This is a genomic window from Brevibacillus sp. NPDC058079, assembly GCF_042885155.1.
GTDB lineage: Bacteria > Bacillota > Bacilli > Brevibacillales > Brevibacillaceae > Brevibacillus.
Genome location: NZ_JBHVSO010000001.1, coordinates 1095125 through 1209707 on the forward strand (window position 1 = coordinate 1095125; position 114583 = coordinate 1209707).

General features: G+C 45.3%; 119 protein-coding genes, 3 pseudogenes and 4 riboswitches. Of the genes and pseudogenes, 24 read left to right on the forward strand and 98 right to left on the reverse strand.

The window, feature by feature from the left end:
• Window positions 1–20 precede the first annotated feature (20 nt).
• The 9 genes from ACFVS2_RS04910 to ACFVS2_RS04950 form a co-directional block, all read right to left on the reverse strand.
• Entirely contained in the window at window positions 21–386 is a 366-nt protein-coding gene (locus ACFVS2_RS04910) for a MerR family transcriptional regulator (protein ID WP_390231650.1), read from the reverse strand.
• Window positions 387–463: 77 nt separating this feature from the next.
• Entirely contained in the window at window positions 464–1663 is a 1200-nt protein-coding gene (locus ACFVS2_RS04915) for an MFS transporter (RefSeq protein ID WP_390231653.1), read from the reverse strand.
• Window positions 1664–1836: 173 nt separating this feature from the next.
• On the reverse strand, window positions 1837–4350 hold the full coding sequence (locus ACFVS2_RS04920; RefSeq protein ID WP_390231656.1) for a hypothetical protein: 2514 nt from the start codon (window positions 4348–4350) through the stop codon (window positions 1837–1839).
• A gap of 758 nt (window positions 4351–5108) precedes the next feature.
• Entirely contained in the window at window positions 5109–5870 is a 762-nt protein-coding gene (locus ACFVS2_RS04925; protein WP_390231659.1) for a CsxC family protein, read from the reverse strand.
• A gap of 99 nt (window positions 5871–5969) precedes the next feature.
• Window positions 5970–6845 (reverse strand): hypothetical protein, encoded by an 876-nt coding sequence (locus ACFVS2_RS04930; RefSeq protein WP_390231662.1) that lies wholly within the window; start codon window positions 6843–6845, stop codon window positions 5970–5972.
• A 136-nt stretch (window positions 6846–6981) separates the two neighbouring features.
• Window positions 6982–7146 (reverse strand): Ger(x)C family spore germination C-terminal domain-containing protein, encoded by a 165-nt coding sequence (locus tag ACFVS2_RS04935; protein WP_390231665.1) that lies wholly within the window; start codon window positions 7144–7146, stop codon window positions 6982–6984.
• 35 nt (window positions 7147–7181) lie between these two features.
• Window positions 7182–7475 (reverse strand): GerAB/ArcD/ProY family transporter, encoded by a 294-nt coding sequence (locus ACFVS2_RS04940; protein WP_390231669.1) that lies wholly within the window; start codon window positions 7473–7475, stop codon window positions 7182–7184.
• A 9-nt stretch (window positions 7476–7484) separates the two neighbouring features.
• On the reverse strand, window positions 7485–8135 hold the full coding sequence (locus ACFVS2_RS04945) for a helix-turn-helix transcriptional regulator (RefSeq protein ID WP_390231672.1): 651 nt from the start codon (window positions 8133–8135) through the stop codon (window positions 7485–7487).
• 13 nt (window positions 8136–8148) lie between these two features.
• Complete coding sequence (locus ACFVS2_RS04950) at window positions 8149–8763, reverse strand: superoxide dismutase (protein WP_390231675.1); 615 nt, start codon at window positions 8761–8763, stop codon at window positions 8149–8151.
• Between the two features lie 224 nt (window positions 8764–8987).
• On the opposite strand from ACFVS2_RS04950, the gene ACFVS2_RS04955 reads away from it, so the two are divergent.
• Window positions 8988–9710, forward strand: a complete 723-nt coding sequence (locus tag ACFVS2_RS04955) for an EAL domain-containing protein (RefSeq protein WP_390231678.1) — start codon at window positions 8988–8990, stop codon at window positions 9708–9710.
• A gap of 28 nt (window positions 9711–9738) precedes the next feature.
• On the opposite strand, the gene ACFVS2_RS04960 is transcribed toward ACFVS2_RS04955, so the two are convergent.
• The 5 genes from ACFVS2_RS04960 to ACFVS2_RS04980 form a co-directional block, all read right to left on the reverse strand.
• A complete protein-coding gene (locus ACFVS2_RS04960; protein WP_390231681.1) occupies window positions 9739–10281 on the reverse strand; it encodes an NAD(P)H-dependent oxidoreductase in 543 nt (180 codons plus the stop codon).
• A gap of 90 nt (window positions 10282–10371) precedes the next feature.
• The gene (locus tag ACFVS2_RS04965; RefSeq protein ID WP_390231684.1) at window positions 10372–10809 is read right to left on the reverse strand and encodes a MarR family winged helix-turn-helix transcriptional regulator; all 438 of its coding nucleotides are present in this window, start codon (window positions 10807–10809) and stop codon (window positions 10372–10374) included.
• 118 nt (window positions 10810–10927) lie between these two features.
• Complete coding sequence (locus ACFVS2_RS04970) at window positions 10928–11116, reverse strand: alpha/beta-type small acid-soluble spore protein (protein ID WP_007729278.1); 189 nt, start codon at window positions 11114–11116, stop codon at window positions 10928–10930.
• 64 nt (window positions 11117–11180) lie between these two features.
• Window positions 11181–12488 carry a DNA primase gene (locus tag ACFVS2_RS04975; protein WP_390231688.1) on the reverse strand — a complete coding sequence of 436 codons (1308 nt, stop codon included), beginning with the start codon at window positions 12486–12488 and terminating at the stop codon, window positions 11181–11183.
• A gap of 7 nt (window positions 12489–12495) precedes the next feature.
• Window positions 12496–12966 (reverse strand): MarR family transcriptional regulator, encoded by a 471-nt coding sequence (locus ACFVS2_RS04980; RefSeq protein WP_390231691.1) that lies wholly within the window; start codon window positions 12964–12966, stop codon window positions 12496–12498.
• Window positions 12967–13136: 170 nt separating this feature from the next.
• On the opposite strand from ACFVS2_RS04980, the pseudogene ACFVS2_RS04985 reads away from it, so the two are divergent.
• A pseudogene (locus ACFVS2_RS04985) lies at window positions 13137–13250 on the forward strand (VOC family protein); the annotation flags it as partial.
• Here the strand turns inward: ACFVS2_RS04985 and ACFVS2_RS04990 are convergent.
• The 8 genes from ACFVS2_RS04990 to ACFVS2_RS05025 form a co-directional block, all read right to left on the reverse strand.
• Window positions 13234–13458 carry a hypothetical protein gene (locus ACFVS2_RS04990; RefSeq protein WP_390231693.1) on the reverse strand — a complete coding sequence of 75 codons (225 nt, stop codon included), beginning with the start codon at window positions 13456–13458 and terminating at the stop codon, window positions 13234–13236. The pseudogene ACFVS2_RS04985 and the gene ACFVS2_RS04990 overlap by 17 nt on opposite strands.
• A 116-nt stretch (window positions 13459–13574) precedes the next feature.
• Window positions 13575–14033, reverse strand: coding sequence for a GreA/GreB family elongation factor (locus ACFVS2_RS04995; protein ID WP_228088533.1), 459 nt, complete (start codon window positions 14031–14033; stop codon window positions 13575–13577).
• Between the two features lie 330 nt (window positions 14034–14363).
• A complete protein-coding gene (locus ACFVS2_RS05000) occupies window positions 14364–15482 on the reverse strand; it encodes a diguanylate cyclase domain-containing protein (RefSeq protein WP_390231696.1) in 1119 nt (372 codons plus the stop codon).
• A 269-nt stretch (window positions 15483–15751) separates the two neighbouring features.
• The gene (locus ACFVS2_RS05005) at window positions 15752–15955 is read right to left on the reverse strand and encodes a hypothetical protein (RefSeq protein ID WP_390231699.1); all 204 of its coding nucleotides are present in this window, start codon (window positions 15953–15955) and stop codon (window positions 15752–15754) included.
• A gap of 21 nt (window positions 15956–15976) precedes the next feature.
• Complete coding sequence (locus ACFVS2_RS05010) at window positions 15977–18091, reverse strand: RCC1 domain-containing protein (protein WP_390231702.1); 2115 nt, start codon at window positions 18089–18091, stop codon at window positions 15977–15979.
• Window positions 18092–18168: 77 nt separating this feature from the next.
• Complete coding sequence (locus ACFVS2_RS05015; RefSeq protein WP_390231705.1) at window positions 18169–18552, reverse strand: hypothetical protein; 384 nt, start codon at window positions 18550–18552, stop codon at window positions 18169–18171.
• The gene (locus tag ACFVS2_RS05020) at window positions 18552–20141 is read right to left on the reverse strand and encodes a catalase (RefSeq protein WP_390231708.1); all 1590 of its coding nucleotides are present in this window, start codon (window positions 20139–20141) and stop codon (window positions 18552–18554) included. Before ACFVS2_RS05020 ends, ACFVS2_RS05015 begins: the two co-directional genes overlap by 1 nt.
• An 80-nt stretch (window positions 20142–20221) precedes the next feature.
• Entirely contained in the window at window positions 20222–20962 is a 741-nt protein-coding gene (locus ACFVS2_RS05025; protein WP_390231711.1) for a 2-phosphosulfolactate phosphatase, read from the reverse strand.
• Between the two features lie 114 nt (window positions 20963–21076).
• On the opposite strand from ACFVS2_RS05025, the gene ACFVS2_RS05030 reads away from it, so the two are divergent.
• Window positions 21077–21523, forward strand: coding sequence for a hypothetical protein (locus ACFVS2_RS05030; RefSeq protein WP_390231713.1), 447 nt, complete (start codon window positions 21077–21079; stop codon window positions 21521–21523).
• Between the two features lie 166 nt (window positions 21524–21689).
• Here the strand turns inward: ACFVS2_RS05030 and ACFVS2_RS05035 are convergent, their stop codons facing one another.
• A complete protein-coding gene (locus ACFVS2_RS05035; protein ID WP_007729289.1) occupies window positions 21690–21893 on the reverse strand; it encodes a cold-shock protein in 204 nt (67 codons plus the stop codon).
• A gap of 430 nt (window positions 21894–22323) precedes the next feature.
• On the opposite strand from ACFVS2_RS05035, the gene ACFVS2_RS05040 reads away from it, so the two are divergent.
• Together ACFVS2_RS05040 and ACFVS2_RS05045 are read left to right on the forward strand one after the other, a co-directional pair.
• The gene (locus ACFVS2_RS05040) at window positions 22324–22668 is read left to right on the forward strand and encodes a rhodanese-like domain-containing protein (protein ID WP_390231716.1); all 345 of its coding nucleotides are present in this window, start codon (window positions 22324–22326) and stop codon (window positions 22666–22668) included.
• Between the two features lie 84 nt (window positions 22669–22752).
• Window positions 22753–22909, forward strand: a riboswitch (cyclic di-AMP (ydaO/yuaA leader).
• Window positions 22910–22916: 7 nt separating this feature from the next.
• Window positions 22917–23648 carry a CAP domain-containing protein gene (locus ACFVS2_RS05045; RefSeq protein ID WP_390231719.1) on the forward strand — a complete coding sequence of 244 codons (732 nt, stop codon included), beginning with the start codon at window positions 22917–22919 and terminating at the stop codon, window positions 23646–23648.
• Between the two features lie 64 nt (window positions 23649–23712).
• Here ACFVS2_RS05045 and ACFVS2_RS05050 read toward each other — a convergent pair whose 3' ends face one another.
• From ACFVS2_RS05050 to def, 3 genes are all read right to left on the reverse strand, one after another.
• A complete protein-coding gene (locus ACFVS2_RS05050; RefSeq protein ID WP_390231722.1) occupies window positions 23713–23868 on the reverse strand; it encodes a hypothetical protein in 156 nt (51 codons plus the stop codon).
• 101 nt (window positions 23869–23969) lie between these two features.
• Window positions 23970–24980: a homoserine dehydrogenase gene (locus ACFVS2_RS05055; RefSeq protein ID WP_390231725.1), complete on the reverse strand. Its 1011-nt coding sequence runs from the start codon at window positions 24978–24980 to the stop codon at window positions 23970–23972.
• 30 nt (window positions 24981–25010) lie between these two features.
• Window positions 25011–25538 carry a peptide deformylase gene (def, locus tag ACFVS2_RS05060; RefSeq protein ID WP_390231728.1) on the reverse strand — a complete coding sequence of 176 codons (528 nt, stop codon included), beginning with the start codon at window positions 25536–25538 and terminating at the stop codon, window positions 25011–25013.
• A gap of 179 nt (window positions 25539–25717) precedes the next feature.
• Here def and ACFVS2_RS05065 point away from each other — a divergent pair, with 179 nt between their 5' ends.
• Entirely contained in the window at window positions 25718–27025 is a 1308-nt protein-coding gene (locus ACFVS2_RS05065; RefSeq protein WP_173619387.1) for an aminotransferase class I/II-fold pyridoxal phosphate-dependent enzyme, read from the forward strand.
• 134 nt (window positions 27026–27159) lie between these two features.
• Here the strand turns inward: ACFVS2_RS05065 and ACFVS2_RS05070 are convergent, their stop codons facing one another.
• The 10 genes from ACFVS2_RS05070 to dacB all read right to left on the reverse strand — a co-directional run bounded on the left by ACFVS2_RS05070 (window position 27160) and on the right by dacB (window position 40068).
• On the reverse strand, window positions 27160–28059 hold the full coding sequence (locus ACFVS2_RS05070; protein WP_390231731.1) for a DMT family transporter: 900 nt from the start codon (window positions 28057–28059) through the stop codon (window positions 27160–27162).
• A gap of 61 nt (window positions 28060–28120) precedes the next feature.
• Entirely contained in the window at window positions 28121–29296 is a 1176-nt protein-coding gene (locus ACFVS2_RS05075; protein WP_390232420.1) for an acyltransferase, read from the reverse strand.
• A gap of 128 nt (window positions 29297–29424) precedes the next feature.
• Window positions 29425–30135, reverse strand: coding sequence for a YqjF family protein (locus tag ACFVS2_RS05080; protein ID WP_390231734.1), 711 nt, complete (start codon window positions 30133–30135; stop codon window positions 29425–29427).
• A gap of 89 nt (window positions 30136–30224) precedes the next feature.
• Window positions 30225–31637, reverse strand: a complete 1413-nt coding sequence (locus ACFVS2_RS05085; RefSeq protein ID WP_390231737.1) for an FMN-binding glutamate synthase family protein — start codon at window positions 31635–31637, stop codon at window positions 30225–30227.
• Window positions 31638–31864: 227 nt separating this feature from the next.
• A complete protein-coding gene (locus ACFVS2_RS05090; protein WP_390231740.1) occupies window positions 31865–33070 on the reverse strand; it encodes a DUF418 domain-containing protein in 1206 nt (401 codons plus the stop codon).
• A gap of 131 nt (window positions 33071–33201) precedes the next feature.
• Entirely contained in the window at window positions 33202–34545 is a 1344-nt protein-coding gene (gene brnQ, locus ACFVS2_RS05095) for a branched-chain amino acid transport system II carrier protein (RefSeq protein WP_390231743.1), read from the reverse strand.
• A 188-nt stretch (window positions 34546–34733) separates the two neighbouring features.
• Window positions 34734–35426 (reverse strand): YheC/YheD family protein, encoded by a 693-nt coding sequence (locus tag ACFVS2_RS05100; RefSeq protein WP_390231746.1) that lies wholly within the window; start codon window positions 35424–35426, stop codon window positions 34734–34736.
• A gap of 38 nt (window positions 35427–35464) precedes the next feature.
• The gene (gene panD / locus ACFVS2_RS05105; protein WP_173619394.1) at window positions 35465–35857 is read right to left on the reverse strand and encodes an aspartate 1-decarboxylase; all 393 of its coding nucleotides are present in this window, start codon (window positions 35855–35857) and stop codon (window positions 35465–35467) included.
• 83 nt (window positions 35858–35940) lie between these two features.
• Window positions 35941–37005: an Ldh family oxidoreductase gene (locus ACFVS2_RS05110; protein ID WP_390231749.1), complete on the reverse strand. Its 1065-nt coding sequence runs from the start codon at window positions 37003–37005 to the stop codon at window positions 35941–35943.
• 168 nt (window positions 37006–37173) lie between these two features.
• Entirely contained in the window at window positions 37174–40068 is a 2895-nt protein-coding gene (gene dacB / locus ACFVS2_RS05115) for a D-alanyl-D-alanine carboxypeptidase/D-alanyl-D-alanine endopeptidase (protein WP_390231752.1), read from the reverse strand.
• A gap of 179 nt (window positions 40069–40247) precedes the next feature.
• Between dacB and ACFVS2_RS05120 the strand changes: the two genes are divergently transcribed.
• The gene (locus tag ACFVS2_RS05120) at window positions 40248–40790 is read left to right on the forward strand and encodes a hypothetical protein (protein WP_390231754.1); all 543 of its coding nucleotides are present in this window, start codon (window positions 40248–40250) and stop codon (window positions 40788–40790) included.
• A 262-nt stretch (window positions 40791–41052) separates the two neighbouring features.
• Here the strand turns inward: ACFVS2_RS05120 and ACFVS2_RS05125 are convergent, their stop codons facing one another.
• The 3 genes from ACFVS2_RS05125 to ACFVS2_RS05135 are packed head-to-tail and all read right to left on the reverse strand — an operon-like array spanning window position 41053 to window position 43457.
• On the reverse strand, window positions 41053–41784 hold the full coding sequence (locus ACFVS2_RS05125; RefSeq protein ID WP_390231757.1) for an ABC transporter permease: 732 nt from the start codon (window positions 41782–41784) through the stop codon (window positions 41053–41055).
• 12 nt (window positions 41785–41796) lie between these two features.
• Window positions 41797–42546 (reverse strand): ABC transporter permease, encoded by a 750-nt coding sequence (locus ACFVS2_RS05130; protein WP_390231759.1) that lies wholly within the window; start codon window positions 42544–42546, stop codon window positions 41797–41799.
• Entirely contained in the window at window positions 42546–43457 is a 912-nt protein-coding gene (locus ACFVS2_RS05135; RefSeq protein ID WP_390231762.1) for an ABC transporter ATP-binding protein, read from the reverse strand. Before ACFVS2_RS05135 ends, ACFVS2_RS05130 begins: the two co-directional genes overlap by 1 nt.
• A gap of 152 nt (window positions 43458–43609) precedes the next feature.
• Between ACFVS2_RS05135 and ACFVS2_RS05140 the strand changes: the two genes are divergently transcribed.
• Together ACFVS2_RS05140 and ACFVS2_RS05145 are read left to right on the forward strand one after the other, a co-directional pair.
• Window positions 43610–44323 (forward strand): response regulator transcription factor, encoded by a 714-nt coding sequence (locus ACFVS2_RS05140; protein WP_390231765.1) that lies wholly within the window; start codon window positions 43610–43612, stop codon window positions 44321–44323.
• Entirely contained in the window at window positions 44324–45706 is a 1383-nt protein-coding gene (locus ACFVS2_RS05145) for a sensor histidine kinase (protein ID WP_390231767.1), read from the forward strand. It begins immediately after the preceding gene.
• Between the two features lie 89 nt (window positions 45707–45795).
• Here ACFVS2_RS05145 and ACFVS2_RS05150 read toward each other — a convergent pair whose 3' ends face one another.
• The 14 genes from ACFVS2_RS05150 to ACFVS2_RS05215 form a co-directional block, all read right to left on the reverse strand.
• A complete protein-coding gene (locus ACFVS2_RS05150) occupies window positions 45796–46827 on the reverse strand; it encodes an ABC transporter substrate-binding protein (protein ID WP_390231770.1) in 1032 nt (343 codons plus the stop codon).
• Window positions 46824–47582, reverse strand: coding sequence for an ABC transporter permease (locus tag ACFVS2_RS05155; RefSeq protein ID WP_390231773.1), 759 nt, complete (start codon window positions 47580–47582; stop codon window positions 46824–46826). Before ACFVS2_RS05155 ends, ACFVS2_RS05150 begins: the two co-directional genes overlap by 4 nt.
• A complete protein-coding gene (locus tag ACFVS2_RS05160; protein WP_173619404.1) occupies window positions 47582–48364 on the reverse strand; it encodes an ABC transporter ATP-binding protein in 783 nt (260 codons plus the stop codon). The genes ACFVS2_RS05155 and ACFVS2_RS05160 overlap by 1 nt, the downstream gene beginning before the upstream one ends.
• Window positions 48349–49029, reverse strand: coding sequence for a thiaminase II (tenA, locus tag ACFVS2_RS05165; RefSeq protein WP_007729343.1), 681 nt, complete (start codon window positions 49027–49029; stop codon window positions 48349–48351). The genes ACFVS2_RS05160 and tenA overlap by 16 nt, the downstream gene beginning before the upstream one ends.
• Before the next feature lie 7 nt (window positions 49030–49036).
• Entirely contained in the window at window positions 49037–50332 is a 1296-nt protein-coding gene (locus tag ACFVS2_RS05170; protein ID WP_390231778.1) for an acetylornithine deacetylase, read from the reverse strand.
• Window positions 50325–51098, reverse strand: a complete 774-nt coding sequence (locus tag ACFVS2_RS05175) for a thiazole synthase (protein ID WP_048033005.1) — start codon at window positions 51096–51098, stop codon at window positions 50325–50327. Before ACFVS2_RS05175 ends, ACFVS2_RS05170 begins: the two co-directional genes overlap by 8 nt.
• A 5-nt stretch (window positions 51099–51103) precedes the next feature.
• Window positions 51104–51307, reverse strand: a complete 204-nt coding sequence (gene thiS / locus ACFVS2_RS05180) for a sulfur carrier protein ThiS (RefSeq protein WP_007729348.1) — start codon at window positions 51305–51307, stop codon at window positions 51104–51106.
• A gap of 199 nt (window positions 51308–51506) precedes the next feature.
• Window positions 51507–51617, reverse strand: a riboswitch (TPP riboswitch).
• Between the two features lie 41 nt (window positions 51618–51658).
• A complete protein-coding gene (gene kapB, locus ACFVS2_RS05185; protein WP_173619407.1) occupies window positions 51659–52042 on the reverse strand; it encodes a kinase-associated lipoprotein KapB in 384 nt (127 codons plus the stop codon).
• Window positions 52043–52075: 33 nt separating this feature from the next.
• Window positions 52076–53287, reverse strand: a complete 1212-nt coding sequence (locus ACFVS2_RS05190) for an alanyl-tRNA editing protein (protein ID WP_390231782.1) — start codon at window positions 53285–53287, stop codon at window positions 52076–52078.
• A gap of 81 nt (window positions 53288–53368) precedes the next feature.
• Window positions 53369–53596: a hypothetical protein gene (locus ACFVS2_RS05195; RefSeq protein WP_390231785.1), complete on the reverse strand. Its 228-nt coding sequence runs from the start codon at window positions 53594–53596 to the stop codon at window positions 53369–53371.
• A gap of 102 nt (window positions 53597–53698) precedes the next feature.
• The gene (locus tag ACFVS2_RS05200) at window positions 53699–54982 is read right to left on the reverse strand and encodes a glycoside hydrolase family 18 protein (RefSeq protein ID WP_390231788.1); all 1284 of its coding nucleotides are present in this window, start codon (window positions 54980–54982) and stop codon (window positions 53699–53701) included.
• Between the two features lie 64 nt (window positions 54983–55046).
• Complete coding sequence (locus ACFVS2_RS05205; protein WP_390231791.1) at window positions 55047–55355, reverse strand: thioredoxin family protein; 309 nt, start codon at window positions 55353–55355, stop codon at window positions 55047–55049.
• Window positions 55356–55585: 230 nt separating this feature from the next.
• Window positions 55586–56476, reverse strand: a complete 891-nt coding sequence (locus ACFVS2_RS05210; protein ID WP_390231794.1) for an NAD(P)-dependent oxidoreductase — start codon at window positions 56474–56476, stop codon at window positions 55586–55588.
• A gap of 26 nt (window positions 56477–56502) precedes the next feature.
• Complete coding sequence (locus tag ACFVS2_RS05215; protein WP_390231797.1) at window positions 56503–57975, reverse strand: aldehyde dehydrogenase family protein; 1473 nt, start codon at window positions 57973–57975, stop codon at window positions 56503–56505.
• Between the two features lie 102 nt (window positions 57976–58077).
• Here ACFVS2_RS05215 and ACFVS2_RS05220 point away from each other — a divergent pair, with 102 nt between their 5' ends.
• Window positions 58078–60201 carry a helix-turn-helix domain-containing protein gene (locus tag ACFVS2_RS05220; RefSeq protein ID WP_390231800.1) on the forward strand — a complete coding sequence of 708 codons (2124 nt, stop codon included), beginning with the start codon at window positions 58078–58080 and terminating at the stop codon, window positions 60199–60201.
• Between the two features lie 354 nt (window positions 60202–60555).
• The gene (locus tag ACFVS2_RS05225; protein WP_390231803.1) at window positions 60556–61713 is read left to right on the forward strand and encodes a GNAT family N-acetyltransferase; all 1158 of its coding nucleotides are present in this window, start codon (window positions 60556–60558) and stop codon (window positions 61711–61713) included.
• Between the two features lie 55 nt (window positions 61714–61768).
• Here ACFVS2_RS05225 and ACFVS2_RS05230 read toward each other — a convergent pair whose 3' ends face one another.
• Window positions 61769–62773: a phosphotransferase enzyme family protein gene (locus tag ACFVS2_RS05230; RefSeq protein ID WP_390231806.1), complete on the reverse strand. Its 1005-nt coding sequence runs from the start codon at window positions 62771–62773 to the stop codon at window positions 61769–61771.
• 133 nt (window positions 62774–62906) lie between these two features.
• Here ACFVS2_RS05230 and ACFVS2_RS05235 point away from each other — a divergent pair, with 133 nt between their 5' ends.
• The gene (locus ACFVS2_RS05235; protein WP_390231808.1) at window positions 62907–63644 is read left to right on the forward strand and encodes a MerR family transcriptional regulator; all 738 of its coding nucleotides are present in this window, start codon (window positions 62907–62909) and stop codon (window positions 63642–63644) included.
• A gap of 82 nt (window positions 63645–63726) precedes the next feature.
• Here ACFVS2_RS05235 and ACFVS2_RS05240 read toward each other — a convergent pair whose 3' ends face one another.
• Entirely contained in the window at window positions 63727–64746 is a 1020-nt protein-coding gene (locus ACFVS2_RS05240; protein WP_390231811.1) for a serine hydrolase domain-containing protein, read from the reverse strand.
• A 27-nt stretch (window positions 64747–64773) separates the two neighbouring features.
• Complete coding sequence (locus ACFVS2_RS05245; protein WP_390231814.1) at window positions 64774–65598, reverse strand: MerR family transcriptional regulator; 825 nt, start codon at window positions 65596–65598, stop codon at window positions 64774–64776.
• 306 nt (window positions 65599–65904) lie between these two features.
• Here ACFVS2_RS05245 and ACFVS2_RS05250 point away from each other — a divergent pair, with 306 nt between their 5' ends.
• Entirely contained in the window at window positions 65905–66270 is a 366-nt protein-coding gene (locus tag ACFVS2_RS05250) for a winged helix-turn-helix transcriptional regulator (protein ID WP_390231818.1), read from the forward strand.
• Window positions 66271–66337: 67 nt separating this feature from the next.
• Here the strand turns inward: ACFVS2_RS05250 and ACFVS2_RS05255 are convergent, their stop codons facing one another.
• The 11 genes and pseudogenes from ACFVS2_RS05255 to ACFVS2_RS05305 all read right to left on the reverse strand — a co-directional run bounded on the left by ACFVS2_RS05255 (window position 66338) and on the right by ACFVS2_RS05305 (window position 76285).
• Window positions 66338–66901 carry an NAD(P)H-dependent oxidoreductase gene (locus ACFVS2_RS05255; protein WP_390231821.1) on the reverse strand — a complete coding sequence of 188 codons (564 nt, stop codon included), beginning with the start codon at window positions 66899–66901 and terminating at the stop codon, window positions 66338–66340.
• A 266-nt stretch (window positions 66902–67167) separates the two neighbouring features.
• Window positions 67168–67578, reverse strand: a pseudogene (locus ACFVS2_RS05260) (substrate-binding domain-containing protein); the annotation flags it as partial.
• A gap of 237 nt (window positions 67579–67815) precedes the next feature.
• The gene (locus tag ACFVS2_RS05265) at window positions 67816–68463 is read right to left on the reverse strand and encodes a beta/gamma crystallin family protein (RefSeq protein ID WP_390231824.1); all 648 of its coding nucleotides are present in this window, start codon (window positions 68461–68463) and stop codon (window positions 67816–67818) included.
• A 228-nt stretch (window positions 68464–68691) separates the two neighbouring features.
• Entirely contained in the window at window positions 68692–69192 is a 501-nt protein-coding gene (locus tag ACFVS2_RS05270; RefSeq protein ID WP_390231826.1) for a hypothetical protein, read from the reverse strand.
• Window positions 69193–69369: 177 nt separating this feature from the next.
• On the reverse strand, window positions 69370–69999 hold the full coding sequence (locus ACFVS2_RS05275) for a LysE family translocator (RefSeq protein WP_173619424.1): 630 nt from the start codon (window positions 69997–69999) through the stop codon (window positions 69370–69372).
• A gap of 134 nt (window positions 70000–70133) precedes the next feature.
• Window positions 70134–71465 carry a hypothetical protein gene (locus ACFVS2_RS05280; RefSeq protein ID WP_390231829.1) on the reverse strand — a complete coding sequence of 444 codons (1332 nt, stop codon included), beginning with the start codon at window positions 71463–71465 and terminating at the stop codon, window positions 70134–70136.
• A 660-nt stretch (window positions 71466–72125) separates the two neighbouring features.
• Complete coding sequence (locus tag ACFVS2_RS05285) at window positions 72126–72785, reverse strand: anti-sigma factor (RefSeq protein ID WP_483862250.1); 660 nt, start codon at window positions 72783–72785, stop codon at window positions 72126–72128.
• 59 nt (window positions 72786–72844) lie between these two features.
• The gene (locus ACFVS2_RS05290) at window positions 72845–73390 is read right to left on the reverse strand and encodes an RNA polymerase sigma factor (RefSeq protein WP_390231835.1); all 546 of its coding nucleotides are present in this window, start codon (window positions 73388–73390) and stop codon (window positions 72845–72847) included.
• A gap of 96 nt (window positions 73391–73486) precedes the next feature.
• Window positions 73487–73975, reverse strand: a complete 489-nt coding sequence (locus ACFVS2_RS05295) for a hypothetical protein (protein WP_390231838.1) — start codon at window positions 73973–73975, stop codon at window positions 73487–73489.
• A gap of 38 nt (window positions 73976–74013) precedes the next feature.
• On the reverse strand, window positions 74014–74817 hold the full coding sequence (locus tag ACFVS2_RS05300; RefSeq protein WP_390231841.1) for a substrate-binding domain-containing protein: 804 nt from the start codon (window positions 74815–74817) through the stop codon (window positions 74014–74016).
• A 601-nt stretch (window positions 74818–75418) separates the two neighbouring features.
• Window positions 75419–76285, reverse strand: a complete 867-nt coding sequence (locus tag ACFVS2_RS05305) for a LysR family transcriptional regulator (RefSeq protein WP_390231844.1) — start codon at window positions 76283–76285, stop codon at window positions 75419–75421.
• 115 nt (window positions 76286–76400) lie between these two features.
• On the opposite strand from ACFVS2_RS05305, the gene ACFVS2_RS05310 reads away from it, so the two are divergent.
• Window positions 76401–77351 carry a DMT family transporter gene (locus tag ACFVS2_RS05310; protein WP_390231847.1) on the forward strand — a complete coding sequence of 317 codons (951 nt, stop codon included), beginning with the start codon at window positions 76401–76403 and terminating at the stop codon, window positions 77349–77351.
• A 104-nt stretch (window positions 77352–77455) separates the two neighbouring features.
• Here the strand turns inward: ACFVS2_RS05310 and ACFVS2_RS05315 are convergent, their stop codons facing one another.
• The 13 genes from ACFVS2_RS05315 to ACFVS2_RS05375 all read right to left on the reverse strand — a co-directional run bounded on the left by ACFVS2_RS05315 (window position 77456) and on the right by ACFVS2_RS05375 (window position 89509).
• Entirely contained in the window at window positions 77456–77827 is a 372-nt protein-coding gene (locus tag ACFVS2_RS05315) for a tyrosine-type recombinase/integrase (protein ID WP_390231850.1), read from the reverse strand.
• 344 nt (window positions 77828–78171) lie between these two features.
• On the reverse strand, window positions 78172–78609 hold the full coding sequence (locus tag ACFVS2_RS05320) for an N-acetyltransferase (RefSeq protein WP_173619432.1): 438 nt from the start codon (window positions 78607–78609) through the stop codon (window positions 78172–78174).
• A gap of 607 nt (window positions 78610–79216) precedes the next feature.
• A complete protein-coding gene (locus ACFVS2_RS05325) occupies window positions 79217–79669 on the reverse strand; it encodes a VOC family protein (RefSeq protein ID WP_390231854.1) in 453 nt (150 codons plus the stop codon).
• 425 nt (window positions 79670–80094) lie between these two features.
• Window positions 80095–81603, reverse strand: coding sequence for a fatty acid--CoA ligase family protein (locus tag ACFVS2_RS05330; RefSeq protein WP_390232423.1), 1509 nt, complete (start codon window positions 81601–81603; stop codon window positions 80095–80097).
• Window positions 81604–81666: 63 nt separating this feature from the next.
• Entirely contained in the window at window positions 81667–82926 is a 1260-nt protein-coding gene (locus ACFVS2_RS05335) for an MFS transporter (protein WP_390231857.1), read from the reverse strand.
• Between the two features lie 47 nt (window positions 82927–82973).
• Window positions 82974–84275 carry a CapA family protein gene (locus ACFVS2_RS05340; RefSeq protein ID WP_390231860.1) on the reverse strand — a complete coding sequence of 434 codons (1302 nt, stop codon included), beginning with the start codon at window positions 84273–84275 and terminating at the stop codon, window positions 82974–82976.
• A 40-nt stretch (window positions 84276–84315) separates the two neighbouring features.
• Window positions 84316–85203: a MurR/RpiR family transcriptional regulator gene (locus ACFVS2_RS05345; protein WP_173619436.1), complete on the reverse strand. Its 888-nt coding sequence runs from the start codon at window positions 85201–85203 to the stop codon at window positions 84316–84318.
• A 353-nt stretch (window positions 85204–85556) separates the two neighbouring features.
• Window positions 85557–86111: a GNAT family N-acetyltransferase gene (locus tag ACFVS2_RS05350; RefSeq protein WP_390231864.1), complete on the reverse strand. Its 555-nt coding sequence runs from the start codon at window positions 86109–86111 to the stop codon at window positions 85557–85559.
• Window positions 86112–86299: 188 nt separating this feature from the next.
• Complete coding sequence (locus tag ACFVS2_RS05355; RefSeq protein ID WP_390231867.1) at window positions 86300–86770, reverse strand: DinB family protein; 471 nt, start codon at window positions 86768–86770, stop codon at window positions 86300–86302.
• Window positions 86771–87173: 403 nt separating this feature from the next.
• Entirely contained in the window at window positions 87174–87380 is a 207-nt protein-coding gene (locus ACFVS2_RS05360; RefSeq protein WP_390231870.1) for a nitroreductase family protein, read from the reverse strand.
• A gap of 495 nt (window positions 87381–87875) precedes the next feature.
• Window positions 87876–88127 carry a hypothetical protein gene (locus ACFVS2_RS05365; RefSeq protein ID WP_390231873.1) on the reverse strand — a complete coding sequence of 84 codons (252 nt, stop codon included), beginning with the start codon at window positions 88125–88127 and terminating at the stop codon, window positions 87876–87878.
• Window positions 88128–88431: 304 nt separating this feature from the next.
• A complete protein-coding gene (locus tag ACFVS2_RS05370) occupies window positions 88432–88815 on the reverse strand; it encodes a hypothetical protein (RefSeq protein WP_390231876.1) in 384 nt (127 codons plus the stop codon).
• A gap of 262 nt (window positions 88816–89077) precedes the next feature.
• Window positions 89078–89509: a hypothetical protein gene (locus ACFVS2_RS05375; protein WP_390231880.1), complete on the reverse strand. Its 432-nt coding sequence runs from the start codon at window positions 89507–89509 to the stop codon at window positions 89078–89080.
• A 2410-nt stretch (window positions 89510–91919) separates the two neighbouring features.
• Between ACFVS2_RS05375 and ACFVS2_RS05380 the strand changes: the two genes are divergently transcribed.
• On the forward strand, window positions 91920–92810 hold the full coding sequence (locus ACFVS2_RS05380; protein WP_390231883.1) for a hypothetical protein: 891 nt from the start codon (window positions 91920–91922) through the stop codon (window positions 92808–92810).
• Window positions 92811–93039: 229 nt separating this feature from the next.
• Here the strand turns inward: ACFVS2_RS05380 and ACFVS2_RS05385 are convergent.
• A pseudogene (locus ACFVS2_RS05385) lies at window positions 93040–93231 on the reverse strand (IS66 family transposase zinc-finger binding domain-containing protein); the annotation flags it as partial.
• A gap of 5 nt (window positions 93232–93236) precedes the next feature.
• On the opposite strand from ACFVS2_RS05385, the gene ACFVS2_RS05390 reads away from it, so the two are divergent.
• Complete coding sequence (locus tag ACFVS2_RS05390) at window positions 93237–93977, forward strand: ATP-dependent DNA ligase (protein WP_390231886.1); 741 nt, start codon at window positions 93237–93239, stop codon at window positions 93975–93977.
• An 844-nt stretch (window positions 93978–94821) separates the two neighbouring features.
• Here the strand turns inward: ACFVS2_RS05390 and ACFVS2_RS05395 are convergent.
• The 7 genes from ACFVS2_RS05395 to nrdI all read right to left on the reverse strand — a co-directional run bounded on the left by ACFVS2_RS05395 (window position 94822) and on the right by nrdI (window position 102536).
• On the reverse strand, window positions 94822–95010 hold the full coding sequence (locus ACFVS2_RS05395) for a hypothetical protein (protein ID WP_390231889.1): 189 nt from the start codon (window positions 95008–95010) through the stop codon (window positions 94822–94824).
• Between the two features lie 354 nt (window positions 95011–95364).
• Window positions 95365–95787 carry a MarR family winged helix-turn-helix transcriptional regulator gene (locus tag ACFVS2_RS05400; RefSeq protein WP_390231892.1) on the reverse strand — a complete coding sequence of 141 codons (423 nt, stop codon included), beginning with the start codon at window positions 95785–95787 and terminating at the stop codon, window positions 95365–95367.
• Between the two features lie 87 nt (window positions 95788–95874).
• Window positions 95875–96351 (reverse strand): acyl-CoA thioesterase, encoded by a 477-nt coding sequence (locus ACFVS2_RS05405; RefSeq protein WP_390231895.1) that lies wholly within the window; start codon window positions 96349–96351, stop codon window positions 95875–95877.
• A gap of 35 nt (window positions 96352–96386) precedes the next feature.
• Window positions 96387–98669 carry a 5-methyltetrahydropteroyltriglutamate--homocysteine S-methyltransferase gene (metE, locus tag ACFVS2_RS05410; protein ID WP_390231898.1) on the reverse strand — a complete coding sequence of 761 codons (2283 nt, stop codon included), beginning with the start codon at window positions 98667–98669 and terminating at the stop codon, window positions 96387–96389.
• A gap of 145 nt (window positions 98670–98814) precedes the next feature.
• A riboswitch (cobalamin riboswitch) is annotated at window positions 98815–99013 on the reverse strand.
• A gap of 86 nt (window positions 99014–99099) precedes the next feature.
• Complete coding sequence (gene nrdF / locus ACFVS2_RS05415; protein ID WP_390231901.1) at window positions 99100–100050, reverse strand: class 1b ribonucleoside-diphosphate reductase subunit beta; 951 nt, start codon at window positions 100048–100050, stop codon at window positions 99100–99102.
• Window positions 100051–100105: 55 nt separating this feature from the next.
• The gene (nrdE, locus tag ACFVS2_RS05420) at window positions 100106–102190 is read right to left on the reverse strand and encodes a class 1b ribonucleoside-diphosphate reductase subunit alpha (protein ID WP_390231904.1); all 2085 of its coding nucleotides are present in this window, start codon (window positions 102188–102190) and stop codon (window positions 100106–100108) included.
• Window positions 102177–102536 (reverse strand): class Ib ribonucleoside-diphosphate reductase assembly flavoprotein NrdI, encoded by a 360-nt coding sequence (gene nrdI / locus ACFVS2_RS05425; RefSeq protein WP_173619445.1) that lies wholly within the window; start codon window positions 102534–102536, stop codon window positions 102177–102179. Before nrdI ends, nrdE begins: the two co-directional genes overlap by 14 nt.
• A gap of 161 nt (window positions 102537–102697) precedes the next feature.
• Window positions 102698–102896: riboswitch (cobalamin riboswitch) on the reverse strand.
• 170 nt (window positions 102897–103066) lie between these two features.
• Between nrdI and ACFVS2_RS05430 the strand changes: the two genes are divergently transcribed.
• Complete coding sequence (locus ACFVS2_RS05430; RefSeq protein ID WP_390231908.1) at window positions 103067–103888, forward strand: alpha/beta hydrolase; 822 nt, start codon at window positions 103067–103069, stop codon at window positions 103886–103888.
• Window positions 103889–103919: 31 nt separating this feature from the next.
• Here ACFVS2_RS05430 and ACFVS2_RS05435 read toward each other — a convergent pair whose 3' ends face one another.
• From ACFVS2_RS05435 to tlp, 4 genes are all read right to left on the reverse strand, one after another.
• Window positions 103920–104432, reverse strand: a complete 513-nt coding sequence (locus ACFVS2_RS05435) for an ACT domain-containing protein (RefSeq protein WP_173619447.1) — start codon at window positions 104430–104432, stop codon at window positions 103920–103922.
• Window positions 104433–104471: 39 nt separating this feature from the next.
• Window positions 104472–104801, reverse strand: coding sequence for a hypothetical protein (locus ACFVS2_RS05440; RefSeq protein ID WP_390231911.1), 330 nt, complete (start codon window positions 104799–104801; stop codon window positions 104472–104474).
• A gap of 21 nt (window positions 104802–104822) precedes the next feature.
• Window positions 104823–105935 (reverse strand): tRNA 2-thiouridine(34) synthase MnmA, encoded by a 1113-nt coding sequence (mnmA, locus tag ACFVS2_RS05445; RefSeq protein ID WP_390231914.1) that lies wholly within the window; start codon window positions 105933–105935, stop codon window positions 104823–104825.
• Window positions 105936–106075: 140 nt separating this feature from the next.
• Complete coding sequence (tlp, locus tag ACFVS2_RS05450; RefSeq protein WP_007727168.1) at window positions 106076–106294, reverse strand: small acid-soluble spore protein Tlp; 219 nt, start codon at window positions 106292–106294, stop codon at window positions 106076–106078.
• Between the two features lie 124 nt (window positions 106295–106418).
• Between tlp and ACFVS2_RS05455 the strand changes: the two genes are divergently transcribed.
• Complete coding sequence (locus ACFVS2_RS05455) at window positions 106419–106634, forward strand: hypothetical protein (RefSeq protein ID WP_390231919.1); 216 nt, start codon at window positions 106419–106421, stop codon at window positions 106632–106634.
• 3 nt (window positions 106635–106637) lie between these two features.
• On the opposite strand, the gene ACFVS2_RS05460 is transcribed toward ACFVS2_RS05455, so the two are convergent.
• Complete coding sequence (locus tag ACFVS2_RS05460; RefSeq protein ID WP_390231923.1) at window positions 106638–106988, reverse strand: DUF952 domain-containing protein; 351 nt, start codon at window positions 106986–106988, stop codon at window positions 106638–106640.
• Between the two features lie 19 nt (window positions 106989–107007).
• Window positions 107008–107253 carry a hypothetical protein gene (locus ACFVS2_RS05465; protein ID WP_390231926.1) on the reverse strand — a complete coding sequence of 82 codons (246 nt, stop codon included), beginning with the start codon at window positions 107251–107253 and terminating at the stop codon, window positions 107008–107010.
• Between the two features lie 165 nt (window positions 107254–107418).
• Here ACFVS2_RS05465 and ACFVS2_RS05470 point away from each other — a divergent pair, with 165 nt between their 5' ends.
• Both ACFVS2_RS05470 and ACFVS2_RS05475 read left to right on the forward strand, forming a co-directional pair.
• Window positions 107419–108426: a glycerophosphodiester phosphodiesterase family protein gene (locus ACFVS2_RS05470; protein WP_390231929.1), complete on the forward strand. Its 1008-nt coding sequence runs from the start codon at window positions 107419–107421 to the stop codon at window positions 108424–108426.
• Window positions 108427–108498: 72 nt separating this feature from the next.
• Window positions 108499–108684 (forward strand): hypothetical protein, encoded by a 186-nt coding sequence (locus ACFVS2_RS05475; RefSeq protein WP_015891438.1) that lies wholly within the window; start codon window positions 108499–108501, stop codon window positions 108682–108684.
• Between the two features lie 224 nt (window positions 108685–108908).
• On the opposite strand, the gene ACFVS2_RS05480 is transcribed toward ACFVS2_RS05475, so the two are convergent.
• A complete protein-coding gene (locus ACFVS2_RS05480) occupies window positions 108909–109463 on the reverse strand; it encodes a GNAT family N-acetyltransferase (RefSeq protein ID WP_390231932.1) in 555 nt (184 codons plus the stop codon).
• Between the two features lie 175 nt (window positions 109464–109638).
• Between ACFVS2_RS05480 and ACFVS2_RS05485 the strand changes: the two genes are divergently transcribed.
• Window positions 109639–109872, forward strand: a complete 234-nt coding sequence (locus ACFVS2_RS05485; RefSeq protein WP_173619453.1) for a hypothetical protein — start codon at window positions 109639–109641, stop codon at window positions 109870–109872.
• Window positions 109873–110090: 218 nt separating this feature from the next.
• Here ACFVS2_RS05485 and ACFVS2_RS05490 read toward each other — a convergent pair whose 3' ends face one another.
• Together ACFVS2_RS05490 and ACFVS2_RS05495 are read right to left on the reverse strand one after the other, a co-directional pair.
• Window positions 110091–110339 carry a YolD-like family protein gene (locus ACFVS2_RS05490; protein ID WP_238543336.1) on the reverse strand — a complete coding sequence of 83 codons (249 nt, stop codon included), beginning with the start codon at window positions 110337–110339 and terminating at the stop codon, window positions 110091–110093.
• Between the two features lie 309 nt (window positions 110340–110648).
• Window positions 110649–111623 carry a bile acid:sodium symporter family protein gene (locus ACFVS2_RS05495; RefSeq protein ID WP_390231937.1) on the reverse strand — a complete coding sequence of 325 codons (975 nt, stop codon included), beginning with the start codon at window positions 111621–111623 and terminating at the stop codon, window positions 110649–110651.
• 178 nt (window positions 111624–111801) lie between these two features.
• Here ACFVS2_RS05495 and ACFVS2_RS05500 point away from each other — a divergent pair, with 178 nt between their 5' ends.
• The gene (locus ACFVS2_RS05500; RefSeq protein WP_007725921.1) at window positions 111802–112038 is read left to right on the forward strand and encodes a hypothetical protein; all 237 of its coding nucleotides are present in this window, start codon (window positions 111802–111804) and stop codon (window positions 112036–112038) included.
• A 136-nt stretch (window positions 112039–112174) separates the two neighbouring features.
• Here the strand turns inward: ACFVS2_RS05500 and ACFVS2_RS05505 are convergent, their stop codons facing one another.
• Window positions 112175–112627 carry a YhcN/YlaJ family sporulation lipoprotein gene (locus tag ACFVS2_RS05505; RefSeq protein WP_390231940.1) on the reverse strand — a complete coding sequence of 151 codons (453 nt, stop codon included), beginning with the start codon at window positions 112625–112627 and terminating at the stop codon, window positions 112175–112177.
• Window positions 112628–113240: 613 nt separating this feature from the next.
• Between ACFVS2_RS05505 and ACFVS2_RS05510 the strand changes: the two genes are divergently transcribed.
• Entirely contained in the window at window positions 113241–113915 is a 675-nt protein-coding gene (locus tag ACFVS2_RS05510; RefSeq protein WP_390231943.1) for an O-methyltransferase, read from the forward strand.
• A 173-nt stretch (window positions 113916–114088) separates the two neighbouring features.
• A complete protein-coding gene (locus ACFVS2_RS05515; protein ID WP_390231946.1) occupies window positions 114089–114580 on the forward strand; it encodes a GNAT family N-acetyltransferase in 492 nt (163 codons plus the stop codon).
• The last annotated feature ends 3 nt before the right edge of the window (window positions 114581–114583 follow it).

Here is a 114583-nt window from a genome sequence, read left to right on the forward strand (position 1 = left end):
TTCGGGGCCGTGACTATGAACTAGCTCGTAACCTTTTTACCACGTGTAATTGATATTTGCCTCTCTAGCGTTTTCTTCCACTCCTGAAGTGCCTCAATCTGTTCGTTCACTCTGCTGAGCTTTTGTTCGTAAGTCGCCAGCATTTCCTCGCAATATTCGTAATCGTCGGGAGATGCAACTTCCCCTCTGAACAACGTTCTGATTTCATACGCCGTTAACCCCAGCTTCAAGTACAGTTGAATCATCTTGACGCGCTTGACTGCTGACTCAGTGAAATGGCGGTAATCATTTTCCAGTCGTTCTGCCTTTAGCAAGCCCTTTTCTTCATAATGGCGGATCGACCGGGTACTGACATTGGTTAATTGGGATAATTCGCTTATTTTCACGCAGCAAAGGACCTCCCTGTATGAGAATGCTATCCCAATTATATGCCAGAATGTCAGGGTATCCATATCGTTTTTGATTACGAATCTATGATTGTATTTTCGTTGATTTTTGACCTGCTTTTGACGAAAAGCAATGTCGCCCCCATCAGCATCACAATTAATGCTACTACGGCAAAAGGCAGATACTTATTCAGCTGGTAAAGACTTGTGCTGAGAATCGGTGCGATTACAGCGGAAATTCCTTGGACCGATGCCACAAGTCCCGCAACGCCTCCTTGCTGTTCACGCGCAACGGCAAGGGAAGCCCCTGCCATAAACCCTGGCATCATGAGCCCAGCTCCAACACCAAACAAGAAAAATGCCACGTAATAGACGATCACATTGATGAAGAAAAGAAAGAGAGACAAACTAATTATTAAAAGCACCGACCCAAAAAGAATGAGCGATCTTGGTTGCCATTTTGGATTTTTCATTTGCAGTCCTTGTGTGACAATCATCGCTACGCCAGAAATCATAAGTCCTACTGATAACATTCTGGCGGTTTCCTTTGTTGTCAAAGACAGCTGATCCTGAAAATAAAATCCTCCAACGACTTGTAATGTGATAATGCTGAGCATGGTTGCCAAACCGGCAAACAAATATAAGGGGAGACCTTTTTGAAAAGGATTCACCTTGGGAGGTTTTTCGTGAATAATGGGTTTTTGAGCCGGAATCAAGAAGCACACGATGCCTAATGCGACTAGCGGCAACAGTGCACCAATGTATAACGGCCAAATCAGACCGATCAGCGCAAAGGCTGCAGCAATCGCTGGACCCAGAACGAGACCCATCCCATTGGCTGCACCGATTAAGGCCATTCCTGCCGCTCTACCATTTTCGCTCGTTACATCCGCTATATACGCCTGCGCGGCAGATGGAACTGCCGGGATAAACATACCGATCAATCCGCGTGCCACAATAAGCAATACAATGAGAAGCCCACCGCTTATTCCCTGCGATAATCCTGCATACATGGTCGCTGTGAACAAGACATAACTCACAAACATACCGAGGAAACCAATGACAATGACGGCTTTCCTTCCTCTCAGATCGCTTAACCGCCCCCAGACAGGTGCCATCACAGCCATTGCAATAGAACCGAGTGAAATAATGATGCCAGAGTGAATTTCACTGAGTCCTAATTCACGGATAAGCGGCGGCATTACGGGGGCAATAATCATCAACCCCACCATCGCGACAAATACACTCAAAAATATACTGAAACGGATTCGAAACATCGCACATCCTTCTCCTTCCAAAGCGCACGCTTTTTATAAAAATCGTAAAAGAAATGCGTGAACGCTACTACCTAAGAACGGAGAGTTTATGCCCCGAAACGGATTTTGTTTGTCGCTCCCGCTGGATCAATAAGGTAATTGAATAATAAACCGAGTCCCTTGATGCGAGAGGATTATATGTGAACTCCAGAATTTTTTACATGATACATAATATTTGATCGTTCTATAGAATCAATATCAATGGGAGGTAGTAAAGTACTATCACCTAGAAGGGTTAACGAAGGTGTCTTTGCGTTAGCTGAATTGGTAGCATTTACATTAAGCGTACTTCCCCCGACATAAGGTCCATCAACTATTTCATCCATTAATTGGCTAGCTGTAAGGATAACTTTATCAGAAGTGACATTTCCTGTTGATTCAATATTTACATTTCCAGTTGATATAGAAATAGACTCACTTACATCTAAAATTTCATCCATTAATTCACCATCTGTTATGAGAACCTCGCTAAGTTGAGACCCCTTTTTGTCAAAATTTCCTGTATCATTTATAGAAATATTAACGCTACTTCGTATACCATTAGCTGCATCTACTATCTCATCAACTAATTCGCCACCAATAATTTCAAGTTTATTTCCAGAAACTTTAGCTGATGAGGTCATGGTAAGATCCATAACTGTATGGGTAAAATCATCCTCAATATCCACCGTTTCATCAATAAGTTCACCTTCGATAATTTTTAATTCTTCACAATCTATATTACTAGTATTGTTCAGATTTATTTTTATTGTAGAAGCATTAGAAATTTCACTATCGATTACCTCGTCAACTAGTTCACCTTCTTCAATAAACAACTGTTTTCCATAAAAATTTGAAGAATCATTAAAATCTATTAGAATATTTGAAGTATAATATCCCTCACCATCTAAGGTTTCATCAATTAACTCACCTTCATAAACAGATAATATGGGACTAGTAACATTTGAAGTCCTTAATAAATTCACATTTATAGTTGAAGTGTAAATATTCTCCATATCAAGCAGTTCATCAATAAGTTCACCATCTTTTACTTCTACCTTAGTCAGTGCATTAACGTTTCCAGTATCAACAAATTTCACTTCAATTGCACTAGAGTTAATGTCTTCAGAGTCAATTAATTCATCGATTAATTCACCATCAATAATGGTAATTGATTTTGATGATACGTTGCTAGAATTTTCAATATTGAGATTTATTTTACTATTCGAAATCACTCTACCATCGATAATTTCATTAATGAATTGCCCTTTATATATTCTAACTATTCCCATATCTGTACCTGATTTTGATTTTACGTTAGCGCTATTCGTAATATTCACATTAATCTCTTCAGAGTTAATAGTTGTGGAACCTGAATCAGAAAGTACGTTTATAACACTTTCAATCAAACTTCCACCCCCAATATGTAATGTAGAGTCATTATTAGCTAAAGTAACATTTGCTGAATTATTGATATTTACGTTTACACTACTTTTAGAAGCAATCGTCCCAATTATTAAATCTTTAATGAAAGCTGGCTCTATAGAAGATGTATCTTCAATAATATTATCATTTTCATCGTAGTTTTTTTCTCCTACAATAAGAGTATTTAAAAGTTCTACATTGGCGCTATTATCAATATTTATAGTAACTGAGGCGCCTTCCCCTATATTTCTAATTAAACTAGGGATAAGTGAACTTGAGTCTGTATCAAAATGAAAATTATCAAATGTTGAATTTTTATAGTTTGAAATAGAAATTACTACGTTTGAATTCGGTTCTATATCAATTGGTGATGGTGAATGAAATGGCGTTTTTTCACCACCATCTTTTTGTATATAAATGCCCTCATACCTATTACTCATTGAACTAAGTCTAAGGGAGGGGGAAGGGATAGGTAGTTCTTTGTCATAGGTTATGTTTCCAGATCCAGTTTCTTTAAGAATTAAGTCCCCGACTCTTTCTACATTTATATCACCGGATCCATCATCAATAATGACTTTTTGTTTCACATTTTTAACATTTATATCACCAGCATCATTTGTAATCTCAACATTACCATGGACTCTGCTAACATGAACATCGCCGGATCTATCTACTATTCTTATGGAACTATTAATATTGCTTAAGTCAATACTACCAGAGCCATCCTCTATATCTACTATTTGATTTGAGCTTGGAGCATCCAAGAGGTTACTATTATTGACTTTTATATTCCCTGATTTGTCTTTTATTGATAAATTACTTGTATTTTCAATATAAATGTCTTCTTCATTATCAGTAATAGATATTTCTCCAGAAAGATCATATAATTCCAGGATGCTTTTTTTATCAATAATTTCGATATGTAAGCTAGGCGGCAAAGTAATTAATAAATCTATTTTTTCTTTTTTTTCAACTTTTCGATTTATTGATAAATATGCGATCTCCTTATCCTGAGTTAAGTTAAAGTCTATATTATCAGGATTATTTATAGTTGTTAAATTAGCATCTATAGAGCTAGTATTAGGAGTGCCTCGAATCGTAAGTTTGTTGATTGAAGAATGAATAACCAATTTTGTTATATTGTTTTGAGCTATAGGCAATCGTTTGGCATAGGTAAGATCTGGAGTTATAAAGATAGATGTGAAAAATAAGATAATAAGAAGAAAAAATGAGAATTTTTTCATAAAACCCCTCCTGGTAACATTTGGTTTTTATGTAATTATATAGTTAAATGCATAAGATGAAAGATCATAAAATTGTTAATTTTCCAAATTTATGCATTATATCTATTCCCCGTCTTATTGTCATGATCATTTCTCCTTTCAAATTATGCTATTTCCTAGTGAGCGACATCAGCACGAAGTTCTGAAAAAAAGATAGCCTTCACCTAACTTACTTTTGCAAGGTGTAGGGCTATCTTTTATATGTTTAGCCCAGCATTCACTCTTGCCATATCGACTACTTTTCCATCCATCATCACCGCTGGCAATGCTTCAATCCCATATGCCTTCGTTTTCTCTTCAAATTCGCCTTCGACGCTCTGTTCCAGCTTGTTATGTATGACGACCTCGCATTTGGAACAGCATAATGCTTTATGGTCAACCCATCCATATTTTCCTCCTCAATCGTTATGATAAAGGCTGTAGTTACGTACAGAGTCAATCAGAAAAAAGGATTGTCTGTTTGACAACCCTTGTCGGAAGCCGAAACCTCTATTTCGTTCTTGGTTCCAAGAACTCCTCTCACGGTTGAATAAAGGGCTGCCAGTTTTCTGACACCCATTGTGCAAAGGTTACGGTAAAAGCAATTTGTTCCAAAGATGTATTTTCTATCAGTCCCAAGCTGTATTGTGTAATCGCTTTCTTCAATTTGAATAAAAAAAAGAGACAATCCAGTGCAGTTTCGCTTCTGGACAGTCTCATAGATTTTGTGTTGTTGTGTACTACCATTTTTTCTTAGGAGGACAAGGTGGCGGAAATGTCGGTTTTGGTGGTGGTGTTGTTGGAATCGGAACTTGTTGATCTTGCAAAACCTTCAGACCAATGCGCAGGACGATTTTTTCACGGACGGTCGAGAATGTTTTGGTTGTGTCTTTGCACCGCTTATTTTCCAAACCGATGTCTAATTCGGTGAATTCCGCGAATAACAGCTCACAAAACGGTCTCTCGTTGTAAACTTTTCGGTTGCCGAACAAACCTACGTTAATCTTTGCCGCATGACCTGATTTATTCAAGTATTCTCCGTGTGACTCGAAATCTGGTGCCAGTTGCAAAGTCGGTCCTGTAGCCGGAAAGGTCAGATCCGTACAGAAATCGAATGGTATCAGCGCTGTTGTATGTCGTACATCACCGCATACAGCAGTTCCCGTTACTTGATCGACTGTGGTGTACTCGATATGTTTGCGAATAAAACCACTGACAAACAACTTTGCAGACAACGGGCTGAATGTGGGAACCAGCTCACATTGCTCCAGAATGACACTCTTTAATACCCGAACGATCTCAAGTGCAGGCCTCTCCAAATGGACATTAGCCTCCACACATACGACAGCAGCCGTTTCTGCCAACGTTACAGGTACTTTAATCGTTTTAGGAAAAGTGGTTTCGGTTGAAGCCATTCCGAACATACGTGCGTTTTCTACCGTGCAGCTATTTTTCGTAACTTGAGTTTGGCCACATTTACAGCCATCGCCATGTATACCCATTTTTACTCTCTCCTTTATCAGCCACCTAACTCTCTTTACATTATATGGACTAGATTCAATAACGACTTGGCTGATGCCAAGCGTTATCTGCCCTTTTTTCTAGAAAAGATTGTTTACCTTTTTCGTTATGTATGGAGGCGGAACGGGAACCAGCTGCTTCCGATACCACCATACACGACCGCTAATGGTTGCTAAGCCGCTGAACTCCTTCCATCCTGATTGCGAATGAGTAAGCGGATCTGCCGTGATGTTGATTTGCCAGTCCCCCGTCTCTACCCATCTATTCATCGGACAAGCTGGTGCTGTGAGGAGAATTGCATTTGTTCCTACATTTGCTATCGGTAAGGATGGTCGTAATACTGTCGAGTTAAATGGAATACGAATCGTTTCATGCTCTAATTTTTCCGAATGGACAATGACTCCCAAACCCATGATTTCCAACTCACCTGACAGCCAAACAATTTTTTTGCTATCATCGTGGCGAACGTGCTGAACATCGATCTTACTTTGGTATTCCACCTCTTTCCAATCAAGCTTCCAAGGCACACGTAAGGAATGGACCCACTCTACTTCCCAAATTTCTTCTAGGAAAGCAACTTGCATGAACGATTGACCCGTACGTTCCACGTAGACTACTTTTGCTTGAATCAGTTCTTCTTGAGCACTGTTGTTTTCTTGCGTAAGATCCTTGGCATCCATGGAGGTGGGAGTAACGGACTGCGGAGAGAGTTGTTCGGTAGCTGTCTGATTCACCGGAGCCTGAGGTGCCTGGTTTCGTTTCCGCTTTGGTTTCTTGGAGCGATACACTTTCTGCTTATCCACGGCAGCTTCCTGAAGCTGCTTCTGTTCCTTCGGTGCGACAAAGAGGAGCGGAAGTGATGCTCTCGACTTTTGCAAAGCGCCGCGCTGGTTAAGAATTGGTCTTCTATTCTTAGGATTTTTTTTGTCGTTCGGCATGTCCTCACTCCATTCCATTTAAATATTCCTCCCTTTATCCATACGTGATCGCCCGTCTGGTTGTATAGACACTTGCCCTTTCGCTTAACAATTCGTCTTCCCATGACAAAAAAGAACAACCCTCTCCCGAAAAAACCGCGAAAGCCGTTGTCCTTTACTTTTTTAACACTCCAACACTTATAATCTTGACCTCAGGATGAATCGTTACCTTTGCTTTGGAAAATACCCTGCCCCAGTCATCCTCCACTTTCTTCCATTCGTCATAGGCATAGGCATAGGCACGAGCATATTTGCCCAACCCAATCGGAGTTACCAGCATGATCGAGAGAAGAATCGAAACAACCTTTTATCAGGTTAATAGCCTGCAAAAGTGGGGAGGACAGATGGGTTTGGTGGCTGCTTATCTTTTTCCGGTCTGTTTCTGGCTTTATGCAATGACGATCGGAAGGCTTCAAATGAGGATGGACCGATGAAGAGAAGGTAAAACAAGTAAAAGGCGGCAAATACGACCTCAATCCTCTCCACAAATGGGAATTCAATCGTTTCAAACAAGTCAAGTGTTGGCCAAATATACGTACTCACCTGATACGGGTTAAATTCAACAAACAACAAAAAGACATCCGCCTTTGTAACGGATGTCTTGCTCACTACGATTCTTCATGGCTGAGCCTTTTCTTTTATCAGGTAACAGCATTTCACTTGTCCTTCCGTCATACACGACGTACGCTCTACATGCGCGTCTACTAGCGACTCAAACAAGGAAAGCTCGCATTGACATGCTTGGCGATAGCGAATGGCTACTTGTAGGAGAGGACAATTTGCTTCTTCAAGCGTATACAAACCATCTCTGATTTTTTCCAAGTGAGGCATGTATCCTTCTTCATTTTGTATGCTCGCCAACGTTTTCACTCGCTGGTCAAAACCTTGTCCTCTCATTACCTCCCGATAGTTTTGTAACATCCGTACCATCCGCTTCTCAAATAATTGATCAACGAAAGCTTCGCCGTATAAATCCTGAATGCCCGCCACCAGCTCTGTAGCCAAATCGCTGTAGTGACGCGGAAATAACTGTTCAGCAGTAATCGTTAGATGATATGCATAGGCTGGTCTGCCTGTTCGTTGACGAACGATTCGAGATTCGATATACCGTTCCCTATGCAAAACATCTAAATGCTTACGCACCGCGACTTTGGTTATGCCGAGATGCTTTGACAGTTCCTGGACATCGACCGAACGGCGCTTCTTAAGCAACACCAAAATTTCCCGACGTTTTTCCTGTTCTTGAAAATAGACCGCGTGTCTGTTCATTGATGGACCTGCCTTAGCGGATTGCTTCGTTATACAAACGATTGACTTCCTCCCAGTTGACCACATTCCACCACGACGAGACAAAATCAGGGCGTTTATTTTGGTACTGCAAGTAATACGCATGCTCCCACACATCTACGACCAATATGGGCGTTTTCTTCTCCATAAAAGGAGTATCCTGATTGGACGTGCTCGTCACTTCCAACTTGTCTCCATTGACGACGAGCCATCCCCATCCTGATCCGAAACGACTGACAGCTGCTTTTGTCAATTCATCCTTCATTTCCTCAAAACTTCCGAAATACTTATCGATTCCTTTCGCAATATCCCCTGTTGGTTTCCCGCCGCCAGTCGGACTCATGATCGACCAATACAAGCTGTGTCCATAATGCCCGCCCCCATGATTTCGAACTGCCATGCGAATGTCTTCCGGGATATCCTCTAAGTTACTGATTAGTTCTTCGACCGAAGCATTCCTGAACTGCGAGTCGTTTTCTAGGGCCTTGTTTAAGTTGGCCACATAGGTTGCATGATGCTTTCCGTGATGAATTTCCATCGTTCTCGCATCCAGGTAAGGTTCCAGCTCATCATAGTGATATGGCAGTTCCGGTAACGTAAAGGCTTCCATTTCCTATCTCCTCCAATCTTGATTGACGGTTACAAGCCTAGTTTACAAGATGAAAAATATTTTGTACATATCCAATTTTGTTTCCCTAATGCAAGATTTAATTACGTATGAAGCTTGCATTGCAAACAACACCGCTATGTTGTAAAATATCCACAACTTATTTTTCCCAAAGGAAACAATTTTGCTTCAAGTCAAATCTTTGGTGCAGGAAGGAATATGATTCCATGAACGTCGCATTGGCAAAGGAACCGCCATATCCTGTTTTTCAGCCCCTGGTGCATTTGACTACAGGACAATTTTTCGGGTACGAAGCACTTCTTCGCTCCTCTACACATTACTCACCAGAATTTCTTTTTCGAAAGGCTCGTGCAGAAGGACACTTGTATGAATTGGATACGTTGTCGATGAAAAAAGCTATTGAATCATACTTTACAAGTGTGCCTTTTCACGACCATGTCCCGCTCTTGTTCATCAATGTGTTTCCTTCTACGTTGTTGAACCCTGCTTTCCTATCGTTTATTACCGAGGGCTTGTTTGGATCGTGGAACAGTCAAATTGTCTTGGAAATCAACGAGGCCAATGAAGAAGACAAGATGTGGGAGATAAGATTGTTGGGGCAAAAAATACGTGAGTTGCGTCAGCATGGATTCCTGATCGCATTAGATGATGTCGGCTCGGGCGCCGCGTCATTAAAAAAGATCGTGGAGTATGAACCAGATATCGTTAAGCTCGACAGGTACTTCGGTAAGCAATTGTCCTCCCTGCCGAATAAGCAAAAGCTCGTCTCACTTTTCGTCCAATACTGCCAGGATCAAACGCAGCTTGTACTGGAAGGAATCGAGGAGCCGGAGGACTTATCTGTCGCTTTGGCACTTGGGGTACCTGTTGGTCAAGGATTTTTGCTGGGGCACCCAGAACCACTTCAAGCAATACAAAAAAGACGATGAAAACTTTCTCATCGTCTCTCGTGTCTGACTATTTTCCTACCGGCTCCATGGAAGCGTTCAGTGCATGAGCCACATATTCTTCTGCACTCTGCTGAATTTGCTCATCTGAAACTCCCAATACCCCTTGGAACAAGAATGGTTTCAAGAATTTCAATCCCGTTAAATTCGCCATCGCATGCAGCGGTTTGATCAGTTCGCTGATGGAATAGTAGTTGTATCCTTCACGCTGATAAGCTTCCTCAGGTCCGCCCGTAGAAATCGCGAGGAGAAGCTCTTTTCCATGCAGCTTGTTTCCTCCAGATCCGTAAGCCCAACCATACGTCAACACAGCATCCTGCCACTGTTTCAAAAGGGCTGGTGTGCTGTACCAGTAAAGCGGAAATTGAAAGACGATACGATCGTGCTCTTGCATCAGCTTTTGCTCTTGTTCAACATCTATCTGGAAATCGGGATAGGCAGCGTATAAATCGTGAACCGTAACGCTTTCTTCTTTTTGCATCCTTTCCTTCCATGCTTTATTGATACGAGATTGAGACATAGTAGGGTGTACTGCGATGACGAGAGTTTTCATGAAATTCCTCCAAATGTTATTTGTTTGTACATACAAATTAACAGAAGGACAGAGCACTGTCAACTATCCCGCTCCTTACAAATGCTGGAATTAAGACTCCGACTCGTTCTTTTCCAGCATTTCGACTGTCTCGTGAATCATCTGTGTGACTGATTTTGCCTGAGCTTCTCCAAGCAATGCCACATAGTTTTTGTACATATCTGTAATGGCTTCTTCTATGTTCGCCTGAGCTTCTCGCCCTTTTTTCGTAGGTAAAACGAAGATGTTTTTCCCCTCTACTTCTCGCTCCAGAAATCCTTTTCCAACCAGCTTATCGACAAAACGCGTAATCGTTGATGGTGTCATATGAAGAATTTGCGCTAATTGGGTCGGGGTCACCTTCTCCTTTTCGTTTACAGCCAACATGAGATACGCATGAGTAGGAGAAAATCCATAACGCTGGAAGGATTCTTCCGCCATTTTCGTAATCACACGGGATAATCGATTGGAAGTGAAAAACAAACAGTTGTGCAAATTGTCGCTATTCAAGCCAAGAATCCCCCTATTGCTGTTCTTCGTTCCTTGCGACTGTCTCGTCGCTCTCCCCTAACTATACGCCATATCTCGGTCAAATGTAAGCGAAAGAAAAATCCCTCACAAGGAGGGATTACAGGCGAAACATTTGCTGTTCCGCGTATTGTACCAAACGCTTCGTCATCTCTCCACCAACTGAGCCATTTTGGCGTGCCGACGTATCTGCACCCAACTCGACTCCAAATTCAGCAGCGATCTCGTATTTTAATTGGTCAAGTGCTGCACGAGCTTGTCCATACACCAAGGAATTCGAACGTGCCATTGCTATTCACCTCTGGTTGTGATCGATTCAGTGTTGGTAGTATGTGCAGATTATGGGAGTGTATTCAAACATGCTCCGACCGTAGTCTTTGTTCTTTAGAAACCAGGCCACTCACCATGTAAACTGGCGCGCCTTCCTCCGAGTACACTTTTCTCGCAATGTTCGTTTGCTCCCATTTTTCTAATAACGCTGCTGCTTCATCCATGGTGATCCTGGCATTGTAAGCCAGCTCGTAAACTGCTAAAGCACCGCCCTTCTTCGTCGCTACTTGCAGTGCGATTCGCTCCATTCTCTCTAGCTCCGGTTTTTGTGAGAGGGCAAAATGACCGTAGATCCCACCTATGATGGTACAAGCGAGAATGAAGATAAGGCTGTTCCAATGTACTAGGGCATATCCGCCTACATAGCTGAAGACAAATGCTAAACAGCAAAACAGCAGAAATCTCGACCTTTTATCGATCCATGCAGGGATCGAATCATAATCATCGTCGTATTCGTACACTTCCGACTCATCCGTATAATTCGGAAAGAGATAGATGATTCCACCATCTTCTTGATACGTAATCGAGCAGTAGTTGCTTTTGTGCCATTTATCGATCGTGGGCTCCATCGATTGATAGCTTTCATCCGTATAATAAGGAATCTCTTTCGGATTGAGTTCCCCTTCATTATCCATGACATACGTCAGAACATCGTGTTCCGAATGCCGTTGATCCTCTTTTCGATGGGAGGACAATAGGTAACGTCCGATCAAAACGAGAAAGATAAGTGCAGCCATTGCAGCAGAGAGATACTCTCTCATGTTTACTACGATCTGTTCTTCGGAGATCACAACCAATGTGCCGATGACTGTAATGAATACAGCACGAACGATTCTTTTTTTGCGTATGCGCTGCGTTCGTTCCATCTGTTGTGTTTCCTCATCATCAGCCTCCTCGTTGTCTCCACTTTCATAAGGCATATGTCCGTATACGTGATCATCCAACTGATACACGGTCATCTTGCCAGGCATGGAGGACGTGCTCAGAACCTTTCGTTGTTCCATTTCTCTCAGAATTTGTTCACACCGCGATAGCGGTAACTGCGATTCCAGAGCAAATGATGCAGCAGAGACGACTCCATGATTACGATTGGCGACAGTCATTGCAAGTGCTTGCTGTGTTCGTTGCATTTGCTTTTTGGCCAGCCTCTTGCCTTCCAAGTAGAAGACCGCGTAACCAATAGAAATGAGACTCATGAAGATTGCTAAAAAGATTGTGTTGTCTAAGATTTGATAGATGCCATCAATGACAAAATAACCAGTAAGCAAAGCAAGTATGAGAAAAACGCCAATAACAAAAAGAATCACCAAGCTACCTAAAAATTTATTCATTCGTCGCTCATTCCTCACCTTCAGTAAAGCCCGCGAAATAATAGAGAATGTCACCCTTCTCGGTTACACTTAGGTCAGCGAAACCATCTTTTTGAAGCTTATTTAAAATATCTTGCGCTCTTTGTATGGTAAGAGCAGATTGGGACGCGATATCCGCTGCCGTCACATAACCCTGCTGATCACGCGCAAGGGAAAGAATAAACAGGATATTCTCGGACTCGAGGCTTTCAAGAAACTTGAGCTTCTTGAGCGCTTTTGATTTTGCCCTTTTGTATTTGATTTCAAGTGGCAGGCCAAGGATGAAACCAAGTGTCATGGCATTCACCACATAATGTAAGGCTGTCATTTCATAAGGAATGTACGCTTCATATCTGTCCCCATAAAAAAAGAGCAGAAAAGCCTCCACATAAGGTTGTAGGATCGGCTGCAACCAAAGTGATAACAACCAAATGCAAATCATCATCCCAAAAACAATCATGAAATCCCTTCTTCTCACTCTATTTTTCAGAAATATCGTTCGACTAAATTTTACCTGAATAAATAGAAAAAGACACCAATAAATCGCTAGCGTCTTTGGACTCATTTTTCCGTGACTCTTGAATTATTTTTGCTCATCTATTTTCGTGTTGAGGACATTCGCTCGCTCTATTAAAAGAGGGCGGGACGGTCAGAATGGAACTGCAAGAGGCGTTATGGAGCAAATGCTATGGAAGTGTCGTCGATCGATTTGGTATCGAATGGCAGTTTAATTACGAGGAATAGCAATCGGATAAGCATTGATGATATCTGGTACATACGCTTCCGTCAATCGCATGCCTTCAAGAATCATTTCCTTTTCTTCCTCTGACACGTTGAACAACTGGTCGCCGCATTTTTCGCAAGCTATCACCCACCGCTCCTCCAGCTTCTGCAGGCGATTCATATCCCATTGCACGTCTTGCTCACACGTTGGGCAGGCAATTATTTTCATCGTCTTTCCTCCTGTACGCACGGCTTACTTTTCTTGCAATTTACTAGAATGGACAAAAAAAAGACACTAACATCATGTTAGTGTCTTCTCATATGATCGATGCGATGGGTAGATTTCTAAGGTGACGAGAATCCCCCCATATATGTAAAGCTTATCTCCCGAACCTGCACCTGTTGCCTGCCAACCGGACTTTCCAGCACAACAGAATCGTCTGGAGACGCTAGCAGCAGTTGCCTGCCTATGGGCGATAAGAATGAAATTCTGTTGTTATCCGGGTCAATGTCTGTGGGATAAACTACAGTAAATGACTCCTCAAATTGATCTTCTTCAAATAGCACTTTTACACTGCTACCTAATAAACTAATTGCTTTAAGCGATTGAAAGAGTGCAGTATCTTCTTTTGCCAAAAGGCTTTCTAGTGTTTGCTTGTAACGCTCGACAATCTCATCGATGGCTTGCTTTTCTTTTCCGTAGTTCCGTACATATTGATCGTAAAAGAGTGAATACTGCTCGTCAAAAAAGACAAGCTGGTTGATCAGATGATTTCTGGTGCCATTCAAAATACTAGGGTTCATAGTAGATTTCACCCCCCAGTTGCTTTTCATAGACATGTTTGATGAACGTAATGTTCTTCATCGGAAAAACCCTCCTTAAAAAAATAGCCCCCGAAGGGACTCTCATCATTGTATCAATAATTTCAAAATGATTCCATCGACTGTTTAGAAATGCTTTACAGAGGATGATCAAAACGTTCACGCACCGGCATGAAGATTGCTTCCTTCAATGTCCACGTGCCAATCTCAAAGATCAAGCCCGTTTCCTCCGCGATGGGGATGAACACACCTGGTGACAGGATTCCTTTTATCGGGTCGCTTTTCTCAAATCCCTCTCCAGTTCCATTCGCATCAACACTTGGTCATCGAGCTCATTGGTAAAAAACGAAATCCGTTTTTCCCGTTTTTCTTCACTTCGTACATGGCAGCATCAGCATTTTTGAGCAAGTGCTCCTCACAGCATCCGTGATCGGGATACACGGCTACACCAATACTCGCCGAGACGTAATAATCTTTTCCTTGCACGAAATAGGGGATCTCCATTTCCTTAACCACCCGATCAGCCAATGTCGAAAACTCATGAACACTTTCAACATTTTGGCAGATCATTGTGAACTCATCACCACCCATACGGGCAATCGTGACATCGAATCCTTCCGCGCTTTTTTTGATCCGATCACCCACTTCTTGCAAAAAACGATCCCCGTACGTATGGCCCAGAGAGTCATTGATCATTTTAAAACAATCGATGTCCAGTACAAGCACCGCAAATCGCGTACCCCGTTCGCTATTGCTAACAATTGCCTCTTGCAAGGCTTGATGAAGCTTCCTTCTGTTCGGCAAGCCGGTTAAATCATCGTGAAACGCCTGGTATTCAATCATTGACTTGGTGCGCTGCTCCAACATACGTGTCTGGTCTTCATATGCCTCCAGGACCAATTGCTGCTCAAAGCTGAGCAGCTTTGTAATGGCTTGTGCCAGTTTTTTTGAGTCAGGATAAACTTCTTTCCGATCATCGATAATTCGCATAAGTGTGCCTAACAGGTTTTGAAAAGAACCTATGTACCACTTGGGAGGAAGCCCGATTTTTTGATGAACCATCGCAATCCTCATGCGTTTTTCAATGAAGGCAGGATCGATCCGTCCGTCAAACAATTCGATTAAATGATTCTGTATGATTTGACGTAAACGTTCCACGGTTGTATGCTCCATCACAATTTGTTTCAAAGAGTCCACATGGAGAATCGAATCATAAAAAGAAGAAGTAATCTGCTCAATTTCAGTCTCAATGACAGGGCGAAACGCTGCGATTAGCTGCAAATCCTCTTCCGTCAAGTTAATCATGTTCATTTGTGCGATAACTTCGGTGTTTCCTTCTATTAAAATCCGTGCAGAATCGTCTGCCGGCGAAATCGACGGTTGGCGGCATGTAACGCTGTTTTCCTTGGACGGATTTGATGACTTCTGCATTTACATAGATTCTCCCTTTCCATAGAACCAACGTACGTATAGGCTCAAGCTTATTCATAAATATTCATTCGACATAATTCTACATTGTCCTCCATGTTTATCCATGACAATGATGAATACTGCCCCCTCAGGTAAAAGGAAAGAGTCTGCACGATTTATGTGCAGACTCTAAATGTTCCCGCTATTTTTTCAGATCAATCGCCTTTTCCTTTACCAGAGCAGCTACCAATTGCTGTTGCACCTCCGTTTTTCATTCTTTAAACGTCACTTTATGTCACTTCTGGCTCGATAGAGGAAGAGAGCGGCGGGGTGACCGATATCCCGTTACTTGCCAAGGAAATCCAGGTAAAGAGGCTAAATGAACTCTCCGGTAGCACAGGAATCATGAGACGTGCTAAAACGATGAACCATAACAAATGATGCATGCGCAAAAAACGGCAAAAAAGAAGCACAGTGGAAATGAATGCTCCCACTGTGCCGTTTCTTCCAGTCTTTTATTGTCTCACCATATCTGGTTGTCGCTCACCTTTTCCGTATGGATTATCCCCAATCAATACGATCTTATCATTTTCGGTGACCAGCACATGGTAGTGCGAGCCTGGTCCTTCGATCGCATAGTCGTACGAAGAAGAAATTAGTTTAACAGGTGCAGCCACTTTTTGCTTTTTAAGCGTTTCCCATTCATGTTCGAAGATTTGCCCATCCTTGGTAATCCGCAAACGTCCGCTCATCATGGCAATGCCTTCTTCCGTTTTGGATTCCAGCTTCACTTTGATAGCTCCTGCGTCATTTCCTTCGCTCTCAGGGTAAGCCTGAATTTCCTGAACCTTGCCTGCTCCGTTGATCGCCCAAACTGGTGCGATATCCTTTGTATAACGGACAAAATACTCAGGTGCAAGCTCCCGAATTCCTTCCAAACCAGCTATTGGTGCAAATGAAGTGAACGGCTCATCATTCTTCCGTTCTGCGTACAATACCTGACCATTTTTCGTCACAGCAAAAAACGTATAAAGATTGGCATAAAGCTTGGTCACATCCGCTGCCAATTTTGAATCTATCTTAAGAGTTTCCACTTTTTGTGGGCGCAAGTTCGTGATGACATAGACCCCTCCGCGTTCGGCGGAATCATAGCTGAATTCTACAGTCAGGAATTTGTCATCTTCCGTACGCAACAAGAGATGCTCCTCCCCACCAACGAAATCCTTGATCCGAGAAGGCAACGCCAATGTTTCGCAGCTGCTAAATCCACTGCTCCACAACTGGATTTGTCCGTTCTCATTCAAGGTAACCGGAGAATCCAGGATGCTATCCAATGTTTTTACTTTCGTAGGTCCTTTCACTTCATATGGCATTCGATCCGCGCCAAAACTCCATACAGAACCATCCTTACGAACGAAGTACGGTCGATCCAGCTCAGTTACTACCTGTTTTACATCACGTAATTCGCCCAATTCTGTCCATTTGTCAAACGTAACAGGGATTCGTCCCAGCTGTCCTGTCATATTGCTGCCAAATGAATAGACGTTTCCTTTTTTATCGAGAGCAATCACATGGTCGGTGCCCGCTTGTACGTCTGTAATATCGGCAAGACCTGCTATTTTGACAGGCTCCTCTAGCTCATTTTCCAGATTCACTCCGAGCATTCCATGTGTATTATGTCCCCAGCCCCAAACAGTTCCGTCCGCTTTTACGACCAAGTACAATCCTTCTCCGCCAACTGCCATCCGCGTGGCACCATCTGCATGAGCGGCACGTACTACTTTTTCGTTTTCTTTTGTATTGTAGCTATACACTTCGCCCTTTTCTGTTTGGATCAAGGCGCGATCCGTGTAATCGACGGCTACCTGTTTTACTTTCCCTGGGATATCCATTACCTGCAGATTTTCTGTGTTCAGCTCTCCGGTTTTGCCATCGAGATAAAGAAGCTTCCCTTGGTCATCTACTAGAAATAAGGAAAAGGCTGAGCTATACATGTCACGGATATGCGATAGCTTCGTCACCTTCTCTGCTGCTTTCGCTCCTTCTTCCCATTTCAGTACCGTACCATCTTCTTTTAGTAAAAAGAGTACACCTTCATGAAGGTCGAGCTGCTGAATGTTCTTGATTTTATCCAGACCGGCCAGTTTTTCTGGTGCTTTCTTCTCATCGATCTGCCAGACTTCACCGGTGCCCGTGAGGACATAATCCGTCATGACTTGTTTGGCATCTTTGATCCCTGCTAGCTTGTGCGGTTCATACTTTTTGTCTGATTGATAGCCCCATTTCCACACTTGCCCATCCCCTGTAAAGGCATACGAAATGCCTGGCCTCCACCCATAGCCTGCTTCATCAAAAATTACGCCTGTTGCAATGGCAGTAATCCCTTCCAGTACCGGCCTATTCTCCAATGGTTTCCAGGACTTCATCGTTGTGTCCGAAACATCCGCTTTCGCATCATCTTGACTGCAAGCCTGTAGCTTCACCTCGGTATTGCCCGTCGTACCAGTCGATACTTCTACTTTTTGGGAAACTGCCTTCGCGGGGGATGCAGCAACGATCCCACTTGTCGTCAATAGGGAGAGTACCGCGGTATAGCTCAATAATGCTACCCATTTCTCTCTTCGTACCATCATGAATCTCCTCGCCATCGTCTAATGTAACCAATTGTAAGACGCTGGAAAATCGAATTGCGTCACTGTTTTTTCGATTACTTTAGTACGCTTCTCACTGTTTCAGTCCAGATATCCCTCTGGTCTAGCTCATTCCCTCGCTCCAATAAGGAGGTAAAGCCCTGCAAAAAATCCTCTTGCATCAGCCGCAGCTTGTCACGGTACTTCTCTTTTTGACTGACAGATAGCAGAAATTGATTGAAGACACGTAAAAAGGCATAATCCTCTTCCTCGCTCGGCAATAGCTTCAACCCAGTTTCGATAAGGAGTTCCGCGAAATTGTCAGCTGTAAAATCCGTAACGGTGAAAAAATGGGAGAATGTGATTGTTAAGTCAAATGGCAACCGGATACAAAAAAGAGCTTTACCATGAATTCGGCAAAGCTCGTCTGTGCTTTCAGTCTTGTTGTTGACTCGGGTCATCAGTAAGGCTTAGACGGACGGGACTTCTGTTCGGCTTCCTTGACTGCCGCTCCGGGATTCGTTGCGCCCATCGGCCCGCCCATCTCTTTGCTGTTTCCGCCATTGCCTTGAGCGATTCCAGCTTTCAAACGCTGGCCGTACTCTTCGTCACATTGCGAGAAGTAGCCAAGCATTTTCTCTTGAATGCGACGATCACAGGAGAGGAGTGCATCCGTCAGATTGACTATGAGGTCTTCTCTTTCCCAGTCTTCCAAGAGGCGATAACGTTCTCCCGCCTGTTTGAAATCGTTGGTGCGATCAATCTTTTGACGTACGACCTTCCCTACCACTTCTGGCTGATGATCAGGAGCTGCTTGCTTGGCTTCCTGCAATCCGCCAATCGTCGATGGCTCATAGTTAATATGCCTCTGCGTCCGATCTACACGGTACAGCATTTGACCGCCTTCCTGGTTGGTAGCGACATGGTTTTTGGGAGCGTTGACCGGAAGCTGCAAATAGTTGGAGCCAACCCGATAACGTTGCGTGTCAGAGTAGGAGAAGGTCCTTCCTTGCAGTAGCTTGTCATCAGAAAAATCAAGTCCATCCACTAAAACACCTGTCCCAAAAGCTGCTTGCTCGACCTCTGCAAAATAGTTATCCGGGTTTTTATTCAATACCATTTTACCTACAGGAAGAAACGGGAATTGATCTTCGGGCCATATTTTCGTTGGATCAAGCGGATCAAAATCGAGCTCTGGGTGATCGTCATCACTCATGATCTGGACGCACATTTCCCACTCCGGATATTCTCCTCGCTCAATCGCTTCATACAAGTCTTGTGTGGCATGATTAAAGTTTTTCCCTTGGATCTCTTCCGCCTGTTTTTGTGTCAAATTTTTAATCCCTTGCGTTAATGGCTGCCAATGGTATTTGACCAGGACCGCTTTTCCTTCGTGGTTTACCCACTTGTACGTGTTTACGCCAGAGCCTTGCATTTGCCGATAGTTCGCTGGTATTCCCCACGGGGAGAACAAAAACGTGATCATATGCATGGCCTCAGGCGTGTTCGAGATAAAGTCAAAGATCCGTTCCACGTCTTGAATGTTTGTGACAGGATCAGGCTTGAACGCATGTACAAGATCAGGAAACTTCATGGCATCCCGAATAAAAAAAACTTTGAGGTTATTACCAACCAGATCCCAGTTCCCGTCCTCTGTATAAAACTTCACCGCAAACCCACGGGGATCGCGCAATGTCTCGGGTGAATGTGTGCCATGAATAACCGTAGAAAACCGTACAAACACAGGCGTTTTTTGCCCCCGCTCCGAAAACAGCTTCGCCCTCGTATACGTAGAAATCGGCTCATCTCCTACGGTTCCATACGCTTCAAAATAGCCATGTGCTCCTGCACCTCGGCTATGCACGACACGCTCAGGTGTTTTCTCCCGATCAAAATGTGTGATTTTTTCCAGAAAGTCGTAATTCTCCAGAACGGTTGGCCCGCGATTTCCAACGGTCCGCAGGTTCTGGTTGTCTGTAATCGGATGGCCTTGGCGATTCGTCAGGATATTTTCTTCTGACTGGTTAATGGACTTGCTGTTGTCATCCATATGAATCCTCCCTGTCCAGTTTTTCTCATGTGTGGTTCATAACCATGGTTACCGAATGAGGGATTCTTTATGCGAATAGACTAAATAGCTTCGTAAGCAAAATCATCGTTAAGCACGGGAACCGTGCAGCTCTGATTCCATTCCGCTGCAAGTGCGACATCTTCCGGGTACCCCATGCTGATCAGTTCTTGGCCGGAAGCACATTTCTGCAAGTAAGCGGGAAGATGATCTTTGGCCGATCGGAAGGCTGCCACCGCCATTTCGGCCTCTGGTGACAATCGATATCCCTCCAATCCGTAAAGCAGCGCACCTGCCGCAATCATATCCTCAATAGCCGGCCGCAATGCTCCATTTCCCCACCGTTCTCCGCAAGCAATGACCGTTACGGTTCCTTTCTGCTGCTGTATGTATCTGGCGACGGATGGTGCATTTCGCAAGCACGCAGCGATTACCTTCGCACCAGTTTTCTTTGCCAACACGGTACAGGTCGATCCGTTTGGCGAGGGTAACACCATTCTACTTCCCATCGGAACCGTTTTCAGACAGACGGGTGAAAGTGAGATTGGTTCTCCGCGTTTTCCAGCGAGCAGCGCTGTTTTTTGTTTAGCGAATGCTACGGCTGACTCATCCTTTACCTGATAAGGATAGACGATGCCTCCACGTCCCGTTACGATATCGACACACGTGCTGAAGGAGAGCACATCGATAATGACGATTATATCCGATGCTGCACCGACCTGTTCCACTCCTTCGTATCCCCAATCAAATCGTGCCGTATAGTCTAGTTGTTTGCATACAGGCGTTTCTCCCAAATCCTCCACCATCCTCTATCAAAAATAGTTACTCGTCCCCTTACGTTCGCCGTTACAAATCAAGGCAAGAAACAATATCGTATTATTGTCCCACTAGTTTACACAAGAATGGAGTGAACATGGATGTCTGAAATCGAATACGACGACGATCAAGGTGTTACGGAAAAAAGAAGTCACAGACGCCCAAAAAGAAATACTGTGAGAACGACTGGTATTTTGCAAAACAACCTCGCTGTTGCTCTCACTGCTCACCTCGACCTGGTAAATCTGAACACAGAAGAAGTTGAAGTACGTGTGCAAGTATTGAACTGGGGTAACGCAGTTACGCAAACGAATCCAGTTAGCACCTTGCTTGACATCACGCAATTTATCCCTGCGAATACTCGCACTGCTTTCAATGCGCTGGTCCCCGCTTCTTTCCACTATGAAGTTCGCCTTACCGTAGCAGAAAACAACGGAAATGTCCTTCTCACCACTTATGGCCGTACTTCCATCGGCGGCGGTCAAGTGGTCGGTCTTTCAGTTCTTGACAGTCAATTCCAAACTGTCGAAATCGAAACTTGTATTTAACTATTTTGTAGGAAGAAAATGAGGAATTATGGTGGGACGCCATAGTTCCTTTTTTAAACCATTCGCATGCAGGAAAAGGCGCTGGGGACTATCCCAACGCCTTTTTACTTTTATGACCACGACAAAAAAACTGCCCTCGAAAGGACAGTTTCTTTTAAAAGGAGACTTACAGTTTTACTACGTTCTCAGCTTGTGGGCCACGGTTGCCTTGAACGATGTTGAACTGAACTTTTTGACCTTCGTCCAAAGTTTTGAAACCGTCACCTTGGATTGCGCTGAAGTGTACGAATACATCGTCTCCGCCTTCTACTTGAATGAAACCGAAACCTTTTTCTGCGTTAAACCATTTTACTGTTCCGTTCGTTTGCATTTAAAAAAACCTCCAAAAATTCAATTTGAATATGCTAGTCATATTTACCGAAGCAAATAAAGCTCACATATCATGAAGAAATACCAGATCATGTGCTATGATACGCCTTCATGATATGTGAATTTTACCTACTCAGCAAATATACAAATGTCAGGGGACGGAACTGCAAAATTAAAAACTAAACCTTTTGAAAACCTAAAACAATGAAAGCCCTTCCTCTCTTCCATCCTTGCGGCTCCGATGACCGCGCCAGTGTGAATCGGGGATTCAAAAATGTTATCCATCAGCATACAAACACCTCGATGAATGATTAGGTATCAATTTTTCAAGTAGCAACCTCATTCTACCATGGTTGTCCAATAAAAGCAACCGTTCACCCTTATACTGGAGATGGCGGTACTCTGTTACAATAGCATTGGGAGGGATTTCATTGCAAAATCATACTTTGACAACCATTAAATTATCCGAATTGCTTCAAAAGAAAGTGCCCGTACTTTTATTGGACGTACGCGACGCCGAAAAATTTATTTCTGGCAGCCTCGTTCATGAAAACGCATCGACACGTAACGCCCCCTATCTTCTAATGAAGGAACAGGACAAGCCATTCGATGAAGAAACCGAGAAACTTGCGCAAAATGTGCAAATTGTTACTGTATGTACAACAGGTAACAAAGCGCAAAAAGCTGCCGCTCTTCTTCGTGAGCATGGTTTTCAAGCAAATGCATTGGAAGGCGGTATAACCGCATGGAAGGAACAATCAAACGAATCGAAATGAGCCTTATTTAACAACGCTTTCAGCTATTTGCCATATATTACTCCTTTATTTCGATTGGGATTGTCTGATATCGTTGTTCATGCCAAACGAAATAAGCCGAGACTTCCTCTTGAAAAGGAAGTGCGGGGGACTTTTTTGTGGATGAGATATGCCACATTGGGGTGAATCGCCGAACTGGCGTAGGGTTGTTTCCTCAATCCGAATCCGACAACTAACCTCGTAGGCAAAAAAAAGGAGAGATTTGTTTAATGAAACGTTTTGGTTCTGTTACAATCGCGATGACTCTTGGTCTGGGCTTGGCTTTGACAGGGTTTGCTACTTCTGCTTCGGCTGCTTCTAATTGCCCTGTTCCTGGCGGACAATTCCAATATTATATGCCACAATTCCAAAAAGCTCCAAATTCCCAGCAATTTTGGAACTTCTTTCAACAAAAACAAGGCTTTGCCCCTGGACAACAAATGCCAGTACAACAGCCAATGACACCGATGCAACCTGCAAAGCCGGTGCAACAAACACCGGTCCAACCAGCACCAGTTCAAGCTGCACCAGCGCAACCTAGCAAAAACGTCGCTCAGCCTGCCGCTCCAGCAACTCAAGTGGAACAAGGAAAAACGGGTGATTTTGAAAGACAAGTCGCGGATTTGGTGAACCAAGAACGTGCAAAAGCAGGTCTCAAGCCTGTTCAAATGGATGCAGCACTGTCCAAAGTAGCGTTGGCAAAAGCACAAGATATGTCTGCTAACAACTATTTTGACCACAACAGTCCAACGTACGGTTCCCCATTTGACATGATGAAACAGTATGGCATTCAGTACTCGACTGCAGGTGAGAATATCGCCATGGGTCAACAAAGTCCACAAGAAGTTATGCAACAATGGATGAACAGTGAAGGCCACCGCCAAAACATTATGAACCCTGCGTTCACAAAAATTGGTGTAGGCTTCACAAATGGCTACTGGGTACAAGAATTTATCGGATAGAACGCATAGCATGAAACGAAAAGCCGGTGTCTCTTAATCGAGACCCGGCTTTTTCGTGTAGGCATTATTCCTGCTGTGCTTCGGATGCCTGCTTTTTAGGGGTACAACAGCAGCTCTCCTGCTCATTTACCAAAGCGACGTCCTTTTGATTCATTTTTTGCTTGGTTGGGTAAGCAGATACTTGCTGCAGCTCGGCATTGACATCAGACGATTGGTTCATCCGTATGGCCCCCTTGCCGTTTTTTTGTGGTGCACCCCTAGTATGCTCGCGGTTGTAAACGACTCATTCCTAAGGAACACTGGAAGCACATGCAAATGAGCCTATCTGCTAATGATATGTTCAAGGTCTTTTAAGGCAGCCGCTGCTGCTGCGACAGGATCTGATTTTCCTCCAACGACCAATAAATCCCCCATGACATCTGTTTCTACCCGTATGGCTTTTGTCGTACCTGATACAGATGCAAATGGATGGGTAAGGTCTACTGCACACAGCTCCACTGCTACAGAAACCGTGCCATTCACTTCCTTTTGGATGCTTCCGATCAGCTTGGGAATCTTCGTCTGCTTTTTCCACGTCTCGATTTGTAACGAGGTTATTTCGCGAATACTTGCGCGTGTGACATCGGTCAGATTTACTTGCGCGCCAAAAGCGGCGTTTGCCAAGATCGTGAGCTTCGAAGCTGTATCCCAACCATCGATATCGTAAGAAGGGTCCGGTTCGGCAATCCCCATTTTCTGCGCGAGCTCGACTGTTTCACCACAGGTGAGCCCCTCTTCCATCATTTTTGTGAGCACGAAGTTAGTCGTTCCCGTAAAAATGCCTTCGACTCGCTTCACTTCACAGCCTGCCAAGTTATATTGCAATAGATCGATCGTCGGTAGAGCAGCTGCTGTTGCCCCACTCACTTTCAACGCGACGCCATGTTTTTTGGCTAGAGCGGCTAAGCCAGCATAATCGACAACAAGCGCGCCTTTTGAAATCGCGATTGCATGGATAGCATTTTCCAATGCATATCGAATAAAAATAAGTCCTGGCCCTCCCTCTTTTTCAGATGGACCAGCCTCGATGAGCACATCCGCTTGAACCGACTTGATAAATTCCAGCGCATTCCATGATGGATTCCTTGCTTGTTTTGTATGAGCATAGTCTTCCCATCTTCCTGAATCAATACCGTTCTCATCGTAGAGACCGGAAGTAGAACGAACGACTCCGACTAGTCTGACATCCGCTTGATAAAGCTCGCGGTACCGCTCCCGTCGCTGCTCCAGCAGTCTGGCTACCTGCTGTCCTACTGTTCCAAAGCCTGTCAACATAATATTCCAACGCTTCATGAGTTAATCTCCTTGCTGTTTATGCTCTGTTTATTTCCCACGCTTTTTTCTACGTTTAGCATGTATCCGGTGTAAATCCTCGTAATTCAATTTCTTTCCCGTTTTTGCCGAATAAATCTCTTCCGTATGATCAATAAACAAAATTCCTTCCAAATGGTCCATCTCGTGCTGAATACACCGAGCAAGGAAATCTTCCGCTTCGATTGTCTTTGTTTCTCCTTGCCGGTTCAACGTCTGAACTTTGACATAATTCGCCCGACGAACGATTCCAAAAACACCCGGTATCGAAAGACAAGCTTCTTGCCCTACCTGCTCACCTGATTTTTCCATCAACACCGGATTGATCAGTTCAATCAAGCCGCTGCCGCAATCCATCACAACTAAACGCTTCGGGATGCCAATCTGGATCGCAGACAAGCCTGCTCGACCTTTCGCAGCGTAAATCGTTTGGGCCATATCATCCAAAATCTTTTCAACCTGTGGAGTAATGGATGGTACTCTTTTTGAAGTTTCACGCAAGATAGGGTCTCCCAGGCGAACGATCGTGCGTTCAGCCATTTCCTTCTCCCTCCCGCATTACTCAGTTTTCGATTTCAAAGTAGCAAATCAGGTCGCCGCTGTCAAAAGGAACCTTGCAAAATCTGAAATATCCCACTGGGCAAGGGTGACAAATGCATGTAGATACGCTATCTTTATTGGTAAAGATAGAATGTTTGTATATGAAAAGGGAGGCTACCATGCATTCATTAGCATCAACGCTGAACGAAACTATCCAACGCGAAAACCCACACGTATATGAAATGCTGTCCAATATCGCCAAGCTGATTTATTTCCCAAAAGAGGGGATTCTCAGCCAGTCGGCAGAAGCGAAAGCAAAAGCGAAAAAGTACAACGCAACCATCGGGATTGCACTGGAAAACGGTCAACCGATGCATCTTAAGGTCATCCAGGATAATCTGTCTGCTTACCAGCCAAAAGATATTTACGAATATGCTCCCCCAGCAGGAAAGCCTGAGCTGCGTGCAGCATGGCGTAAAAAAATGATCGAGGAACAGCCTTCACTGGCTAACCATACCTTTAGCAACCCCATCGTTACAAACGCATTGACGCATGGCCTGAGCATCGTATCTGACTTGTTCGCTGACAGCGGCGACAGTGTCATCATCCCAGACAAAAACTGGGAAAACTACGAGCTTACCTTTTCGATCCGCCGTGGTGCGGAAATGGTCTACTACCCATTGTATAACGACGAGATGAAATTTAATGCTTCTGCTTTGCGTGATGCCATTCTCGCACAAAAAGACAAAGGCAAAGCCATCGTCGTACTCAACTTCCCGAATAACCCAACTGGCTATACACCAGGTCCAGAGGAAGGAAAACAAATCGTCGCTGCACTCAAAGAAGGCGCTGAAGCTGGAATCAACATTGTCGCGGTGACGGATGACGCGTACTTCGGCTTGTTCTTCGAGGACTCAATGCACGAATCTCTCTTCGCTAGCCTGTGCGACGTTCACCCGCGCATTCTGCCTGTAAAAGTAGATGGCGCTACCAAAGAAGATTACGTATGGGGCTTCCGTGTTGGATTCATTACGTATGCATCTCCATCCAGCGACTTGCTCAGCGCTTTGGAGCAAAAGACAATGGGAATCATCCGCGCGACTCTTTCCAGCGGATCGCATCCTTCCCAAACGTTCGTACTGCACGCAATCACTGCTCCGGAGTATAAAGCACAGAAGCAGGAGAAATTCGATATCATGAAAGGCCGTGCCAACCGTGTCAAGGAAGTGCTCGACACCGGAAAATACAATGACGTGTGGACTTACTATCCATTCAACTCCGGCTACTTCATGTGCCTCAAGCTAAAGACTGTCGAAGCGGAAACATTGCGCCAGCACTTGCTGGAACAGTATGGCGTCGGTACGATCGCTCTCGGTCAAACCGATCTGCGCATTGCCTTCTCTTGCATTGAAGAAGAAAACATTGCTGACTTGTTCGAATTGGTCTACAGCGGTGTAAAAGATTTGGAAAATGCATTAACCAAATAAATGTAACTACCACTATTGCAAAAGCGTCTTGGCCTCGTGTCAGGGCGCTTTTCGTTTTCTTTCAAAAAAAGCCCCGGATACTCACAAAGTGTAAATGCGAGGGTTTCCGAGACCTTTCTATCATGCTATTTCTATTAGCTTTCCATTGACGAACGCATACGCCGCGGCTGCTGTGTACCGATAAAAATGGAGGCGAGCACAAGAATCATTCCCGCTCCATGCATCCAAGTAAATGCTTCGTTCAAGAAAAAGACAGCCACGAGAGCAGCACTTATCGGCATCATTCCGGTGAACAAGCCAGCTTTCGAAGCCTCCACCTTCTCCACTCCTTTGTACCAGAGAAAGAAGGATAAGATGCTTGCCGTAAACGCATAGTACACAAGAAGCCACCATACATTTGCAGGTACGGCGCTCCAATCAAACCGCAAGCTTTCCCAAATCGCAAACGGGAGAAACAAGACAAAGCTGATGACATTTATCGCGGCCGTCATTTGGAAAGGCGTAATTTTCCCAGAAAGTCTTTTGGCGAAAATCGTGAAGAGCGCTTCGCTGACGACCGCAAAAAATACGAGCAGATTGCCCAGCATGCTTATCCAGTTTTGCTCCCCGCCGCTTCCTGTGAATGTAATGAAGCCAATGCCGCCCACTGAAAGGCCGATCGCCACTAAGCTGTTAGCGTGTAATTTTTCCTTGAGAATCCAGAATGAAAACAAAGCGATGCAGGCAGGTACCGTACTCGTAATGATACCGGCTGCAGTAGCGGTCGTCCACTGAACGCCGTACAGCATGCAAATACTAAACAGAAACACGCCGAAAAACGACTGCCAGAATAACACCTTGCCTTCCTCACGGCTCCAAGACGTTTTCCATTCCCCACGCATAGCCAGCAGTGGCAATAGGATGACGATCGCGAGCAAAAAGCGCAGCTCCGAAAACAAAAACACCGGAACATGGGAAACAATTTCTTTACCGATGGAGATGTTGCTTCCGACTAAAGCCATAGCCAAGGCTAACTGAATGTAAGCTAACAGCATGATGACTCGCTTCTCCCTTCAACCTCCTGCATTTCTCTACATCTCGCCAAACTGCTTGCGATTAACCTGCGTTTTGCCATTCTTTTTGAGTTGACGGGATCTTCTTTGTCTTTTTCTCTGCTGCCCCCACCAGCCAAGTACCAAACGGCAGTTTTCCCAGCCCATATGATATAGCAAAAGAAAGAATGGCACACAAGACGAATGCTACCATACTTCCCCACACGCCCGTGTGAAAAAGCTGAAGCTCACGCAAAATCTTCATCAAGTACGTCAAGATCAGCGCATGAATCAAATAAGCTCCGTACGAATATTTCCCGAGGAGTCCTAGCCAATGCGTCCATTTGGACTGCTTTTTGCTCATCCATAAGCAGAGAGCGTACACAGCCAGTAAGCAAGCCATCGTATAGAGGAACATGGACGGTTTCAAGGATGTCGCTACGTTTAAATCGATCTTGCCTTGCCCTGAATTACGCAAAAGTTCATAGCCAATAACTACGTACAGGACACCGACCGAAACAATGATCCATTGCCAGTATTTTTTCAGAATTGCACGAAATGCAGGCAGCGTGAAGGCAACCAAGCCACCGAACAAAAAGTAATAGAAATAATAGAATGCATTTCGATCGCGGTATTTGATGAAATACGTATCGAGCCAATTCAGATCGAAACGGAAACCGTGCGCCGGGATGTACCGCGCTGAGAACCACATGAGGCCCCCATAAACCAATCCGGAGACACCAAGAGCGACAACGAGACGGAAGCGGCTGGTCACAAATCTGCGGAAAAGTTCAAATACTCTTTGCCAAAACGGATACAAAAGATAGAACTGAAAAATCATCACGACGAACCACAGATGATACGAGGACGTCCCTGTCAGGAAATTTTTGCTTACATTCCAGACGAACGCAGCTCCCTCACCCAAAGGCTTCTCCATCAAGTAAAGATAGACCACCGACCATATTCCATACGGAACCAAAATCTCCGTTATCCGTTTACGCGTGAAGGAAATATAGTTCACTTTTTCGGAGTAGTTGTAAAACAAAACAAGACCCGTGATGAAAATGAATGCTGGTACAGCGAATTTTAGCAAATGAAACAACATTCCGTAGACGATCAACACGTGCTCTGTCAGTCCCGGCTCACGGATATACACACCAATGACATGCTGATAAACCACAGCCAAAAATGCAAAGGCCCGGATCAGTTCCAACTCACCAATTCGTTCTTTTCGAGCCATAACCAAATACCAGTTCCTTCCTGTTTTTACGAAAAAAAGTGCTACCTCCCATCTTACCGACCAAAAGTCAGTCTGGCAAGTCTCAAATCAAAAAGACTGATACCCTTTTGTACTGGTATCAGTCACTACTATCCACCTTGATTCGAAGATAGATCCGCTAGACTTCGAATCGGCCAAACAAGACTTTGTACCCCACGTGAATACAGTGCTAGATGCGGAGAATCCGTGAGTGGGATTGACAGGTTTTCGGTCATCGCGTTTTCACGAATATGAAAGGCTGCCTCCTGTAGCTGCCACGGCTCGTGCACCACATCCGCATACATCATTTGCTTCGTTCTGTTACACCTGCAAAAGAGTGTGTATCGCTCCGTCAGCCAATGCATCAGCGTTCCCTCTTTGGCGAAAAATCTGTCAGTGAGAGGCTGGTAGCTGCCTTCGAACGAGGGAGACTGAGGTAGACCAGATAGACGTCGAGAGGTAAAATCGATCCGATCCCCTTGGTGATGAAAAGCCATTTGGGCCCGATAATAAGGCAGTCGGTACCAAAATTTCGCAATCTTGATCACTAGCGGATTCGACGTATCCAGTGAAAGAAAATACACGCCCGTCTTCCCTTTCGCCTTCACATACGTTCGGACATTGATTTCAGGGAAAGTCGTCGTGAATGGTACGGATGGCATCCGATTCAAACGCACGCCACTCAGCAAAAACGGGATAATACTGATCCATGCCTTGCCATCGTAAGTATCGAGCTCAAGTCCTGCTGGAATGAGCGCTTTGATAGACGCTGGAGAAATCGCCCAATGTAAAAAAAGAAGATGCTCCCACGTCTGCGTCATGGTCCATCCGTGATACTGTGCGGCTGACTTAATTTGGATAATCCTCTGTTCGATACGAATCCCTCCCATTCGTACGTCGATCAAGCGATTTAACTGGAAGAGGATGAATGATAGGCAAGGGGTACTTTCGTCACTTTGCTCGTCATCTCATCGAGAGAGACGAGATCCGCAGCGGTAACTTCATGAAGAGACGTTTTCCCCAGAGCGAGGATGGCAATTTCCATCTCATCCACAAACGAAAGAAAAAAGTTAGCCAAGTATTTCGTGGCTGAATCGGGGTCAAATTTGTTTTTCAAGCTCCCTGGATAGGTGGTCAGCTCTGTCGGTGGTTCCCACGGTATTGCTTTTGTCACCTGATCATGAGTCATCGCCCACAAAACAGCCGTCCCCATAAATATGCCATCTGCTCCCAAAGCAATAGCTTTCAAGCACTCACCCGGAGTATTATATCCGCCCCCTGACAGTAAGGTAATTCGTTCTTTTACACCTTTTTTCTTCAAATAGCGCACCGCCCGGGTCAGCGCATAAATTGTCGGCAAACCGAAATCATCCTCCAGGATTGGAGGTCCACCTTTTGTCCCCGCTTGTCCGCCATCGATACTAATAAAATCTACACCGGCTTGGATTACAATCTCTAGGTCTTTTTCAAGAATGGCACTGGCGCAGATTTTGACGCCAATCGGAACGCCGTCTGTTATTGTGCGCAACTTGTCTACGAGCTTCTTAAGATCCTCCGGCTTCGATACTTCCGGATGCCGCGAAGGAATGATAATCATCTCTTCATCCTGGACCCCCATGATTTCAGCAGCTCTTCCCTGGATATATTCAGCGGGGATAAAGCTTGCGGCAGCTGCAGTCGCCCCCTGCCCAAAATGGATTTCGATGGCGTCCGCCTGTCGCAAAATTTCCGGCTCCTTTGCCCACTTTCCCGAGTTGTATTGGAGAATAAGATGTTTGGCGAATTTCCTTTCTTCCGGAAGTAACGGACCTTCACCCGTATTCGTCAAAGTCCCCACTGCGGCCGTTCCCTTTGCAATCGCGATTTTCACATCGGCACTTACACCGATACCGTATCCCATTGCCCCTACCATGAGCGGAATGTCCAAGGTTAACGGCTTTTTTGCCATGGGTCCAATCGTGATTTGCATATTCACTTCGGTATCCTCACTGGAAGGCATCTTGGCCAGCTGTGCAGGAGAAAATATCAAGCTATCAAAGTTCAAGAACTTGCGCGGACTTCCGAAAGGACGCTCGATGGCTTGTCCAGTCGCTGCTCGCAAGCTGTTCTCCAGGACGTAGCGTGGACTGACTTTGGTCATTGCGGAGACCATCTCAAAAATATTTTCCGGATAGCGGTCTGACATGAGGCGCTTCATGAACTTGGCGAGCAGCCACTGGGTAAGAGGTCGAAAAAGACAGATCAAAAGCAGTCCCACCACGATGAGTGCAGCTATCGATCCTACAAAGGAGCCGATCAAAAACGAAATCCAGTTGCCAGCCATCCTCTTTCTCCTTCCTACTGTCAGAGCGCTGCTGCTTGTTACTAGGTATGTGAGATAGGAAAATTTTGCCCCAATCATGCCACTTTTATCCTACGCCTACTCCTTCCCCTGGTCTTTAAAGACAGAAAAAACGCCCAGATTAACTGGACGTTTTCGAGCGAAGCCTTTTCCACAAATAAAAATAACAGGATGTCAGCACAAGCACGACAGCAATTGTCATGGTAGTGTCAAATCGCATGAGATCCTCCTTTTCGTTTCATTGGTACAAATTTGCCGTATGTCAAACAGCGCCAAAGCCATTCTGCAGGACCAAACTGATAGTTGGCGAGCCACCAGTGACTAACGAAGATTTGCACAGTGAAAATCACCAAGCTGAACACCAATCCGAGAGCCAGCCCAGGTGTTCCGTACAAATGTCCAACACGCACGACCAATACAGCGATGATGGTTTGGCTCAAGTAGTTGCTCAACGCCATTCTGCCGACCGGTTCCAAATGCTTCAGCATGCGCTTGCCGCTCTCTGTCCGATAAAGAAGTAGCAGTGACGTGATATAAAAAGCGCACAGGCTAAGACCGCTCCAGGTAACAAATGTCTGAACGGCGATCGAGGTCGAGGCTGGAAATTTTACGATGCCAAATTGAACAAACGGAATCATCGGTACAAGCACAGCACTTAAGCCCAGCGCAATCAACCATACACGGCGAATGGCCGGAATAAATTCTTCCGTCCTCTCAAATACTCCACGCTTGGCTGCCAGAAATCCGAATAAAAAGAGCGGCAGAACAGATAGGATAACGATGAACTCAAGGGAGAAAACGACTGGAATTTCGTAAGCAACGCGGAATTGCAACCACTCGATAATCGACCCATTGGTATAAGCATCGATAGCTTTTTGAATGAGCGGTGATTGATCTGGAATAGGAACGAGTTCCTCAGGAACGGTCAGCATCAGAGCAGACAATGCCTGCATACCAATCAAGAGCGTCCACGCCCATCTTTTGATCGTCTTTTCTTGCCTGTGGTAAAACAGCAACAGAAGAAAACCAGCTAGGGCGTACGTATGAAGAATGTCTCCATACCAGAGGAAAACAAGATGTGCCATCCCCACCATCAGCAGCACTAACAATCTGCGAGTAAACAGGCTCTGATAAGGCAATTGTTTGCTCTCGGCGCGATGCATAAACAGAAAAAAGCCTACCCCAAACAAAAACGAGAAGATGGTGTAAAACTTCGTCTGTACAAACATGTTAAACAAAAGCCGTATCCAACCATCGATTTCCGTATGGGTATTGACCATCCCTGCATCTGGCAAGAACATGATGGGATACAAAAATGATGGCATATTCACTAGCACGATCCCCAAGAGAGCAAAGCCTCTAATCCCATCTAGCTGCCGAATTCGCTCACCTTCCGCAACAGGTGCTACTTTCACGTAATGAACCTCCTCAACTACGCTTTAGGCATTAACACTTTTAATACGAATGAACCCCGAATAAAGTAACAAAATGCTTCTTCCACAACAAGAGAGCTTCGCAAAAACGAAGCCCTCTCTTATGTGCTGCCTTATTTTGATGGGGAAGTCGTTGTTCCTGTTCCTGTGCGGTTTGTCCTTTTCCGAAAATCGAGCAGAACACCGACAAAACCAGCAAATAACGCTGGCATGATCCAACCAGCCCCTTCCTTATAAAAAGGAAGAACACCCAAGATGTCGTTCCAGCTCTGATTAAAAAATGTAAGATTCATCAAATCCACGACACCAAAAACCGTCACAACTGCAACAGTTGTCATATACACAGCGGAATGCGCAGGTATCCAGTGCTCTAGCAACGCCAACAAAATGAGCACGATAGCAATTGGGTAAATAGCGCCCAGGATCGGGACTGATACACTCAAAATCTCCGATAGTCCCAAGTTTGCGACTCCCATACTCAGGACACAGAGAATCACTGCCCATCCTCTATAGGACAAACCTTTGAATCGTCCATGAAAGTATTGGCTGCAAGAAGTTACGAGTCCAATCGATACACAGAGGCAAGCGACGGTAAAGATGACACCAAGAATCAGTGTACCGCTTGTCCCAAATAGCTGCCTCATGATAGCTGTCAGGAGCAGCCCGCCATTCTCCGGTCTTCCTAAAGAGGCACCGGATGAACCGAGCAATCCCAAAATGACATAGATGAATGTCAGCAACATACCTGCTCCGAGACCTGCTTTGATCATATTCGCAGACAGTTGCTTTTTGTCCTCGATTCCCTTGCTCCGCAGCGTATTGGCGATCACGATACCAAATACGAGTGCAGCCAAAGCATCCATGGTTAAATACCCGTCCAGAAAACCTTGCACAACTGGATTGGCGGCATATTTTCCTGCTGGTACCCCTGTTGGACCCAGTGGTGTAAATAAGCTCTTGATGTAGATTAATGCAATCATGGTCAGCAGTGCAGGAGTCAGTATTTTCCCAAAGCGATCAATCAATTTGGAAGGACTCAGACTAAACCAAAAGACAATGCCAAAAAATACGATCGTATAGAGGAACAGACTCCAGGTGGAATCAGCGGCTTGTGCCGACAAAAACGGCGCCATTCCCATCTCGTACGCGAGACTGCCTGCACGAGGGATAGCAAGTGCGGGTCCAATCGACACATAAATCAAAATAGGAAAAATAAGAGCAAAGCTTGGATGAACACGACTCGCCAATTGGTAAAAGCTCCCTGCTTTTGCGATGGCAATCACCCCAAGGATGGGGAGACCGACAGCCGATAAGACAAAGCCTGCAATCGACAGCCAAACATAGGAACCAGCCTCTTGACCCAGATAGGGTGGAAAAATAAGGTTCCCTGCACCAAAAAACATCGAAAACAGCATAAAACTGACCAGTAACATTTCTTTCTTAGACAAGGTTATCATCGACGTATATATTACCTCCCACCTTATTGAGAGGCATTCTATCAACTTTTGCGTCCATTAGCTAGTAGCAACGCCATAGTTGTAATTGCAAGATCATTATCATTTTTCTCACTTTACTTAGAAGTAGAAAAACGGAAGAAACCACCTGCCATATCTTACCGTTTGCACATCGACAAGTGGTTTTCCTCTTATCGTTTTCGCATGGAGACAATTCGTTTGTAAAAGGACTGATCCTCCAGCTTTTGAAAGAGAGAAAGAGCAGGGCGGAAGTTGGCTTCAATAATCCACGGTTTGCCATCCACATCAATCCCTAAGTCCAAACCGATCTCCCGGAGTGTCGGATAGGCTTTTCCCAATCGATTAGCTACCGCCGCAGCTACCATGCGGATATCACTCAAGAGATGCGGGCCTGCTTCTATATTCGACAGCTTGATTGCCGTCTGGACGGGCAAAACTTTTCCACGACTTCGAGCCACATTTGTCACGACATAGCCCGGTCCTGCAAGCTTTGCACACCAACCCGTTATGACCCAAGGCTCCTTGTTGCTCCTTCGCTGGATCATGACACGTACATCAAAAGGCTTGCCGTTGATTCTACCGAGTGGGATACGTGGCTGGAGCAGGTATGTTTTTGGGCGAAACAACGATTCCACGTATCGGATCGTGGCCTCTTTCCCATCCACGAGACGCCGGCGACTCCCACTATGAACCAAATACTGCTCTTCTCCTCGCGCCGTTACTTGAATAATTCCTACCCCACCGCCGCCTCCCGAAGGCTTCAGCATCACATGTGTAAACGCTTCTGCATACACCCATAGCTCTTCAGGAGAGTACACGCGGGTTTTGGGCAAATACTCCAGCAAGAGTTCGTCTTTGATCATGTGCTTATGCTTGCCCCATTTTCCTACGTTTGGCGGTTTTATGGCAGTGTCTCTCCATTCTTTATCAGATGATGCTCCTCTACTTTCGTGATACGATTCTGTTCGTCCACAAACACGACCTTGGGAACGAGCTGTTCGATCTCGGATTCATCGTACATGCCCATACTCAAAATGATGACTAGATCTCCTGGCGAAAATAGGTGGGCAGGTGGACCATTCAGACAGATGACTCCGCTACCCGTTGCTCCGGGTAACGCGTATGTTTTCCAGCGCGTGGCATTACGCAAACTGGTTATTTGCACGATTTCATATGGCTTGATATCTGCCGCATCCATGAGAGCAACGTCAATTGTGATACTCCCCACGTAATCCAGTTCGGCCTGCGTAACTGTCGCCCTGTGAATTTTGCCTTTGCACATGTGTCGTTGCAAAGCGGTTCACTCCTTTCCAAACCGATGACATTAGTCTATGTGCGATGTATTGTCCATGAAACCTCCTGCGATAGGAAATCTGATTAGGGGATATGATACGCAGCCTGCAAATCGACTCCATAGGTGCGGCATAATTGGCTCAGTTCTTTCGTCAGATTCGGATCGAATGGAATACCGTTTTCCATGTGTTCTCGCTTTTTTCGGCCCTCGATCTCGCCAGGTATGAAAATTTCGGATACTCCTTCTTTCGTAGGTACACTTTTCACCTCACGAATGTATGCATCCATATTGGTGCAAAAATCCCGCAGTGGCATAAATCGTTCAATATCCACCGTCAAGAATAGATGTCCAACGTTTTGTGGATCGTTCCAATTGTCATACAAGCTTTTTACATGTGGTCCCGTTGCTGCACCCGTTAGCAGCCCACACAAGATATCGATGAACATCGCCAATCCATAACCCTTTGCTCCCCCGATCGGCAAAAGTGAGCCTAGCAAAGCTTGTGTGGGATCAGTCGTTTCCTTCCCATTGGGATCGATGGCCCAATCGGCAGGAATCGTTTCCCCTTTTTTAACGGCTAAGGCGATTTTTCCTCTGGCAGCGACACTCGTCGCCATATCTAACAAAAAGGATGGTTCTTCCCCTGCTGGTATTCCCACCGCAATTGGATTCGTTCCGAAAAAAGGGCGAATCCCTCCTGTAGGTGCTATTGCTTCGGGAGCATTGGAAAGGACAAGAAGAATCCTTCCTTCTGCGATCGCTCGTTCTGCATAGTACGAACAAGAGCCAAAGTGGTTGGAATGACGAACACCAACTACCCCGATTCCCATCTGCTGTGACAACTTGATCGCTTCCTCCAGTGCCGCAACCCCGACTACCGCACCCAGCTGGTTTTTGCCGTCTACCAGTGCTGTTGCTCCCTCCTGTTTCCATACCACTGGCTCATCGTTCAATTCGATCAAGCCTGCTTCGATTCGTTGGATATAAATCGGCAGCCTCGCCAACCCATGGGACTCTATGCCGCGCAAATCAGCATGGACGAGAGATTCTGCAACTAGCCTTGCATGCTCGCGTCTTGCACCTGCCTGTACAAACACTTCTGTTACGACTTGCTCCAAACGCTTCCAATGAAAGAGTGCAGGGTGCATCTTCTGTTTTTCCCCTCCTTCATCGCTGTTCTGTACTTCGCCTGCTTCCTAATCTGAATATAGATATGTCACGCGCTGATTGACCGCTACAGGCATTGACCCAGTTCAGTCGACGATACCAACAGAAAAAGGAGCTCCCGATATTGGGGCTCCTTTTTTGCGTGATTCCTATTCATAACTGGCCAGTATCGTGATGATCTGGTCCTGCATCTTGGTAAACAGCTCTTCATCCTCGACATAACCATTAAACATAATCGAAACGATGAGCTTCTCCCCGCCTTTGGTCGTGAGATAGCCCGACAGTGTGGTCACACCCGTCATCGAACCTGTTTTCGCATGAAGATTATTAGCGGCAGGCGTTTCCTTCAAGCGGTTTTTCAGTGTGCCATCGATTCCCGCTATGGGTAAAGATTCATCGTAAGTGGCAAATGTCGATTCCTTTGTCATTCCCTCCAGTACGGATGCGATCTGCCGAGCAGAAATAAGATTGTAGCGCGTCAATCCTGATCCATCGATCATGTCGAAGGTGGTATTCCCGCCGAGCGAAGATACTGTTTCCGTGACCACCTCTGCCCCAGCGGCTGCGCTTCCTTTCCCTTTCTTTGCGGCTCCGAGTGTCTTGAGAAGCATTTCGGCGTAGTAATTGTCACTGCGCTTGTTGAGGTACTGAACGATTTCCTTGAGCGGCAGTGACTCAAATTGTGTCCATTTCACTGCTGTTGAAGGAACTGGCTGGATCAACACTTCGCTTTTCGGAGCAAACGCAATTCCTTCTTGCTCCAACGTTTCCTTCAGCACGGTCCCCACGTACTTGGCTGGCTCTTCCACGGGTACGCGCTCGTAATCCCCTTCGTGATCAAGAGGGAGGTTTCCTGACAGTCTGATTGTATTTGTGCCACGGTCACGCAGGATAGCAAACGTATTTTCTTCCCCTTTTTGTACGGTCTTGGCTTCATTGATCACTTGCACATAAGCTGTTTTGGGAAGCACGTTGATTTCCACTGGTCCGCCAGCGTCGTTAGCGGGCTTGAATTCGATCATGACCGTTCCACGATTTAATGCTAGAGCCCCTATGGTCGGGTTGTAATAGTAGCTCTCGTCATCCCATGCCCAGCCAAGGCCAAGCCGTTGTTGGTCAAAGTAGCTATCATCCATCACGAGATTCCCGTTGATACGCGTGATTCCTTGTTGCTTGAGCCACCCTGCTATTTTTTCAATCGACACACCTTCCTGCACTTGTAGCGCATTCTCTGTGTGCAAAGTAGGGTCACCGTATCCTTTCACATACAGATTGCCTTGTTGTACGCCCGTAGAGGTGATCGATGAGTCTCCATACACTTCCGTTTTGAATACGTAATCTGAACCAAGCTGGTTCAATGCTGTGGCAGTCGTCAGCAGCTTCAGATTCGATGCTGGGGTAAGCAGTGTGTCCGCATCCCGTTCGTATAAAACAGGGTCACCTGATGAATCCAACGATTTGACCATGATCCCAGCCGTTACACTTGCTGCTTCTGGCGTATCGAGGATGGGATCGATCAAAGAAGAGAGTGGGTACGTCTTTTTCTCTGGAGGGCTGAAACCTTCCGGAGCTGCGATATCCGGATAAGTTGTTAACAAAATTCCGATTCGATCCTGTAGCTCCCTCGCATACTTCGATTTATAGATGCCGTTGATCAAAATCGAAAAGGCCAGCTTATGACCATTTTTTGCCGTTACATAACCCGACATGGTATTGACACCGCTTAACGACCCTGTCTTCGCAAACAAATTCTTTTCCGCACTTGTTCCTTTCATGCGGTTTTTCAAGGTGCCGTCCACTCCTGCGATTGGGAGTGATTTTTCCAGTTCCGTTCGATATTCTTGCTCCTGCAAAAAGATGAGGGTTTCGATCATCTGTTCTGGAGTGATCATATTAAATCTCGATAACCCCGAACCATCTACCTGGCGAAAGCCTGACGCAATGCCAGCGCGCTTCATCACGTCCGCTACAGCCTCACTACCTGCCTCAAAGCTGCCCTCGCTTTTCTCGGTAACGCCAAGCGTCTTTACAAGCATCTCGGCATAGAAGTTGTCACTATCCTTATTGAGCTCCACCGTGATCTCAGCCAACGGTTTGGACAAGTGGGTATAGAGCGGTACTCCGCTTTGCAGCACTGTTTTTTTCACTTCTGTCTTTGGATGTAAGGCAATCCCTTGTTTTAGCAATTGATCCTTCCATAGATCGCCCACATAAAAAGCCGGGTCTTCCATCGTGATATCTTCATCATAAGGAGCTGCTTGCATCCCGATCGTACCGGATACGATGATTTCATTTTTTCCGCGCGGGCGCTCGACGAGCACGTTGCTCTCCTTGCCCGCTGTCGTTTTCAACTGGTTTGTGACTGTTATGTATGTGGTAGCCGGATTCATGGTCAGGAAGGGGGCATCGTTCACCGTTTTTCCAGGGGTTGCGGTTATCGTCGTAAAGTTTTTATTAACGGCTAATCCACTGACCTGAGCGCTGTACCCATACGGTTCGTCATCCCACATCCAGCTCGTGCCCAATCTGGTCTCATCGAAATAGCTGTCATCGAGAAGCAGGTTTCCATTGACTCGTTTGATCCCCAAATCTTTGATGGCTTTTGCCATTTGCTGCAAATCCTCTGGCTTAAGGCTAGGGTCCCCATAGCCTTTTAAAATCAAATCTCCTTGCAAAATGCCACCGTTATTTACCTTTCCTGAAACAAACACCTCGGTCTTCCACTGATAATCCGGCCCCAGCTTATCCAGACCCGCAATTGTCGTGAACAGCTTCATGTTGGAAGCCGGGATAAAATTACGTTCGGCATTATGCTTATATACGTACTTTTTGTCGGTTAGATCGTAGACCGCGATTCCAGCGTACATCCCCTTGCTATTCTCATCGTTTTTCAAATCGGCGAGGAATTTTTCTATGCTGAGTGAAAGAGGACTAGAAGAAGTGACCTCTTCCTTGGCTAGCGCAGGCGAAGCTGCTACCTGCAACAAGAGAGCCAACACAAAAAACCACGTACCGACACGTCGAAAAGCAAACAAATGATTCATGATTACCTCCTTGTCATAGTCTGGGCGATTTCAACCAACAAATCACAGTACGCCATCATGATAGCACGTATTCTATTTATTCGGAATATTACCATTATACTAAAACCCTACAGGCATGAACGATCCCCATTCCGTTCATACTACCTTCAAGACTTCTTTTGTTTGGAGGAAATGGTTTCATGTTCTATCGATTGCTGCTCAGTTTGTCACTTCTCTGCGCCTTTTCATTCCCCGTCCATGCCCAAGCCGACATCGGGCGTGTACAAGTAGATCCCTCCCCCTATTCTTCCCTTGCGGAGCTCGTCAAAAAGTGTGACTTGATCGTCATCGCGTGGGTTGACAGTGCCCATCGGGCGTATCCAACGGGACGCGCCATTCCCCAAGGCAAGATCGTGAACTATACACAAAGACTACAGGTAAAAAAGGCCATAAAAGGCACAGCATCCAGACTATTAACAGTGATTAGCACTGGCGTAGAGCCGCTTCCCGACGCCTCCAGTCCGCTCAACCTACAATATCCTGGGCCGCTGGCGGAAGGGAATTATTTGTTGTTTTTACGTAAAGTCAGCGGATCACAGCTATACAGTACAGCAGGCCTCTGGCAAGGCGTTTATCCAATCTATCAAGGAAAAACGATTGCGCTTTCCAACCTTGGCTTTACCGAGCTGAACCAGCTGTCCCAAGAAGAAGCCATCCGAAAAATAACAGTGATATCCCGCTAACGCCACAGCAAAAAACCGCTCTCATAAACGAGCGGTTTTTTGACATTACCATCATGTGCTGTCAGTTGCGCATCACGTAGATGAAAATCACCATAGACACAGCACAAGCGAGTACGCTGAGAATAAACCCCCAGATCACCCATTTGCTATTCGTCTTGTTTATGTGTTTGTCGTCCATGGAAACTTCTCCTCATTCAAGCATTCACCTTCTATTATAAGGTTGTTTGACAAGAAAGGGAAACCGTTTATGTGGCGAAAACTGTTAAATGCCCGCTCTCGTAAGACGGCGAATCCCAAGTACACAGCCACTCGTCACGAACAATACACACATGACCACAAACGTCCCCAACTCTCCTAGCGACAAACTCTCTTGACTGAGCACGCCCATGCCAATCGTTAAAAGCGACAGAGGAAAAAACATCCCCAGCCCAGACACATACAGTCCCAACCCTACAAAAACAGTGCAAATACTAATGCCGACTGGTACAGCAAAGCTCTGTATCCGCGTGGAAAGCCACAGTTGGAAGGCGATGATGGTGTGCGAAGCCAGCCAGCCTCGCATGATCCATCCGAACACTTCAGGAGGAAACGAAAACTGTGCGTGCAGTCCAGCGATGAAACCCGCGCAAATATACAGCACGAAGAAGAAAAGCTGCACAACAAAAAGGAGAACGCCAACCACCACCAGCTTCGCGATAAAAATCGTTGGAGTCGATACAGGCGCTGTCAGTATCACGTTCCAGTTACGGTTTGCATGCTCCAGTCTGCACACGAACGAACAGCAGATCGCGATGAGAATGGGTAAGAAAAATTCTCCGTAGAACAAGCTCACCTGCGTCCACAGGCTGTACCAGCCATTTTGCAGGATCGCTTGGTTCATCCAGTAGTTGGCGAAACCGATCAGCGTACTGAAAACAGGAAGGATTAGCAAAACGAGCCAAATACGAGAACGACGCAGTTTTACCCATTCTGCTCCCAAACATTTGATTAGCATACAAGGTCCTCCCTATAGGTCTTGCCGGGATACGTGAATGCTCCCAGCAAGGTAGAATGCGATGCCCATGAGTACGACGATGATCGGCAAATGAACGCCGACTTCGCGTGTAGTAAACAGCATGGTTTCGTTCACGTACTGATACGTAACGGGAGAAAAGTCTACATAGTATGACCAGATGAAAAGGCGTCCGACTTGTGGCGGGAACAAGCTCGCTGTCATGCCAATGAATCCCCCGATCATCCCGAGGCATAGGCTAAATGCCTGATTTTTGATGGCGAGAGAGTTCCATTGTTGCAGAGCAATCACCACGAGATTCGTCAGCGTAGTCCCTGCTACAAAGCGTAGTAATATGCCAATCGGGACTGGCTCCGCTAAACCATAACCAATGCCAAATGCAACGATTGCCAAAGCCTGTAAAATGACGGCACCCCCCATCAAAACAGCCGCAGAAACGAATTTTGCCGCATAAACCGCTTTTCGGCTGACAGAAGCAGCTATCAGCAGCTTCCATGTACGCCCTTTGTGTTCCATATCACAAATCCGTGAAACAATGACAGCCGAACCGATCGGCAAAAACAATCCGTTCATGGCTGTAATCGTGACCAGAATGGCGCTCCACTTTGCGGCATCCGGATTTTTTGTCATGGAGATGCTGACAGCCATAAACCCCCATGCTAGTTCGATGCTCAAAAGAATGACGAGCATAAGAAACAAACGCTTATGTCGAATTTTATAAAACTCTAGCCAGAGTGTCCTCATTACAAGCTCCCCTCCTTGCCTGTTAGGGAGAGGAAAATACTCTCCAAGCTTTTTTTGTGCTCTTCAATGCGATAAACATCAAGGCCCGCCATAATCAGCGCCCGGTTTGTCTGCGCTACCTCTCTATCCCCCATGCCTTCCATGACCAGGTAGCCATCTTGGAGACTTGGAGAAAACTCCATCTCTTGAAGAACTGTTCTCGCTTTTTCATTGTCCTGCGTTTTCATCCAAACATGAGGCTGACTATTCCGTTGCAGTTGCTCCATACTCCCTTGGAACAGCAGTTTCCCCCCGTGAATAATACCGATAGACGTAGCCACTTGCTCAATTTCCGAGAGTAGATGACTGGAGAGCAAAACGGTCATTCCATACTGATGTGGCAACGATTGAATCAATTCCCGAATTTCACCGATTCCCGCTGGGTCCAGACCGTTTGTCGGTTCATCGAGGATGACGAGCTTTGGAAAATGCAGCAAAGCCATAGCAATTCCCAGGCGCTGCTTCATCCCGAGAGAATACTGATCTACCTTTTTGTTCTGTTGCTTTTCCAAACGGACGATTTGCAAGGCCTTCTCTACATGTTTGTCCGGGACATCTCGCAGCCACTGCATGACACGCATATTTTCCAGGCCGGTAAGATGACCATAATAGGAAGGAGCCTCGATCAAGGAACCCGTCTGACTCAAAATCTCAAGTCGGTTCCTACTAAAATCCTTCCCGAATACGGACACACTCCCTTCAGTCGGCTTGACTAATCCTAGCAGCATTTTAAGAGTCGTCGATTTTCCTGCACCATTTGGACCGAGGAAGCCATAAACCTCGCCTTCTCCTACCGCAAGATTCACCCGCTGGACGGAATAGGCTCCTCCGTAGCGTTTTGAAAGGTTTTCCGTTCGAATCACCGTATTCATCTTTTCTCGCTCCTATCTGTTGGTCTCTCCTACGAAATCATAGAGTTCCAACCCGTCGATAAGCTGACAAGAATCTTACAACAACCTTAAATCGACTCCGAGTGGGTAGAACACACAAATCGAGCGAGTATAATAAATACGGGTGATTCAATATGGAAGAGTGGAAACAGAAAAAAGTGCTCATCGTGGAAGATGAGCTTGAAATCAGAAATATGATCGATGGATTTTTGCGTAAGGAAGGATTCTCTCGTATTTTTCATGCGGGTAGTTGTAAAGAGGCGTTAGTGATATGCACTTCGGACAAGCCAGATGTGGCGATCCTGGATGTCATGCTGCCTGATGGAGATGGATTTGGACTTTTGACTTCGATCCGTCGTTTCTCGCACATCCCTGTCATTTTTCTGTCAGCGAGAGGCGAAGATGAGGATCGATTGCTCGGACTTGGCCTAGGCGCTGACGACTATATCGTGAAGCCATTTTTGCCGCGCGAACTCGTTCTTCGTCTCCTGGTCATTTTACGACGCGTTTACGCTCCTCCCCAAATCGATCGTCTGCCCGTTTTCCAGCTTGGTGACAGTACAATCGATTTGGAGGCGGCAATCGTGAAAAGAAATCACCACGAGTACGCTTTGACCGCCAAGGAACACGCACTCTTGCGAAAACTCTATGAAAATCGGGGACGAATCGTCACGAGTGATGCCCTGTGCCAATCTGTATGGGGTGACGATTACTACGGGTATGAAAACACGCTGATGGTTCATATGCGGCGCATTCGCGAAAAGATCGAGCCATGTCCGTCCGCTCCTGAATATTTGCTGACGGTAAGAGGACTCGGATACAAATTACTTGTAAAGGAAGAGCTGTAGATGGATGGAGCCGCACGAATTTTACGTCGTTATACAGGTGCTTCTATCCTGATCGCCGTCTTTTTGCTCATCGTCAATTACATCATTCTCGGCACATTTGTTTTCAAAGGCATGAACGAAGGATCTCCTCCCATTCACGTCACACAAGCTGTGGCAGAAGGTCTCCACAAGAACAGTTCCCACTATACGTTGGAACTAAATGCACAAGAATGGTTGCAAAAAAGCCAGGCTTGGGCCATGCTGATTGCGAACGATGGGAAGGTGATCTGGGACTACGCCATACCGGACCAATTGCCCCGCACCTATTCTCTGGCAGAAGTCGCGCAGTTCTCGCGAAATTACTTACAGGACTATCCTGTTTTTGTTTGGGAGCATGAGTTGGGGCTAGTCGTCGTGGGCTACCCGAAGGACAGTCTCGCCAAGTACCAGTTTCATTTCCCGATCAGTTGGATAAGCGATTTGCCGTATCGATTACTGGCTTTGCTTTTCGGAAATATCGTACTCGCCGCTCTTCTCTCGCTATTCATCGGCACTCGACTCATTCGGGCAATCCGCCCACTGATTAGCGGGATTCACGCCCTGTCAGAAGATCAGCATACACATCTCGAGGCAAAGGGAATGTTCAGCGGGATTGCTAGAAGCATTAATCATGCATCGTCGCTTCTGCAAGAGAAGAACGCTTTACTAAAAGCCAGAGACGAAGCACGCTCGAACTGGATCGCAGGAATTTCCCATGATATACGCACGCCTTTATCGATGGTGCTCGGGTATGCCAGTGAATTGGAAGAGAGCGATGCGGTGCCTTACGAGCAGCAGCAAAAAGCAAGCATTATTCGAAAGCAAGGGGAAAAGCTACGGTCTTTGGTCAGCGACTTGAATCTCGTTTCCATGCTGGAATACGAAATGCAGCCCATTCACACCAAACCGATTCGGCTATCGACACTTGCGCGGCAAATTGTCACTGACTTTTTGAACAATGATTTGGCAGAGACGTTTACCATCGAGCTGGATGTCACGACTGAGCAATGCTTCGTGATGGGCGATGAAAAACTTCTTGTCCGCGCCATCACGAATCTAGTCCAAAACAGCATCGCGCATAACCCATTAGGCTGTCACATCCACGTGCAAACGACCGTGTCACCCAACCAGCGCAATGCCCTCTTGATTATCACTGACAACGGAAAAGGCATTGAGCAAAGCATGCTGCCTGACTTGATGGAATTGCCTTATTCGTCAAAAAGAAAATCTCCCTTACACAATGGTCATGGTCTCGGGTTGCCCATGGTTGCACGGATTGCTTCCGCTCATCATGGACACCTGCTGTTAACAAGCGATTCAGGAAAAGGGATGACAGCAGAACTTTGTTTTCCCCTCTCCTCCTAAAAGGAAGACATCATAGAGAAAGCACCTCCTCTGTCTCGCCAATGGAGAGTAAACTCTCAAGAGCGTGCAAAGGGGGTGCTTTTTACTGATTACTTCACGAGATCACGCATAATCTCTTCTGCTTTGACGTCAGTTGTTATCAGCTTCTCTTTTTTCATCCAATTAATCAGTGTTTGCCAAGATTCGGCCGTCTGGTATCCAAAAGGCTTTTCTCCCGCATCCATCAACGGAATGAGGATATCCAAGCTCTTGGTCTCAATGTCTTTTTCCAGCGGGAAATCCGTAGCCTGTTTGGTAAACAACAAATCGAGTGCCTTTTCCTTATTATTTTTCACATAGTCCTGTCCCTTGCCAATCGCACGCAGGAAACCTTCCACAGCTTTCTGCTTTTTGCCCAAAGTCTCGTCACTTGTCGCCAATACGAGCTCATAGTAGTCTGGAACACCAAACTCAAAAGGCTTGAACACATTGACTGGAACGCCGTGCTTCTCCAATATTGGTTGCTCATGGTTGATATAGCCACCTACTACTGCATCGACTTTTTTTGCTGTCAACGCTGGGACGATGTCAAAGCCGATATCCGTGAAGGTCAGTCCGGAATCATCGCCACCACCATGCTTCACAACTTGACGTACGATAGATTCATCAAGTGGAAGTGATGGATAACCGATATTTTTTCCAGCCAACTTTTGCGGAGTATCGATTCCACTGTCTTGGCGCGTCATGATCACGTTTAACGGATGACGAACAAGTGCACCTACGGATACGACAGGAACTCCTTCTGCACGAGCTTGGATGAGCTGTGGTTGATAGCTGATTGCCAAATCTACTTTACCCGCAGCCGCCATCTTCAACGGATCATTGCTGTCTGAAGGCATTTGCATGGTCACCTTGAGGTTCTCGTCTTTGAAATAGCCTTGCTCCTCTGCGACATACAAGAAGGAATGTACAGCATTCGGATACCAATCGAGCGCAATCGTAAGCTCTGTCGGCTCCGCTCCTTTATCAGCAGGGGCTTGCGTCTGACCAGTATCGGTGCTCGCCTGATTGCCGCAAGCAGCAAGACCTGTTGCCAATGTAAGTGCCATGAATGTTTTCGTCCATTTGTTGAAAGGTTTCATTGTTGTTCTCCTTTAGTTTTCATATGCGGGGAAAAATGACGTTCGACTCGTCCAACCAGCCAAAACAGCAGCATGCCGAGAATCGAGAGCAACAGGACCGAGGCAAACAACGCAGGAGCCTGAAAATTGCCAGATGCCCGTCTGCCAAAGTACCCGAGACCCTCGCTCGCTCCCAACCATTCCCCAATCGTCGCCCCAGCCACGCTGTAAGTAGCTGCCACTTTGAGACCACTGAAGAAATGGGGTAAGCTCGACGGGAGTTGCAGCTTGGTGAAAATTTGTCCGTCCGTTGCCCCCATTGTTTTTAACAGCTGGAGCATTTCCTTGTCCGTTGAGCGAAGTCCATCATACGTGTTGACGACGATCGGAAAGAAAGTAAACAGAATCGTAACAGCAATTTTTCCAGATAAATCATACCCGAACCACAAAATAAATACGGGTGATAATGCTATAAGGGGGATCGTTTGGGAGATGACGATATACGGATAGACCAAGCGCTCCACAATCCGACTGCGAATCATCGCAAATGCAAGGGAGATTCCAAACAAAATCGAGATCGATAGCCCCAGTAACACTTCCTTTAACGTCGCCCAAAGATGTATGCCTACTAAAGAGGTACGTAAATCCCACAACGATACGACCACAGCGCTAGGCGGCGGTAAAATGAATGGCGGCACTCCGAGGAAGCGACAACCAGCTTCCCACGCCAGGAGAAAAATGGCGATGGAGATGCCAAACCAAATGCCTCTCCCCATCATGCTTCTCTCCTCAACGGCTTCATTGCTGCTTGGCGCTCCTGTCGAAGCAGTTCCCAAATTTGTTCACGCAATGCCAAAAATCCAGCTTGGTTGCGGCTGCTCGCCGTTCGCGGTCTGCTCACCGGAACGGTTAATTCGATCGGCTTGGTGATCGGACTACCTGAAAGCACGATAATACGATCTGCAAGTAAAATGGCTTCGTCGATGTCATGTGTAATCATCAGCATCGTACTGCCTGTTTCCTGCCACTTTTCCATCAGCCACTCTTGCATGTCCATTCTCGTAATTCCATCCAATGCACTAAACGGCTCATCCAATAGCATCATCTCTGCACCAGAAAACAACGCGCGCAAAAAGGAAACTCGCTGACGCATTCCACCAGAAAGCTGGGCTGGATAGCTGTCAGCCCAATCCTGAAGCCCGTACCTAGGCAATTGCTGTCTGACACGCTCATGCGCTTCTTTTTTCGTCATACCTTTGATTTCTAGCGGCAAAGCTGCATTTTCGACAATCGTACGCCATGGCATGAGCAGATCGCGTTGGGGCATATAGCCGACCTGCCCCAAACGATTTGCTACTGGTACACTTCCGAGCCTGATTTCGCCTTGTCCCGGCTCAAGAAGACCTGCGATGAGTTGAAACAAGGTGCTTTTCCCAATCCCGCTCGGACCGATCAAGCTAACGAACTCCCCTTTTTCCACACGCAGATCAAAATGATCTAGAATCTGCTTGTCGCCATACGAAAAGCTGACGTCGGCGAAAGCTAGTTGTTCTCCCACGGCCACATTTCCTCTCTGTAGGACATGTCCCAGAACATGTACTCCATTTTGGAGGTATTGACAAAATACTCTTCCAGTTTGGCCAGCTCTTGCTCGCTCTTTCCTTCCGCCAATTGGTTCATGATATCAATCAGCCAGATCGCCAGCTGCCCAAACTCATCGGAGCTGTACATTCGTACCCATTCACCGTACAGTTCGTGATCCAGCGCCCCTTCTACTTGAGCCAAACGCTTGCCGATCTCCCAATAGCTCCATGTGCATGGGAGTAGAGCACTCACCAATTCTGCCAACGACCCTTGATGAGCGACACGCAGCATGTAGCTGGTGTACCCGAGCATCACAAACGAAGGCTCTGTCGCTTCCAGCTCCGCGCGAGAGATACCAAAGCGCTCGGCATACTGACGATGCAGCTCCATCTCGGTGTTCAGCGTCGATTCTTGCAAAGCAGCGAAGCGAGAGCTTGTTTCCAGATCGTACGCCTTCACGCTCGCAATCGCGAACATTTTCGCGTAATCAATCAGATAGATGTAGTCTTGTTTCATGTAATATTTGAATGCACCAACGGGCAGGCTGCCATCGCCGAGTCCGGTGACGAAAGGATGTTGATGAACACGCTCCCAGATTGGGGCTACACTTTTTCTTAAACGCTCTGTAAAGGTTGTCATGCGATACTCACTCCTTCGCTTCCTTTGGGGTATTGCACCAGGTGGCAATAAATCGGGCCATGATCTGGGCAAAATGTACAAGCTGGTCAGGATCAATCGATTCATCTACGGCATGTGCATGCGTTAACTCACCTGGTCCAAATAGTACAGCCGGAATGCCTCCATGCGCAAACCAGCCTGCATCGGTCACCGTAGGCGACATATTAACGATAGGCGCTTGATGCATGTGACTTTCATATGCGGATTGCAGCGTTGCCAACCCCGGATGTTTCGTATCCAACTCCAGTGAAGGGAAGATTTCACCGCGCTCCTCAATCATCGAGCGTCCACCCCACCGGAATGTTGGAGGATTGTCTCTCAGCCAAAGATCAGCTGCAGCTGCACGCCCGACGTGATCCTCGATCTCTCGAATAATCTCTTCGTGGGATTCGTTCGGATAAAAATGAACGGTAATCCATAGAGCGCAACGGTCTGCGATGAACGCAGCGTGACGACCTCCCTCGATGACTGCGGGATTGATCGTATTACTGCCTGCCGGGAAGCCTGGGTAGGACTTCATGACAGCCCAGTCCCGCTCCAGCTCCTGTAGTGCGGTGATCACCTTCGTCATTTTTTCAATGGCAGAAGCTCCCCGAACGCGTCCGCCTGCATGAATCGTCTGTGCGCGCATTCCATCATGCAGCGTCGTCGGACTCTCAATCGTGATCCAGCCTGTAATGACCCCACCCTGCCCTTGCATTTGGAGATTGCTCGTATCCACTACAACGGCGTAGTCAGCCTGATAGCCACGCTCAATAGCGACCAATGTCCCCGCTTCACCTGCTTCTTCTCCGATGACGGATTGAAAGAGCAGATCACCTTGGAGCTCGATTCCGTGTTCGCGCAGTATTTGGATCGCAAACAAGCTCGCTGCGAGTCCACCTTTCATATCAGCAACACCACGGCCGTACAAGCGCCCATCCTTGCCATGTGTCAGAGCAAAAGGTGGATAGATCCACCCCGTGTCATCTCCGACTTCAGCCACATCGATATGCCCGTTGACAATCAAGCTGTTTGCCTGTGAAGAGGCACTCCCTGATAACCGACCGACGATATTGTCGTCTCCTGGATATACCGTCCAGCGATCGACCTCGAATCCCATCGCTTGCAGTCTGTTGGCAATTACTCCTTGTGCGGCATCGCTGTTTCGCGCGGGAGGACTCACAGTCGGATGAGAAACGAGCTCTGCCAATAAAGTGAATAGCTCTTCTTTGCGGCTGGCAATCGATTCTACCGCTTCTGTCAGTCGATCCACGCTACTCAATCATCCCTTCAGTCGGGCTGCTTGCTGACGCGTAACGTTTTTTCGCGATACGGCCTGCCAGGAAGCCTTTGCGACCTGCTTCTACTCCGAGCTTCATCGCTTCTGCCATCAGGACAGGATTGTCAGCGAGTGCGACTGCTGTATTCAACAAGACACCGTCAGCACCCAGCTCCATCGCTTTCGCGCAGTCCGCTGGCGAGCCAATTCCTGCATCCACGATTATCGGTACTTTGGCATCCTCGATAATAAAGCGGAGGTTGTTTTCGTTGACAATCCCTTGTCCGGAACCAATTGGTGACGCACCTGGCATAACCGCATGCACGCCAACCTCTTGCAAATGTCTAGCAAGGATCGGGTCGTCATTGGTGTAGGTCAGTACGATAAAGCCTTCTTCTACCAAGATTTTCGAAGCCTCGAGCGTGCCAATCGGGTCAGGGAGAAGTGTTTTCGGGTCTCCAATGACTTCGACCTTGATCATGTCACACAGGCCAGATGCTTTAGCTAAACGGGCAATGCGCACTGCTTCTTCTGCTGTATAGGCACCTGCTGTATTTGGTAACAGGGTGAATTTTTTCAAATCGAGTTGTTCCAAAAAGTTCGGTTCTTGCGGATTTTCCAAATTCAAGCGACGAATCGCAAATGTCAAAATTTCTGCTTCCGACACCTCTACTGCTTTCCCTTGTGTATCCAAGTCAGCGAATTTACCTGTCCCGAGAAGCAAACGGGAGCGAAACTCGTAAGGTCCAATTTTCAATGTATCCATCATCATGATCATCCTCCTCCGACAAAATGAACGATTTCTATGCGATCTCCGTCTGCAATCGGTGTTTGTTCGTACGCTGAGCGGTCAATAATTTCACCATTTCGCTCTACGACGACAATCTTCTCTTGCAGGGAATAAGAAGCGAGCAAGGCCCGCACTGTCGTGATCTCTTCCGCCAACTCTACTTTTTTCCCATTCAGCTGAACAATCATTGATTACCTCCTTCTTCTGGAAAAAAAACGGCTTCTCCCACCTGCCTGAGTCGATTCAGACAAACAGAAGAAGCCGTATACCCATCCCATCTCACGGGACGAATGGCATAAAAAAACCATCCGCCTCGGATGGTTGAGTGTGGTCTTATCATGCATGCACGCAAACAAGCATAGTTCCGCTCGGATGCGACACGTGATACTGATTCCAAATACCTCTTCCTCCGCTGGCATGACCCAGGTCAGGTTCAACGGTCAGTAACACACTCGTTACAATCTCAGCCAACGTTGCTTGGCTCCCGTTTGGTAGTAAAGCTATGCAATTGTCGTACATTCGAGTACTACAGTACCACTCTATTTCGTGTTTGTAAAGGCTTCCTTGTGCATCTTTTCCAGCTCAACGAGACAACGCTCTGCCCAAGCTGCCATTTTCGCAAGCTTTTCCATTTCTCTCTCCATCGCCTGGCGCACAGATTCCTTGTAGTCTGGAATCGCGCCATTATAGCGAATGACACCTTGGACAGGCGTCATGAATTTTTCCATGTAAGAGAGTGCTGGACGCTGGTGAAACAGCGGCACCTCTACTTCGTAGGAAGAATGCAAATCGCCTTGAGTGGGGTATTTGGTAACTGCCAACACTTTTACCAGCAGCTTCGAATCGTGGATTTCCAATACTTCTGTAATATATTCACCCGTTCGCTGCGTAACGCGAACGATATCTCCCGGATTCCAGTTCATCGCGGATTCCTCCTTTTATTAAATCGAGTTCATCTACATTAGTAAGGCTTCCAGCAGTTTGCGAGCATGCAGCAATACTTCTTCCGCATCCACTACTGACTGACCGCCACCCTGTGCCATGGCAGGATTTCCCCCACCTTTTCCGTTTATGACCGGCAAAGTTTCTTTCAACACTTGATTGATGGCTACGTTGACTTCTTGCCCACGAGCAAACACGACTTGCATTTTGTCCTCGGTAGTAGCAGCCAATAGGCAAATCGCATCTGGCGCCAGAGCAGTAGCCAGCTGTGCGAACTGTTGAAGCTGTTGAATGGTTTTGTCTGTGAAGGTACGCATAATGAGGCGAGAATGACCGAGTTGGCTAGCAGCAGATAGTTGTTGATTGACTTCCACTTCTACGAGCTGCTTATCCACTTCTGCCAATTTTGCCTTCAAGGCGTCGCGTTCAACAAGGAGGCGTTCCGTCTGTGCGATCAGTTCCCCTTCATTGGTAGCGAGCAGTTTCGCCGTATCTCGAACGACAGCTTGCTTTTGGTTATAGTCCCGCAAAGCTCGCCAGCCACAGATGAATTCCAGACGAATGTTTCCGCGATGTCGCTCCCAGCCCAAGATCTTGATCATCCCGACTTCGCCCGTACGCGCTGGATGAGTTCCTCCGCATGGGTTGTAATCAAAATCAGGTATCATCACGACGCGAATATTTTCAGTAACGGTCGGCTGTTTTTTCAAGGGCAGCGTTGCCAACTCCTCGTCATCAACGAACCGCGCAATGATGGGGTGGTTTTCCAGAACAATCTGATTCGCTCGCTTTTCTACCTTCTCCCATACATCTGCTGTCAACTCATCCAGTCGTACATCAATGGTGACACGCTCTTTGCCCAAGTGAAAGGCAACGGTTTCCGCTTGCACGACTTCCAGGAAGGACGCAGATAAAATGTGTTGGCCAGCATGCTGCTGCATGTGGTCGAAGCGGCGATCCCAATCGATGTGACCCGTTACTTCCGCTATGCTTTCGGACAAGGGAGCTTCCAGTCGGTGACGAATTTCGCCATCTACCTCTTCCACGTCTACCACACGAATTTCTTCCAATACGCCCAGATCGGAAGGCTGTCCGCCTCCAGTAGGGTAAAAGGCCGTTTGGTTCAGTACCACGTAAGGTGTTCCATCTTGCTCGGCACCAGTCCTCGTCACCTGGGCCGAAAACGTTCTCGTATAAGCATCCTGATAATAGAGTCTGTCTTCCATTGTTACTCCTCGCTGCATGGAACCATGGTTCCAGCCTGATTCTCCCACTTGGGGGCAACACGAAAAATGTATGTATAAAGCTTAGCCAAACAAGTGATCCATTTGTTTTTCGCGCTCTTGGCGCTCCTCAGGGCTTACCAGGTCATACTTTTTCAATAAGTGAAACAGCTCGTTTAGACGCTCTTGGCTGAGTTCGCCATTCAACTGATTTTTGAATTGACTCACACGCAACTCCGACAGATGTGGAGCTTGTTCTGTCAGTTTTTTGAGTACATCCTCATGGCTGTGATCCAATTTGCATTCTCCCATGATTTCTCCCCTTTTCCTTACTGTCTTCTTCATCTTCATCATACCATGATTTTTCATTCGAAAAAAAGGCGTACAACCCGCGATGGAGTGTACGCCAGATGACTATGCACGCTTACGGACGCGAAAGTTCTCCTCGATCAACAGCCAATTTTGCGGAAATGGCAAACCGAGTTTCCAGTAGCTGACGCCTCTCAAACCAAGCTGTTTAACCAGATTGAACTTGGCTTGGATAGACCGCGCATCCTCAAACCACACCTGATGTTGCTTGCCTTGATCATCGGTGTACGTAAAAAACGGAGCCTGCGCGCGATAGTCATACCGGATCACTGCATTATGCTGTGCAGCCAAAGCAATTGCCGCTTGTGGACTCAGAGCTTTCGCTGTCGTTCCTCGCTCGTACGGTAAGGTCCAGTCGTATCCGTACAGATTTTGGCCCATCAAAATTTTCTCGGCTGGTATTTCGGTAATGGCGTACTGCAAGACACGCCGCACCGGTCCGATCGGAGAAACCGCCATGGGAGGTCCACCACTATAGCCCCATTCATACGTCATGATCACGACAAAATCGGCAAGGGCTCCTATCGCCTTGTAATCATGGGCGGAATACCATTTGCCTGCTTGCTCGGCACTCGTCTTCGGTGCGAGCGCAACAGACATCATCAACCCTGCTGCATGTATACGGTCCCTTGCTTTTCGCAAAAAGTTCGCATACGCTTCTGCCCCTGTTGTGGGCAATGCTTCCAGATCAAAATGGATATCCCCCATACCCAGCTCACGGGCGGTCGCGAGAATATTATCCAACAACTTGTTCTGGAACTCTTGGTCATTCAGGATGAGTGCGCCCAATTCCGTACTGAACTGACCTTTTTCCAAATTCGTCACGACCATCAAAAGTAGAACTTGGTTTTCTTTTGCGATCGCCGGAAAATGGTTCAGGGTTGGTCGTTCGAGGGTTCCATCCCGTTTGATGCGAAAGCTGAACGGTGCCAAATACGTAAGATGAGGGGCAGCCGTTCGAACATCCGCTTCCATCGCTGGTGGGACAGTGCGGCGCGGTTCCACATACGCATTGAAATCAGCCGCTCGTCTAGGGCGAGGCGGGATATATAGCTTTTGCCCGACTTGTAGCGGTTTATAGGGAGAAATCCCATTGACGCGAGCAAGCTCTGCTGCGCTGATCTGATTTCGTTGACCGATGGTATACAACGTATCCCCTTGTTTGACCCAATAGTAGCTTCCTACAATCGGGATCACCATCGCCTGACCAGTTGCCAGCTTATTGGGATCTGGCAATTCATTCGCCTTGTTAATCGCTTCCGGCGTCGTGCCGTACGTCTCGGCGATGCTTGCTAAGGTTTGTCCTTCTTCCACCACGTGGATTTGCATACGCCTCCTCCTTCGCATTTCATCTCTCTTTGTCATATTCATGGCGAAGGAAATAGGTGTATGTCTAGGCCAGAGGTTTCAGTACATCGTATAAAAATCCAACGGACTGGATCGCATAATGGCGTTCTAACAATTCATTTCTGTGAAAAATGAGCAGGGCGGGTACGCTGGTCACTTGCCACTGTTCTGCTAATGCAGGCGCCGTATTAATGTTGATCTGATACAGAGGAACAGTTGGCAATGTCTCTTGCATGATGCCGAGCATACGTGCTGCGAGCTTGCAGGTCCCACACATCGGTGTATAGACAAAAAGAGCGACCGACTCCTTTTCTTGCAGGTATTGGATCAGTTGTGTTGCGGATAGTTCTTGCACGTCGTTCACTCCTTTCTCTCACATCGGATATGATGATTAATGCTAGACTCCCTGTCTGAGGCTGTCAACAGCACTACTGTATGCCAAGAACAATTAGAGTTGACTCTCGAAAAAGGAACCTTATAATAAGCTCGAGCTAATTGATAATGATAATCAGCACCCCTTTTCCACAGAAAAAAGTCGACAGAATTCCTTTATGAAAAGGAACTGTCGACTTTTTCATCAAACCTTTATCGCGCAATCGTTGTATGAGCTAGCTCCTCCGTCACGGTACAGACCGCACTCGTATCCCAGCTACCCTTGCCTTGTGCTTTCGCTGCCTCATACATTTGTGCAACCGTTCCTCCAACGAGAACAGGCACTTGCTGTTCACGTGCCGTTTGCGCATAGAGCTGCAAATCTTTGTGCATATGATCCAAAGAAAAGACCGTATTTTCATACGTACCGTATAAGATGTTAGGTCCAAAAACGGAGAGAACACGATTGTGGGCCGAGCCTTTGTCCATGACGGCTGCCAGCTTGTGTGGATCGACACCTGCTTTTGCCCCGACACTGAATGCCTCGCCCAACGCTGCTGTGATGACTGCAACGACAGAGTTGTGACAAAGCTTCGCCACCTGTGCGGAGCCGGATTCACCCAGATAGAAAATTTCCTTTCCAATTACCCTTAGATAGTCCATGATATCTGGAAGCTTGGCCTCATCACCGCCGACCATAATGGTCAACGTTCCTGCCGCAGAACCCGCAGGTCCTCCACTCACCGGACAATCGTAGTAGTAGATCCCTTTTTCTACGCCGTGCTGATTCAGACGTTTTGCTGTAGCAGGATCGATCGTACTTGTATCAAATACGAAACTGCCCGCCCCTAATGATAAGAAAAGTCCGTCCGCACCCAGCATGACTTCCTCAACAATCGCAGGACCTGGAAGCGAAGTGACAACGACACGTGCTACACTACCCACTGCCTGTGGAGACTCGACGACTATCGCTCCTTTTTCCTTCGCCCAGGCTTTTGCTGCCGGACTTGGATCATAGGCATACACGTGGTAGCCTTTTTGCAATAGATTGCAGACCATCCCTTTACCCATTGCACCAATGCCGATAACACCAATCGCTTCCATCTTCGCTCCTCCTGCTTTCCCTATACTTATGGCCGAATATAAACCGTTTTTGTCTCCACGTAGAAATCGAGCGCTGACTCCCCTTGCTCTCTCGGACCCAATCCAGATATCTTTTTGCCACCAAACGGAAACTGTGATTCAAAATGAGTCGACGGCATATTGACATGTGTGACGCCAGACTGAATACCTTTGACAAATTGGAAGGCTTTTTGCAAATCGTTTGTAAAAATCGTGGAGGACAAGCCGAATTCCACCTGGTTAGCCACTTGCATAGCATGTTCGAAAGAATCCACATCGACCACGGCGATCACAGGGCCAAAAATTTCTTCGTTGGCAATCGTCATCTCCTGCGTAATCCCGGTAAACACCGTCGGTGCGACGAAGTAGCCCTGGGCGAGATCACCTTCTACCAGGCGCTTACCCCCGCATTCCAATACGCCACCTTCTTCGATCCCCTTTTGTACATAGTGAAGATACAAATTGAGCTGATGCTCGTCCACTACCGGACCGTTATGATTGTCTGGATCGAATCCATTCCCAATTTTCAAGCTCTTCGCTCGCTCGATCAGTTTTGCTTTTACTTGTTCGGCTACTTCGGGAACAACCAATACGCGACTGGTTCCCGTACAACGTTGGCCATTATCGAAGAATCCACTCAGTACGATGGAATCGATAGCGAGGTCAATATCGGCATCCGCGAGAATGATCGCTGGATTTTTCCCACCCATCTCCGCCTGAATCTTGCCTCCTCTGGCTCCAACTGCTCTCCCCAAGGCGAGTCCCACTTCAGAAGAACCTGTAAATGAAATGCCCTTGACCAGTGGATGATTCGCCAATTCGTCACCGATTACCGCACCTGGTCCTGTTACCAAGTTCACTACGCCATTCGGAACGCCACTCTCAATCAAGAGCTCTACCAGCTTTACGCTAATCAAGGAGGTGTTGCTCGCTGGCTTGAACACAACCGTATTGCCTGCGAGGATAGCCGGAACGATCTTCCACAAGCCAATCCCCAGCGGGAAATTCCATGGCGCAATAATCGCGAAAACCCCGATTGGCTCTCGCACCGTGTAACCAATTACCCGTTCATCAAAGGAAGGCACCGTTTGACCTGTCAAGCGAGTGGCTTCCCCAGTCAACTGCTTCATCGAGGTGATTGTCTTGGCAACCTCGCCTCTCGCTTCCCGCAATGTTTTTCCGACTTCACGGGTGATCGTTTCTGCGAGGTCTTCTTTGTTTTTTTCCAATAAGTGAATGAGGGAGAACAAGAATTCTCCACGTGTGGGAGCCGATTTTTGCGACCATGCACCAAAAGCATTGACAGCAGCTTCAATGGCAGAACGCGCATCCAGCCCGTCCGATTTTTGAAAATAACCGAGAACCTCATTCGTATTGGCAGGGTTCGTACTTGGGAAAACTTCTCCAGTATGGCTCGTCACCCAAGCTCCAGCGATGTAGTTATTGTAGGTTGCTGTCAAATCGTCTCCCACCTTCCGCATCTTATAGGAGTATTGTATATAGTAAAAATTATGAATACAATGTATATACAGACACTTATTTCCAACTAGTAATGTGTATTTCTCTACATGGAGGACACGTGGATGAATTCATTTTCGCTCCTGCTTGAAAAGCTGCACGAATGGTTTGACGAACAGCCTTTTTCGATCTGGTACCAATTTTCGCGTGATCGACATTTTCGGCTTATTTTCTCTTCTTTTCATGAAAACGCTACCACGGATATTCCCCCTATGACAGTACCTCGCTGTGACAACGATGCTAACCACATGCGCTATACATATGCCCAACAGATGTACCGTTTTTTCTACGAAAAGGAAGGACAAGCTGTTATTTGCCTTGCACATAAAGCAAACCAACCGATCATCCTTACCACTGACCAATGGGAACTGCTGTGGTTCGGGATTCGCCTGTTGTTGGCTGAAGAAAAAATGACTGCCAAAGCGGAGGAAAGCAAGAAGCTCTTTGAAGGGATTCGCTCGATATCTGCTACCCTCGACGTTCACCAAATCATCCGTGGCATCATTGGTAACGCTCTGGCTGTTATCCCGGCTGCAGACGCAGGTCTCTTGCACTTGTATGATCCCACTATCGACCGATTGATTCCGAAAGCGACCGTCGGTTTTCATGATACGGTGTTCAAGGATCTCAAAATGCGAGTTGGCGAATCCATCGCGGGCAAAGTGTTTGAAGACGGAATCCCACGCATGTACAAAACCACCCAAGAAACTTCCCACGCGATGAAGGACATCTCCGCTGACAACTTTCATTCCCTGAACCACGCAAAAACATTGCGAGACTTGAATGGGTTGCTGTGCGTACCAATATCACGTGAAGAAAAGCGTATCGGCGTGCTAATCCTGCATCAGTTTCATCAAGAAAATGTGTTTACCGAGTATGACCTCGACCTCCTCCAAGGCTTCGCAGACCAAACTTCTATCGCCCTGCAAAATGCCGAGCTTTATGCTGAAGTCAAACAAGCATATGAACATATGGCTGCCATTAGCGCCCAACTGCAAGCCAAGCACGATGATTTGATACAACGCAACCATCTCCATGAATCCATCAAGCAGTTGTCCCTGCAAAATAAAGGGGCGGAAACTATCGTAAAAACCCTCAGCAAAATGACAGGTCATTCCATCTTTTTTGCCGATTGGCTTGAGCAGAAAATGTATCCTGAAAAGAGTGTTTTATTTTTTAGCTGGGATGAACTGTATACATTGCTGAACAAAAGAAGACAGCCTGTTTCCGTCAACCTGTTCTCTCCCGCTGCTGGTGACGATCAATTGTTCTGTTTGTATCCACTAATCAATGGAAGCATCTTTCTCGGATGTCTCATGCTTCCCTTAGACGAACGCGGGCTATCTGATCTCGCACGTATGACGGTCGAGCAAGGGAGTGCTGTGCTCATACTCGATTTGGTGAAAAAACAATCGATCAGCTCCGTGCTGTACAAGCGAGCACACGATCTTTTTCAAGAGCTAATCGCAAGCAAAGGCAATGAATTGTTTGACCGCGCCCGTTCGATGGGGTTACAGCCGCAAGCAAAATACTACGTAGTATATGCCCATCTGACGCAATGCCACGATCTGGCTTTGCTAGAAGCAAACATTCACCGGCTCATTACCCGTTGGAAATGGGAGTTCAGTAAAACACAGATGTTTGTCTACGGATTCCATAACCATGTCACGCTTCTCATCCGGTCTCTCGGCTCCCGAGATGGCAAGGACATCCGAGAGAGGCTGCAGCAGGCGTCTTATGAGTGGGAACTTGGCAAGGAAGCATTTTTATCCATTGGCGTGGGAAGTATGGCAAGCGGGATTGAGCAAATCAACAAAAGCTATGAAGAAGCTAAGAAGGCCGCACACTATTTGACCAACCGCAGCCGTTATGGTGTGGTGCACTATAAAGACCTGGGTGTCAATCGCCTCATGCTGAACCAGAGTCAGGCCGATATTGATGCATTCATTCAAGATGTCTTTGCCCCTTTCTGGCAAGACCCGGAAAAATATCAAGAATGGGAACAGACGATCATGACCTATATGAAATGCAGTCAATCCCCTCAACTCACCGCCAAAGAGCTGCACATTCACGTCAATACGTTGTATCAGCGATTGCGCAAAGTCGAGGAGCTTCTTCATATCGATTTGCGAAATCCGGAAGACTTGTTGAAATTACAGCTGGCTTGTCATTTGCGCCAGGAAGAATAATTCGAAAAAGGCAGGAGTAGCTTTGGACGTGAAAAAGTCCTAGACTACTGCTGCCTTTTTTGTATGCAAAGTCTTTTGTTTGATATTTTGTTTACCATAATTAAGTTATGTAAATTTCTTCTTCATGTAAATCATGAAAAAAACAGATGTGTATTTTCAACTTGTAATATTTGGATAAACATCCATAATGAACATGGGGGCATCAGGCACCAAACACCCCAGAGATTCGCGCCCTACTACAGGTAAAGGAGTGATGATGTTTTGGATTCGCAAAAACAAATCAAAAAGCATATGAGAGGTTCCAGACGATAATTTCATCTCTTCTCTCATATGCTATGGGAGGAAATGAACGAAATGTTTGCTCAAAAGATGGTTCAAGGAACGGAACTCACAGCGGATTGCTTCCATAGCGCGACCAATCTGTTTGAAGCGTTGAAGCATCATGTATCTATCAAAGGGGTTATTGCAGGTGTTATTCCCGGTAGAGTATTCCTGTCAAATGATGCAAGATCAGTCTTATTGACAAGCCCCCAAGGTTTTTTTCTAGGTGGCAGTGTTGATAATCCTCTCTTCTTTGAAGAAGTGAACGCATTGCTCAAAGAGGAGCTATTACCGCAGCTTGCTGCTGATGAACAGCTTGACTACGTCCTGTTTTATCCTACGAATGAGAAGTGGAATGATATTCTCGATATCGTGATGAAAAATATATTACCTATGAGAAGCGGGCGAATGATCTTTACTCACCATTTACAAGATCTGTCCCCTCCTGCTGACGATCATATTGTCCCGATAGACAGCACCTTTTTGAAGCGTAAAGAATTAGTAGGTCTTGAGGATGTTATCGATGAAATAGCAGAGAACTGGCCATCCATAGAAGCCTATGAAAACAAAGGCTTCGGTTGTGCGGCGATTCAAGATACCGATGAGGGGCCTACCATTATTAGTTGGTGCATGACGGATTGGGTAGTAGAGGACGAATGTGAATTGGGAATAGAAACCGATGAAGACTATCGGGGTAACGGATGGGCTCAGAAGACAGCATTGGGTACTCTCTCACTCGCCAAGCAGCGCGGAATCAAAAGAGTGGGATGGCAGTGCTGGTCAAATAATATAGGTTCGCAGCGAACAGCCTTATCTGTCGGTTTCGAGCTGCTCGCGGATTTCCCGGTTCTGTTCGGATGGAACCTTCCTTTAAACAATTTCCTTGTCAACGGCAACCACTATATGCGTGGCGATCTGGAATATGGCGTGCAAAAAGACTACGCCCGCGCAGCATGGAGTTATGCCCAAGCACTTGATAAAGGCTGGGATTGGAATGGCGATCCGGCCTTGTATTGGAATGCTGCTTGCTTGTTCTATCTGAGTGGTGAAGAGGACCGTGCAAAGCATTACTACAAAAAGGCTATCGAACATGGCTGGGTATGCATTCACCACCCGCATTATCATGATTATGTGTACAGAGAACAGGACAGCGAGCAGATCGCTCGTATTCTTGCTGAATCAGTAATATAATGGAAACGGCCGCCGTTTTATCGGCGGCTTTTTGCTGAGCTCAACCATTTTTCCTCTACTTCTCTGCCTTTGAATAAAAAAGAAATGGCTTGTCGTTCAAGTAGTTTTTGATCATAGGTATTGCATAGGGCTGTTCTTCTTTTAGCCCCTCGGTTTCCCTGGGGTCAGGAGCATGATGACTATAATTTTCAATCATGACCATGACCGCGAAGCTCTCTAGTGTGGGGAGCCAGTCCCCTTCTAGTTTCCGCGAACTCTCGTAGCCTTTTATGACTAGCTCTCTTTGTGCAGGATATAAACCCAAAATGGTATGGGCGATATCATACAGATAGTAACCAAACCCACATCTTCCAAAATCAATCGGACGAGGATCTCCGTTATGAAAAACGATGTTTCCTTGGTGCAGATCGCCGTGAATGATTCCATAGTTGCTGCTATTCTTGTCCAATTTGGCAAGACAGATGAGTATTTTATCCGCCGCCAATTCATATAGCCCGAACTCTTCGTCTGTCAGAAACCGTTGGTAATGCTCCGTCAAACGAGCCATGGATTCCTTGAAGCTATCTTCTCCCCAGATCGGACGCACAAATTCAGGGGTCAATTGGAAATCCTGGGATACTGTATGAAGCTTTGCTAACAGGACGCCCTCTTTGTAAACTTGGTCTTCCGTAAGTTCTTCATCTGCATGCTCCCCTTCGACCCAACGCATGACGGATACGAAGACACAGTCACCATTCGCAAGATCGATGCTCACTGTCTTGGCACCATTGCGGCACTCTATTCCCGTTGGAATCGCTACCTCTATTTTTTCATGCAAAGAGCTGAGCCAGGCAAGCTCGGAATCAATTTCATTTCTGTTCTTGTTTCCGTGAATGCGGAGTAAATAGGTACCATCCTTCTTTGTTTCAATCACAAACGTGCCAGTGTCGGACAGTTGGTTGAAACGAATCTGCTCCCCATCCAAGTCGTATTCGTGCATCGCCTTTCGTGCGATTTGCTGCAACTGGTCCACTACCTTATCGATGTCATCTTCAGAATCCAACTGAAATAACTTCGTCATGCGAATCCCCCATCCAATATATGGTTCATATGCTTACATTCGTTTGATTTCCGCCTTACTCCTCTTTTCTTTTTTTTCGCTTGACTCCAACCTAAGGTCAGACTGCACACTCAATTTCAGGAGGTGAATCGCCATGTTGTATACCGTGAACGAGGTAGCCAAACTGTCTGGTACCACAATCAAGACACTGTACCATTATCAAAAGATTGGTTTGCTGATGCCCGAAGTCATTACAGAAAATGGTTACAGATATTATGGTGAGAATGAACTCAAGCGGTTACAACAAATCTTGTTTTATCGTGAGCTTGATTTTTCGTTGGACAGCATTAAGGCTGCCCTTGATCACGAACCAGACAGACTTCGTTGTTTAAGTGAGCAGCAAGCAATGTTACAGGCACGCCAGCTTCGATTGGAGCACATCTTACTTACTTTGGAACAAACGATTCGACACGAAAGGAAGAGAGGAAATATGTCCACGGAGAAAATGTTTGATGGATTAAACGAAGAAGAATGGAAGCAGGCATTCACTCAACAAAATGAGCATTTGCAGGAAGCGTACGATTTTCAATTGGATACAGAGAATCTGGACGTGGCTTCCATGAATGAAAAAGCTGCCGAAGCGTCTGCTTTCATGACAACAATGGCAGAGGCGTTGAAAAACAACAAAAGTATCGACGATGAGACAGTTGTTTCTGCGATCAAAAACCACCTTGCTTTTTTACAAAAAGACCATCCGATTGATGCGAGCGCTTTTGCCGAGCAGTCAAGGTTTTTCCTATCAGATGAGTTCCACCGCGCTATGTTGGAAGAACAGCAAACGGGATTAAGCTACTACATTTGCATTGCTGCCGAAAATTACGCTTCCAAGTAAAGTGTAGTTAAACGAGCGTTTAACAATTAAACCGGGTGAGCCGCAACTCCCCGGTTCCTTGTTTCCATTCCTGCTCGATACCTTAGATTACCGCCCCGATTATATGCTCCTTGATTAGTGTCCATCGATCACGAGGATTCGGCATGAATTCCGATGCAATGGCTACGACGAGGTTTTTTTCTGGGATGCAACAGATAACATGACCGCCATCGCCCAGAGCAGCGTATGTAAAAACACCGTCCTCTTCACGCAACCACCATAGGTACCCGTATTGATTGGGATTCATCGCGGTTGATTCATCTATCCAAACCTCTGGAATGATCTGATGATTGTCCCAACAGCCACGATTCAGATAGAGCAAACCAATTCGTGCCATGTCACGGGGAGTTAACGTGAGACCCCACCCTCCTGTGGAGTTATTGTTTGGATCCTTCACCCATCCTCTCACCTCTTTCCCGAATAAATCTTCAAACGCAAACGCCTTCATTTCATAATCAGGGATTTCTTCCATGCCGATGGGAGTAAACAAGCGTTCGTTGGCGAATTCTCGGGCACTTTTGCCTGTGCTGCGTGTGAGGATGGATGAAAGCAGATGCGCCCCAGCGGTTGAATACTTAAACGCTCCAATCTCTCCCTTTTGCCCGAGCATATCAAGAGTATATGTTACCCAATCGGACTGCTTACACATTTGGTCCAGTGGTTCGTGCCAGTCCTCAAAAGGATAGGGTGCTGTCATCGTGAGGAGATGGCGTATGGTGATTTCTTGTTTTTGTGTATCAGTATGGTCGGGTGCATAGTCTGGGAAAAATTCCAGCACCTTTTGGTCGACATTTTTGATAAACCGTTCCTCTATGGCAATACCAATGAGAGCAGATAAAATACTTTTCGTTACAGACGCTACATGGTGCCTATCATTCAGTCCATAGCCATGATAGTAGCTTTCGTGGGCGATATAACCATTTCTCACAATAATGATCCCGCTTATGTTGCTGTACGCGGATTTTATGGTAGGGTCTAGCTCTGCTAGTTTTTCAGCGTCTATGTTCAAGAGTGCCGGGTCTACTGCTTGCCATTCCGTCGTGGGCCAATTGCTTCTTTGCATGATAATTCCCTCCTCTACACGAGAATGTCATTTTTTTCTGACTGGAAAGTACACCTCCGTAACAAGCTCCTCAGGAACGCTGGCATGATTAGGTGCAGTTACATAGACTTCGTAAGGTGATCTCACCAATTCATAACCTTCATTTTCTACCCACTCCCTCTGCCTCGCATATACCGCTGTCAATTCTGAGTAAGGACCCTTACATATAGACTTTGCACAAAGTCCCCCAGGTAGATCTCTTGTTCCCTGTACAGCCTCTGCGATGGGGAGGGCAAACTCGGTATCGTTTCCGGCAGGATTGAATTCAGGGCTATGATAAATCGTCATCGGCGTACCGAGCAAGGTGAGCTTTTCAGTCGCAATCCTTTCATACAGCATACTAAAATACTTACCATATCCTGTTGCATAATCATCACTCGTCATCATCTGACGTATAGAAAGAATATGGATTGGCTGTGTTTCCACAAGCTGTACTTCTATGTTGTCAAGGTATGACATCATGGGGATACCCTGCTCCATTTTGGATAGATCATGGTTCAGTTGTTTTATGGTATATTCCAAAGCGGTTCGTTTTTCATACATCTCCCTTTGCTTGCGAAGAAGCGCAGAAACAAGCTTCTCCTCCGCCTGATCTTCTTCCCATTCCAAAATGGCTTTTATTTCGTCCAGCGAAAAATGATACGATTTCAAACGGTTGATGAAGAGCATCTTTTTCAGTTGCTTGATAGAATAATACCGATAGCCATTTTCAGGATTAATCTCGTCTGGGTTCATCAGTCCTATTTCGGCATAATAACGAAGCGTTTTGGTAGACACTCCGCATATCTTTGAGAATTCTCCGATTGATAGCACAGGCTCACCTCCACTATTCCGTATCGATATTCTACTTATACCCCTTCCCCTAAGGGCAAAGTCAACTGCAAGTATAAAAGCTAATAAAGAAGTACCAAAGCCTATACATCGTGCGCATCGTTTTCAGGCCTTTTCGTTTTTTTACGTTTCGAATTAAGGGAAGCAGCACACGTTACGCGTTCATAGGTGTCAACTAAGAAAGGCTCACTGTTTTCTTCCTTTACATCACATTCAAAAAAGTTGCATAATGTTGTATGGTGAAGTATGTGCATTCATTACCTATACTTCCCAAAGGAGAGTGTACTTGTGCGTGAAACCTGTGTTCCGACTGGCGTGGAGCTGAAAGATACTGGCTTTGGTTATACGTTGTCTTTAATAGGCGGGAAATATAAAATGATCATTTTGTATTGGCTAGCTGAAAAAAAGGTGATGCGGCATAATGAGCTGAAGCGAAGTATCGGTACCATTTCCTTTAAAACGCTGAGCTTGATGTTAAAAGAGCTGGAGGCAGATGACTTGATCATCCGCAAGGAATTCCCCCAAGTCCCTCCCAAAGTGGAATATTCCCTTTCAGAGCGTGGTCTATCTCTCATACCGTTGTTAAATATGATGTGCGACTGGGGAGAGACAAACAGCTTACCCTCTCAGAAGGCTGTAAAGCAGCAGGCATAATGATTGTTATTAACAGGAAAAGAAGTATCTCCCAAATGAGGAAATACTTCTTTTTTCATGGGGCTTCTTACAGGCTATCAACGAATTTCACATAATCTTGCGCGTTCTTTTCCAACACGCTATCAATCGGCTCATATTCTTGACCAGGTACATTTTCCCCTGACTCAGTCTCTGCACCATAATACGCAAAGAATGAACGATAATCCGCGCGGCAGTAGCGGAAGGTTGTTTCAAAAGGGGTCAATATTTGCTCAAGTGTATACCGATATCTTCCCTCTTCCTGATAATCTTCTTTCCTAATTCCGGCAGACACGGCTAATGCAGCTTTTCGATTCTTTAGTTTATCGCCTCCTTTTGAACCGTACGCCCACCCATATGCGAAAACATCGTCAAGCCATTTTTTCAGGAGAGGTGGACAATTAAACCAGTAAACCGGGAACTGTAAAACAAGATTCCCATGCGATTCAATCAATTGCTGTTCTTTTTCCACATCAATGTTTCCATCTGGATAAACCTTATGCAATTCGTGTACGGTATACTTTTCTGGATATTTTTTGAGTTCTTCTACCCATCGCTTATTGATGATGGATGTTTCGATGCTTGGATGTGTAACGATTACAAGAGTTTTCAATGTAGGGTCCTCCTTGAAGTTTGTTGTTTTATGAGTATAAAATGCTTGCTACAATTTTGTAAGTATGCACATTTTGTTCAGTTACTTACATAAAGGTGAGTGTAAAGAACAGAAAAAAGCCTCCCCTCGACCTAATGTTGTTAGGTTCGTATTGTTGGGAGGCCCTTTTGCAAATGTTTTTATGAGCGTTTTCTCCATATACAGCGTGCCTTCAAGCGGATTGAAACGAAAGGGCTCAATTGGGATAAAGGCTTCACGTACAAAGGCTAAACAGATATATTCTCCTCCTCTTTAGCTATAACCTCCCTTGCTGCTTCTATGAAAGATAATATGATTGGTGAAAGCCACTTGTCTTTATGCCATAACATCTGTGTATACACGTGCAAGTCCGGAATTTGCCATGGAAGAGCAACAAGTTCACCCCGTTCAACTTCCGCTTTCGTTGTCATTTCAGGAAGAAAGGCAATACCGATTCCCGCAATTGCACATTGTTTAATGGCTTCGGCATTTTGAAATTCTAAATACGTAATACTATCAATGCCCTTTTTCTCAAATTGCCGGTCAAACATGGTTCGATAGGGACAACCCTTTTCATTCGTCAGGAACACTTGTCCGTGAAAATCTTCCAGTTGCAGTACAGTTAGTTTCGTGAGTGGATGGTCTGGAGCGGCGAAAATCGAACTCATCAGCGAACTTTAGATAACCTAGATAGGATACTCGAACAACAAAACCTAAAGGTTGTAACATAAAAAGTGACCAAATGAATGGTCACTTTTTACTATTGGATGGTTTTATTTATTTTCTCGTAGGCTAACGATGGATGAAAAGCCAATAGCTGATTATTGGTGTACCTGTTGTTTTATTAGTTGACAATGAAAAAAAATGGAGTGCAAATACATGAAGAACTGAATTTATTAGCGCCTTGTGATTAATATGCTTGATGTAGTGTCGTTAAATCCGTGAGGAACCAAATCGGGAATCGTGATGCCCTCTGGATAAGCATTACCACTAAAACTCAAACTTCTTCCAGTAAAGTTTGCATGTTCGAATATCGTTATATCATATGGTCCGACGATACGAATGGATGAAATCTTGTCATTAAGTGGGATAGTGCTCGCGCTTGATGTTACCTTGATCCAATCACCGCTCATTCCGTAGTGATCGTACAAGTAAACGCCATTAAGGTCTTCTTGCTGTTCAGAAACATAAAGAGAAGAAGCTTCATCGTTCCCAATCTTTTCGTCACTCATGTCACGATCACTGAACAAATAAGTAGTGCTACTTCCAGTCCAATTTAAGTGTTCGAAAACAGTCACGTTGTATCGATGATCTAAAATCTTGATCGAGGAAGCTTTGTCATTGAAGAATTTATCATCAAGTTTATTAATTCTACTGCCCGCGTATAGACCTAAGCAGTAACCTTGATAGTCTGCATCTTCGCACAAATATGCTACTGGTGAACCTGGGCTTGTCCCATTCGCGGATACTGGACCTGTCCCTAATGCAATGAATGCCAACACGAACGTTGTTAAAGCGCTTATTAACTTGACTACACCTTTCATTTTAAATCCCTCCTATTAGCTAATGTTTCATACAACTATATGCTATTACAATTTCCAAAATTTGACAATACGGTGTTTGTAAATATTTTGTTTGTTTGTAAAATTTCCTTTTTATTGTAAAAGTCCCCTTTTTTAATAAAAGGGGACCTTCTCGTCAATATTTTGAAAACCAAATCAATTGGTTATAAGAAACTTTTCCTTACGAATAACGATGGAGCATGAAAAAAGTTATTTAGGGATCTTAATTGCAAGCCGATGGGAGTTAGCAAGATTGTTTAAATCGGTTAGGATTTCCTCCATTTGCTGTTTACCAGTCGAAATTTGTTCATTAGCTTTTGCGAGCTCGGATAAATTTTGTTTCTCGATCGATGATGCAAGTAACAATAAACCATCACGTTGTATTTCTGCTGCTTTTATATACTGTTCGTGAATGATTTGAACCTCTTTAGTTGCAGGTTTTATTTTTTTGATCTCTGATAGAAACTGTGCATAGACAGGAATGACATTGTTCGTTAGCTTCTTAAAAATAACGGCATCATCTTTTATCTTTGCACCTAATATTGAGCTATACTCATCAACTGCTCGATTTTCAAGAAAGGCCACTTTTGACATTTCACTATTTATGTATCTTGCTAAGTCATCTTTGACCGGATCACTATTCATTTCCTGAAACGCAAAAAATGAAGAAAGAAAAGCTATGGCATAGATTAGTTTTTTTGATTTCAGCATTGGTACCACCTTTTAATTTGACTATCCTAAGAGAACAATTCCTGTAAGAAAAATGAGATACGGAAGTCCCCCATGACTGTAATAGGCATATCCCCCTAATTAGCCCATTTAGAGGGGGATATCTCTTTACACCGATTGAGATAACATTAGTTCTCGGCCGACAAAGTACATGTATGACTATCTGCGATCAAAAGCAAGACTCGCAGCAAGACCTGTCAAGACACTTGCCATTAGCCAACGCTGCACCCGTAGCCACGTTGGGCGTGTACCAAACCACTCAGCAACTCTGCTCGCTAAAAGAACAATAAGCAGGTTAATGGTAAAGCTGACAGCAATTTGTGTTAGACCCAAAATAGCACCTTGCAGGAGTATCGATCCCCGCGCAGGATCTACAAATTGAGGTAAGAGTGAAACATACAAAATAGCAATTTTGGGGTTCAGTAGATTTGTTATCAATCCCATCAAAAATAACTTTTTCGGCGGTTCAATAGAGAGAGTATCAGGCTTTAGAATGGAAGCAGCACCTGGTTTGATCGCGTTCCAAGCTAGCCAGAGCAGGTAGATAGCCCCGGCCCACTTGACTGATTCATAAACGAACGGAACCGTTATGAAAAGAGCCGAGAGCCCGAACATGGTTGCGATCATGTAAATCACGAATCCAAGAATAACACCAAGAAGCGAGATGACTCCAGCTGTGCGACCTTGCGAAATCGTACGCGAAATAAGGTAAATCATGTTAGGGCCAGGAGAACAAACCATACCAAGCGAAACAAATACAAAGGCAATAAAAGTACCAAAGCTCACCAATTTACATTACTCCTTTCCGTGGTTTATCAAAGTTAGAAATCATTATATATCCCAAATCCATTTTTAATAGCATTATTTTCACTGAGTATGCAAATTTATCTGAAGTTGATGCCCCCGTTCCGCACCTTCTATTGCTACTTGAGCAGCTTGTTCTTCAGCTCCTCCGCCGTGTCCGGCTTCCAATAACTTATTTTTAATTTCTTCTCCTGAACCAATTGTCCAACCTGTTCAAAAAGAACTGCTCTCTTCTGGGCTGGCCAATGGGTAAAGGACTGCAAATCACTGGACACATTCCAAATAGAGGTTGCATTTTCCTCTTGGGACCATTTTTTCATAAGAATCGATTCAACGTCCTCATAACCTATCCGATACAAAATACCAACATATGTCGCGCCAATTCCATCATCCAGAATTGCTCTTTTCAGAAAATACGATTGCACCTTTTGGCAGCAAATTTCATTATTTAGCGGAAGCAGATCACCCAGCACGTCATCAAATTCTCCAGTTACTTTTCCTACATAATAGCTCGTTTTAATAAGACCGCTTAGCTTTTTCTCCTCCGGATCAGTTGCCAAAAGTTCTATCCAGCGCACATCCAAATCCTCAAACAGCAGCGGTGTAAGTGAAAAATATGTATCATCCCTAAGCATATGACCCCAGCCAAACATAAACGTATGCCGATTTTGCTTAGTATCAAACTTCACCGTACCTAGCACGTTCAAAATAAAACGCTGCGCTACCGGATCTTTGTAATAAGGTGAAAACTCCTCGAAAACATCGCCAGCAGGCTTGGTTAGAAGCGCAGAAGCGAAAACAGGAGACAGCCAGGCTCCCCCATATTGTTCATATAGCTTGCAAGCCAGCGCTTGCAGCCTACTATCTCCATCCATTAAAACAGAGCCAACCAAAATCATAGGAAAGGCTTGCTCTAAAGTCACCCCTTCCAAAGTATCACTTATATGAAAGATAGAAGTATCTCTGTAGGTTAACTTTAGCACCTCGCTGTCGCGCTTAAATGATGAAATCTTCTGGATATGCTCTGCTGCAAACTCATACACTTCGCACATCTTCTCACTTGCTTTGCCCGGCATCATGCCAAGAAATGCAAGCAGTGCATCATGCTCTTCCCAGCTGATCTTGCTGCCAGGCTTCTTCTCCAGAAACGTCTGCAAAAAAGCTAGTAATCGATCAGCAAGCTGATCCGACACGGTATTCGAGAATGTTTGGTTTACTATTTTTTCGCATTTTTGAGGCGTCTTTAAAAGCTTTTTCCAATAAGCTGCAGCCGGTTCATAATCAATCTTAGCCAGTGCCCTCTGGGCAGCAAGCTTACTCTTCCCGCGTTCTGTACTTGCCAGATGCAATAGCTCAGGTGCCTCGTTAGCTCCGAGCTCCGAGATAGCCTTCTCTCTGCTACTCCCTTTGGGCGGCAATGCATCGAAAACACGCTGATTATATTCTGTCATTACTGGTTTCCCCCTCATCCTGACTATTTCTATCTATAGTAGCACGCCAAATTTTGCGGATATATAGTTATGACTTCCTTTATAACAAACCCTACAGGCCCCGCCTTCCATTACGGAGAAAACTCATTGTTTTCAGTCTCACTAACAATGAATCCAGTACTACCGACCACCTACAGAAAAAAATGGAGCATCGAATCATAGATGACTATCGCGCTAAGCTCGCTTAATTATCTTTCTTCACTCGTTGGGGCAGGACTCACGCGTGCAAACAGCCTTTTCATGCAAAACCGCCACGAGAACGCCACTAAACGCCAATGTCTATGCGTTTAATTTGACGGACGAAAAGGCCTTACCTGGGAGCTCTTCTCTCTCAGGTGAGGCCTTTTCTCTTAAAAAAGAATAGGAAGATGTCCTCCTTATTTTTTTCTGAGGAGTCTGCCTCATCGTTCCTACTACTTCCGTTCATTCTAATTTGAGGTACTTAAAGGGTGTTTCCTTTTCGATCAACTCACGAGTCATGGTGGAATCCAGCTGAAGCCCTCTCATTGTGGCAAATTCAAAGAATCCATTTTGAAAAAAGATCGATCAAAATCGATTCTACCGTTTCGAATACAAATAGGAATTTTCACGAAAAATGTACCTGTCCTTTTCTGTTACCATCTATGAACCGGCTATTTTTTGTCCCCTTGGTTGCCTGCTGTTGGCGTCTGGTTCGACAGTGATGCCGATTTGATCAAAAGTCTGCCCTTCGGCGAGCTGGTAGGTCAGTATTCCGGATCCGTTTTCGTCCGGCTTGAATATGCCACCATTTTCTCTCGTGCTGTTTTTCAGCAGCCAAACCTGGTAAACCTGTGAACCTTCGACGCCGGGCAATTCGTGAACCTGCACCACCAAATTTTTCTTTGATCCCTGCTGGACAATATAGGCGATGCCGTTTGTTCCCGGGTGGCTTTGATTGGCTGCTTTTAAGGGAATCGCCGTTAAAATTTCAATGGGTATATTTTCGGCATGGCGATTTTTTACCTGTACATTCGCTATTCCAAGACCAATAAATGCGAGCAACAAGACGAACACGATACCGGTTGAAACTGGAGTGAACTGGCTTTTGAGCATCATAGCGAGCTTGCTCATCTTAGTCATGAATGTTTCCGTACCGCTTTTCCTTTTGTGCTCAAAAACAAACCCCAGCACCTCGCCTTTTAGCGATTCAGGCACCTCGATTTCGGTATAATCGAACGGCAAAGCATGCCAGGCCTGGGATAATTCCTGATATTCTTTCTTACACTCCGTACAATTCTTTAAATGTTCAGCAAAGGCCATGTGTTCGCTCTCCTTGAGCTCATTTGCTATATATGGAATTAAATGATCACAAACCCTTCTCATTTTAAATCCTCCAGTTCCAGATGCTTCCTCAATCCTTTAAGAGCCTGGTGAAGCCTGCTTTTAATCGTTCCGAGCGGCTCTTGTTCCAGCTTGGCGATCTCTGAAAGAGAATATCCTTTCCAATAAAGCAAATCGATTAATTTTCTTTGCGCCTTTGGCAATTTGTTTTTCGCCATCGCAATATCATTCGTATTTACTCGTTGCTCGACTGTATTAGCAGGGTCGGCGATCTCTTCAAGTTCCTCTTGATGGTGTTGCGTATGCCTCTTCTCTTTGCGGAGGTAGTCAATACAAATATTGCGGGTAATCGTGAGGAGCCAATTTACAAAGCTGCCTTGAGCAGGATCGTAATAGCTGTTTGTTGTCCATAGTCTTAAAAAGACCAATTGAATAATCTCTTTTGTCTTATCCTCATTCCCATTGCAAAACTTCATAACAAAGCCGTAAACAAGCTTTATATATCGATCATAGAGTTCCTCTAATGCGTGACCATTTTTTTCGTTTACCAATCGCATTAATTCCGCATCGTAATTTTCTTTCATGTGGCACTCCCTGCTCTTGGATAAAAATATATTGCCATAACACTATTTTAAAAGTAAAGATGGGAACGACCGAGACTGATCGTTCCCTGGACAGGCTTATTCAAATGCTGTTTCGCTGTTTACGACAAACCATACATCTTTTACTCCTTGTCCGTTTACATCCCCTGCTTGTTGGTCTTTTGCAAAATAATAGAGAGGAAAGCCTTTGTACGTAACCTGCTTCTTCCCGTTGTCTTCTCTCGTGATCGTATCGAAATCCTTTTTGTCAAAACCTTCCGGGACAGCGAAATCCTCCTGTGTAAAGGCCGGCCAGTTCGCCAGGCAATCTCCGCTACAATTGCTTTTTCCTGCTTCGTCCTTTTTAAAGTAGTACAGGGCCCTTCCCTGTGGATCCGCCAAGTACTTTCCAGCTTTCTCATTCTCCAAAAGCTGGAGGCTGTCAGCCGGGGCTTGTTCCGATTTAGTTTCTTCCGTTTGGGCTTGATCGGGTTGAACCGTCTCTGTTTTTACCTCCGTGCTTTTTCCGCAGGCAGCCAAAGCAAAAATAATCGAAAGTATCGCAAGGGTAAAAACTGCTTTTTTCATGTATGTTCCCCCCAGTTTTTTAGATGTAAGACTCGTCCTTACTTCCAGCCCCATTTTTGAAAGATTTGGTGAGATTCTTCCGTTCTTAAATAATCAATAAATTGCTGTGCCTCTTTTTTCTGATCAGTGATTTTCGTCAGGGCGATCGGCGTTCCACGATAGAGCTTTTCTTCTTCGGGCAGTTCGACCAAGTCAGTCACATCCTGGAGCCGATAATGCCACGATTCATAGGTAATCCAGGCGTCCAGGCTGGAATTCGATTTCCAACGTTCAATGGCTTCGGCACTCGACTTTACAGAAAGGTTAATATTTTGAGAAATGCCTTCGATCAGCCCTTTTCTGCCTGCCAAGTCTTCCCACAGGCCAAGCTGGCCAGCCCCATTCACATCGATTATTTTTACTCCCTTTTTCGTTAAATCCTCCAGGCTTTCAATCTTCTTAGGATTTCCTTTCCTCACCAATATTCCTGCAGCACGCGGGTAAAGCTCCGTACGTGATTTAGTGTCGATCATTTCGGGGTGGTTAAAGATGAAGTCTTGCAGCATATACTCGGAGCCACCGAAAATAATATCTGCATCTTGCTTTGCTTGGCCGATCCAATTGCCCTCTGGTCCGGCTGTTACTTCCACCTTCATTCCCGTTTTAGCTGAAAAATGTTCAGCAGCTTCCTTGATCGGTCCAAGTGGTCCACCTGGTCCGTACACCCGGATGACTTGATCACTTTGGCTGGAATTTGGTGTCGCCTGGGACGCAGGCTTACCGTCCATTTGTGCATAGGCTGACATTCCGGTAGCCGTAAAGACAAAGAGCAGTAGAACTGCTAGGAACACGGTCTTCTTCATGATTCTTCCTCCATTTCACACATGTTTTTTAACGGTACTATCAAAGGAAACGAAGGGAGGAACTAAACGGTTTGATTGTAATTGTGAAATAGTTAGAAAGTTTCATAAATCAATGGAAAACTAATCTGGTGAAGACTAAATAAAGATCTCCGCACAACCTACGCCAGCCTGGCCAGGTGTGTGGCGATCTTTTTCATGTTCAGACACGCAGCGGATTCTTTGTCTCTCGCATCTCATCCAACTTATTTTCATTTGATCGTATAACTTAGCTATAAAACTGCCCGTTAGTTTAACGTGGCCCCAGTTTTTTAGTGATAATAAAGTATTAGACCGGCACTCCTTATCTATCAAGGAATCCCCGTCATTTTAATCGCTAAGATATTTATAAATAGTTTTAGACTCGATGTCGTATTGTATTGTTGCATAAGTTACATTCGAATAATAAAGTTGGAGACTGCCCAATTGAACTTACGAAACCCGTTAGGACGCAATCGCTCGCTCTTCTAGGTATTTTTCCAACATTGTACGATCCTGCAGTGCCCTATATTTTTCTGATTTTTCCCATATACATTTTTTATATCGTTTCTTGACAAACTCCATATTACCAAAATTGCGCGTTTTTTCTAACGATATGAATAAACTCTGTTACTGCCGGCGATAGCCACTTGTTTCTGGGATACAACATAAATGTAAAAAGCGTTTCTTCATACGTTTCGCCTATTAACTTATGATCACGTAACTCTTTCTCCACAGTTATCCGTGGCAATATAGAGACTCCTAGGCCACTAATAATTGATTGTTTTACTGACTCGATACTCCAGAACTCAATGCTGCTTTGAATTCCTATGTTGGATTTTTCTACAAACTGTTCCAGAAGAGTACGATAACTGCAACCTTTATTTGTAACAAGCAAACTGCTCTTTTTCAAATCCAATTGATTGTTGATATTGAAATCGTTGGGATATAAAAACATCATTTGCTCTTCTACTATCGTTTCACAATAAATGTTCGAATTATTCACTTGTTTACCTAACATAAAGACAAGATCTGTACTTCCATTTGAAAGTTCTTCCCGAAATGTTAAAGGATCGACGTGGTGCCATTCTATACTTACATGAGGGTATTTTCGTTTAAATTCTTCAAAAATTGGTGGAAAACGATAGAGTAATAGGTATTCTGCAATCGTAATGGTGATATTACCTGAAATTTCACCTTCCATCGAAGTTACCTCTTTAATTCCGTCATAAATTTCCAACATCTTTTTGGCATGAGGCATCAGTTTTTTTCCAACTTCCGTTAAAATTACCTGTTTTCCTATTCGATCAAATAAAGGGCGGCCTAGTTCCGTTTCCAAAGCCTTTATATGAGAAGTAATGGTTGATTGAGCATATCCAAGATGAATTGCCGCTTTGGTGAACCCGCCTAATTCAACGATCGCAATAAAGGTAACCAAATGCCGAATTTCCACAAAGATTCGCTCCCCCTCACATCCATCTAAAAAGATGATGATTTTTATTCAAAATATCAATTTTATTAATTGATTTCAAGCTCATATACTCTGTGTAAGACTTATTCTAAAGGTTGTGATTACATTGAGAACAACTACCGGAATCCTTTATGCGTTTATTTGGGCTACTGCGGCAATTGCTACAAAAATAGGTTTAGTCTCTTCAAGTCCACTACTTTTCGCTTCAACAAGATTGTTTTTCGCAGGGATTATTCTATTTGCTATCGTGTATATCGCTAACAAAAAGTATCCTTTTCCAAAAGGGAAAGAATGGGGAAATCTAATTATTCTAGGACTACTTAATTCGACTATTTATGTGGGATGCTGTTTCTTATCCCTTGACCATGTAGATTCAAGCATTTTTAATTTATTACTCACTTTCAATCCGTTTATTGTTGCTTTTCTTTCCTCCATATTTTTAAACAGAACCATCAAAAGAAATGAGTTAGTGGGAATGTGTCTCTCTGCGTTAGGCCTAGGAATTGCCCTATATCCCTATATAAACGATATTAATGGAACGTTATTCGGTTTCATTACATTGGGAATTGGTGTTTTTTCAATGGGGATCGGAAGCATTTACTTTAGTAAAATACAAATGAGATTGCCCGGAATTGTAGTAAACACCTGGCAGATTATTTTAGGTAGTGCAATGGCTATGCCGCTTTCGTTTTTATTAGAACCTGACTACTACTTTCATCTCGATTTCTACTTTGGATTTGGGCTTTTCTGGCAGGTGATTGTTGTTTCAATTATTGCGATGTTGCTTTGGTTCTCCTTATTGAAAGAAGACCCTGTCAGAGCAAATAATTTTTTATTTCTAACACCTATTTTCGGATATATGTTATCTGCCATTTTTCTTGGTGAAACAATAACCAGCTTTCATTATATCGGCGCACTCTTTGTTATTATTGGTACAGTTTACAGTCAGACGAATATGTTTGGCTTAATACAGAAAGAGACTAAAATACCTGTCACCGCACAGATTCGTACGGAAGCAGCCGATCAACGTGCAACCGGAGAATCCTAGAAAAAGAGATTTTTCACAAACTAGTGTGTGTGAGTAATCGGGAAAGGTCGAACAAATGTCGTTATTGAACTATCCTGCCCTTTAGTTCAGCAGAAGACTTTACCCTAAAAGTACCGCCTATACAACTCCCGTCGACGTTCCCCGCGTAACTGAGAGTAGATCTGTGTTGTTGATGCCTTCTCGTGACCCAGCATTCCTTGAATAAAATCTAACGGGGCACCATTATCAAGTAAGTGACAAGCATACGTATGACGAAAGCGATGAGGATAAACGTTAACTGTAACCTCTCCACGGGCTGCAAGCATCTTAACAGCATAACGTATTGTAGGTATGGCCATTCGCCGCACAGGAAGTGATTCCGTCACAAAAAGGGCTTTGCAAGAATCCTCTCGACGATCGAGGTATCTTCTCTTTAACCAGACCTTACATTCGGTTGTAAAATACACTTCTCGTTGCTTAGAGCCTTTACCATGCACAATCGCGGAGTAGCTCTCCCAGTATATATTTCGATATCTAACCTGTGCACTTCCCCTACGCGACAACCAGTACAATATAAAAACTCCAAGAATGCGCGCTCGCGTGGGGAATCACAGGTTATCTTAAGATTAATCACATCTTCTTCAATTAAAAACTTCGAGTTTCAAAGTGTACGGACTAAAACCCAGAATACATTTATCGGCCTCATACAACGTCCAGATATCAGTCATTTTCATAAAACAACCCCCCTCCCGAGGCTAATTTCTTTTAGCTTCACTATGTTGGGGAGGGATTAATCCGTATTTTGAATTTGTAGAACTAGTGATACCCGTTACTTCAACGATCAATTTGGAAAGGTCGACTCAGAAAGTAAGTCTGGTTCAAGCTTCCAAATATTCATTCCCTTTTTCGTCTCAACAAACGACCATTTCGAGTCCATATAATAATTATTGAACTCAAGATTTGACGGGCATGCGGAGAAGATTGGGTAACCAATTTGTGATAGTAGATATCTCATGAGGTTCTTATGACGATACTGTTCCTCTACGGCAAACTGATAAAGAGAGATTGTGCCGTTTTTCTTTAGGTAGATTCTTGCTGCTGCGATAATGATGTCTTCTATATTCATAACAACAACAGATCTTCTTTTTACGGCCGCTCGAAGTCCTAATGGGCAAAGAAACTCCTCATTGTACACTGCCTTATTCTCGCGAGTGATATGTTTTGAAAAAAATGACTCAAGTTGTTTAATATCCTCAACCACGGCAAATCTTACGTTCAATTTTTAACCACTTCCCCGAACAGCTTACTTTCCAATCGTCTCCAAAAGCATGGATGAGTGTTTGCGTAGCAGTACGCACCATTTCCGATGTAAGATAACATGTATTTTTCCCTCTTTCTAAAAATAATAGTTTTCATACTATAGACTTCGGCGAACCTCTTTTTCTGACAGCTCCTATTTGATCTGTTGTTGAAATCTAAAAAAAGAGGTGATTATCAAATGAAATATAATTTTAGATATGAACACACTGGATCTATACCGCTAACGTCTTCCATCCTACTAATCTGCCCGTTAGCGCAGATCGGCTGCCGATCTATACCGGCTGCCGCGTTTTAGTTATTTATTAAGCTATCGAAACGCGTTAGTTGAGTCCCTTTAATTTGAGTCCCACCGAGTTAAGGCAGCTTGCTGCCGGCCGCGATGCGGTTAGTCAGTGCGGATGTGTCCCGGCACCTTGTTTCCGGGACCGAGGGTCGCCCAGACCCGGAGCGTGAATGCGGTGTTTATATGATGCACCCGACTTCTCTGAGATACTTTCACACTGCTTTTCTGTTTCTATTTTACTCTTGTAATGTATATTTCAGTTAAGTCTTCTTTTAAACGTCACTTATTTATTACGGAGTTGTTCCGCCAAACCGATTAGAAGTCCTTCAGTTCCACGAATGTAGCAGAGCCGATACGAGTCCTCGTACTGAACCACTTCGCCAACGAGCTGAGCACCATACTTAGTGAGTCTGGATACCATTTCGTCAATGTCTTCAACGGTGAACATGACGCGTAGATAACCGAGGGCATTTACAGGAGCAGTTCGGTGATCTGATATAGTAGGTGGGGTGAGAAATCGCGAAAGTTCAAGTCGGCTGTGGCCATCTGGGGTAACCATCATAGCAATCTCTACACACTGTGAACCCAGCCCGGTTACGCGACCAGCCCATTCACCTTCGACAGTAGCTCGCCCTTCGAGCTTCAAGCCAATCTCCTCGAAGAAAGAGATTGCGTCATCAAGGGATTCTACAACGATGCCAACATTGTCCATTCTTAGTAATTTGTTTTTTGCCATAGTTTTATCTCCTTATGTGTACAAATTTATTACCTGATTCCATCAAGGATTACTAATTACTTCCAAATAATTAACATCTTGTCACAGTATAGTAAAATGTGAAATTTGGTTTTCGGATATGTCATGTTACCTTTTATTCTACGAAATTCAATTCGGAGTTACGATATTATCTCCTACTTATTATTTTTGATCATGAAACTAAACTGCCCGTTAGCGTAATGACACATCGTCAATCAAGAAAAGTTCACGTGCTTGATCGTATTCATAATCCTCTGTTGCATGAATTAAACGTAGCAATCCTACACCTCCACATCCCGTAATGCACATAGCAAGCTGAAAATTGTACAGCTTCCTTACACGAAAAAACCAGCTTACAACAAAAGGATCATTGTGAGCTGGCACTTTTCATTTAATCATGCGATTGTTTAAGAAGTGCGCAACGATCGACGTAAGATTTTCCCCGTACTGTTTTTGGGAAGCTCTGCTACGAATTCTACCTGACGAGGAACTTTGTATTTCGCCAGCTTGTCACGACAAAATGCCATGATATCCTCTTGGGAAACCGCAACTTCCTTCAATGCCACAAATGCCTTGACTGCTTCGCCATGCACCTCGTCAGGAATCCCGATCACAGCCGCCTCGATTATCGCAGGATGCTGGTAAAGAACTTCTTCTACCTCACGCGGGTACACATTATAGCCGTCAACGAGAATCATGTCTTTTTTGCGGTCAACGATGTACACATATCCTTCTTCATCCATACGAGCCATGTCTCCTGTATACAGCCAACCATCTCGGAGCGCCGCGGCCGTATCATCTGGCAACCCGAGGTACCCTATCATAACGTTGGGACCATGTACCACCAGCTCTCCCACTTCTCCACGTGCGACTTCGTTTCCCTCGGGATCGACGACCTTGTTTTTCACAAGCGGGATATCGACCCCAACCGATCCTGGCTTTCTGGTCCCGTGCAATGGATTAAAGGTTGTAGCTGGAGCTGCCTCTGACAAACCGTAGCCCTCCAGTACCTTGGCATCATATTTCGCTTCGAACCTGTGCAGGAGCTCAACAGGCATGGATGCACCTCCCGAGCAGTATATCCGGATGGAGGAGAAGTCTTCTTTTGTCGCAGTCGGCAGCTGTAGCAGATAGTTGTACATGGTCGGAACACCTGCGAAACATGTGGCTTTTTGCTCCCGAATCGTTTGGAGGGCGTCTACCGGATGAAATTTCGGCACGATAATAATGGCCGCTCCCGTGCGAATCGGGCCATTCATGCACACCGTCATGCAGAAGACATGGAACATCGGAAGTACCGCGACCATACGATCTTCGGGCACCAGCTCGAACAATATTCCCATCGCTTCCGCATTCGAAGCCATATTGCGGTGGGAGAGCATCGCTCCTTTTGGCTGGCCAGTCGTACCTGATGTGTACAGGATTACAGCGAGGTCATCTTCGTTTCGTTCCGGCTCCACGTACCCTGCCGCTGACTCTTGCCCTTCCTGTACAAGCTGATCGATCGTTATTTCATTTTCAATGGATTCCGTGTAGATGAGAAGCTGCAAATTTTCTATTTGGTCCTTCATCGGGGTTAGTACCGGCTGCAACGCGGATAAGGCAATGGCTGCCTTTGCTTTACTGTTCGATAGAATGAAGCTAATTTCGCGCGCCGTATAGATGGGATTCATGGGAACAACGACTGCTCCTACGCGGAGTATCGCATAGTAAGCGCTAACAAAATGCGGCCGATTATCCATGAGCAGGGCGACAGCATCCCCTTTTCCAATTCCGTGTTGGGCAAGTCCTGCTGCGAGATGTTCGACCTGCTGATTGAATTCCGCATACGTAGTCGTTTCTCCCATAAAGACGTAGGCTGGGCGATCCGGAAACTGTTTCGCGCTCTGCATGAGGCTTTCATTCAAATGATACATCACACATCTACCCCCTTTTCAGAAAATTTTAACATTTAGAACCAAGCCTATAAAGTATTACTTTTAGGAAACATGGGAGATTGGCGGTGCTGATTGACTGACTTGTTCATTGCGCTTCACAAAGAGCAGGAAAAGCACGCCGCAAATGATAAAGAGCAACCCGTTGACGATCATGGCGTTGCCAAAACCAGTGCCAATATCTCCGGCTGATTGAACGATAGAGCCCGTTACCAGCGGCGAGATGATCCCTGCCAATGTAACCAGGCTGGACAACACGCCTACCAAAAGCCCCGTGCGTTCCGGCAACAAGCTGCTGACAATAACAGAGGCAGCTGTTCCTACAGAAAAAGCAAATCCTTTTCCTAGGCACAGGAAGATCAGGACAAATACTGTAGATTGAACAAGGGTAACACCGTAAAAGCACAGTCCCCCTAAAATAATCGAAACACCGCCAACCATAACATATGATTTGCGATAGCTGCGATGTTTTTTATAGAAGCGATCACCTATCGATGAAATCAGTATGGTCATCAGTCCGGCTAAAAGTCCCGTGCCAGCAATCGCATAGGCCATTTCCTGATTCGTAAAATGGAAAACCTTGACGAGATAGACAGGCTCCCAAACGGATGCGAAAGTCGTCCCCCATATTTGGGCGAAATAGATTAAAAAGCAGAAAAGAAACGTGGATGAGAGCAAGACACCGGATATATCTGACCATTTCGCTTTTGGCAAGGTAGGAGCCTCGACTTTTGCAGGAGTGACGCTGACAAGTGGTTTTTCTTTTCCAATCCATAGCCAGACCAAGAGCCATATCAAACTGAGTGCGCCCATAAACGCCCAGGAAAATCGCCATCCATAACTATCAATTAGCGCGACAATCATCGGTGCGGAAGCAACTGCACCGACGAATGCACCGAAGTTCACCGTTGAATAAACCAGTCCACGCTTTTCTTCGGGAAACCATTTGTTCAAATGGCTGACAACCGTAGCCCAAAATGGCCCTTCGCCTATACCAAGCAACACCCGCGCAACGACAAGCATCGGCAAACCCGCGATCGCATAAGCGCCAAATTGAATGACTGTCCAGGACAGCGCCATGATCGCCAGCATTTTTTTCGTCCCGATGCGGTCCGACAATGCCGCGCCTACAATCCCGGCAATGGAGAAAAGCCAGAAGAAACTGCTTCCAACAAGTCCCCATTCCTTCTCGTTCAACGAAAATTCAGCCATAATCGGCACGGCAGAATATCCCGCAATCGTTTTATCCGCATAATTGATCATGTAGAGCACAAACAACATAACCATTGTGATTCTGGCCATCATGTGAATCACTCCATTTGTCTAGGAAATAGACTGCCATTGTTCCCCCGCTATTTTGAAAGCCTCACGCGCCCAATTCCATCCATGATCTCAATCACTGTGCCATATGGTTCACTCAAATTCTTGAGCCCCTCCAGTATCGAGGTATCCCCGCTTAATTTTGGCCACCCCATACGATGTACAGGCAAATCAAAGCCTAATTCAATCGGATGCAGCTCCAATTCGAGCAGCTCACCATCTTGCATTTTCCACAAGGGAATAACCGACTCCCACACCTCTTTGTGCACACAGAGTCCGCGTGTGTAGTTGGCACTCATCGCTTCCAACGCATCTGCCACATTATGGGTGTGGTCTAAACCATAGTGCTCATAGAAATCAGCGGGCTGACTCGTAACAGCTTCTGTCTGAAAAATAAAATCTCCCAAGCTGTAAAAGATCGGCCGATTGTTGTAGATTTCAATGCCTCGCAATAAATGTGGTCCGTGTCCCACCACTGCGTGAGCACCTGCATCGATGCAAGCTTTTGCAAAAACAGGCAAGAAATCAGCTGCAACCTCCTTCGCTTCCCCCTTCATCTCATGTGCGTGAATACTCACGATGACGTAATCAGCCCGCCTGTTTGCCTCCTCAATCGTCTTGACGATTCTGTTCAGATCGCGAGGATGCGGTTGGGTAGTCGTCCCCTCTTCGTCGCTTACCATGAAACGTGCATTTCCGAAGAGAAAGGTCTCCTTGCCCGGATCGTTCATGAAGCCTTCCTCGATTAGAAGCTTGTTGAAGGCGTTAATGTCCGTCGACTCCGCAATGGCTTGCAAATCAGCGAGCTTTTCTTCCGTAATGTGGTGTGTCATGACATAGCGCATCGGATTGATCCCTGGTCTGCCAATGCTATCCGAACGCTGATCTCCGGCCGCCCACCATGGATGAAAAGTCGACGTCGCAGCGATCAAGGCCACTCTGGCCCCTTCGCATTCGAGATAACGCGGAGCGCCTGCTTCTGCGAGATTTTTGCCTGCGCCAGCATGGACGAAGCCATACTCATTGAGATATCGTTCGGTTGCTTCTAGTCCCCCATACAAATAATCGAGCGTATGGTTATTTGCCCAGCCAATCATGTTAAAGCCATAATCTTTCATGACTTGCAAAACGGAAGGTGGTGACATCGCCCACGTGCCTCCGCTTTGCGCGCTGGGATAGCCCTCATTATCGTGTACGGTCGTCTCCAGATTCGCAAGGCGTACGTCCGCACGGTGCAGCAAGCTGGATATCTCTTCAAAAGCTTGGTCCCTGTATGGCAGATTCCGTGTAATGAAGCTGTCGCCAGTCGCTGTGAACCAAATCGGCTTGGTCATTGGCATGATTCCCCTTTCCCTTTTCTCATTTTTTCTGCTTTCAAAAGATCGAGAAGTCTTCCTCATCCTCTCCGACAAACGAGTATAGCTTTGAGCTGATTTCATCATAATGCTGCAATCGTTTCTGGACATTTTCCGCGTCGTGGAGCATAACGCCTTTGATCAAGACATTTAGCATGGAGAATAATGTGGGCATCCCGCTAGTGGCAACGGGTTGGGGTGTGGTGATTTTAAGAAGATGATCCGCGACTTGGCTGATGGGGGAAAACTCGCCTTCCGTAATCGCCAAAATCTTCGCTCCCAGCTCTTTTGCTGAATGGACCATTGCAACCGTCTCGCTCGGATGACGAGGAAATGATATCGCAATGACCAGCCATTCTTGATCTCGTTCGGTGAGAAAATAATCGGCGTTATCAACTGCTCCCGTATATAGATGTGTGTTTCCTTTGATAGCATTCAACGCCGAAAACAGCCATTTTGCAGGAATATGGCACCAACGAAATCCTACCACTACGATTCGGTTTGCCTGCACGATGCTTTTGACCACCTCTTGGAGCAACATGTAGTCAATTTGCTGTAAGCCTTGTTGGAGATACGCAATATCACTCTCCATCACTTGATGTGCATAATTGCTCAGATCGAGCGTAACCTCGGTGTCTCGATATTTCTCGATCGGCCCCTTCCTTTGGTCTCCTATCAAAAGAGACTTTTTGATTTCTTCCTGAAGCTCTGTGTAACCGGAGTAACCCAATGCGTAACAAAAGCGAATGACGGTCGCTTCACTGGTATTCGTAAACTCCGCAATTTTTTTGGCGGTATGGATCGCAAGTAAGCTTGGCTTTTCTATCGCGATCTTACAGATGATTTTTTGACTTGCTGTCAGCTTTCCATACTGCTTCCGAATCCGTTCTTTTACGAGTTGTGCCATACCTGAAGCTCCTTTATCATTCGGATTTGTTTTAATTTTGAGAATAGTATATCTCTTGAAAGGAATCACTTCAACACTTCTTAGAAAATGTAGTTAACGCTTCATTTTGGTGTATGGCAGTCTGTAAAAAGGGGCCTCCACAGTTGGAAGGCCCCTTCTCTTTATTGTTCTGTATTGAGACATTCATTTGGAATCCAGCCGCATTCCCCGCTGCTTCATTGAACAATCGTTCCGATAATTGAAAAGTGCTGTTGATCATGACGATCTACATGTATTCCTAAACGTGGGGAATGTCTTAAAGAAGCTGCCATTATTTCGGCTTCTTAAGACATATGCTGAGGATCAATCACTGATTAATCAATCATGAGATACCAATAAATGGCTATCTCATCACTATCTTTATCTAGACCTCTGTAGACGTAGGAATCGAAACCTCCGATGACAAAGCCGCAACTTTCGTAGAATTTACATGCGCGGACATTATTACTTTGTGTCTCTAGCATGATTCCCGTCATACCGCCATCCTTCGTCCAACGTTTAGCCTGTTCGATTAGTTTTTTACCGAGACCGTATCCTCTATATTGCTTATCAACTTTGATATCTTCCACATAGGCAAATTTGTTCCAATTTCTTTTCAAAACAATTTGACCGACAACTTGATTATTTACGAGCGCTAAATAAATGATTTGATGCGGATTACCGATATAGTTCGAATAATCCTCAACAGTATCTTCTTCAAGCTGTTCATCATCGTAGCTTTTATTCCTAACAGGTCTCTCCTTCACCGTATATCCGATTCGCTGTCCCATTAGTTGCAAGACAAGGGTAGAGTCTACGATAAAGCTCCCATCAATGTTTGAACCACACTCATCGTCCTCAGCCCTCAGTTCTCTAATGAAAATATCCATATTCGCCCTCCTCTATTTTTACAAGGTGAGAATAGAGATATTAAGGGGGACCACGGACTTAACGGAATACATATTGCTCCGTCATTTTCAGAACCTCCTCGATTATTTAGCATGTAAGATTCTCTTGATAATTGTACAATCATTGCTTAGCAGGTGCTACAGCTTTTCATCGTTAAACCCGTATAGGGTTATACCCTATCCTCCGAAAATGCCTGCTTTACCCGCTCAATCTGGGCGAGGTGGTTACGGACATGCTGGACGCGCAATTCCAGCAGCTCTTTGAACGTGTACCTCGCTCCATCGGGATATTGCCCGACCCGTACAAGTTGCTCGGGAGTCAGATTTTTCAGAAGTGGCAGCATGCTGACCCGTAGCATTTGGAACAGGAGCATATGCTGCTCGCGGTCCAACCGTTCGTATTCCAGGTTATCCGACCAGGCTTCCTGATCAAAAGATAGTAGAAGCGGTGCTTCCTCCGCCAAGACTTTTCTCAGCCGATGTGTCGCTAAGATCTCGGAATCTGTTACATGAATAAGAATCTGGTGGATGCTCCATTTGTCCGGTGCAGGTTGGAAACGCAGCTCCTCCTCAGACAATCCTTCAACGGCTTCTCGCAGCAGCTCATAGTCTTGGCTGTACTCCTCGATCAACTTTTCCATCCGATCCTCTCCTTCATCATAGTTCGTCTGGTTGGTAGCCATTGATACTATTATTCTTTGATAGAAAACAAGTACCTTCTGATTTTTGATCAATAATAAGTCACCATAAAGTGATTTCTTTGTTTTGAATATCATAAGTGCTTGTTACTCTCAGAATCCTTAATCGCCTATCATTGGCACTAGGACGGTGAGTATGCGTTTTACGATATGGAAGCCGACCAAGACGATTTAGCAGAATTCATTAGATCCACAAAAGCGTGGAATTCTACCTTTACTGTTACGAGAGCCAATGATCTTGTTGGATTCTTTAGCTTTCATGAAACGGCTCCGGATTCAAGGTGTACAGAAAAATGCCTCCGGTGACCTGTTGCAAGCAAGCTCACCAGAGGCATCTTTCGTATTTTTAAAAACCGTTATAAGTAGTGACTTCTTCAACGGCGAAACGGATTTTACGCGGCATCTCGGGGTCCAGATCCGTACCAATCGTAATCATCATGACAGGAATCAAGTGCTCGGGAATGTTGAATTCTTGTCGAACGAGATGTGGGTCAAATCCAATCATCGGGCAAGATCCATACCCTTTCTCTTTTGCTGCAAGCATGAGTGCCATAGCAGCTAAAGAGCTGCCACGTCCTGAATTTCTGGAGGTATTGAAGCCATTGCACCCCACTCTCGGTAGAAAAGGTGTTCGACGTGCATCCCGATCTCATTCTTTGTGGCGACTGAGATGAAGTAAGGCAATGAGACGGCCGCTTTTGGGCAAGGACAAGTATATTATGGCCAATAAAGGTCTGAACACGAACTTGCAAGTCAAACTCGGCTTCGATCTTCCGACAAAGTCCTCTCAAAATCTAATTTCTATTCGTGTCTAAATACGATAATTCCCACACACTTACTGATTCAAAATACAAATGCTGCAATTCGACTTCTTGGTCATCTAGTGACAAGTTCTTAAACCAATCCGTATGAACGTTGTCCTCTGTAAAATCGGTTGATCTCCAAAATGATAATCCCCACTCCGGAAAAGTATAAGTGTACCCAAGCTCTGGGTGTTCCCTATCATAAGGTGAGATATCATCTAGTTTTTTGATAAGGTCTTCGGCTTTCATATAAAAACGTCAATATGAGTGCAAGTACAGGTAAAGACATTCTTGAGAGTCCAAGGAATTTCGATAAAGTTTGCTTTTCCAGATAGATTATATTCGACATGAAAAGCACCTACAAAGTAGTTATCGACAAAATTACTATTATGATATCTGGATTCATATTCTTGTATGGCCTTTTCAACTTGTTCTTTATTCATACCGAGTCTAATTAGACCTATCCCCTGCCCTGGTTCGATGATTAATGTCTCCACCTGTATCCCTCCTTATGATGATAAGTAGAAATCACCTCTCTAAGTTCAAAGATAATAGACTTTACCCAGAGTTTTGAGAGAGGTGATTTTTTCATTTTTTCAACTATCGCGATAACCGACAAGCCACGCTGTTCAAAGTAAATATTGGGACGCCCCCTTCTTTATTTGAGATGTGTTCCATGTCACCTTTGTGTCTGCAAACTCAAAATCGCTTTCCTATTTCTCTCCAGCGAAAACAAAGATGTTTTAAACAACTATCGGCACACAGTTGATTAGCATCCAAGCCAAATCTGAATTCAACCAATTAAAGCTCTATTTCACCTGCTTGATCTTGCTCTAGATGAACAAGTGGAACAGGAGAGTAAATAAACGTATCCCCGTCGTCTTCAAGCTTGTACATGATACAAAACAAAGCTGAACCTCGATGATCGCCACTCGGTATAGAGAAAATCATGGCTGGACAGCGCAGCTCAGCAGAATGAACGCTTGCACACAGATCTTTATAAGTCACAGCAGCAAGGTTGTCGACATCAACGAGATGCTGTTTACAATCCCCGATAACTTGCTTGTAATACTCTATATTCTGATTATACTTATTCGCAAAGCTCTGCTTATACTCCTCAAGGCTAAGAAAGCAACACTCCCAATCCAAGGGTGGGATACTTAACACATAGCGATAGAACTTCACTTTTCTGATTCCTCCTCTTTTGAAATCGAGCTATAATACACGATCATTTAAGCACATAGATATTTTTGGAAAGATCCATTCCTCTTGAGTATTTATAGAAAATTTTAGCAACAGTGTAGATCATTATTACAAGTCCTTGGCTGCCACCTTACGCTATTACTTTCTGATTAGTTACAGTCAGAAACACGGTTTTGTTTTATTAATGTGCTTCTTCGCCAACTGACCAAAACAGACAGTGTATTCTACTTAATACACTGGATACTTACACATTCAAGTATAAATTTCTTTTTTCATCCTCTTGAATAGATGATTCTAATTCCTTGAACCAATCTTCTTGCATGTCAGATTCCTTAAGTATGTTTGGTCTCCAAAAAGAAAGTCCTAATCCTTGATAATTATAAGTCCAACCAAGCTCACGGAGATTGCGGTCATAGTTCGATATCTTATCTATTTTTTCTACCAGTTCCTCGGCATTTGTATTAAATACATCCAAATTATCAAATACGCAGTTTAGTACTTCTTTTAGAGCAGATGATATTTGAATGAAGTTGACCTTGCCATCTGAGTCATATTCAAATTGAAAACAGGATTGAATAGCGCCCTTCGTATGATAACAGAGTGGATTTTTCTCATATGTTATTTCGTATTTTTCCGTGTAATATTGCAGACACTTATCTACTTCCGTTTTAGTCATACCAAGTAGTATTTTGCCAATACAGTGCTTATTGCCAAGACTTAATACGCTATCAGAGATCGTCAGAGGTCAAGTGTTTCCATAAAATTTAATTAGAGCGGATACATTATCATTGATCTTATTGACAAAATAAAGGCGAGGAGAAATTCTCATCACACCCCCCCACTGAAGGAGTTGACAGAGATTGCCTAACAACAACGAAGAAATGGATGTCCGTATGGAAAATATTGAAAATTCAACTGGTAATATTTGTATTTACAATGGTCAAACATTTAGTACTAATGCAACAGTATGTCAAGCAGATGGAAATTTGTATCGATGTGTGTCTGATGGTACATGGTCCTACGTTGGTACGTCTTGTCCGAAATGAACTACAGAATATAAAAATTGATTAATCACTGTCTGATGAAAATAATGTTTTAGACTGGTCCATTTAAAGAAAAAGCGGTGGTTTAAGACCTTGAAAATAAAGTCTTAGACTGCCGCTGCTGTTTCAGCCTGTTATTCAACTAAGGTACCCGTTTCTTTAACATGTGATACGTTTCACCACGCTGTCTGTAACGGTAAGTTTTAAGGCCATCCTTTCCGGAATGGCCTTTCATTTTGATGTAAACCTTAATATATCGAAATATCCGTTCCATAAAGGTGAAGACGAAGGCGTTTTGCAATGGACAGCGAAGAATGATTATCCCATTATGTACTATATAAAGGAATCCTTTGAGACCGTCTTATCGCTTGGGCCCATGAGGACGTTACCTGCATCGCATATCCTTTTCCTCTATAATCTTTCAATGTCTCGACTCCGGCCTCTGCGGCCTTATCGCTACTTCTTGCGCTAAAACAGCTTCTTCAGAAGCCATCTTATCATCTGAAATGGCCACAATTTTAACATTCGGGCCAACTCTTACAACTTGTTCATAATCGAGATTCATAGATACCTCGGGTTCTTGTTGCGGGTCATGCAGAAACCGACTGCGGATTGGCACCACTGGATACAGTTACAGTATTATAATAATACAAGTTCAGTTATGTCTAATTTCCCTCGGTTAATCTTAGATCAACTAAATGCTTACAGTTTGGGCACCTATTTGTAACGACATATTTTTTCTTTCCCGAATTAATCGTTCCGAGTAACCCAACAAATGCACTGGGGAGAGAAAGTAAGCCGATTAGCAAGGATATTTGATTAAATATTATTACGACATTCTGTATTAATTGATTATCACTAAGCATCGCAAATCCTAATACTAGTACTAAGAGAAATATCCCCAATACTGTAAGTCCCCAAACTGCAATGAGAGCAATTACTTTTTTGTATGGGTGTGATGGCCATGCACCGCTTGCTACAGCAGAAAGTCTTCCCGTTACACGACATTCGTTACGTTCCGGATCCTGGATGGAGATTACCTATCTGGATGCGAAACACTGAGTTATCGCATCTGCTAAGAAGTATCTGCTCTATTTTCTGATAGACACCATCCGCAGCTCTGACTCTCCCCGAATTCTACTTCTGGGAATGAATTACACTACGATCTACATTAAACTCCCATATCTATTTTGCCGAATACATTAGCGATCCTGTCAGAGATGTAATTGGAACAATAGGCAGCAGATCATCGCAACGGGTCATACTACCAGCCGCGAGCATTTTGGGTAGTACCAGCGTCGCTGACACCACCCGCAAAATAACAGAAGTTATAAGGGAAACTTATTGATAACCTCGTTATACTCAAACTGCGCATCAGTGATCCCTGCTTTGAATATACCTTAAGTGATTTACGACTTTAATGACCGGGGATCGGATTGTTCCTTTCCCACAGCCCTTTAAAGAGATGAATATGAAACGATCGGCGGCTTGATTTCCCCTTCATGAAAGGCACAAAACATTTGAGTTTTTCATGAAGGACAACAAGCGAGATCACGGTAGAAATCTGAATCAACTATCTTAACGTAGCACCAGTTGTGTCCTATTAGATAACTGACACACGGGAGCATTTACAGTGGCCAACATTTAGAATTCAATATGAGGCAAGATATTTCCAAAAATTATGGAGGTGAAGGGGTGTATGGCTAACTATAATCAGCGTCAATGCGAACGAATAATATCTGACAGATTAATGGAAATGGGATACTTGATATCTAGATCTTCAAATGATGTACCCAAATACAGTATTCAGACAATTAAAGATAATAAGAAGTTGAACTTTTTAGTACGGCATCTAGAATATGATAACGCCTATAAAAATTTACCACTACCTTATCAAATATATAAGATTGAAGCGTTCAATAATGAGGAAGAAAAACAGAAAGGGAAGCAACTCCTTCATTCAATAATTGATCGACCCGGCAGTGCCTCGGGTACTCCTCCTCCGTTCGAGGTGCGCGTATCTTCCTCGGGAGGGCCATGCCGATGAGGGATGCTGCGGGGGATCAGCAGAAGCACGGGCAGCAGGAGCACATCGAGACGCTGCCGCTGTTCTCCACCACGGACACGGGCGGACGGATGACTGTGCTCCTGCCGGGACGTCGCATCGGACGCGCGGCCCCACTGCTACCGTGGCTGCTCGCAGCCGCTGCACTGTGGGCGCTGACAGGCTCCGTGCCGTTCGGTGCCCTTCTCGGCCTAGCGCCGACACCGACGATCAGCATGTTCCTCGGTCATCCGGTCACGGTGGGCGTAGCCGTGGTACTCTTTTTCGTCGCGATCGGTGCGACCGGCGGAGTGTACTCGCGAGCGGTCGAGCAGTTCGGACAAACCAGGGTCGCCGGCCTGTTCGCGTCGCTCGCGGTCTCAGGAGGACTCGTTGCAGACGCGGGAGTCCTCCTGCTCTGGACGCTGACAAGCGATCCGTCGCGACCCTTCGACATCGAGGCCATCGCCACGTCGCCGACGATCCCGCCAGAGCTCGGCGCCGTCGTCGGAGCCGGCTTCGCCCTTTGGGCCGCCATCGCGCTCCTGCGGTTGCCCGGGTCGATCGCCCACGCCCGGCGGCGTCAAGCGGACATCGAGCGCCTCCGCGTGGAGGGCTCGTCATTCACCGGGACGCTGACCGTCGTGAGCTTCGCGAACAGCTGGCTCTTCGATCTCCCGATGTTCACTGTTGAGGTAGGCTACATTGTCGACGGTGCTCCGCGTGTCGTCTCTGCGCACATGCGCACCAGCGCCGACCGCGTCCCCATCGTCGGCTCGCGCATGCTCGTGCTGACCGATGATCGCGGAACCACATACGTGGAGCTGAACTCGTCCAATGGAGCGACATTCGAACCGGACGTAAGGAAGTACGCCGCACCGGACGGTTGATGCTACGACCCTGACCGCTTCGGCCGGTGCACTGATTGGGAGCGGAGAGCGCATCTGGCGTAGCAGTGTTTCCGGCACGCCCCGACGGCTCTATGATCAGTCTCCGTAAACGTGACCGGCACGCTCGATCAGTCCGTCGAACGGGAGAGGGGGAGCAATTGGTGTCAGCACGAATCGGCGTGCTGGGATTCGGTCGGATGGGGAAGCCCATCGATCGGCGGCGATCGACCACATACTTCTGGCTCATCACATCCGCAATTATTGACGGCGACACCAGACTGCTTGGCACGACAGGCGCGGGCATCGTGGCGGTCACGCTCGGCGTAGAGATCGCTTCCTGCTCACTATGGCGGCAAGCATACACATAGCGCACATGCTCCACGACCTTCACTTCCGCTGGGATGACCTTGAGTTCCCACCTCCCTTATGCTGAGAAAGTTAAGTAGCTATACTCGGAGTAGGTCGCAGATCAATGTTACTGACAAAATCGCCTCTACAGCAAAGCGGCTGAATGTAAGATATATGGTTTTCGATATTCTCCACTTCAACGGACAGAACCTACGTAGGCTACCTCTGCTTCAGCGTAAGGAGATGCTGAATGAAGTGCTGCCAGACTCAACGGCGATTCACAAGATTCAGTTTCTTGAGAAGGAAGGCATTGCGTTTTTTGAGGCTATAAAGCAGCAAAACTTGGAAGGGATCGTTTGCAAGCGGAAGGACAGCGTATATGTCGGGAAGAGATCTTCAGACTGGATTAAGGTGATCAACTACCAGTATGTCGATGTTTTTATCAGCGGGTACAGAAAAGGAAAGTTTGGTTGGTTAGCTTCCGTGATGGGAACAAACGGATGCCTGCGGTCGGTAGAGATCATCGACGAAAAGAGCGGAGTGTCACCAGTCCATAAGAAAGCCTTTCGTGGTGTGTGCGACCAGCTGGTAATCGGAGAGGACAAAAATTTCGTGTATCTTGAGACTCGCATGCGGGCGAAGGTAAATTCCGGAACTGGACTAATAACGGTCTGCTTCGAACGCCGGTGTTCGTTGACTTTGTTCTTCATAAAGCTTGTTAGCCCGCTAATTGCGGGCTTTAGTTATATCTTTAATCTAAGAGCCTCAGAGAAGGCACTTCTCACGGGGATTACGTATTTGCACTACGGTAACTGCTAAAGTGCCTACTGTCGGTATTCAAAGGGTGACTAAACAGATTCTTCTTCCCTAGTGCGGACACTAAAATTATCAACCAGAGCATTGCCCCGCTCTATAGTAATGTTTCGTTTGTTAAATTATGTAGTTTCCAATTGCTTTCCTAATGGGTTCTTGCCAATTATTTAATTGTTTCTTGTCCATAAAACGAATGTAATTTATTTCGCGCGGATTAATTTTTTGGATGGTTGTATAGGGGAACGCTTTGATTGGGCGGGAACCAATTTGAATATCATAACTATCATAATCTGGAAATTGATTCTCAATTGTTTTACTAATTATGTAATCGTCATTAGGCACAATGATTGCTTTTCGATCAGCATAAAATGGAATTCTCCATATTCGCTTTGAAAGTAAAATAATTCGTGGATCCCGATCTACATAAGGTGGGAATGGATGAACTTCAATGCGATATTTTCCCAGACCTGGTTTTGCTCTGTGTATGTCCTCAAGTATAGATTCATCTACAATCTCTATTGAATTTGGGTATGTTTAGAATTAGTACATCCTCCCTATTCATTTCCAACCTTCTGGTTAGTCCGTGCAGCCGTTCTCCATGGTCCTCATAATACACATCTAGTAAGTTTTCCTATGAAATAAAAACTGTGTCTGCACGAGGAACAAATCTAAGTAAATCATTTCTAATTTTATTTAGATCTTCTTCTTCAACGATTTGAAAGATTACTAATAAATTTGATGGTCTACTCGTTACAATCAAACTAGCAATACGATTAATTGGATCAAACGGTATCTTATCATCTTCCATCATGCGAGCGATATGGAAAGGTTCTAGACCTTATATTTTTTCCTACCATTCAATCACATGATTCACATGAAAGAAATGCAACTCATGATCTTCTGGGAATGCTCTTTCGGTTTGTATTTCGTATTTCTGTACTAAATTTTGCATGTTTTCTAAATGACTGACTTCATTGAGGTAAGTCATTTGTTCAAAAGGGTTATTGAAGACAGGTATTGTTGTTAAAATGTGATACATTAAGTTCCCTCTTTTCAATAAAAGGTGCCGTAATGACAGAATCAGTGTCACAGCCTGTTTTAATTCCCAACACAATGGATTAAGAACTACACATACAAGGATCCATTGATATCGTTTTTTAGAATAATATGATCTAAATCTTATTGTTGAGCAATTGTTCTATGAAGTTTGGTACGAATAACGCTGTAATAAAAGCTATTACTATCACTAATAATGCTTCTTTATATCTTCCTTCTTTATATCTTCCTTCCCTTAATTTAGCAATACTGCCTAAACCAATCAGTCCGAAAAATGCATACCGGTCCAAATTGAGCTGATTTCACCACATGGTAACTCTATTTCAACAGAGAAGTTCTAAAAACGTTGCAACACCTTCTCCAGAAGGTTTTCAAGCAACTCACCTTCTGCCTCGGATAATCCACCGTACATCATTTCCCGGATACGATTGGATACCTCTTGAAAAATCGGTTGCAGTTCCATTCCTCTTTGTGTGAGCTTAATATAAGTGATTCTGTTGTCGTTGACGTCCTTCTCTCGAATTACATAACCACACGCAACCAGTTTGTTGACGAGGACAGTTACCGTTGGTTTCGTTCGATGAATGTACTCTGCCAATTCCTTCATGGTCACATTGTCATGTTTATACAAACAAAGCAGAATGTCACCGTGCGAAGGTACAATTCCTTCTACACCATGCTTCTCAAGCTCAGAAATTATGAACTTATTGACTGCATCTCTAATATGGCTAATGAGTGAAGCTGCATTTCCTTTTATCATGAGATTAGTATAGTTCGATATCTAAGTATTTTCAAGCGAGTAGGACAAAAACCCCCCGATCCCATTTAGGACGAGGGGTTTTGCTCCTTACAACTCTGCTTTCCGCCTTTTTCGTAATGCATGTCGTTCCTTTGCTTTTTCATACTGATTGCGTTCTTCCTCTGTGGCGGGAATGACATTCGGGACAAGCGTCGGCTTTCCTTGTTCATCGAGGGCAATCATCGTCAGATACGCGCGTGCTGTCATTCGCTTTTCCCCTGTCAACAAGTTCTCCGCTTCCACTCTCACAAATACTTCCATCGATGTCTTATGAGTCCAGGTGACATAAGCCTCCAGGTTGATCGCTTCTCCAGTCTTGATTGGCGCGAGAAAATCAAAGGAATCGCTGGACGCAGTGACAACAGGTTTACGGCAATGGCGCATGGCTGCGATGCAGGCGATCTTGTCTACATATGCCATGACTTTCCCACCGAAAATGGTATGGTGGTGATTCGTATCCGGTGGAAAGACAAGATCAGTCAAAAAGGTTCTCGATTGTTGGATCGGTCGTGCTTCTGTTATCATTTGTGGTGTGACTCCTCTCATCGTGTGCACCTTCCCTACTGGGCTGTCAAACGACTCCGAATCGCCTTCGTTGCCGCAACCATGTTTCGTAATGACTGAACGGTTTCTTCTCTCCCTCTTGTCTTCAGCCCGCAATCCGGGTTAATCCAAAATTGATCTGGTGGAAGTACTTGTACACCTCGTGCTACCATATCTTCCATTTCTGAGACAGCTGGAATTCGGGGACTATGGATATCGTATACGCCGAGCCCGATACCTTTGTCATACGTACCTGTTTCGAATACAGACACGAGCTCTCCATGGCTGCGTGAAGTTTCAATCGAAATCACATCGGCATCGAGTTCGCTGATGACATCCATGAAATCTTGGAATTCGCAATAGCACATATGTGTATGAATCTGTGTGCTCGGCGCAACGGTAGAGGTCGCTAGACGAAACGCTCTGACAGCCCATTCGAGATAAGCTCCCTGCTCTTCGTTTTTGAGCGGCAATCCTTCGCGCAGCGCTGGTTCATCGACTTGAATCATGAGAATTCCCGCTTCTTCCAAGGCTTCTACTTCTTTTCGCAATGCCAACGCGATTTGCTCGCACACTTCTTGTCTGGAGACATCGACTCGAGCAAACGACCAATTCAGAATGGTTGCTGGGCCAGTTAACATGCCCTTCATTGGTTTGGCGGTCAATGATTTTGCATACACACTTTCTTTGACCGTCATCGGTGCTACAAACTCCACATCTCCGTAAATAATAGGTGGCTTGACGCAGCGCGAGCCATATGACTGAACCCAGCCGTTTTTCGTGAACAAAAAGCCATCGAGCTTTTCGCCAAAATACTCAACCATATCGGTTCGTTCGAACTCACCATGGACGAGGACATCTAGACCGAGCTCTTCTTGTATCTCAATCCATTCCTTGATTTGCGCCTGAATGAAAGCATCGTATTGTTCCACTGTCCAATTCCCTTTTTTAAACTGTTGTCGGGCTTGGCGAACCTCCGCCGTCTGCGGGAAGCTTCCGATTGTAGTAGTTGGCAACAGTGGCAACTTCCACGTATTTTGTTGAATCTCTCGACGTTCGAGATAAGGAACACTTCTTTCAAGTTTTGCTGCAGCTATTTGACGTAAAGCATTCTGCACTCCTCGACGATTCCTCGCTGGAGATAATGCCAGCTTCAGCAAGTCCGCTTCATTTTGGGCGATCTCTTTCGAAATGACATACTTACCATATCGGAATCCTTGGACTAAGAGCTGTACTTCCCCCAGTTTTTCGTCGGCAAACGCCAATGCAGGCATGACTTCCTCTGGCAAGTCGCTCTCTGCTTCAACCGTTACAGGTACATGCAACAAACTACTGGACGGCTGCAGCCACAGCTTTTCGAGTGGTACGATCTCGGAAATTTCTTTGATCAGCTCCCACTTCTCCTCAATGGACGCACGCCATATGTTTCGACCGTCGATGATTCCCGCTCCGAGAATCTTGTCTGCTGGAAACCCGTGTTTTTTCAGATTGGTCAGATTGCGCTTCGCTCCGTGTACAAAATCAAGACCAATTCCTTTTACTGGTAAGGAAATCAGCTCCTCGTACCAATCCACCGCTTCAAAATAGGTTTGCAGCATGCACTGTAGATGTGGTAGTGCTTGACCGATTTGCGCATAGATACGTTTGATGATGGCGCGATCAAGCTCCGATACATCCAGTGCAAATGCAGGCTCATCGATTTGCACCCATTCCACGCCGTGCAGATCCAACTCGCGGAGAACGTCTATGTAAAGCGGAACGAGTTGATCCACGACGATCTCAAATTCGTTTTTCTCATATCCTTTGGACAATTTGACAAACGTATACGGGCCTACAATGACAGGCTTTCCGATGATGCCAAACTTTTCCTTGGCCTCCAAATATGCTTGGAGAGGCTTATTCTCGGTTATGGCTGGTTGTCGTTCACCGAACTCCGGGACGATATAATGGTAGTTCGTGTTAAACCATTTCGTCATTTCGCTGGCGACAGCTTCCTTCGAACCGCGAGCCATGGCGAAGTATGTGGCTAAAGAAACCGGGCCTCCCTTGTATTCATAACGCTTGGGGACCATTCCAAACATCACAGCCATATCCAGCATGTGATCGTAGTACGTAAAGTCACCCACAGGGATCAGCTCGACCCCTTTTTCCTGCTGACGCAACAGGTTTTGGTGACGGATTTGCTCCATTTGCTGTACCAGGCTTTTCTCATCGATAGTGCCTGCCCAAAATGCTTCCAATGCCTTTTTCCACTCCCGGTTCTTCCCGATCCGTGGATATCCCAAATTGCTGCTTTTCATGAGCTTCCTCTCCATTCTTTATTCGATCTTGACTTGAATCCGCCCAATAAAAAAGGCATCTCCAACGATCAAAAAGAACGTTAGAAATGCCAAATAAGCACTGAGATCACAGCATCCTAACACCTCCCTATCTCCCGTAGGTTAAGCAGTGTCGTCGAAACAGGCAGGTCTCCTGACTTTGGGATCATCATCTGCACATGCCTTCCCAATCCGTTTGGATCAGTGGCTGATAAATGTGCCGACTCCCCTCATACAGTGGCGGGACCGTGTCGGATTCTAACCGACTTCCCTTTTCATCCTTGGTCGATCTTGATAACCAAAGAACCTGTTCCCACTCTTATGAAGTTATCGTGGTTCTGTGAAGTGCCCCAGTAAACTAGCAGGGCAGCATACTGTTCATACAGTAACACAGAATCCATTTTTTGTCATACTAAAATTTAAAATCATCATCGGTCAACGGCTCTACGTTTAGCGTGCGGACATAACCATTTCCTTTTTTCGAGAAGAAGTCATGCTGCTTCGTCTGCGTTCGAATACCGTTCAGTACGATCGGGTTCACTTCTTCCTCCGGGAATAGCGGATCCAGCCCCAGATTCATCAAAGCCTTGTTCGCATTATAGCGCACGTACACATGAACATCTTCAGCCAATCCGATTTCCGTATACAACGAAGTCGTATAGGCCTCTTCATTTTCTTGCAGCTCGTGCAAAAGGGCATACAGTTCCTCTTTTGCTGCGGCCTGCTCGACCACACTCAGACCTTGATAGACTTCTTGCGCGAGAACGCCGACATAGAGTCCGTGGATGCTCTCGTCGCGAACAATCAGATCGATAATTTCCCCGCTGCTTGTCATCTTGCCTTGCCCCGCCAAATAGAGCGGATAGAAGAAGCCGCTATAAAACAGATAGCTTTCCAGGAAGACGGACGCTACCATCGCCATGTATAAGTCTTTCGGTTTCTCAATTTCTTGATAGCGTTTCGAGATGAGGGCCGCTTTCTTTTGCAGATGTGGATTGTTTTCTACCCACGAAAAAATACCGTCAATCTCTTCTATCGATGCCAGCGTTGTAAAAATACTGCTGTACGATTTGGCATGGATTTGCTCCATCATGCCCATGAAGGCGAGAACCGCTTTTCTTTGTAGTCCATCGACATGCTCCATGATCTTCGGCATCCCTACTCCACCCTGAACCGTATCTAGCAAGGTGAGACCGCCCAATACTTTTTTATATGTGTCGCGTTCAGTCGCACTGAGCTCCATCCAGGACATCTTGTCATCTGACAGCGGAATCTCATCATCCGTCCAGAACTGCATGATGTTTTGATTCCAAAACGTCATTGTAAAATCGTCGTCCGGCCTGTTCCAATTGACTGCTTTCATATGGCGTTCCTCTTCTCTATTTGCTTGATGCTTTTCCATTTATAAATCGAGTTCACTAAATAGCGCAGCTAATGCACTCTTCTACAGTCAAATGCTTCGTACGGGTATAGTAGAGTGACTTCAGACCTTTTTTCGCTGCGTAAATGTAATAGCGAGCCAGTTCTCTGGTTGAAATATTGCTGTTCACGTGCAGCACTGTCGAAATTCCTTGGTCGATGTGCTCTTGAATTTCGGCAATCAGATCAATCACTTTGAATTGATCGATTACATACGCCGATTTGTAGTAAAAATAGTTTTCCTGCGACAAGTACGGCATTGGGTAATACGTCGTCGAGTTGGCATACGTTCTCGTTTCGATATGCTCAACGATTGGCATCACACTAGAAGTCGCATTCTGAATGTAGGAAATGCTCTGTGTCGGTGCAATTGCCAAACGGTACGCATGGTAAACGCCATGCTTTTGCACCTTTTGTTGTAGTTCCGCCCAATCCTCTGGCGTCGGAATGTGCATTCCTTCAAAGAGAAGCTTTGCTTTTTCCGTCCGCGGGCTGTAATCGTTCGTCAAGTACTTGTTAAAATAAGTGCCTTTTGCATATTCCGATTGTTCAAAGCCCAAGAAGGTATTGCCTGTTTCCTTGGCGATTTCCATGCTTTTTTCCAAGGAGTAGAAGTTCATCATCATGAAAAACGTACGAGCGAAATCCTTGGCTTCTTCACTTTCGTAAGCGATTCTGTTCTTTGCCAGATAACCGTTCAGGTTCATCGCACCAAGCCCTACGGAGTGCAACTCACGGTTTGCCTTTTGAACGCCTGGAGCGTTTTCTACACGCGTCATGTCACTCACGGATGTAATGGCTTCGATTCCTTCGTGGACGGATTCACGGATCATTTTGCGTTCCATCACGTTGACGATATTGAGCGATGCCAGATTGCAGCTAATATCGCGACGAATAATATCCATCTCGCCGTAATTGGTAATCGTCGAAGTCTCCTGCAACTGGAAGATTTCCGTGCACAGGTTGGACATTTTCACTGAACCGAGATCTTTCAGTGCATGGTTGTCGTTCGCATTCGTTTTGTTCATGATGTACGGATAGCCCGATTCCATTTGAATCATCGCGATTTTGGTCAACATCTCGCGTGCGCTCATGACGGTCTTTTTCTTGATGCGATCGTTTGCCAAGAGCTCCTCGTACATATCATCGAGGTCCATATCATCCAGATGCACGCCGTATTCTTTGTACACGGAGTACGGAGCAAACACATTCAATGGCTTGTTTTCCTCAGCCAGCTTGTAGAACACGTTTGGTACGATCAGGCCGATGGACAACGTTTTGATGCGTGCTTTTTCATCGGCATTGATCTTTTTGCAATCGAGAAACTCATTGATATCCCAGCCGAAGATGTTGTAGTACGCTGCGCCTGAGCCTTTGCGTTGCCCCATTTGATCCGCGTAGGAAAATGCATCCTCCAACAGCTTGAGAACGGGCATAACACCTTTTGCTGCGCCCTCGACTCCTTTGATCGGCTCTCCTCGTCCGCGAAGCTTGGACAGGTTCACAGCTACACCGCCGCCAATTTTGGATAGCTGCATACAAGTTCCCAAAATAAAGTTGATGGAGTTCAGTGAATCATCCATTTCGAGCAAGAAGCAGGAGACCATTTCTCCACGGCGGCTTTTGCCTGCGTTCAGGAAGGTTGGTGTCGCCGGCTGCAAGCGTTGATCCATCATGGAGACCGTTAAATGCTTGGCGAGCTCAAAGTCACCTTGTCCAAGGGACAGTGCCACTACGGCCACCCGGTCTGGATACTGCTCCAAGTACATCGATTTATCGTTCGTTTTCAAGGCGTAATCTTTATAAAATTTGGAGATAGCCATGTACGAAGCAAATTGAAAATCAGCGTCATAGGCCAAACGGAAAACTTCATCGACCTGCTCAACAGTGTATGTTTCATAGACGTTTTCATAGAAGTCATTCTCGATCAAATAGTCCATGCGTTCTTTGACACTGCCAAAAGTCATCGTGTTGGACTGCACTTCTTCCATGAAGACCGCAACCGCTTCCCGATCCTTTTCCAGTTGATAAAATCCGTCGTTGCCACGCTGCATCAGTTCGTTGTTCAATTCAATATGCCGCAATTGCTGCCACCCCACTCGTAAATTGTTCCACGTCACGGCCGGTACCGGACAGTTCAAATTTAGAAATCACCGGAACGCCATATAGGCTCGCGATCGTATCCGCGCTTTTGGCAAAGCTGGTTCCCCAGTTGCGGTTACCGCTGGCAGATACTCCGCGCAGATTGACATGATTTCGCTTCAGGAACGTCGCCACCTTCTCCGGCACTTGTCCGAATCCCGTCGTGTATGTTATCAAAATGAACGGCTCGTCCAGCACCATTTCTTGATTAATTTCCACATGTGGCAAATTAATTTTGTTGACGAATCTTCGGACGTTTCCTGTTTTTGAATCATAAGCGATTAACATGTCCCTCATCCTATCCTGCTATTTTTACTCTGTATGTATGTTATTTAGCCAAAGTAAAAGCGCATCCGACGTTTACATGCCGAATGCGCGTGATGACTTCCATCTAGCAATTCGCCAAGGCGAATTGAGCGCTCGAACACTTCCCTATCTCCCGTAGGTTAAACAGTGCAAGCGGTTAGGCAGGTCTCCTGGCTCTGGATCATCGCTCCATTTCCACCTTCCCGATCGGTCATGATCAGTGGCATTCTTTCGCAAATGGAACTCTCTCATTACAGTGGCGGGACCGCGTCGGATTCTCACCGACTTCCCTATTAAGTCTACCAAATCTGGCTGGTAAACACCTTACCGCATCAATATGTAGTTGGTAAAACTTACTTTACCTCAATATATCGTAGGAGTCAAGCTCAGTATGCGCTCTTTTCGAAAACTAACTATTCTCCTTTTTCGGCTATTGCCAATCTCTGGTTCTCGTTCATATAATAGATTTTGTGCGTGTTGGTTAGCCATGGAAAGATTGGAGAGTAGCCCTCATGAAAAGCACCGACTATCAACCTGTCGTCATTCCTCGTTCTTACAGTAAAATCATGACTTATCAAGAGCGTGACTATCACATTTTCGTAAGTATACCTGCCGATCCCCCTCCGGAATCAGGCTTTCCCGTCATATATTTGCTAGATGGTAACTCTGTTTTTGCAACTATGACCGAAGCGATACGGATACAATCACGTGGCCCTGAACGAACCGGCGTGTATCCTGCTATCGTCGTCGGGATTGGGTATCCAACGGACGGTCCGTACCATCCTACTCGTTTCTTTGATTACACGTATGAAGTTCCCGCCTCAGAGCTTCCTGGCAACCCAAAAGGAGCCGACTGGCCTCAGATGGGGGGAGCGGAGCAGTTCCTCACCTTTTTGGAGGAGGAACTCAAGCCTAGTATCGAAAACGACTTCCCTATCGATCGGACGCAGCAAGCGATTTTTGGACATTCGCTAGGTGGCTTGTTTGTCTTGCATGTACTTTTGTCGAGACCACACGCTTTTCAGCGGTATATAGCTGGCAGTCCCTCGATCCACTGGAATGAGAGCGTGCTGCTTGCGAAGGAGAGTCAATTGCCTGGCCTGCTGACAGATGAGCTCGACGTCCATGCGCTTCTGACCATCGGAGAGTTGGAAAACGATGGGCGATTCTTGGTCAAAGAAAATTCTCTGGCGATGATCGAGCGATTGTCCACCATGGGCAAAGGTCAGATCAAGGCTTCCTTTAAAGAATTTGCTGACGAAAATCATTCGTCTGTCTTACCAGTCTTAATTAACCAGGGACTCAAATTCGCTACGAAAAAAACTGCCCGCTAAAAACGGGCAGTTTTTGTTTATCATGACTCGTTTACTGTAGAGATAACACTTTGGTGATTTGGGGCAGCTCTTCGATGGCAGATACAATCGTCGGTGTAATCTCTTCATCGGTCACAGAGATAAGCAGGGCATTCTTCCCTTTTTGCTCGCGCGATACATTTAACTTGGAAACATTGATTTGATGTTCGGCCAGTTTTCGTGAGACATCATAAATCACACCTGGATAATCGATATGGCGAACCAACAATCCATGGGCCCCTGGAGGTATGCGACACGCGCAGTAATTGATTTCACTGATGTACACTTCTCTCCAATCTTGCGCGAAGGTGTACTTGTTCGCTCCTACACGCAAAACCGCCAAATGATTCGCATATTCGCCGGAGCTGTTTTGGACAGGAACCTTCGTCCCGAGTCCTTCCACTAACAGCGTTGCGATTCCCTCTTTATTTTCATGAGCAAGAATACTTAATTGTGCACCCGCTAACTCTGGCTCGAGTCTTCGAATCAGTTCAGCTAGCTCACGCAGTCCAGCATATTGGGTCATGTGATGCCTTCACTCTCCCAGTCAGGTTTATCCTTGTTTTTACGGCAGAATCCATGCTTCCGGCTCTTTCTTGATGGAGGATTCGTTATCAGCACGATACCAAGCCGTCAACGTTTGCCCATCTTTCGAATAGTAGATTCGGTAGATGGTATTGCCTTTTCCGCTGTTAGTAAAAGGACTTTCCTCCAGCGGAACCGCTGTCACTCCACCTGTGGTAACAACCCCACCGTTCTCCTTGATGACGTTTTGAATCGTCGCCATATGCTCCTTACCCAAGGAGGCCATCCCGAAATAAGAGATGATCGCCAAGAGAACCGCTCCCGCCAAAAACGAAACGATAATCACTTTTGATTTTTTCGTAGCATCCACCGAGTGCTTCCCCCGTCTATCTTAGTTCTCTTTATCGACTAAGCGTACCTTGTCAATCGTACCGCCACCCAAGCATACTTCCCCATCATAGAAGACGACAGCCTGACCAGGTGTCACTGCTTTTTGCGGCTGATCAAATACAACTTCTACGGTGCCATCCTCCAGCAGGTGAACGGTTACTCCCTGATCTGGCTGGCGATAACGGAATTTCGCTGTACAAGTAAACGTTTCAGAAGGTTTCTTAGCACTCACCCAGCTAACGTTGGTCGCCAAGAGACTCTTCGAGTACAGACGGATATGATCAGAGCCTTCACCTACGATCAGGACATTCCGCTCCAGATCTTTGTCTACAACAAACCAAGGCTGTCCGCTCGTGCCATGACCTCCGCCTATTCCTAAGCCTTGTCGTTGACCCAATGTATAGTACATCAGTCCGTCGTGCGTACCGATGACTGCTCCATCTACGGTCTCGATATTTCCTGGTTTGGCAGGCAAATAATTTTGCAGGAAGTCGCGGAAGTTGCGCTCCCCAATAAAGCAGATCCCTGTACTGTCCTTCTTTTTCGCTGTATAGAGTCCTGCTTTCTCTGCGATCTCCCTTACTTGAGGTTTCGGGAGATGGCCAATCGGGAACAACGTTTTGGATAGCTGTTCTTGGCCCAATACATTCAAGAAGTAAGTCTGGTCCTTGTTGTTGTCAGCGCCACGAATCAGCTTATACTCGCCATCGATGTACTTGACCTGCGCGTAATGGCCGGTAGCAATATAATCCGCCCCTAGATCCATGACCTTGGCGAGAAGCTCACCGAACTTGATTTCACGGTTGCACATGACATCCGGATTCGGTGTACGTCCCCCTTTATATTCATCCAAAAAATACTGGAATACCTTGTCCATGTATTCTTTTTCAAAGTTTACCGTGTAATATGGAATGCCGATCTGTTCACAGACGCGCCGGACATCCTGGAAGTCTTCTTCCGCCGTGCAGTGGCCGAATTCATCGGTATCATCCCAGTTTTTCATGAAGATGCCGATGACGTCATATCCCTGTTGCTTAAGCAGGTAAGCCGTCACGGAGGAGTCGACCCCGCCGGACATGCCGACAACGACGCGTGTATCTTCTGGTCGCTTCATAAGTCTTTCTCCTCTTTTTCAATTTGTACCATTACAGATTACCATGTTTCGCAAAACAAATCATGTTTTGTTGCACTTTTGCCCGATAGAATGAAAAAAACGCCTGACGCGTAGTTGGCGCCAGACGTTCGGTAGCAAGGTTAAGCCTGCGAAGATTCATCCTTGATTTCCGCGCGATATCCCTCGATGCTTTCTTCACGACGCTGATTCTTTGCTTCGAGGGTTGCTTTTTCCTCAGCAGAAATCTCCCCAGCATGAGCCGTCAGGTAATCCTCGGACTCACGAATGTTCTCTTCCGTATTGGAAATCATCTGTTGAAGCTTTTCTGCGTTGTCAGAACGGTCATCCGGCTTCGCCATAATCGATACGCCTCCTACAAAGGGTTATATTCAACACCTTTACCATTGTGCGCCAATCATGGTTTCTTTATGTACCCGTGTTATAATAGAAGAAACGGATTAAACGAAAAAGAGGGTTTCAACTATGGCTTCCTTAGATTTGTTGGAAAGAAAGCTGCTTCGGATCATATCTGATATAGATCCCGTCCGCCTGAAACGACAATGGGTGAAGGGGCAAAAGGTACCTGAATCCAAAGTGGAACAGCGCATGCGAATCGATCTTCTCTTGCGCAGACTCGACAAGCTACCTGAGGCCAAGCGTCAAGAAGTGCTTGCGCTACTCAAATGGTTTAACTGGTAGAGATTAACGGATAGACATTCCCAGACGCCACTGGCCGTCTATCCGATTCATTTGCTTCCTATCCACAATCGCATCTTTATTCAACGGTCCATAGATGTGCGGATACAACAATCCATCCTTCGCAGCCTCGTATTTGACTTCCGAAGTCGTCTTCGTTTCATCGATAACGAGTACATACAACTCCTCGTCAAACTGTGCGTAGACGCGGTTTGCTACCTTTTCAAGCAGCTCGTCCCCTTTCGTCGCGTGAATGAAGCCTTCCTGCTCGTAATCGCGCGGTAAGTAGTGATCCTTGTCCATCCACTTTTCCCAGTATGTTTTTGGTACCATGCAGTAAATGATAGAGTCTCGCATGTTTCTCCTCCGAATTCGATTATTTTTTTGGCATTGCTTTGTTCAGGTGACGCATAGCTTTATCATAGAACATCTGATCCATTCGCCCCTGATCATATCGCCATTGAATGAAGTTACGCAGAGAGTGCAAATCCACCCAGGCATCCTTCGCTTGCGGATTGTGTTCAGGTACCTCTCCCGTTATTTCACCCTCGTAGACAAGCTTCGCCATCTCGATTGGGTGCATACCGATCTGATAAGCGATTTGGTGTAAAGCTATTTTCATGGAACCTCCCCTTGCTCTTCATGGGATACATCTTATCTTCCGTCTATTGTGCCAGTCTTTTCGAATGATGCCAAGCCCCTAGCACTACTCCCAAAGGATGTACCTTCCTCTCTTGCGTTTTGCTACAATGAACAGAGTATTTGAAGGAAGGGGCGGTATCCCATCATGTCAAAACAACGAGATCAACCACGAAAGAAATGGTTCCAGCGAAAACGCATCTGGATTCCCCTTCTTTTCATCGCTTTCCTGTTTTTGGGTAACAGCTCTTATCTTGCAAAAGAGCCAGAAGGCGAGCCTTTTTTACTTGCTCATCGCGGGATGGCACAAACCTTTCATATGGAGAACATCACCAATGAAACGTGTACGGCGGAACGGATTTATCCACCGGAGCATCCGTACCTGGAAAATACGATTCCGTCCATGCAGGCGGCTTTTGATGCAGGCGCGGACGTTGTCGAGCTCGATGTACAATGGACGAAAGACAATCGATTCGCCGTGTTTCATGACTGGACGCTCGACTGTCGGACAAATGGTACCGGAGTCACGAGAGATTATACCTTGGCCGAATTACAACAGCTCGACATTGGCTACCATTATACAGCGGACGAAGGGAAAACCTTCCCCTTCCGTGGAAAAGGGATTGGCATGATGCCCTCTCTCGATGATGTGCTACAAACATTCCCTGATCGCTCGCTGCTTATCCATATCAAAAGCAATGACCCACTCGAGGGGAAAGCGCTGGCGGATGTTTTGGCAAAATTACCTGCAAAACGACTGGCACAGCTCTCTGTTTATGGCGGTGACAAGCCAATCGAGACATTGAAAGAGCAAGTGCCCAAGCTGCGTGTGATGTCTATGGCGACTATGAAAAGCTGCCTGATCCCGTACATCGCAACAGGTTGGTCCGGATATGTACCGGAAGCCTGTGCGCAAACCCAATTGCATATTCCTGATCAGATTGCCCCATGGCTCTGGGGTTGGCCGAATCGGTTCATGGCAAGAATGGAAGCAGAAGACACCCGCGTGATCCTGGTTGCAGGCAGTGGCGATGTGTCGCAAGGCTTTGATGTTGTGACTGATTTAAAACGAGTCCCAGCAAGCTTTACAGGGGGAATATGGACGAACCGGATTGATCTGATCGGTCCAGCCTTTCACGAAAACGTAGAAAAATAATGAAACGATTTTCTAACATATTCGTATATACTTATACGGAATAGACTTCCAACCTAACTAGGAGTGATTGATATGCTCAAAAAGCTTTTAAAAAATTTACTCGGTAATCACTCATCTTCGCATAAGCACCGGAAATACAGCAGCAGCGATTACAAGCATCGGAGAAAATACAGCTCTAGCAATCGGTACGGGCATTCCCATTACGGCAGCTCTCATTATAAAAGAAAGCGCTCCAGCCGTAGCTTCTTCAGCAGTTAAACAACTGTTTAACAGATGATCAGACAACAAAACTCCGCTGACGCTTGCGGAGTTTTTTCATTTATCGAGATATGATTTCTACGAAACGATCCAGTGGCAATGCATGTACGGTTCTGTTTTTCTGGCCGACCCGCACTCCTTTTACATCCGTAATCGCATTTTACGTACTCGGGATACCTCTCCCGATAAGCACGCCATATTCTCTCGCTCGTTTTCTCGTCATGCTACTCTCCTGTCATTTTGAATCTTCCCATAATAACGGTGTTGTAGTAATTGCCATCAGAAAGAACTTTGTCGTTTTTGAGTACCCCTTCGATTTCAAAGCCAAACCGTTTGTACAGCTCAATTGCCTTCTCATTCGTTTCCATTACATTCAACGTCATTTTGGTGATGTGGTTGGCGTCTGCCCAAGCAACCGATTCTTGCAAGAGATTCTTCCCAATGCCATAACCCCAGAACTCTTGCAAGACGCATACACCAAACTCTACTTTGTGCGCAAATCTGTTTAAGTAAACACCTGCACATCTGGAAAACCCGACAATCCGATCCTGTACAACAGCAACTAAAAACAAGTTTCTTGGACTTTCTGCATCCGTATGGATGATGTGTTCGAATCCTTGCACATCGATGAAAGCCTCTCCTCTTTCTCTGTCCAAATTTTCAGTCTCTCCATCGATTTGCAGTCGCAGTTCCGACAACTGTTGTGCATCTGTTTCCATTGCAGAGCGAATCGTGTAGGATAACCCGTTCACAGAAAGTAGTTGTTGGCTGATTATCATCATTTTTCTCCTATTGGTAAAATTTTGGTCTTTTATTCTATCATAGGTAGAAGTTTTTGTGAATCTTCTCTCTTCATATGGAGAGAGGGCACAAATTTGTTTACATAATATTTATTATGTTCATTTATACGGCAGACTATGGATATGCTACAATATGGGAAAGGAGCGTGCTCGCATGAATTTTTCCAAATCATTTTATTATACGGTCGACCATTCCAAGGTAGAGGAATATAAGAAGATGCTCGATCTAATGAAAATCCCCTACATCGTGGAAGCTCCGATCGTCTTGCTGAATCAAGGAGCGAATGAATACTCCTTCGTTTTTCCTAACATGTCAGGTCGTCTTTATGGAATGGTGAGCAAGTTATTTCAAACGGATGGGAAGCCATATCCGAAGAATGGAAAATAGGCAAAAAAAAGGACCCAACAATTGGGTCAAAATAGGAAGTGGAGAGAATGCACGCTATGTAATATATCCTAACACAACAAAACCAAACGTCAATCAAACTTTCGAATCTTCTGCATTTTCACGTTAGGTTTTATGACATATAAACTTCCTGCTTTGTGCAAAAAAGTAAAGAAGCCTTACGACGAGTCGACTTTCGCGTAAGGTTTCTATACACACTCCTATGCATGTACATTGATAATTTTCTCCATCTCGATCCATTGACTACCCGTTTGGTTTGCTAATTGAACACGTCTCGCCTTTGGGTCTACCCATTTGACCACACCCCACATGCTACACGTATTCCCCCGCTCCCCCTCAAAGGACACACACCAGCTCACATTCAAGGGATAATTCTCTCTTGCTGAATCTCGCAGCATGTACATAAATGCCTCTCTTTCTTCGTTCGTTACTTCAAAATTGCCGTTCACCACTCTTTTCCACCCGCCTAATTACGAACATTTGATATCCAGATACTCATCATGTGTGAGAAATTGTAATTACATTATAGTGATTGCGAACATAAGTTCGCAACTCTTTTTTTCAATTTCTTCATTTGAACCGTATGAAAAGTCTCCCCATTTGTTCTGCCAAGTCTTGAGGCGGAATCGGACGTTCGCATTGTCAAATGGACCAAAGGAATTGTTTTGGGTGGAGAGCGCCAAATTAACAGCATCTTTAGTAAAAATCTGAAAGAAAAAAGCCGTTTTCCCATTGGTTTTGGAAAACGGCTCTTGCTTTTATCTTGATAGTTCCTGTGGTTGATGCTGCGGTCTTTTCTCGACCAGCTCCAAAAACTTTCCGAAGGTAGAAGCGAGTATTTGCTGAAAAAGCATACCGAGAACAACGGGAAGTGCAACAGGCGCAGGGAAGTACGTGATCGCCATAACTGCCCCTGCACTAATGTTTCGCATCCCACTGTTGAAGGTTAACGTGACAATAATATCACGCTCCCATCCGAATAGCCGCGCTATCCCCCACCCCATCAAATAACCCAAAATGGCTACAACCAGTACGAGGACCGCCATTCCCACCAGTTTAGCGTCCATCATATGAAAATAAGACGAGACCATCGAGCTGTTGATCGCGACGACAACCCCCATTCCCATCTTAGAAAATGGCGCTAATTTTGGTGCCAGCGTTTTTTTGACGTTCCCTTTTGATAAATGATTGAGCAGCATACCGACAAGAGACGGCAACACAATCATATAAAACAAACCCTTCATCAGTTCAGCTAAATCCATCTCGACTGTTGCCCCTAAAAACAAGGACATCCCCAACGGAACAATCAATGGGGAGAGCATCGTATCCAACAAAATAATGGATAGTGTCAGTGCGATGTTCCCGAAATAAATCGATGACCACAAAAAGCTCGTGATCCCTGTGGGAATTAAGGCCGCCAACAAAAAGCCCGTGATGACATGGATATCATCTGGATAAAATAACCGTGCCATTGACCAAGCAACAAGCGGCATAAGTGCATGAAGAATCAACAAGTTGACGATTAAAGGAAGCGGTCTAGTCAGTACCTTTGCAAATTCTTTAAATCCTGAACCCAGACTGCCGGCAAATGTCATGAAGGCAAACACCCAAGGAGTCAAAAAAGCAAACGGTTGTAAATGTGTCCCGGCTATAACGCCAATGGCAACACTACTCGGCGTTAGTATGGGCATGATTTTCTCAAGCGATCGATTCAGTTTGGCTAACCCGTTCATTTGGTACACCTCAAGTCTCGTCCTTTGATGCTATTGATGTGAGGTATGTTATCATGAACAGATTATTGTTACAAGACCAAAGTTCATTATTAGATTGCATATGCATCATTTATCCGCAATTTCACCTTGCATACTTTCGAGCATGGGAGTAAAGCCTAAGACGGAAAGGAGGTATTTTATGAACGGAATGGATTGGGTAGAATTTATCCGAAAAACCGAAGATAAGATGTATCACCTCCATCGAGCGATAGATGGAATCTGTAATGATCCCGACTATAAAGAATCCGTTACGACCTTGACGGAAGTGGTAAGAGATTATCAAGTTCTTGTGGAAAAAGCAAAGGGTGAATTACGCGGCATCGACCTCCATCGGGATCGAGAGCGTGCGCATTATTACGATCATGATCACCACTAGCCTATATAGACTCCCAGTCAGGGAGTTCTTCTCTGTCATGAAATCACAAAATAATCACTTCATTTTGATCGTTCTACCAAAATAGACAGCAAAAACCTCACTCTACCCATGTAGTATGTGAGGTTTGGGAAACTGGCTATCCCTTCATTTTCTTTTCCAGTTCTTTTAAGGATTTCTTCTTCTGGCATGCCGCTTTTACATCAGTTGGCCACTGTTCGTCACTTAGCCTTTGCAAATCTTTTATCAATCGCTTGTCAGCTGTCACATGAATATCGGCATCTGGGAAGGCCTCTTTTAATTTCTTTCCGACTTCTTTTTGAATCGATTCCAGCTTGAACCGATTAAAATTCGTCACTTGAATAGCCACATCGAGCTCTTTATCGATTTGCATAACCACTATTTTGTCTATGCCCTTCACGCTAGCTGTAATCGATCTCGCTCGCTCTTCCCATTGATAATGTCTGACGGGAACAGGCATGCACAACGGCTCCGATTCCGTTTTTTGCTTGGTCTCTGTACCAGACTGTTTCGTACACCCCGTTACGGTCAAAGCAAAAGTTAGTGTCAACACCACGAAAGTTGCCCGCACACAAAACACCTCCTGACCAAAATCACCTGCTACTAGCTTGACCTGGTTCGGAGGAAGTATGTAAAAAAAAAAGCGGTGACTCCTCTGCATAATTTGAGTCACCGCGGACCCCAAGAACGTTTCGAGTCCTATATACAAGGATATAAAAAATCGCATCGAAACGCGATAGGAGATAACTGGATATAAAATAGAACAAAAAAAATCCCAACCAACAAAAAGTGGTTGGGGCGTACGGGGTAGTACGCATATGTCATACGTGAATGATATTATCTTATAGGACTTCGTTTCTGTTGACAACGAACAACAATAGGTATATTTACCTATAGATGGAATAAAAAAATTGCGCCGACTTTGACTGCATCATTTAGTCGAACGCGTAGAATAGAATCCCCAAGGTTGGATTATACTAGCTAGCTTGGATTACTTTTCTATTATCTTGAAAACTCATCGTTCACGCTATGCGAAAATAATGGTAATAGGTGAAAATATTACCTATAAAGCTTGATCGATCATAGAAGCCCTCCGCTGAAATGTGTTATATGCTACAAAAAAGCCAGCCAGAAGTTGCTAATCGTGTTATGATATCCCTGTAAAATCTTGAGGAGTTGAGATCATGAATAGAGAGCAATGGACAGCGGTTGATCACTATTTTACGGATAAATTACTGGAAGCCGATTCCGTTCTAGACACAGTTCTTCAAGAGAACGCAGCTGCTGGGCTTCCAGCTATTGATGTAGCACCCAATCAAGGTAAATTCCTTCATCTGTTAGCACGAATCCAAGGCGCTCGTTCGATTTTGGAAATTGGCACTCTCGGTGGATACAGTACCATCTGGCTAGCCCGCGCACTTCCAGCAGACGGTCGTCTCATTACTCTCGAATATGATCCGAAGCATGCAGAAGTTGCACAATCGAACATTGCCCGCGCAGGACTGGATCAGATCGTGGAAGTGAAAGTCGGGCTTGCCCTTGATTCTCTCATCCAACTTCACAAAGAAAATCAGGGTCCTTTTGATTTTATTTTTATAGATGCAGATAAAAAAGGAAACCCCGACTATTTCCAATGGGCGTTGAAACTCTCTCGCAAAGGTACTGTGATTATCACGGATAATGTTGTACGAAGTGGTCAAGTCGTGGACGTAACAAACACGGATCCCAATATTGTCGGTGTACGTCAATTCACCGATATGGTAGCGCAAGAGCAACGTGTCAGTGGAACCGTTGTACAGACAGTTGGCAGCAAGGGCTATGATGGCTTTGCGATCATGCTTGTCACCGGGGAGAACTAGTCTCTTTCACTTTCAAAGGTTGTAACGAGTAGGAGTGTGTACATCTTGTTTAGGCTTGGTTTACCTAGCTTTATGCTCATTGCTAATGTCATTTTGGTTCTCGCGGTACTATCGTTGATTATCAAAGTGTTGGTGAAGAGAGAATAGCTTGTGTTTTTTGGAGGTGCTCTTCCTTGGAGCCATTGCGTGATCAGTCCCTCGATTTACGAGAAGTAACAGAGACAGATCTCCCTATATTTTTCACTCAGCAATTGGACAAATCTGCTCATGAGATGGCGGCCTTTACTGTCAAGGACCCTGAAGATAGAGACGGATTCACCGCTCATTGGACAAGAATTTTGAACAATGATTCGATTGTGAAAAGAACCGTTGTCATGAATGGGCAGATTGTCGGTAATGTTTTGTGCTTTGAGCTGTTTGGCTTGCCTACGATTGGATACTGGATTGACAAAAGCTTTTGGGGCAAAGGAATCGCGACAAATGCACTTACTCTCTTTTTAGAGGAAATCGGAACACGTCCTGTATATGCGCGTGTCGCCCATGACAACATCGCATCCATTCGTGTGTTAGAAAAAAACGGTTTTCAGTCTTTCGGTGTCGATCGGGCATTTTCGGAAGCACGAGGTGAAGAAGTAGAAGAACTCATTCTGATCAAACACACATGAGGG

Excerpts from the sequence above, each read along its gene's own strand:
- ACFVS2_RS04915 (WP_390231653.1), bottom strand. The coding sequence starts at position 1,663 with ATGTTTCGAATCCGTTTCAGTATATTTTTGAGTGTATTTGTCGCGATG.
- ACFVS2_RS04920 (WP_390231656.1), bottom strand. The coding sequence starts at position 4,350 with ATGAAAAAATTCTCATTTTTTCTTCTTATTATCTTATTTTTCACATCT.
- ACFVS2_RS04925 (WP_390231659.1), bottom strand. The coding sequence starts at position 5,870 with ATGGGTATACATGGCGATGGCTGTAAATGTGGCCAAACTCAAGTTACG.
- ACFVS2_RS04930 (WP_390231662.1), bottom strand. The coding sequence starts at position 6,845 with ATGGAATGGAGTGAGGACATGCCGAACGACAAAAAAAATCCTAAGAAT.
- ACFVS2_RS04935 (WP_390231665.1), bottom strand. The coding sequence starts at position 7,146 with ATGCTGGTAACTCCGATTGGGTTGGGCAAATATGCTCGTGCCTATGCC.
- ACFVS2_RS04945 (WP_390231672.1), bottom strand. The coding sequence starts at position 8,135 with ATGAACAGACACGCGGTCTATTTTCAAGAACAGGAAAAACGTCGGGAA.
- ACFVS2_RS04950 (WP_390231675.1), bottom strand. The coding sequence starts at position 8,763 with ATGGAAGCCTTTACGTTACCGGAACTGCCATATCACTATGATGAGCTG.
- ACFVS2_RS04955 (WP_390231678.1), top strand. The coding sequence starts at position 8,988 with ATGAACGTCGCATTGGCAAAGGAACCGCCATATCCTGTTTTTCAGCCC.
- ACFVS2_RS04960 (WP_390231681.1), bottom strand. The coding sequence starts at position 10,281 with ATGAAAACTCTCGTCATCGCAGTACACCCTACTATGTCTCAATCTCGT.
- ACFVS2_RS04970 (WP_007729278.1), bottom strand. The coding sequence starts at position 11,116 with ATGGCACGTTCGAATTCCTTGGTGTATGGACAAGCTCGTGCAGCACTT.
- ACFVS2_RS04975 (WP_390231688.1), bottom strand. The coding sequence starts at position 12,488 with ATGAATAAATTTTTAGGTAGCTTGGTGATTCTTTTTGTTATTGGCGTT.
- ACFVS2_RS04980 (WP_390231691.1), bottom strand. The coding sequence starts at position 12,966 with ATGATTGTTTTTGGGATGATGATTTGCATTTGGTTGTTATCACTTTGG.
- ACFVS2_RS04990 (WP_390231693.1), bottom strand. The coding sequence starts at position 13,458 with ATGAAAATAATTGCCTGCCCAACGTGTGAGCAAGACGTGCAATGGGAT.
- ACFVS2_RS04995 (WP_228088533.1), bottom strand. The coding sequence starts at position 14,033 with ATGAACCCTAGTATTTTGAATGGCACCAGAAATCATCTGATCAACCAG.
- ACFVS2_RS05000 (WP_390231696.1), bottom strand. The coding sequence starts at position 15,482 with ATGCAGAAGTCATCAAATCCGTCCAAGGAAAACAGCGTTACATGCCGC.
- ACFVS2_RS05010 (WP_390231702.1), bottom strand. The coding sequence starts at position 18,091 with ATGGTACGAAGAGAGAAATGGGTAGCATTATTGAGCTATACCGCGGTA.
- ACFVS2_RS05015 (WP_390231705.1), bottom strand. The coding sequence starts at position 18,552 with ATGACCCGAGTCAACAACAAGACTGAAAGCACAGACGAGCTTTGCCGA.
- ACFVS2_RS05020 (WP_390231708.1), bottom strand. The coding sequence starts at position 20,141 with ATGGATGACAACAGCAAGTCCATTAACCAGTCAGAAGAAAATATCCTG.
- ACFVS2_RS05030 (WP_390231713.1), top strand. The coding sequence starts at position 21,077 with ATGTCTGAAATCGAATACGACGACGATCAAGGTGTTACGGAAAAAAGA.
- ACFVS2_RS05035 (WP_007729289.1), bottom strand. The coding sequence starts at position 21,893 with ATGCAAACGAACGGAACAGTAAAATGGTTTAACGCAGAAAAAGGTTTC.
- ACFVS2_RS05045 (WP_390231719.1), top strand. The coding sequence starts at position 22,917 with ATGAAACGTTTTGGTTCTGTTACAATCGCGATGACTCTTGGTCTGGGC.
- ACFVS2_RS05050 (WP_390231722.1), bottom strand. The coding sequence starts at position 23,868 with ATGAACCAATCGTCTGATGTCAATGCCGAGCTGCAGCAAGTATCTGCT.
- ACFVS2_RS05055 (WP_390231725.1), bottom strand. The coding sequence starts at position 24,980 with ATGAAGCGTTGGAATATTATGTTGACAGGCTTTGGAACAGTAGGACAG.
- def (WP_390231728.1), bottom strand. The coding sequence starts at position 25,538 with ATGGCTGAACGCACGATCGTTCGCCTGGGAGACCCTATCTTGCGTGAA.
- ACFVS2_RS05065 (WP_173619387.1), top strand. The coding sequence starts at position 25,718 with ATGCATTCATTAGCATCAACGCTGAACGAAACTATCCAACGCGAAAAC.
- ACFVS2_RS05070 (WP_390231731.1), bottom strand. The coding sequence starts at position 28,059 with ATGCTGTTAGCTTACATTCAGTTAGCCTTGGCTATGGCTTTAGTCGGA.
- ACFVS2_RS05075 (WP_390232420.1), bottom strand. The coding sequence starts at position 29,296 with ATGGCTCGAAAAGAACGAATTGGTGAGTTGGAACTGATCCGGGCCTTT.
- ACFVS2_RS05080 (WP_390231734.1), bottom strand. The coding sequence starts at position 30,135 with ATGACGCAGACGTGGGAGCATCTTCTTTTTTTACATTGGGCGATTTCT.
- ACFVS2_RS05085 (WP_390231737.1), bottom strand. The coding sequence starts at position 31,637 with ATGGCTGGCAACTGGATTTCGTTTTTGATCGGCTCCTTTGTAGGATCG.
- brnQ (WP_390231743.1), bottom strand. The coding sequence starts at position 34,545 with ATGATAACCTTGTCTAAGAAAGAAATGTTACTGGTCAGTTTTATGCTG.
- ACFVS2_RS05100 (WP_390231746.1), bottom strand. The coding sequence starts at position 35,426 with ATGATCAAAGACGAACTCTTGCTGGAGTATTTGCCCAAAACCCGCGTG.
- ACFVS2_RS05110 (WP_390231749.1), bottom strand. The coding sequence starts at position 37,005 with ATGCACCCTGCACTCTTTCATTGGAAGCGTTTGGAGCAAGTCGTAACA.
- dacB (WP_390231752.1), bottom strand. The coding sequence starts at position 40,068 with ATGAATCATTTGTTTGCTTTTCGACGTGTCGGTACGTGGTTTTTTGTG.
- ACFVS2_RS05120 (WP_390231754.1), top strand. The coding sequence starts at position 40,248 with ATGTTCTATCGATTGCTGCTCAGTTTGTCACTTCTCTGCGCCTTTTCA.
- ACFVS2_RS05125 (WP_390231757.1), bottom strand. The coding sequence starts at position 41,784 with ATGCTAATCAAATGTTTGGGAGCAGAATGGGTAAAACTGCGTCGTTCT.
- ACFVS2_RS05130 (WP_390231759.1), bottom strand. The coding sequence starts at position 42,546 with ATGAGGACACTCTGGCTAGAGTTTTATAAAATTCGACATAAGCGTTTG.
- ACFVS2_RS05135 (WP_390231762.1), bottom strand. The coding sequence starts at position 43,457 with ATGAATACGGTGATTCGAACGGAAAACCTTTCAAAACGCTACGGAGGA.
- ACFVS2_RS05140 (WP_390231765.1), top strand. The coding sequence starts at position 43,610 with ATGGAAGAGTGGAAACAGAAAAAAGTGCTCATCGTGGAAGATGAGCTT.
- ACFVS2_RS05145 (WP_390231767.1), top strand. The coding sequence starts at position 44,324 with ATGGATGGAGCCGCACGAATTTTACGTCGTTATACAGGTGCTTCTATC.
- ACFVS2_RS05150 (WP_390231770.1), bottom strand. The coding sequence starts at position 46,827 with ATGAAACCTTTCAACAAATGGACGAAAACATTCATGGCACTTACATTG.
- ACFVS2_RS05155 (WP_390231773.1), bottom strand. The coding sequence starts at position 47,582 with ATGGGGAGAGGCATTTGGTTTGGCATCTCCATCGCCATTTTTCTCCTG.
- tenA (WP_007729343.1), bottom strand. The coding sequence starts at position 49,029 with ATGACAACCTTTACAGAGCGTTTAAGAAAAAGTGTAGCCCCAATCTGG.
- ACFVS2_RS05175 (WP_048033005.1), bottom strand. The coding sequence starts at position 51,098 with ATGATGGATACATTGAAAATTGGACCTTACGAGTTTCGCTCCCGTTTG.
- thiS (WP_007729348.1), bottom strand. The coding sequence starts at position 51,307 with ATGATTGTTCAGCTGAATGGGAAAAAAGTAGAGTTGGCGGAAGAGATC.
- kapB (WP_173619407.1), bottom strand. The coding sequence starts at position 52,042 with ATGAACTGGAATCCGGGAGATATCGTTCGCGTTACGCAGCGAACGGGT.
- ACFVS2_RS05190 (WP_390231782.1), bottom strand. The coding sequence starts at position 53,287 with ATGGAAGACAGACTCTATTATCAGGATGCTTATACGAGAACGTTTTCG.
- ACFVS2_RS05195 (WP_390231785.1), bottom strand. The coding sequence starts at position 53,596 with ATGGGAGAATGCAAATTGGATCACAGCCATGAGGATGTACTCAAAAAA.
- ACFVS2_RS05200 (WP_390231788.1), bottom strand. The coding sequence starts at position 54,982 with ATGCAAATCCACGTGGTGGAAGAAGGACAAACCTTAGCAAGCATCGCC.
- ACFVS2_RS05210 (WP_390231794.1), bottom strand. The coding sequence starts at position 56,476 with ATGGAAGCGATTGGTGTTATCGGCATTGGTGCAATGGGTAAAGGGATG.
- ACFVS2_RS05215 (WP_390231797.1), bottom strand. The coding sequence starts at position 57,975 with ATGCGGAAGGTGGGAGACGATTTGACAGCAACCTACAATAACTACATC.
- ACFVS2_RS05220 (WP_390231800.1), top strand. The coding sequence starts at position 58,078 with ATGAATTCATTTTCGCTCCTGCTTGAAAAGCTGCACGAATGGTTTGAC.
- ACFVS2_RS05225 (WP_390231803.1), top strand. The coding sequence starts at position 60,556 with ATGTTTGCTCAAAAGATGGTTCAAGGAACGGAACTCACAGCGGATTGC.
- ACFVS2_RS05230 (WP_390231806.1), bottom strand. The coding sequence starts at position 62,773 with ATGACGAAGTTATTTCAGTTGGATTCTGAAGATGACATCGATAAGGTA.
- ACFVS2_RS05235 (WP_390231808.1), top strand. The coding sequence starts at position 62,907 with ATGTTGTATACCGTGAACGAGGTAGCCAAACTGTCTGGTACCACAATC.
- ACFVS2_RS05240 (WP_390231811.1), bottom strand. The coding sequence starts at position 64,746 with ATGCAAAGAAGCAATTGGCCCACGACGGAATGGCAAGCAGTAGACCCG.
- ACFVS2_RS05265 (WP_390231824.1), bottom strand. The coding sequence starts at position 68,463 with ATGAAAGGTGTAGTCAAGTTAATAAGCGCTTTAACAACGTTCGTGTTG.
- ACFVS2_RS05270 (WP_390231826.1), bottom strand. The coding sequence starts at position 69,192 with ATGCTGAAATCAAAAAAACTAATCTATGCCATAGCTTTTCTTTCTTCA.
- ACFVS2_RS05280 (WP_390231829.1), bottom strand. The coding sequence starts at position 71,465 with ATGACAGAATATAATCAGCGTGTTTTCGATGCATTGCCGCCCAAAGGG.
- ACFVS2_RS05285 (WP_483862250.1), bottom strand. The coding sequence starts at position 72,785 with ATGGCCTTTGCTGAACATTTAAAGAATTGTACGGAGTGTAAGAAAGAA.
- ACFVS2_RS05290 (WP_390231835.1), bottom strand. The coding sequence starts at position 73,390 with ATGAAAGAAAATTACGATGCGGAATTAATGCGATTGGTAAACGAAAAA.
- ACFVS2_RS05295 (WP_390231838.1), bottom strand. The coding sequence starts at position 73,975 with ATGAAAAAAGCAGTTTTTACCCTTGCGATACTTTCGATTATTTTTGCT.
- ACFVS2_RS05300 (WP_390231841.1), bottom strand. The coding sequence starts at position 74,817 with ATGAAGAAGACCGTGTTCCTAGCAGTTCTACTGCTCTTTGTCTTTACG.
- ACFVS2_RS05325 (WP_390231854.1), bottom strand. The coding sequence starts at position 79,669 with ATGGCAAAAAACAAATTACTAAGAATGGACAATGTTGGCATCGTTGTA.
- ACFVS2_RS05330 (WP_390232423.1), bottom strand. The coding sequence starts at position 81,603 with ATGTATCATTTGAATGAAAGCCTCATGCAGAGCGCGAAACAGTTTCCG.
- ACFVS2_RS05335 (WP_390231857.1), bottom strand. The coding sequence starts at position 82,926 with ATGATGGCCAGAATCACAATGGTTATGTTGTTTGTGCTCTACATGATC.
- ACFVS2_RS05340 (WP_390231860.1), bottom strand. The coding sequence starts at position 84,275 with ATGACCAAGCCGATTTGGTTCACAGCGACTGGCGACAGCTTCATTACA.
- ACFVS2_RS05345 (WP_173619436.1), bottom strand. The coding sequence starts at position 85,203 with ATGGCACAACTCGTAAAAGAACGGATTCGGAAGCAGTATGGAAAGCTG.
- ACFVS2_RS05350 (WP_390231864.1), bottom strand. The coding sequence starts at position 86,111 with ATGGATATTTTCATTAGAGAACTGAGGGCTGAGGACGATGAGTGTGGT.
- ACFVS2_RS05355 (WP_390231867.1), bottom strand. The coding sequence starts at position 86,770 with ATGGAAAAGTTGATCGAGGAGTACAGCCAAGACTATGAGCTGCTGCGA.
- ACFVS2_RS05360 (WP_390231870.1), bottom strand. The coding sequence starts at position 87,380 with ATGGCACTCATGCTTGCAGCAAAAGAGAAAGGGTATGGATCTTGCCCG.
- ACFVS2_RS05375 (WP_390231880.1), bottom strand. The coding sequence starts at position 89,509 with ATGACTAAAACGGAAGTAGATAAGTGTCTGCAATATTACACGGAAAAA.
- ACFVS2_RS05380 (WP_390231883.1), top strand. The coding sequence starts at position 91,920 with ATGAGGGATGCTGCGGGGGATCAGCAGAAGCACGGGCAGCAGGAGCAC.
- ACFVS2_RS05390 (WP_390231886.1), top strand. The coding sequence starts at position 93,237 with ATGCTGAGAAAGTTAAGTAGCTATACTCGGAGTAGGTCGCAGATCAAT.
- ACFVS2_RS05395 (WP_390231889.1), bottom strand. The coding sequence starts at position 95,010 with ATGTATCACATTTTAACAACAATACCTGTCTTCAATAACCCTTTTGAA.
- ACFVS2_RS05400 (WP_390231892.1), bottom strand. The coding sequence starts at position 95,787 with ATGATAAAAGGAAATGCAGCTTCACTCATTAGCCATATTAGAGATGCA.
- ACFVS2_RS05405 (WP_390231895.1), bottom strand. The coding sequence starts at position 96,351 with ATGATAACAGAAGCACGACCGATCCAACAATCGAGAACCTTTTTGACT.
- metE (WP_390231898.1), bottom strand. The coding sequence starts at position 98,669 with ATGAAAAGCAGCAATTTGGGATATCCACGGATCGGGAAGAACCGGGAG.
- nrdF (WP_390231901.1), bottom strand. The coding sequence starts at position 100,050 with ATGAAAGCAGTCAATTGGAACAGGCCGGACGACGATTTTACAATGACG.
- nrdI (WP_173619445.1), bottom strand. The coding sequence starts at position 102,536 with ATGTTAATCGCTTATGATTCAAAAACAGGAAACGTCCGAAGATTCGTC.
- ACFVS2_RS05430 (WP_390231908.1), top strand. The coding sequence starts at position 103,067 with ATGAAAAGCACCGACTATCAACCTGTCGTCATTCCTCGTTCTTACAGT.
- ACFVS2_RS05435 (WP_173619447.1), bottom strand. The coding sequence starts at position 104,432 with ATGACCCAATATGCTGGACTGCGTGAGCTAGCTGAACTGATTCGAAGA.
- mnmA (WP_390231914.1), bottom strand. The coding sequence starts at position 105,935 with ATGAAGCGACCAGAAGATACACGCGTCGTTGTCGGCATGTCCGGCGGG.
- tlp (WP_007727168.1), bottom strand. The coding sequence starts at position 106,294 with ATGGCGAAGCCGGATGACCGTTCTGACAACGCAGAAAAGCTTCAACAG.
- ACFVS2_RS05455 (WP_390231919.1), top strand. The coding sequence starts at position 106,419 with ATGGCTTCCTTAGATTTGTTGGAAAGAAAGCTGCTTCGGATCATATCT.
- ACFVS2_RS05460 (WP_390231923.1), bottom strand. The coding sequence starts at position 106,988 with ATGCGAGACTCTATCATTTACTGCATGGTACCAAAAACATACTGGGAA.
- ACFVS2_RS05465 (WP_390231926.1), bottom strand. The coding sequence starts at position 107,253 with ATGAAAATAGCTTTACACCAAATCGCTTATCAGATCGGTATGCACCCA.
- ACFVS2_RS05470 (WP_390231929.1), top strand. The coding sequence starts at position 107,419 with ATGTCAAAACAACGAGATCAACCACGAAAGAAATGGTTCCAGCGAAAA.
- ACFVS2_RS05475 (WP_015891438.1), top strand. The coding sequence starts at position 108,499 with ATGCTCAAAAAGCTTTTAAAAAATTTACTCGGTAATCACTCATCTTCG.
- ACFVS2_RS05480 (WP_390231932.1), bottom strand. The coding sequence starts at position 109,463 with ATGATAATCAGCCAACAACTACTTTCTGTGAACGGGTTATCCTACACG.
- ACFVS2_RS05485 (WP_173619453.1), top strand. The coding sequence starts at position 109,639 with ATGAATTTTTCCAAATCATTTTATTATACGGTCGACCATTCCAAGGTA.
- ACFVS2_RS05495 (WP_390231937.1), bottom strand. The coding sequence starts at position 111,623 with ATGAACGGGTTAGCCAAACTGAATCGATCGCTTGAGAAAATCATGCCC.
- ACFVS2_RS05500 (WP_007725921.1), top strand. The coding sequence starts at position 111,802 with ATGAACGGAATGGATTGGGTAGAATTTATCCGAAAAACCGAAGATAAG.
- ACFVS2_RS05510 (WP_390231943.1), top strand. The coding sequence starts at position 113,241 with ATGAATAGAGAGCAATGGACAGCGGTTGATCACTATTTTACGGATAAA.